Here is a 115,343-nt window from a genome sequence, read left to right on the forward strand (position 1 = left end):
CCCCGCGGAAAGCGTGTGCCTGAAGCGGAAATCAACGGACCTAAAATAAATTCTTTTTTTGTAAAAATAGCAACAAAGTATGCGAAAACAGCCTAATTTTAAAAAGATGTCTGCTCCATTCCACTCCAGACACTAAGTAGTAGATATTTGATTACCATAAGCAATACATTTTATTAGAAAATTAATATAAAAAGCTGACCTAAAAAGACGCCATTGAACGACCTTTTAGAGTCAGCTTATTACTTTATAATGCTTTATGATCTATACTATTAAGGTATTTTTCAATTTCGTTTACGACACCTTCAATTGAACCTTGCTCAAATGGAGAGTCTAAATTAGCTACCTTTACTAATTCCGTAAACGGCATGCTTCCACCTTGCTTACATAGGTGATGGTAATCCTTCCAAGCATCGTCCATATTTTCTCTAGAACGTTTCCAAAATTGGAATGCACAAATTTGCGCAAGTGTGTAATCAATATAATAGAATGGACTATTGAAAATATGACCTTGACGTTGCCAGAACCCACCATCATTTAAAAATTCATTGTCCTCATGATTTCGATGAGGAAGATATTTAAGTTCTAATTGTCTCCAAGTATCTTTTCTGTCTTTTGGTGTCGCATTTGGATTTTCATAAACAAAGTGTTGGAATTCATCCACAGCTACTCCATAAGGCAGGAATAACAATGCGCCACTTAAATGAGAGTATTTATATTTGTCTGTATCTTCTTTAAAAAACTTCTCCATCCAAGGCCACGTAAAGAACTCCATACTCATGGAATGAATTTCACATGCTTCATATGTTGGCCAATTGTATTCTGGCACTTCAAAATGACTACTAGAATACACTTGGAAAGCATGACCTGCTTCATGCGTTAGAACATCAATGTCTCCACTTGTTCCATTAAAATTAGAGAATATGAATGGTGCTTTATAATTGTTAATGTATGTACAATAACCACCACTAGCTTTTCCTGACTTAGCAACTAAATCCATTAAGTTATTATCAATCATGAAATTGAAAAACTCATTTGTCTCTGGTGATAGTTCGCTATACATCGTTTTTCCGTTTTCTACGATCCACTCGGGACTACCCTTTGGTTCTGGATTCCCCGTTTTGAAGTTATACCCTTCGTCGTAATAATATAGTGTCTCGACACCGATTCGTTCACGTTGTTCTTCCTTTAGCTTTGTTGCAAGTGGTACGATAAATTCCTTTACCTGGTCTCTAAATTTCTTAACATCATTAGCTCCATAATCCGTACGTAACATACGATCATAGCCCAGACTAACGTAATTGTCATACCCTAACTTTTTCGCAATCGTAGTACGAACCTTTACTAACTTATCGTAAATCTCATCGAACTTTTCTGTATGCTCAGCAAAGTAACCATAATACAAGTCACTTGCTGCTTTACGTGTTTCTCTGTCCTTCGAAATCGTGAACGGATATAATTGTGCTAACGTTCTCTCTTCCCCTTCGAAGAAGATTTTTGCTGCAGCTACTAGCTTTGTATATTCACTAGAAAGCTTATTTTCTGTTTGCAGGTCTTCAATCACTTCTGGAGAAAATGTTTTAAGCTCTAGTTCAGCTAAATTAAATAGGTGCTTTCCCCACTTTGCTTCTAATTCATCTCTAAACTTTGAAGCAACTAAGTGCTTGTAGAAATTCGTACTAACTTTTTGCATAATCGGACTTGCTTCATCGAAGAAATCATTTTCTGCTTGATAAAACTCGTCTGTTGTATTGATTGTGTGACGTACATAACATATGTTATACATCGTGCTAAAATCATTACGAATCATATTAATTTCATGCATAACACTATTTTGTTCCTCAGCTGACTCCGCTAAATCAAACTTCTCTAATAGAGTCGTTACTTCTTTTTCAATTTCCTCTAAATCCGGTCGTTTATATTGAAACTGTTCAAATTTCATGTTTTCAACTCCTAACTATATATTACCTTGTATGTATTCGTTAAAATATGTAAATATTCCTTCCTTAAAATCAACATTGAAATCACTTATAAAAAAAACATGAATGAATTCGTAAATATTACTTACAAAATATAAAATTTTGTCGATAAGATTAATATAAACAAAAACAATTCGAAGCAAATCATTTCTTTTTGTCTATAAAGACTAAAAACATAAAAAATAAGATGGGTGATTACAATGGATAAAGCAACTTTGGTCGGAATAATACTTGCATTAGCTGGATTATTGGGAGGGATGTTCTTTAAGCACGTACCTTTTAGTAACTTAGGAAACCCTGCTGCTATATTTATGATTATTATTGGAACAATCGGTGCGGTAGGAATTGCTTTCCCTGCTTCTGAGCTAAAAAAAATTCCAAAATTATTTAAAATTCTCTTCAATGGCAAGCAAGAATTTTCAATTAGTGAACTTATTCCTACATTTACAAACTGGGCTAATATTGCACGTAAAGAAGGTTTACTTGCATTAGAAACGCAATTAAATGAAGTAAATGAACCATTCTTAAAAAATGGATTAAGCCTAGCAATTGATGGACAATCTCCTGAATTTATTCGTGATGTTATGAATGAAGAAATTGATGCAATGGAAGAACGTCATCAAGCAGCTGCAAGTATTTTTACACAAGCTGGTACGTATGCTCCAACACTAGGGGTACTAGGAGCTGTTGTTGGTTTAATCGCAGCACTTGGAAACATGGCAGATATTGATGCACTAGGACAAGCAATCGCAGCAGCATTTGTCGCTACACTTTATGGTATTTTTACAGGTTATAGCTTATGGCATCCATTTGCTAATAAACTAAAACGTAAATCAAAAGAAGAAGCTCAAGTAAAACGCATTATGATCGAAGGTGTTCTCTCAGTACTTGATGGTCAATCACCAACAATGCTTGAACAAAAACTATTAAGCTACTTACCTAACTCTGAGCGCGAAAAATATCTAGCAGCTCAAGGTCAAGGTGGTAAACAAGATGAGTAAAAAGAAAAAGCATCATCACGAAGATCATGTTGATGAATCTTGGCTAATTCCTTATGCTGACTTACTCACTCTTTTATTAGCACTATTTATCGTTTTATTCGCTAGTAGTTCAGTAGATGCTCATAAATTTCAGCAAATGGCACAAGCATTTAATAGTGCCTTTAATGGAGGAACAGGAATGATGGAGTTTCCTGCTCCTTTACCTGAAGATCAACCACAATCTGCAAACAAAGAAGATGCGAAAAATGAAGACAATGAAAAGCCTGATATTGATGCTAAAAGACAAGCAGAGTTAATGGAGAAGGCAGAATTAGCAGAGCTTCAAAAGAAGATTAATGCTTACATTAATGAGAAAGGCTTAGATAACCGTTTAGAAACACGCTTAACAGACGATGGATTATTAATTACTATATTAAATGATGTATTCTTTGATTCTGGAAGAGCAGAGGTTCGAATCGGTGATGAAAACCTTGCAAAAGAAATTTCAGAACTTCTGGTAACCAAGCCTCCTCGCAATGTTGTCATAAGTGGTCATACTGACAATGTACCAATTAGTACAGCTCAGTTCGAATCAAACTGGCATCTAAGTGTAATGAGGGGCGTTAACTTCATGAAAGTAATATTAGAAAACGAAAATCTTGACCCACGAAGATTCAGTGTAAAAGGTTTCGGTGAATTCCAGCCTGTTGCTACTAATGATACAGCTCAAGGTCGTGCAACAAACAGACGTGTTGAATTATTAATTTTACCAAATGAATATAAAGAAACAAATTAAAAGGGATACATTTTGTATCCCTTTTAATTTGTAGAAAAAATCGAGTAATTTCGAGCTTTCTACACTCTTTATTGAAAGAAAAAGCCTGTGAAATTCAATTCAGCAGACTTTATCGTTTATTTATTTAAATTATGATCTTTTGCACCATGACCAAGCTTTTTCAACATGATTACTAGTTGTTCTTTTTCTTCTAATGAAAGGCTTGATTGAATTTCATTTACGAATTGTTCATGCTCAGGGAAAATTTCTTTCATAAATTTCATTCCATCATCCGTTAACGTTGCGTACGTTACCCTTCGATCCTTTGAACACTGCTTTCGAGCTAATAAGCCCTTCTTTTCTAGCTTATCTACTACATACGTAATACTTCCACTTGCTATAAGAATTTTACCACCAATTTGCTGCAAGGGTGTTTCTCCCTTATGGTATAACAATTCTAACACAGCAAACTCTGTTGGATTTAGTCCAAATCGCTGTATAGACTTATTCGCTAAATCACCAACACTTCTGTAAGCACGCGACAAAACAACAAATAACTTAAGTGATGTTTCAACATCTTTTCTATTATCCATATAATACCAATTCCTTATAAAATTTACTTATCTTGAATTCAAGATAATTGTACTAAATTGCTTTAGTCATGTCAAATCAATTCATATTCTATGAAACCTTATATGTTAGTATACAAAAAGAGAAATGAGCAAAAGCTCATTTCTTTCTTTAGCACTTATACGATACGCTTACGAATGTAAGAACTTAGCATATCAATGATTGTAACAACGATTATAATCACAAGTAGTATCATACCGACTTCTTGCCAATTACGGTTAATATAAGCAAATGTAATCAGTGTACCAATACCACCCGCACCTACAATACCTAAAATTGATGATGCACGAACGTCAATTTCAAAGCGGTAGATTGCGTATGATAAGAACTCAGGAATGACTTGGGGCATGATACCATAAAATAAAATTTGAATTTTATTTGCACCATTTGCTTCCATTGCTTCGATAACTTTCATATCAATGGATTCAATTACTTCAGAGTACAGTTTTCCAAGCATACCTGTTGAACCAATCGCAATCGCTAATACCCCTGCAAATGGGTTAGGGCCAACTGCTGCAACGAAGATGATTGCTAAAACGATATCTGGGAATGCACGGATAGCACCAAGAATCCATTGTCCAATAGTACTGAATGTTTTATTTTTCGACATATTTGTTGCCGCTAAGAACGCAAGTGGTATTGCAATAATTGCTGCCGCAAGTGATCCCGTATAAGCAATAAAGATTGTCTCAAGCATTTTCAATAGTATTTCTCCAGTTTTAGAGAAATCGGGGTTTAACAATAACGGTATTGTACGATGATAATTTTCGCTCGCTCTAGTTAAAATTTTACCCCAATCAATATTAATTCCAGAAAATGTCCAAACATATATAGCAATAATGGCAATTGCAATAATAATTGATTTAATGATTTTGAATACATTTTTCTTTGGTTTTGGAGGTAATTGATATTGCATTATACAAGTCCCTCCCTAATTTTATTACTAATATAATCAATAGATGCAACAACAACAAAGATTATTATTGTGATTGTCGTTACACTTGGATAGTTAAAGAAGTTAATTTGTTGACTTAATAATAAACCAATACCTCCCGCTCCAACTAAACCAAGTACAACCGAAGCACGTACATTAATTTCAAACACATAAAGAGAGAACGAAACGAATTGCGGTAAAATTTGCGGAACAACCGAATACCAAATCGTTTGCAAACGATTTGCACCACTTGCTTCCATCGCTTCAATAGGTGTCATATCAATTGATTCGATCGTATCACTCATTAATTTTGCTAAAATACCTAAAGAAAAAATAATTAACGCCATAATACCAGGGAATGCTCCAATTCCAAATAACCCTACGAAGATTACAGCTAAGATAATATCAGGAATTGTTCGTAAAATGTTTAAAATAATACGCACTACTTGAAACACAAACTTACTTGACGCAATGTTTTGAGCTGCAAGCAAGCTTAATGGAATACTTATAATCGTTGCAATTGTCGTTGCAATGATCGCCATTTGAATCGTTTCAAACAACTTCGGCCATATCTCGTTTACATAGCCCCAGTTTGGTGGAAAAAAGCGAAATACTAAATCATATATGTTAGGGAGTTTAAAAATTAAGTTCGTAATAAATGATTGTGTTGTGATAGAGCTAACTAAGTAAAACCCAATTACTCCAATTAATATCATCGTGAACGTGCGTTTCGTCTTTTGTGAGTATAGACTCGTAGGAGTATAGTTTTTTACTTCTTTCATTATTCTTGTCCTCCCCGCAAATCATCTTCACGGATTGCACGTCCATAGATCTCTTCAAATGTTTTTTCAGTTACTTCTGAAACTGGACCGTCAAATACCACTTCCCCAGCCCTCATACCGATAATACGATCAGCGTATTCCATAGCCATATCAATAAAGTGTAAGTTAACAATTGTAGTAATCTTATCTTCTTTGTTAATTCTTCTTAAGTAGTTCATAACTTGATGTGATGTTGGAGGGTCTAAGCTCGCAACAGGCTCATCTGCTAATATTATTTTAGGCTGCTGAGTTAATACACGTGCGATACTAACACGCTGTTGTTGCCCACCACTTAGCTCATCTGCACGATTATAAAGCTTTTCTTCAATATTTACACGCTTTAAGCTTTCATACGCTAATGCCATATCTTCCTTAGAATATAAATTTAGGATACTTCTAAGAGTACCAGTATGTCCTAAACGACCTGCAACTACGTTTTTCATTACAGTGGAACGCTTTACAAGATTATAGTTTTGGAAAATCATTCCTATCTTTGTACGCAATGAGCGTAACCCTTTTGAATTAACCTTTAAAATATCTTCATCCTCTACTAGAAGTTCTCCGTTTGTCGGAGTAACTAGGCGGTTAATGCTTCGAATAAAAGTGGATTTACCAGCTCCTGATAAACCAACTATTACGACAAATTCACCTTCGTTTATTTTTACATTGATGTCTTTCAATCCTTGTGTTCCGTTCGGATAAACAAGGGAAAGGTTTTTAAATTCAATCATGAATAGACCTCCAGAAGTTCTGAATAATACGAACGATTTCAGAAAAACTTGGCTAACACTAAGTCGATGGACATAGTAGTAGCCAAAGCTTCCCGTGTTCTTTTAAATCACACATTATTATTAGATAAAAAAGGGAGAAGCAAGCTTCTCCCTCGCTTAAACTATTAAGTTATTATTGTCAATCAATTCTTAAATTAGTCTAATGAAATGCTGTCACCGAATTTTTCGTAAGTGCTACGAACAACTTCATATTCTTCGTCACTTGCTTCGATGATTGCATCCCAGTTATAAACTTCATTCATGATTTTGATCATTTCTTTATCATCATTGAAGCCTAAGAATGCGTCTTTAATTTTCTTTTGTAACTCATCGCTAAGATCTTTTGTTACAGAAATTGTATCGTTTGGAATTTCATCCGTGTACTCAACAACCTTTAACTTTTCCATAATGTCTGGATACTCTTCTTCAAGAGTTGTACGAACATCATCAAATGTTGTTGCTACATCAGCATCACCATTATAAACAGCTAAAGCAGCTGTGTCGTGTCCACCAGTTGGAACAGCGTTAGCGAAGAAGTCAGTTTGAGGGTTTTTCACGTCAAACTGGTCCATGATTTGAGCAGCTGGGAATAAATAACCAGAAGTTGACGCTAGGTCAGCAAATGCCCAAGTCTTACCCTTCATATCTTCTAATGATTCAATACCAGAATCAGTACGTACTACATATTGTGCTTTGTAGGTACCGCTTCCATAACGTTCTGATTTAAGGATTACTTCAATTCCGTGCTTTTCATTTCCTAAAACATAAGCAAAACCTGGGATAAATCCAATTTGTACTTCATTTGTGCCCATTGCTTCAACTAGTGCAGTGTAGCTAGTCATTACGCGACCTTCAACTTCAACACCAAGTTCTTCAGAAAGTTTTTTTGCTAATGGTTCAACAGTGTCAGCGATTTCATCTGAATCCTGTGATGGTACGAATCCCATGATTAGTTTTTCTGGGTCACCACCGGCATTACCACATGCTGCTAAACTAATTGCAAGAATAGCAACCAACAAAATACTTAAAAGCTTTTTCATTGTAATTTTTCCTCCCTAGTATAAATCATAAAAGACTACTTTCTTATTATTAACTAGATTAAAAGATTTTTCTATACTTTTCGATAATTATTTACAAAATATTTACGATTCCATTATTTCCTTTTCCTTCCACCCGATTTTTAGTGTATAGGAACAATGTACAACATAGTATATAATGTATGTATCATCACCTTTGCTAGAGGAGAAATTTTAAGTGAAATCTAAAAAAAATTCTATCTTCCTTTATATTACTATAGTCATGCTACCTACTATTATTTTTAGCTCTTTTTTCACATATAAGGAAATTCATGAAAAACATGAAGAGTTAATAGTAGATGCTGAACGAACTGCTAGCTTATATAAGAATCAACTAGATCGACTGATTGGCGAAACCGAGGCTGGCATAGAAATGTTAGCTAAAGTCATAAATACTAAGACTAATAACTTAGATGAAATAAGAACTATTCTAGAGGAGAGTAACAAAGAAGATCCTCGTTTTGCTGGTTTTTATTACGCGAATGAGAAAGGTGAGTTATTAGCTGGTTCAACTCAAATCTCCGAAAAAATAAATGTACTTGAATATGACTTTATTCAAACTGCACTTATTACGAAAAAGTCTAAAATCTCGCCATTAGTAAATAACTACTTAGGGGAAGGAAAACTTCTTTCGATTGTAACACCCGTTAATAAATCATCTTCAACAGATTCAGGGTTATTACTAGTAAATTTACGAACCGATTATATCCAAAATATTATGCGTGTCCTTACTCCTCATAAGCAAATTTCCGTATTGGATCGTAACAATCAAATAATCTTTGAAACAACACATTCAACTATCAGTGGAAATTCTTATAGTGAAACAATTATGGAGTTAGCTCCTTGGACTATCAAAGTAAAAATCGATGAGCTTTCTAAATACGAAATACTAAAAACAATTCTTTACTACTTCTTTATTCTCTTTATATTAACTAATGCAGTCTATTTATTAATCAAATATCAATTACTAAGAAAAGATGCAGCCTTTGAAAGAATGCAAAATGAAAGTCAAAAGTTAGAGTTAGTTGGTCAATTAGCTGCAAGTACTGCCCATGAAATTCGTAATCCATTGACAGGTATAAAAGGTCTTATGAAGTTACTTAGTGAAAAATATACCGATGAACATGATCGGTTCTATTTTAGTGTGATCGATGAAGAAATTAACCGTATTAATGAAATAATTAGTGAGTTTTTAGTATTAGGAAAACCTACTGCTGAATTTCTTGATGTTCATGATGTAAACTCTATTATGAATGAATTACACCCCCTTATACAATCAGAGGCAAACTTATATAATATTCAATTTATCGTTAATATTGATAATACTCCAAAACATATTCATTGTGTTAAAGATCATATTAAACAAGTAATCTTGAATCTTGTTAAAAACGCACTTGAAGCAATGAATAATGGTGGACTGTTGACCATTACAACTCAGATTAAAAATGGGAATTGTATTATCTCTATTAAAGATACAGGATCAGGAATACCAGAAGATGTATTAGGGAAAATCTTTGATCCATTCTTTACGTTAAAAGATACGGGAACTGGATTAGGCTTAGTAGTTTGCAGGCGTATTGTAAACATGTATAACGGAGACATTACGATTAAAAGCACTGAGAAAATTGGAACTGAGGTTCTTGTAACATTCCCTTTATATGAATCGACTAATTCATAGAGCTGGGACTTAACTAAATAAATCATCCTCAAAGGCGAATATTATCTATATTTTTCTATCTATTAAACTTTTTTCGTATCCTTTGTTATTTATTAATCAGTTAAGCTGGAAGAACAAGTTCGATCCCTTGCGCTGAAGACACTCGCCGGATACCGCGGGGAGGAAGCTGAGCCTCCTTAGCTACGCCTGCGGGGTCTCAGCCTTTCCTCTACTTCCCGCAGGAGTCGAGTGTCTTCCACTCCATTCCACTTGTTTTTAAAAATAGTCTGCAAAAATCAAACAAATCTTAAGCAAAATAAAGACCCGAACTATTAGGTGAAGAATTCATTTAAATATCGCCTAATAGTTCGGGTTTATCATTGGATGAAATACTTATGTCCCAGCCTCTATACTTGTAATCTATAATTTTATATAGAAGAAAATAGAAATTTAGTATAAAAGTGATTATCATTAAGTAGAAATTGTATACTTGTAGAGAGGTGAGTTCATGGCAACAGCTGTTACTCCTAAAACAAATGATGTGTCGCAAGAAAATCGAACAGTGTATCATGTTTTATTTATCATTTCTCTTTGCCATATGTTAAACGATACGGTGCAATCTGTTGTTCCAGCAATGTTCCCTATTTTAGAGGAAGCCAATCATTTTACATATACGCAGCTAGGCTTTATTGCATTTACCCTAAACTTAACTTCATCACTCATGCAGCCCGTTGTGGGATTGGTCATTGATAAAAGGCCATTTCCGTACGCATTACCAATTGGACTTTTAGCATCTATGATTGGTGTTCTTGGTTTGGCATTTGCCCCAAGCTTTGTGTGGATGATTATATCTGTCTTTTTCATTGGAATTGGCTCAGCTGTTTTCCATCCAGAAGGATCACGTGTCTCCTTTTTGGCTGCAGGGACAAGAAGAGGGCTAGCTCAATCTATTTATCAAGTTGGTGGGAATTCAGGTCAAGCATTTGCTCCATTAATCACTGCACTAGTTCTCGTACCTTTAGGGCAATTTGGAGCAATTTGGTTTACTGTCGCCGCAGGCTTAGCTGTTTTTTTGTTACTCTACATCGCTAAGTGGTATTCAGCTAAGATTCAATCACTACCATTACATACGAAACGTTCAAAAGCAAACAAACAATCTTCTACTAATAAAAAAATGATTATCTCGGCTCTAACTCTTTTAGTTCTTCTCGTCTTTGCGAGATCCTGGTACTTATCTGCTATTTCAAATTTTTATACGTTTTTCGCAATTGAACAGTTTGGAGCAACGATTAAGCAATCACAAGGATATATCTTTTTATTTTTAGTAACAGGTGCGATTGGTACCTTTTTTGGTGGTCCGTTATCAGATAAGATTGGACGGAAAAATGTTATATTTTTATCGATGATATTAGCAACACCTTTAGCCATTTATTTACCTTTTGCAGGTAAAATAAGTGCCTATTTTATCCTTGCATTCATGGGCTTCATCCTACTTTCTAGTTTTTCTGTGACAGTTGTATATGCCCAGGAATTATTACCGGGAAAAATTGGTACAGTTTCAGGTCTAATTGTTGGTTTAGCATTTGGCATGGGTGCAATTGGCTCCGTAGCTCTCGGTTACTTCGCCGACCATTTCGGAATCGTTACAACTATAACCGCAGTTGGATTTCTTCCTCTTCTTGGGTTGTTATCCTTTTATTTACCCTCAGATGAGAAACTAAAAGAAACGATGTAAATTAAAAAGAGTCACACGTAAAAATTAAGGTTTTGGGTCATCTTTCTGTCAAAGCAATGTAAATCCATAAAAAAGCAAGGTAAGTTCTCAAGTGTTGAAGAGATCCTACCTTGCTTTATTCATTCCCCGCTATTTTATGTATAACTTGTTTATTTTGATTTGTTGTAGGTAGAGTAATCATCACACTCGTTCCTTTTTGTTCTTCACTATTAATTGTTAATGTTCCGTTATGATTTTGGATAATTTTCTTACTGACCATAATCCCAAGCCCTGTGCCGCCTGTTTTAGTCGTATAGAATGGCTTTCCTAGCATCGTTAACGTCTCTATTGGAATCAATCCCTACTCCGTTATCTGCCACTTCAATTGATTCTAAATTATTCTACCTATTAAATAGTATACTTTTTTCGTTTACTTTGTTATTTATTAATCAGTTAAGTTGGAAAAACATGTTCGTTCCATTGCGCTGCAGACACTCGCTTTCCGCTAGTTTTTAAAAATTGCATGCAAAATCTACAAATCCTATTAAAATAAACAAATAAAGACCCAAACTGTTAGGTGAAAGATTCATTAAAATTTCTCCTAATAGTTCGGGTTATCGTTGGCTGAAATACTTATGTCCCAGCCTCTTTGTTATATCGCTATTTTATTGTTCATTAAACTCATAATTTCCTCTGCAGTGATAGGTTTTGAGTACACAAAGCCTTGTATCTTGTGACAACCTAGATTTGACAATATATCTCTTTGTTCAATTGTCTCAACCCCTTCAGCAATAACACTGAAGTTTAAATTTTCAGCAAGATCGATGATTGTTTTTACTAAGGCAATACCATTCGTTCTTGATTCAATTCCTTGGATGAACGAACGGTCTATTTTTAAACAGTTGATCGGAAGCTTTTGTAAATAACTAAGTGATGAATACCCTGTTCCGAAATCATCAATAGAGATTTCAATCCCCTTATTTTGTAATTCTTCTAAAAGAGAAATAGTGAATTGAACATCCTCCATTGAGGTGCTTTCTGTTATCTCTATGGTTAAGCAAGTAGGATCCATATTTGTTTCTTCTATAATATCTTGAATCATCACACTTAAGTTAACTTGCTTAAATTGTTTAGCTGATAAGTTGACTGATATCGGTACTTCATAGCCCTCCACTTTCCATCTACTAAATTGCTCACATGCTTTACGAAGTACCCATTCACCAATTTCTTGAATCATACCCGTTTCCTCTGCAATTGGAATAAACTCTAAAGGCGATACAAATCCCTTAGTAGGGTGGTACCATCGCAGTAATGCTTCCACTCCGACAACGTCATTTGTTAATACATCGATTTGTGGCTGATAATAAAGAGTAAATTCTTGATTTTCGACTGCATGGCGAAGACTTTTTTGCATTTCAATTCGCTCAATTGTCTCATCCATCATTTCTTTCGAATAGATAAAGTAATTATTTTTACCTTCATTTTTTGCTCGATACATCGCTAAATCTGCTTGCTTTAACAAGAATTTGGAATCTGTCGCATGTTCAGGATAAAATGCAATCCCTATACTCGCAGACGTATATAACTGGTGATCACCAATTGAGATCGGTTCTTTAATAATTTGAATAATATTTTGACAAATATTTATTGTCTCGTCCCTCGTTATTGCATGAGTGATGAGAACAACAAATTCATCTCCACCAAGTCTAAATAAATCGTGATCTGGCAGGAATAATTCTCGTAATTTGTTAGAGACATTAATAAGCAATTGATCTCCAGTTGAATGGCCAAGTGTATCATTGATATGCTTAAAGTCATCTAAATCGATTAAAAGAATTGTAATTTGTTTATTTTCATTTTCCTCTTGAATAAAACGTTCTACAACTTGAGCGTATTTATCACGATTGTATAGTCCTGTTAATTGATCATACTCTGTTAAATCTTTCATTTTTTTATTTGCTAATTCATGGGCTGTTATGTCAACTCCATACCCACTAATTTCGATAACTTCCTTTGTAGCAGGATCAAAGATTGGGGTAACGGTATGTTCATAAATATGAGTATCTGTTTTCACACGAAATTCTACAACATTACCTGTAAAGGCTCGTTCGAAAGGTAAAATGGTTGTTTCGTAGATGTCTTTATGTAAAAACTCTTTAATTGGCATACCTTTTACATTTTCAGTCGTAAGTCCAATTTCTTCTGCCCTTTTCCCTTCATGATATACAACAACCATCTCACCATCAGCATTTTTTTTAATTCGGTAAAGGAGAGCTGGCAGGATGGATAGTGACTCACGAAACTCATTCACTATCTTAAGCTTTTCTTTTTCAATTAATAATTGAGTATTAGATTGGTTTAGTGCCTGTCGAATAACAAGATAGACAGTGAAAAAAGATAAAAGAAAAGTTAATAGAAGAAGAACATATATAGTAATGTCAGATGATTTAATTCTATCAGTGCCAATTGAAAAAAGAACAAGAAAAAATAAAGCCCCTATTAATAATAGTAGAATGGCAGACTTCCTTAAGATATGATAAAAAGTGGGTTCAGCCTTTTTTATTTTCACGAATAGGTCCACCTTACATTTAACATTTGTATGGTATCATTCTACTATTAGGTTTTTGTAAAGTAAACGGTTTCTGACTGATTTTATCGATAAATGGCGAATTTTCAATTTATATGTGCAAAAACATCTTTCCTTCTGCCATGATTATCGCACTTCCACCTACTTTTACTTCTGTTAGATTATCAACTTCTTTTTTAATAGTAACTTCAATCTGACTAGGTCTACCCATCTCAATTCCTTGTTCACTAATAAAATGATATTGACCACCTTTTTCCTCTATTAAGTTATGAGTAACTAAATAAAAGCCCAACGGCCCACTGGCACTTCCGGTAGCAGGATCTTCGGTTATACCCATTGCCGGTGCAAACATTCTGCTATGTACATTAACCAATGGATTATCAGTCTCAAGAGAAAAAACAAAGATATGCTGGGTTTCTTCACTATTTGCAAACTCGTTATTCCAAACATCCAACCTAAATTCAATGTTCTTCATAGCTTGTAAAGATTTTACTGGAACGTATACAAATGGGATACCTGCAGAAATGATTTCGATCGGCAGATTTGTATGAATGTCATCTTCATTTATCGATAGTAGAGCAGCCATCGTCTTATTGTTAATGTCCTTATTTACCTTTTGAGGTATTGGTTGAAGCATATCAACCTTTATCACTTTTTCATTTTCTGCATATATATGAACGGTAATCTGCCCAACATTTTCTTCAAGCTTGATTTCATTATATCCTGCCGTTGTCTTAACAAGCCCTAATGTTGCTAATAAATAGGCTGTTCCAATCGTAGGGTGACCAGCAAATGGAAGTTCAGTCTTAGGGGTAAATATTCTAAGTTTATAAGAACTTGTACTAAGCTCAGGAGGTAACAAAAATACAGTTTCAGATAAGTTAAGTTCTTTGGCGATTGTTTGCATTTGTGCAGTAGAAAGTCCTTGTCCATCCATAAAGACTGCAAGTTGATTACCGCCAAATGGCTCGTTCGTAAATACATCTAATAAATAATAATTTAAAGTTTTCATTCTGTTACTCCTCTCATACCTATTATTAATTTGATTATGTATACTTTAACACGGTACAACATTATAATGATAAATATACTCTAAAGTGAAGGTGAGATTTTATGCAGGAAGTTCTGCTCGGTAGTGTATTATCTGCTTTATCTACTGGACTTGGTGCTCTACCTATTCTTTTTTTATCACAGGTAACCCATAAATGGAGAGATGTTTTACTTGCTTTTACTGCTGGTATAATGATGGCAGCTTCAACAATGAGTCTGATCCCCGAGGCTATCGCAAGTGGTGGACTAATTCAGCTCACAATCGGATTATTTTTTGGTGTTCTTGTATTAACATTACTTGAGAAAAACATACCTCACATCGACCTTGGTCATAACAATAAGGGGATTGAAGTAGATCAGAAGGCGGCATTAATTGTTGCAGCCATAACTCTTCATAATATTCCGGAAGGACTTTCAGTTGGAGTAAGCTACGCCTCTTCAGTTTCTGAAACAGGTAATCTTATTGCCTTTGCAATCGGACTACAAAATGCACCGGAAGGCTTTCTCGTTGCATTATTCTTAATACAACAAAAGATTAGTAAATTGCGCGCTTTTATTATCGCGACACTAACTGGAGCTATTGAAATTGTCAGTGCTGTAATCGGCTTCTCGTTAACAAGCTTTGTAACCTTTTTAGTACCCTATGGATTAGCTTTTGCAGCTGGGGCAATGCTGTTCATTATTTATAAAGAATTAATTCCTGAAAGCCATGGTGATGGTAACGAACGATTTGCTACTTATTCCTTTATCGTCGGATTGTTATTTATGGTCATTCTTTTACAATTATTTTAAAGTTAAGGCTCTCTCCATAACTTTATTGCTATTAATCATAATCTGGCACCATTCAGCGCTATGCGAAAAGATACCCCGAAACCTTACTAACTACTTATTTTTCTACTTGTTCGAAACCAACAATCTATGATAAAAAAGTCTAAATTAAACTTAAACCAAAAAGCCCATGATAAAATGTTCATTTAGGATGAACATTTTATCATGGGCTTTTTTTATAAATCCTTTATGTCATCAGATGTTTTGAACGATGGTTTTAAGAAAAAAGTGTAGATGCTATTAAAAGTCTGGTAAACCTTTTTCGTTTTTTGAACAGTAAGTAATTTCTTTTGATATTGAGTAATGAGTATATCTAACTCTTGGCTACATGCAACCGTCTCCGCACTTGTGAAACCGTTTGCCATAGCAGTATTAATCATTAATTCTCTCTTCCTATCAATCTCTTTTAATAATAATGATAAATCTTCTGCATCAATCACCAATTATAGACCTCCTTTACTCTCAATTATAATGAAGATTTCAACCTACTAAAGCATTATTACAAATAATACTAAATATGTAAATAGTATCGCAATATTAGACAAATTTTTCAGTTGTTTTTTTATGAATGATAGCATTTTCTGCAGAATTACAACGTTTCCTTCTATTTGAGAGTCCTAGTTTCTGTCGCTTTATGTCGAATTTAGAAAGGCCGTTTTTCTTCTACAAACCGTCATGGTAAAATATTTGTAACAGTTGTTCTTGAAGGAGGAATTTTGTTGGAATTTAACGATAGAAAAGCATTAGTTGGCATTGGTCGATTTCGAAACAAAGCAGTTGAATACATAAAGGATCGAAAGAAAGCAACTGAATTATTAAAACAAGTACAAAAGAAGACAACTTTAGAACATAGTAGAATCGGAACATTCAAAAATCAACTTTTCCTATTAATTGACCTTTATCATGATTGGCATTCTGGCAATTATCGTCAACTTCCTTTTAAAACACTCACGATGGTCATTGCTGCTATCCTTTACTTCGTCGTTCCAACAGATATGATTCCGGATATATTTTTAGGTGCTGGATTTATTGATGACGCGGCTGTTTTAGCGCTTATTCTTAAGCAAATTAGTAATGAGTTAGAGAAATATAAAGTATGGAAAGATAAACAAACTATTACAACAGATCAAGAGATACTGTAACTAATTTTTGGCAAGCAATATGTCATAAGACATTTGCTAGCTTTTTTACTGTATGAAACTGAGTAAAACTATTTGCAACTGCTCATGCTAATAGAAAATTAGGTAATTGCGAAATGGAGAGATTTACGATGAACGTAGTAAGAAATGCTGTTACTATATGTATGTTTGTATTTTTACTGACTCCCTCTTATAGCTTTGCCGAAACACCAACTAAACAAGTTGCCATTATCATTGATGATTTAGGAAATAACATGACGGGGACGAAAGAAATATTAGCCTTACCAATTCCGATTACAGTCGCTATCATGCCGTTCCTTCCTACTTCAAAATCTGATGCTGAGGCAGCTCATCGCCTTGGTCACGATGTTATTATTCATTTACCAATGGAGCCACTTCACGGTAAAAGAAGCTGGTTAGGACCTGGATCCATCACAACAGATTTATCCTCTAAGGAAATTAGATATCGGGTAGAACAAGCGATAAAGGATGTTCCCCATGCTATCGGTGTTAATAACCATATGGGTTCAAAAGTGACCGCTGATAAACGAGTAATGAAGATAGTTTTAGAAGTGTGCCGAGAGCATGGTCTTATATTTATCGATAGCAAAACTAGCCCAAAAAATGTTGTATCAAAATTAGCTGTAGAACTCGGTGTACCATATTTAGAAAATCAGTTGTTTTTTGATGACGTATATACAACTCAGCATATTATTGGGCAAACAAAGAAATTGATTCATAAGCTTGAACATTCCAATCATATTGTTGCTATCGGTCATGTTGGACCTCCAGGTGAGAAAACTGCAGCAATTTTACGGGATTTTATACCTGTTATTAAGGAAAATGCAGAATTTGTGAAAGCCTCTTCTCTCGTTCCAGAACGACAATTTATTCAATAGTCTTACGAAGAAAGGAAGTTGAGGATAGCACGAAAAATGCGAAATATTCCTCTAAATATGATATTTATGATTATATTTCCGATTGCTTCTCCAAGAAAATATTCAAAGAAAGAGTGGACACAGCCTTTCTTTTCGTTATCTTTCGTTTTGTGATCCATATAAGTGACTCCTAATTTATCATTTGGCTATAGTAGTCTTTGTTAAAATCATTCCTTTAAACATCAAAGGGGCATTCCGTTATGGAAGCCCCCTTTTGTTTATTATTAGTTTGTGTTTACTGCATCATTTTCGTAAATTGGTACCCAGCCAGCTGGCGTTACGAAAATACGTACTGCTACTACTTTCCGATCGTCTTGAAGCGTGAAATAGTGACGAACATTCTCTGGTACAGAAATTAAATCACCAGGATTTAATCGAACATCAAAAAATACGCCATCTTTACCTTGAATGATGAAAATCCCGTGACCACTTACAATGAAGCGTACTTCATCATCAGTATGATGATGCTCTTGCTGGAAGTTTTGTAATAACTGATCTAGATTTGGTGTTGCATCAGATAGAGAAATAACGTCAGCTGTTTGGTATCCTCGACGCTCTGAAATATCTTTAATTTCAGCACCAAATGCCTCTAAAATAGTATTCTTCTCTTCATCAGATAATAAATACTTCTCATGTAACTCAGTAGGTAATTTTGAAATATCCCACTGCTCATAAACAACCTCATTACTAGCTAGAAATTCATTTACCTTCCCTTGATCTTCAATTACTTCATCAGTTCCATGAATACGGATAGTTGCCATTATAATTCCTCCTCAATATAGTAGAGATTTATTAGTTTCATTAAACACTTCATCCAATTAACGTGATGGGGGACAGGCCCCCAATGCGTTAGCGTGTTAAAGTGTTTGAGTATATAAGCGCTTTTTAAGTTCGTAGGAGAATAAGAATTCACATGCTTCTAAATATTTTTTAGCTTCAAGCGAATTTCTTCCCCATACGGTTATTCCATGGTTATGGATTAACACTGCACCAGCATCGCCTTTAATGTGCTCTGCAAATGCCCGTGCTAATGTTGGAATATGTGCGTGATTATATATAATCGGTATTGTGAAGATTGCATCTTCTTCCCATAATCCAAAAGCTTTAATGAGTTCTTGATTTTGAAAAACAATTTCACCTTGATTAAAATACAAGTCTGAGATTACATTATTATCTACTGTATGAACGTGCAGTGAACAACCTGCATTTGTTCGGTTATATACTTCAACATGTAGTAGTGTTTCAGCTGACGGTTTAAGATGTGTCTTTTCTGCAGGAATACCAATTCCATCAACAAGTAAAAAATCCTCGTCTGTCCGTTTTCGTTTATCCTTGCCGCTTGCTGTTACGAAGAACGTTAGTGGATCGTTACTCACTTTAATGGAGAGGTTACCGCTAGTTGCCGGAAACCAGTCACGCCATGCAAGTTCATCCTTAATATCGGCTAGCTCATTCCACTTTTCTGTATAGACTGTCATTGCTTAACCTCCCTTGATTGCAATTCATTTATTACATCATGGAAGGTTTCAAAGGAATGGTATGGCAACCCCATCTCCTCCATTTTTACTGATAAAAAGTCACGAGCAAAAACAGTGTCCCCAAGCTTTGCAGCTTGTAGATCTGTAATGGAGTCTCCTATGACTATGAGCTCCTCTTCTCCACTTGCTAACTTGTTTATAATGGTTGGCTTGCAGCAACCACAACCATTATCACAATCACCTTCACAACTATTCGGCCAAAGTATTTGAATCTTCTCGCCTGAGAAGTTTGAACCATTGCAATAGATAAACTCTTCATCCACAAGTCCTTTTAGAAGAGGATATACAAAAAAGTCAATTCCACCACTTACAATATAAAGTGGAATCCCCTCTTGCTTTGTATAGTTCACAAACTGTGAAAATCCATTACGTATTACAGCAGTATCCTTCAAAAATGATATAATCTCTTCCTTCAAACTTGAAGGAAGTAACGAAAACATTTTTCCTACTCCTTCTTGAATCGAGATTTCCTGCCCCAGTACTTGATCTTTAATTTCATTCCACTCTGGTGGAGCAAACTGTTTCATTAACGAAATGATGTTATCGGTTTCCGTAATGGTTCCATCAAAATCACAAAAAATGATCGGTTTTTTCATGTTGTAACTTTTACACTCCCCATAAATCTAACGCTTTTTTCAGATACTCATCTTCTGTTGCTGCATCTTGCAAGCTTTGCCCCGCTAGAACTGCATCAACTGCAGCTCTAAATGCCTTACCACCACCAATAGCTCCATCTGGGTGCCCATGAACACCACCACCTGCATTAATGACAGAATCAATTCCAAAGTCACCAATGAGTAATGGTACTAACCCAGGATGTATACCTGCAGAAGGTACAGGGAAACTTTTCTTAAACACATCTTCTTTCACCAGCTCATCAGCAATTCCAAGTGTTTCACCTTTATCAAGAGCAACACTTCCGTATGGAGATGGATATAAAGAGAAATCAGCTCCTGCATATCGTAGTAGCTTTCCTAACAGTAATGGATTTTGAATTCCATAATATTCTGATGGTGTTAGTGCACCACTAACTGCTGGATGAGCCATAATCGGCAAGTCTATTTCTTTATCTTCAACTAAAGCTTGTAATACATCAATTCCATAGGCAAAAACATTAAATAATAAGCAATCTGCTCCTAATTCCTTTGCTCTTCTGGCACGATCTCGTAATTCAAAAGTTCTTCCTGTTAAATTGACAGCATATAGAGATTTATGACCAGTTGATTCATATACTTCTTGAATGACTTCTCTGCCTGTTACAATCCTCTTTTCAAAAGGTGTCAAAGGATTCTCAAACAAGATTTCATCATCCTTAACTAAATCCACACCACCTAATAACTGGTCACGTAATTGATCTCGAAGATATGTTAAATCCCTACCAATCACACCTTTAAAGATGCTCATTACAAGTGGTCTATTGTAAACACCAAGTTTCTGTCTGATTCCATCAATTCCGAAGCTAGGACCCGGAAATGCGTTCTTCACACCCTCTGAGAACTCCAAATCAACTAATTTTATTTCCCCATCAAGTGAAAGCTTTCCAAAGACCGTTGTTAAAATAGCAGGAATGTCTAACGAGAAATTTTCAATTGGATAGGCAATTTTTATATACCCTCTTGTTAGGTTTTTGCCGAAGTACTCATTTGTTCGAGCATTACCTTCGAGCTCAACAATTGAAACAACTTCAGCTTTATGTTTTTTAAGTTGTTCTTGATCTAATTGTGGTAGATCTGTCCATGAACCTATTGTTAGACCAAGAGCAATTCCTTCAGCCTTTTTCGGCAGATTCCCTTTAGCGTCATGTATCAAATACGTTGCTGTAATATGCGACATTTTTTTTATGCACCTCTAACTTTCACATTTAAAAATAAATAGAAAAAACCCCTTCATAAGAAGAGGTTTTAAATTTATCACCGTCTCCTTATCTCTCAGCTATGCTGCAAGAATTAGCACCGTGCTTAAGTAAAACTTAAATCGGTTGCCGGGCTTCATCGGGCTAGTCCCTCCGCCTACTCTTGATAAGAATCGAAATTTTATTTTTGTAAGATTTACACTGTTAAACTAGTAAGTTGATTTCTGTGTAAGGTACTCACTTTGCAAACTTGCACAGGTTATGCAAGCATTCAAATAATATCAACACCACTATTCTTTAACACAGAATTAATTTGGATTATCGCATGGTTTTTTTCTTCTGTCAATTCATTTTTCAGAATATATTTAAAGCTTTTATTCTGTTCGCTGCTTCGAGTAATCGGTCTTCATCTGTTAATAAACCTACTCTTACATAACCTTCTCCAAATTGTCCAAATCCAACGCCTGGTGCTACTGCAACATGAGCATTTTCCAACAAGAAATCTGAAAAACTAACGGATGTAAATCCTTCTGGTACTGGTAGCCAAGCAAAAAATGATCCCTCAGGAGCTTTTACACCCCACCCGATTTCTTGAAGTGCATTTATGAATACATTCCGTCTTGATTCGTAGCGTCTAACTAACTGATCGACACACTCCTGCGAAGACAATAACGCGGTAGCTGCTGCCTCTTGAATACCACCAAATAAACTCACATACAGGTGATCCTGCAGGAGATTAATAGCTTCAATCGCGCTTTCATTTCCTACTGCAAATCCTACTCTCCAACCTGCCATATTGTAAGTTTTAGAAAGTGTGTAAATTTCAATCCCAATATCCATTGCCCCTTCTACTTGTAAGAAGCTTAAAGGTTTGTTCCCATCAAATCCTATTGCTCCGTACGCAAAATCATGAACAACACAAATGTCATGTTTCTTAGCTAGGTCAATCGTTTCTTTGAAGAACTCGGTAGTTGCAACGGCACCCGTTGGATTATTTGGATAATTTAAAAACATTAATTTTGCTTGATTTAAGATTTCATCATCTATCTCATGGTAGTTTGGTAGAAAATCATTTTCAGCTGTTAATGGCATATATTCCATTTTCACCCGAGCTAACTCAACACCAGACCAATAATCGGGGTACCCTGGATCAGGTACAAGAGCGATATCTCCTGGATTTAACAATGCTTGTGGTACTTCAACGAGCCCTGCCTTTCCACCGAAAAGAATGGCTACTTGTGTATTAGGATTAACCTCAACACCGTATTCCCGCTTATAAAAAGTACTAATAGCCTCTTTAAAAAATTGCTGACCTCTAAACGGTGAGTACTTATGGTGAAGTGGATTGCCTGCAGCTTCTTGTAATGAATTTATAATATGTTCAGGAGTCGGCTGGTCAGGATTCCCTTGACCTAAATTGATTACGTCATGGCCTTCTGATATCACTTTATTTACTTTTGCAACAAGAGTTGCAAAGAATTGAACCGGTAAATTTTTTAATAGATCTGATTGTTCAAAGGTTTTCATTTCAAAACTCCTTATTTGTAAAAGTAGCAAATAATTTTTAAAATTCGTATTGAAATTCTAGTCAAAAATATTATATTGTTAGTGGCAACTTGTAAAGTAAATTTTTTAAGGGGTTGAAAAAGTTGAGCATAAAGGTTAGTTGTATACAGTTTGATATAAAGTTTGGTAGCCCAAAAGAAAACTATCATATTGTGAAACAAAAAATTTCGGAAGCAATGTTAGACAATCCAGATATCATCGTTTTACCTGAACTTTGGACAACAGGCTACGATTTAACGAGATTAACAGAGATTGCGGATTCAAATGGCGATGAAACAATGAAATTTTTATCTGAGATTGCAAAGGAGCATAACGTTTATATTGTTGGTGGATCAATTGCCAAAAAGACTCAGAGTGGTGTGTACAATACAATGTTTGCGTACAGTAACAAAGGTGAACTGCTTGGTGAATATAGTAAATTGCACCTATTCAAGCTTATGGATGAACATTTATATCTAGAATCTGGTGAAACAGAAGGAACCTTTACCATTGCAAATATCCATTGTGCCGGAGTTATTTGCTATGATATTCGTTTTCCAGAATGGATTCGAAAACATACGACAAAAGGCTCTGAAGTATTATTCGTAGTTGCTGAATGGCCACTTCCGCGTCTTTCTCATTGGCGTTCTCTACTTATTAGTCGAGCTATCGAAAATCAATGCTATGTCGTTGCTTGTAACCGTTCCGGTCAAGATCCAGAAAACGTTTTTGCTGGTCACTCTATGATCATTGACCCATGGGGAGAAGTGCTAGTAGAAGCTGGTGAAGGAGAATCTATTATCCAAGCAGAATTAGATATCGAAAAAGTTAGAACTGTACGTAAGCATATTCCAATTTTTGATGATCGTCGTCCAGATCTGTATTAAATTTTAGTAATCAAAGTATACGCTGAATGATCTTGTCTTTTTCGGAAAACAACATCAATGTTTAACATCGACATATAACCAATAATATAAAATCCTTGACACAACCTAAATAACCTTGTTAATATTTTCATCAAGTGAAAAAATTCTGAAGAATCTTTCACTATCAACCACATAATTTATAATAAGCAAATTATTATAATCTCTTATCAAGAGTAGCTGAGGGTATTGGCCCTATGAAGCTGCAGCAACCGACCATAATTCCATTGCGAAATGGGGCGCTTTTCTTTTCGCGCCTGGTTATTCCATTAACCAGCAAGGCACGGTGCTACTTCCAACAGAAGGGAAACTTTCTGGCAGATAAGAGGTGCGAAGCGAAAACTTCAAGCCTCTTTCTTCTGAAAGAGGCTTTTCTTATTTAGAGAAAAGCCTCCTATTTTAGTCTATTGTAAATTTTAGGGAGGAAACCACCATGACAGTTATAAAAGAAAGCATCTATGAGCCTTTAACAGAACAAACGGCTATTGAGTTAGCCAATCGACTTAATTTATTTCAAGAAGGAGCCTCGTTGACTTGTAATGAAATCGGCGATGGTAATTTAAATTTAGTCTTTCATATCCAGGATACAAACAATAAAGGAATTATCATTAAACAAGCCCTACCATATGCAAAAGTTGTTGGCGAAAGCTGGCCATTAACATTATTACGAAACAAAATTGAAAACGAAGCGTTACGGGTTCACGGACAATTTGTCCCCTCTTTAGTGCCAGAAGTGTACTATACAGATGAAGAGCTTGCTGTAACAGTCATGGAAGATTTGTCTTATTTACAAATTGCAAGAAGAGGACTGATCGAAGGTAAGGATTACCCATTGCTTTCACAGCATATTGGAACCTACCTTGCTAACACCTTATTTTTTACGTCAGATTACGGAATGAATCAGCAAAACAAGAAACGTCTAGCAAAAGAATTCAACAATCCTGAACTATGTAAAATTACGGAAGACTTAGTGTTTACAGACCCGTTCTTCAATCACGAAACAAATAACTTTGAAGAGGGTTTAAAGAGTTTCGTTGAAGAGCTTTGGGCAGACGAACATTTAAAGCTAGAAGTAGCAAAACTTAAACAGAAATTTCTAACAGCTGGTGAAGCACTTGTACATGGTGATTTACACACAGGAAGTATCTTTGCTTCTTCTACGGAAACCAAAGTAATTGATCCAGAATTTGCCTTTTATGGTCCGTTTGGATTTGATATCGGTCAGTTTATAGCAAATTTACTTCTCAATGCTCTTTCGTTAGAACAAGATGAGCGAGAAAAATTATTCAATCATGTAGAAATAACCTGGAATGTATTTAGCACAACCTTCACTTCCCTTTGGAAAACAGAGTCAGTAGAAATTTTTTCAAAAACAAATGGATATTTAGATTATGTGTTAGATCAAATAATTGAAGATACGATTGGTTTTGCAGGCTGTGAATTAGTTAGAAGAACTATCGGGCTTGCACATGTAGCAGATCTAGATGAGATTTCATCTGATGATATAAGAATACACGCAAAAAGAAATGCGCTTAAGCTTGGTAAGGCATTAATCACCAATCGAAAGCAAATTAGATCAATTGAACAATTCGTAACTTACATTAGAGGAGTTTTACAGCATGACTAAAACATTTACGATCCCACAATCCGTTTTATGGAAAGATACTTATATTTCATTATTAGATCAACAAAAGCTACCACTGGAGACAACCTATATAGAGTTAAGAACACTAGAAGATGTATGGGATGCGATTGTTACACTAAAGGTTAGAGGTGCTCCTGCAATTGGAATTACGGCAGCATATGGCCTAGCTCTTGCTGCAAGTCAGTATGAACATGAGGACGTGTCATCTTTTCTAGTACACCTTCAAAAGGATAAGGAATATCTAGCTAATTCTAGACCAACTGCCGTTAACTTAGCTTGGGCACTAAATAGAATGGTTAATAGTGTTCAAAACGTGTCTTCAGTAAACGCGGCTAAAACAACATTAATTCATGAGTCAATTCAAATACACGCTGAGGATGAGGAAGTTTGTCGACAAATTGGTGAAAACGGTCTTTCCTTATTCAAAGACGGTGACAGCATCCTTACAATTTGTAATGCTGGATCTATTGCAACAGCTAGATACGGAACAGCTCTAGCACCTTTTTATCTTGCAAAGGAACAAGGAAAAGAGTTAAAGGTGTATGCTTCAGAAACACGTCCAGTTTTTCAAGGAGCTAGGCTAACTACATGGGAGCTAATGCAAGCTGGCATAGATGTTACGTTAATTACGGATAGTATGGCAGCACATACAATAAAGACAAAGGGTATTTCGGCAATTATTGTTGGTGCCGACCGGATTACCGCTAACGGGGATACAGCCAATAAAATTGGCACATATAATTTAGCAATATTAGCCAAAGCATTTAATATACCTTTTTACGTTGCCGCTCCACTCTCAACCTTTGATCCAACCTTAGATAGCGGTCATGAAATTCCAATTGAAGAGCGAGATTCAAAAGAAATCACACATGTTGCTGGCATTCAAATAGCACCAACGGGCGTTAGCACATTTAATCCTGCTTTCGATGTAACGCCAAATGAGTTAATCACAGCAATTATTACGGAAAAAGGTATTATTGCAGGCAATTTTACTAAGGAAATTCAAAAGATATTCAACTAATACATTCAAAAAGAAACTTGATAACAATCAAGTTTCTTTTTCATTTCCATAGATTAGATGCTGAACATTATAATTATCAAAGAAAATGGCCATACTAACATAAGTGTATTCCCCATTATTCGACAGTTTTCGATAAAATTTTATAAATATTCACAATTCAAATCCGAACTATGATATGATAGTAAAAATAAAATATTGTCTTGTATTAGTATCTGCTACCTAAAGGATACCCTATTTTTTTAACTACTTAATTAGATTTTGAATCGTAAAAAAGGTAAAGGTGATTCCATGACTCTTCAAGCCAATGTAACGAAGGTCTTGAACGGAACTATACAATCCGTAAAAAGCATCCTTCCAATGTCAGTAAAAATAGATTCCCCAACATTGTTTAAAGAAAGTGTTTTACATTCTTCAATGTCAGTGTTAATTGGGATGACCGGAGATGTAAAAGGAAGACTAGTCATTGATGGAACACCTCATACATTTAGCTCTATCGGAGAAGGGATGTATGGTATGCAATTAGAAGGTGAAATGCTAGAATCCTTTACCGGTGAATTAGGAAATATGATAGCAGGACATTTAGCAACAAATGCATCACAATATGAACTTATTATGGATATTACTCCACCGACAGTTCTCGTAGGTGACACTAAATTAACTGGTTTTAAACAGGCTATTCGTGTACCTATCTCCCTTGAAACTTCAGGTCATTTGGATGTTATTTTAATGATTGAAGGCCAAAAAACAGTGTAGACTATTCTACACTGTTTTTCGTTTCAATATTTTATTTACCTCATCTTTATTGATTATTCGCAGTTTCTTTGATAATGAAGTATAAAATAATAATTTCTTCCTCCCCACATTCTCACCTCCAATTTTGCGCAAGGTAAAATTTCTTTCCTATACTAAAATATATGCAACTGCACATACATAATGTGAAGAAAATTATCCATACAAGCACCTATATTGATTGTTGTCGTTTAAGATTGTTATTCGAATTGTTTTCTCCCAGCTAAAATAATACAAGTAGGCTCTTTCTTCTCGAAAACATTGTGTAGCTATTCATTTAAATCTTCATGTAGTATGTGATATTCATTGCTTTGATGAAATTTGCCCCGAATCCTTACTAATTACTGCTTCTAAATCCTTTTCGAAAAACAACAATCTATACGAAAACAACCTACAAGAAAGATATAAAGATAATGGTAACTAAACAAAAATAAAGGCTGTTTTCGCATACTTTGTTGCTATTTTTACAAAAAAAGAATTTATTTTAGGTCCGTTGATTTCCGCTTCAGGCACACGCTTTCCGCGGGGAGGGACGTGATGGTTATTTTCACTATCGTGAAAAAACCTACCTCCTCGGCTCGCCTGTGGGGTCTCACGATTCCCTCTATCTCCCGCAGGAGTCGAGTGCCTTCCGCTCCAATCAACTCAATGTTTAACAGAGCTATCAAAATAGCAACAATCTTTACGAAAAGAGCCAAAATAAAAGAACTAAGCTTTAACTTAGTTCTCGAGATGTTTTTTTCTTTTTCTTCCCTTTATACACCATAAATGTTAACAAACTTATTAGTAGCACAGGAATGCCCAGTAGGTAAACAATTTTTAATATTTGATCCATATGTGTTCCGAAATAAAAACCCAAGAAGAAAAAAAGTCCCGTCCAAACGGCCGCTGTTGAATAGGCATATAATGCAAATATTCTAAAGCTCATTTTGTTACTCCCGATAATGAACGGAACAAAATGTCTTACTCCTGGAAATAAATATCCGATTATGAGTGAAAATGGTCCATACTTCTCGATTAAACTGTTCGCTTTTTCAATATGTTCTTTTAATTTCGGTCTAGTTTGTAATTTCTTTTGGATAGGACTGAAGAAAAATCTTCCTGAAAAGTATAGAGTTGTCAAACTCATCACAATTCCAAAAAAAGTTACTATGAGAGCTGGAATTGTAGATAAGTAGCTTTTGGATGTAACAAACCCACTCGTCATAACAATGACTTCATTCGGTACTGGGATCGAGAAAAAGCCAATCCATAGTATAAAAAATAATGCAAAGTACCCATATTGAGAAACAAACGCAAATGCTGTCTCTATATCCATTTTAGTTTCCTTCTTTCAATATAAGCTTACAAATGGATTGTAGCCTTTAAAATATTATACATCTATCCCTATGCCATGTATAGGTAACATGATATGAAATGTTGTACCTTCACCAACTGTACTTTCCACTTCAATTTTACCATTATGTTCAGATATTATCTTATAGGAAACCATTAATCCAAGTCCAGTACCTCTCTCTTTCGTTGTGTAAAAAGGCTCCCCTAGACGCTTAATTTTCTCTTTAGGAATCCCACATCCACGATCTTGAAAAGACACCTTGATTGTATCCTTATTATCACGATGAATCGATACAGATATAAAACCACCTTCTGGCATGACTTCAATACCATTTTTTAATATATTGATAAACACTTGTTTTAATTGATTTGGCTCACAATACAGTTCTGGTAACTCCTCCTCTACATTCAGATAAAGCTGGATATTATTAAGAGCTGCTTGTGGCGTTAGCAAATCAACTGTGTCTTTCACAATCTTTTCAATATTTCTCTTCTGATATTGAATCGCTTGAGGCTTCGCCAAAATCAGAAACTCAGTTATAATTGATTCAATTCGTTTCAACTCTGATGTAATCACATCAAAATACAATGTAAAATCTTCTTTCACATTCGCTTCAAGCAGCTGAATAAAACCTTTTAAGGCTGTCATCGGATTACGAATTTCATGAGCAATTCCTGCTGCAAGCTCCCCTACTACATTTAGTGTATCTGACTTTTTAAGTCGTTCTTCCATCTCAATTCTTCTAGTTACATCATTTAATATCGCTAAATGATGATCATCATATATATTTTTATTCAGTGTGTACTCAATAATACGATCATTTATTACAAACTGACCTGTTGGACTTTCCTCTTGTAACAAATTCGCCCATTTCTCATCTTTGTTTTGGGTATTCTGATAAATAAAATCCTGAAATTTTAGATTTTGTTGGCCTTCGAAGAGTACAAATTTCTTTTTTGCTCTTTTATTCATATCAACAATTGTTCCATGATTATCTATAATAATAAAACCATTTAACGTATTGTCGTATAGCTGTCTAAATTTATGCTCACTTTCCCTCAGCGTCTTTTCAATTTGTTTACGTTCTGTTACATCTCTAAAGATAGCCATGTTTAGATGAGGTATAATTTGTTCTTTTATAGCATACTCGATGATTCGCTCTTCTCCGTCTATTAATGTTATAGGTATCTCGATATAATTGTCTGAGTGCATGGATTTATTTTTTGAGCTTAGACAAAGATGAAAAGTCTCTTTCGGAATTATCTGTGCAATGTTCTTCCCAAGTAGTTCTTCTCTATTCATCTTTACAATTTGGCATGCAATAGGATTCACATCAATAATTTGTAGGTTCTCATCCCACAGAAGAATACCATCTAACGTTCCCTCAAAAATTTTCCTAAACTTCTGTTCTTCTTCTCTTAAATGCTTTTCCATTAATGTTCTTTCACTTACGTTTCTAAAAATCGTCATATTGTAATCGTCTAGAACTTTATACTTGGAAGTGAATTCTAAGCGCTTTACCTGGCCGTTGTACATATTGAAGTCTAATTCATCACGTTGCTTACCTGTTACCTTTAGATCTTCTAATACCTTAATAACCTCAGGATTATGTTCATCGATAAAATCTAATAGTCTAGACTTACATAATAGCTCATTTGGCATTTCAAAAGTTTTACTTGCCGACTCATTTGCTCTAATAATGTTTCCTTCTTGGTCCCAAATGACGATCGCATCTAATGCGGAATCAAATATCTCTCTAAACCTTAACTCACTTTTTTGAAGCATTTGTTCCATTGTTCTTTTCTCAGTAACATCTCTCATGATGGACATATAATAGTTATCTTGAATATGTGAGGTGGTCGTAAATTCGAATAGTTTCTTCGTCCCGTTTCTTAATTTAACCGGTAGTTCTCCTTTTGCCCGTTGCTTTTCATCAAGAATCTTCCATTGTTTTTCAAGCTTAAATAAATATTTCGGCTCTACAAAATCATAAATGGATGTTTTATTATTCAATTCTACTCGTTGCAAATCAAAGCTTTTCATAAAGGAAAGATTGCAATCTATAAAAATACCGTTTCGGTCGAAAATCACAATTCCATCTACTGCCCGGTTATATACATCCGAGAACATTTGCTTACTAATCTTACGTTGATGCTCCAATAGTTTTCTAGAAGAAATGTCTCTCATGACTGAAAGATCTAATCCTCTTTCGGTATCTTTTCTGGCAGAAAACTCTACAATTTTTACTTTTCCGTTTCTTAAACGAATTGTGATTTCACCTTTTAACTTTCCTTCACTATATAGAATAGATTCGTCTAAAATTGACTTTTCATTTGATTGCAAAATTAAAAATTCGCTCAAACTTCTTCCAAGTAACTGTTCTTTAGGAAGTTCAAATAAATCACACGCTGCCTGATTTACCTCAGTAAAGCATGTCTTGTCGTCAAACAAAATAATAGCATCTAATGATTGCTCGAACATAATTCTATATTGTTCTAGTTTATCCTTCAGTCTTTTATTCTCTTGTTGCATTCGTTCAAGTTCATCAACAACGATTACACTACTTTGTTTTGTATACAAGATAGCCCCTCCTTTAATAACACACTCCACCTTCTCTCTAATTTCTACAAATTCCACTGTAGTCCTTTATCTTTTTCTCGACAAAAACTTCCATAATCCTACTTATCTCTTTTTTCACTTAAAGTATGATAAAATAGCCCTTAGTGATTACTATCACAAGCTTGGTTACAAACTACTAGTGATGGTAATAGTGATAATATGATTTTTCTTTTCATGAAGGAGCGTCTTAATTAAATGAATGTCGTTTTAACAACTTTAAATGCTAAATATATTCATACGAATCTGGCTATTCGTTGCTTGCGTGCGTATGTAGAGCCAGAACATAAAATAAAAATGGTAGAATACACGATTAAAGACCCAGCGATGAATATTGTGACAGATTTATTCCGAAATAATCCGGACGTCATCGGATTTAGCTGTTACATTTGGAACATTGAAGAAACAATTAAAGTAATCTCAATGATAAAAAAGATTAAACCTGAGCTAAAAATTATTTTAGGTGGACCAGAGGTTTCATATGATATCTCTTACTGGTTAGATCGCCTTCAAGATGTAGATTACATTGTAATCGGCGAAGGAGAAGAAACGTTTAAGCAATTACTTGATTATATGAAATCAGGTGATGACCTTCATTCTATTGCAGGTTTAGCGTTCCGAACAGTCGATGGAAAACAAGTAATCAATCCACAACGCAATAAGCTGAATCTACAAGAGTCTCCGTCACCATTTCGATTTGAAGAAGATTTATCACATCTTCCAAAACGAGTAACCTATATCGAAACAAGTAGAGGTTGTCCATTTAGCTGTCAATTCTGTTTATCTTCAATTGAAGTTGGAGTTCGATATTTTAACAAAGAAAAAGTAAAAGATGATATTCGTTATTTAATGAACAATGGTGCAAAGACGATAAAATTCGTGGATCGTACGTTTAATATTAGTCGTAGCTATGCAATGGAAATGTTTCAGTTTTTAATTGATGAGCATTTACCAGGAACTGTTTTTCAATTTGAAATTACTGCTGACATCATGCGTCCCGAAGTTATACAGTTTTTAAATGACAATGCTCCGAAAGGATTGTTCCGTTTTGAAATTGGGGTGCAGTCTACCAATGATTCGACAAACGAGTTAGTTATGAGAAAGCAAAACTTCCAGAAGTTAACTCGTACAGTAACGATGGTAAAAGAAGGCGGGAAAATAGATCAGCATTTAGATTTAATAGCTGGACTTCCCGAAGAAGATTACAACTCGTTTAAGAATACGTTTAATGATGTATTTGCAATGAGGCCCGAAGAATTGCAGTTAGGTTTCTTAAAGATGTTACGTGGAACAGGATTACGAATTCGTGCGAATGAACACAATTATGTTTATATGGATCATTCTCCATACGAGATTCTTAAAAATAACGTTCTTACTTTTGAGGAAATTTCAAAAATTAAACAGGTTGAAGATGTTTTAGAAAAGTATTGGAACGATCATCGAATGGATTTAACAGTAGAATATTTAGTAACAGAAGTATTCCCAACTCCATTTGACTTTTTCCAAGATTTCGGTTCATTTTGGGACGAAAAAGGTTGGGGAAGAATTGGACATCAATTAGAGGATCTTTTCTTACGTTTATGGACATTCTTGAACGAAACAAAGCAAACACAGCTAGATGTAATAGTAAGCCTAATGAAAATTGACTACCTACGAAATCAAAAATATAAACCTAGAAAACCTTGGTGGAATGAAGTGTTAGTAAAAGATGAGCGCTCAATATATTATCGTCTATTGCTCGAACAACCTTCATTATTAGGTCCTGATTTTAGTGCCCTTCAGTTACAAGAGAAAGAATTGTACAAGCATACCGTATTGGAATCCATTTCGATTGATTTACACTCTTATATGCAGCTAGGTGAAATACGAAAAATGCCGTCCATTTTATTAGCCTATTTTGATCATCAAGAAACGGGCACAAAATTATATTCTGTACCCGCTCAAAAACTTGAGGAAATAAAGATGGTGGGACATAATTATATAAATCATCCCTAAATGGCTAATAATATTTAACTTATTCTACCTATTAAGTAGTATACTTTTTTTTTGTAATATTTATTAATCAGTTCAGCTGGCGAAACAAGTTCGTTCCATTGCGCTGCAGACACTCGCTTTCCGCGGGGAGGAAGCTGATGGTTATTTTCACTATCGTGAAAAAACTACCTCCTCGCTACGCCTGCGGGGTCTCAGCCTTTCCTCTACTTCCCGCAGGAGTCGAGTGTCTTCCGCTCCATTCCACTAGTTTTTATAAATAGTATGCAAAATCAAACAAGTCTAAAACAACAAATAAAAGACCCGAGCTAATAGGTGAAAGATTCATTGAAATTTTCGCCTTATAGTTCGGGTTTATCATTGGCTGAAATACTTATCTCCCCGCCTGTTTATTTCTTTTTTTTCTTTGACTTCTCTTTTGCCTCTGCTAATATTTCAAGTGGCTTGTTTGCATTGAAATCTCCGTTTTCCGAGCCAAACTCCTCTTGTAATAATACCTTCATTGCATGATCATTTTTACCGATTTGACGTTTCTTTTTTTCACCTTTAGACATGACTATTCCTGCCTTCCGTTCTGGTAACCTTTTTTGGAATTCCGATTGGCACCTTTAATCGCCTGCTCTTCTACTGCTTCTTGAGCAAACTCTGTGTCAGGAAGACTTTCCTTCGGTGTTTTATTATTTTTATAAGCAGCATCGAATTTTGCTCTTCGTTTAGCCATTTGTATCCCTCCAAAGTTCAAATGAGGAAACTCCTCTATTTTAGTTTGACCATACAGGAAGAGTACATGAACGGAAGTTATATCCTATTTCACTTTGTGCTGATAAGCAATTAAAACAATGTCTTCACCTGTTTCATTTCGAAGCTGGTCTTCTAATTCCTTTACTTCTTTTAATTTATCTTCAGATAAACTTGCAACTGGAAAATCGTTATTCTCTACCATATTAATCACTCCTTTATAATTAGCTTCCCTGTTATTTATCAAAGTCATTCATATCATTAGGACAGTTGGAAATAATAATGGTAGTGCTAATAAAAGAGGTGATAGTGATGAAGGATAAGAAAAATAAAGATACTGAAATTGAAGTTCCTTTTATAGATGAAACGATGCCACATCAACCAGATTCTCCAGTATTTAAAAACAGTGGAATTAAGATGGAAAAACCTTTTATTAATAATCAAGGAGTCGTTATCGGTGATAGCTTTTATGATTCTCCTAACTCTCCTTTAAACAACTGGTCCGATGATGTAGATCCTGAAATCATGGCAGGAGATGAGTGGGTTCATCCAACGAATGATATCGGCTGGAATACTTCAGAAAACAGAGAACTTGTAGAGAAAAATATCCCACCACAAGGGGTACCATTTATGCACCCAGATAAGGACGTTAGTTATAGAAAAGATTGAGTAAAAATGCCAGCTGATTTTAGCTGGTATTTTTATTTTTGAAAGGGCAGTTTTCGCATAGATTGTTGTTTTTCCAATAAGATCAGAGTCATGTAACATATCGTAGCTTTTCGCTAAAGCAATGAATATTTCAAATGTATTGACCCATAACAGATACCCCTAATAGGACTAGTAACAAAAAGTTTATGAAAAAGCCTATATGAAATAAGAAAGAAGCCCACATTTTAAGGCTTCTGACTTGAATTGAATTATTCTATTTCATCCGGTTTTATTTCCTTTAATACGATAAAGGCTGCTATTACACATAGACCTGTTATGGAGTAAAACATTACTTGGTGTGATGCCTTCATAAGGAGTACAAAAACAGGCGGTCCTGCTGCAACCCCTATAAATCTCATCGAGCTATATACCGAGGAAATCGTACCTCTTTCTTCCTTTTCAATTCCTTCTGTTATTAAGGCATCTAAACATGGTAGTGCAACTCCGATTCCTATTCCACAAAAGACAAAGGTCCCGATAAGGAAATATATATTTTCTGAAAAGCTAATGGCAAATACAGAAGCACCAAGCAAGATTGTACCCCCAAAAGTGATCCATTTCATTAACACTTTGCTTTCCTTGATCTTCTTTCCTGTAATATAGGAGGATAAACATAAAGCAGCTAATGGGATGGCTAAAATAAATCCTTTCTTTATACCATCGATGTTATGTTTAGACTCAAGCATATCTGATAAATAAAATAATACTCCGAAGAGTACGAACATCAGTATACAACCAATAACAAAAATAGAATATAGCCATTTCCCATCCTTTTTAAAGATTCCCTTAATACATTTCAAGAACTCTTTAAAGGGTAAAGGATCTTCACGCTTGTCCGGCGTTTGAACTAGAAAAAACATTAAAATAACAGAAATGGCCGTGAATACTGGAATCGAGAAAAACGGTAAATACCAAATAAAACCAGCTAATACTGAACCAAGTATTGGACTAAGCACTTTACCAAATGTATTTGCAGTCTCAATAACACCTAGTTCTTTACTGACTTCTTCTTCACTTTTAAACATATCACCTACAAGCGGCATGACAACTGGTGCAGCACCTGCTGCTCCTACCCCTTGTAATATGCGTCCAATCAAAATCATCATATACGGATCCTTCATTTTCCAAGCGGCATACCCAGATATAAGACCACCAATTCCTGCGATAATGAGACTTGGAATAATTACTTTCTTTCTTCCTATCCGGTCTGATAAATAACCAGCAATAGGGATTAAAATTATAGCAACGATTGAGTATAAGGTAATGACCATACTCACTTGAAACGAACTTATTTTTAATTTCTTCTCGATAGTTGGGAGAACTGGTATCAACATTGAGTTCCCTAACGTCATCACCAATGGTATGGAAGCTAGTGAAACGATTGCCCATTTCTTATTATGTTCCATATAACTACCTACCTTATCTAATAATATTCGACCTTCTTAATATAAGTAAAACTTGCACTAAATATTATGGGTAAATATTACATTCAAAACTTTACCACTTTAAAGGAGTGGGGGCCTGGCCCCCACTCCTTTAAAGTGGTAAAGTACGGCCAGCATAATAAAAAGGAACCCACTTCATAAGCTAGAAGTTGATTCCTTCATTATTGTGTATTAGTTTGTTTTAATTTATCCAATAATAACTCGTTCTTTTGGATAGTGGAAATTGGATTTCTTCTCTCTTCCGCCTAGTACAAATAAAGATATTAGGATACCGATTCTTCCAACGAACATTAGGAAGATAATTACACATTTTCCTATCGTACTTAATTCAGGTGTTATTCCCATTGAGAGACCAGAAGTTCCAAATGCAGAGGTGACTTCAAAGATAATACTTGTCAGAGAAAACGGTTCTGTAATAGTTAAGATTATGACTGATGTTGTACATATCAAAACTGCCATAATGGTTACAGCTACTGATTTATGAATGTCTTCTTCATGAATTTCACGGTTAAATACTTTAATTGATCTATTTCCTCTTGCAAAGTGAAATAAAAACAAGACATTTAATGCAAGAGTTGTTGTACGAATTCCCCCACCAACTGAGCTTGGTGATGCACCAATAAACATCAGAACAGACATAATTAGTAATGTCGGTTCACTTAAATCAGGAACATTTAATGTGGCGAGTCCTCCACTTCTCGTACTTACCGATTGGAATAATGAGTAAAACAACGACTCGTGCCAGCTTTTGTCTGCGAGGAAATGCTTTGCTTCTAATAAATAAATTAACAGTGTTCCGATAATAACTAATAAGAAAAAAGTGGTGGTAGTTAGCTTTGTAAATAATGAGAAACGAAAGCGATAACCCTCTGTTTGATTCGATAAGAAGTTTTTTACTTCAATTAAAACTGGAAAACCTATTGCTCCTAATATAATGAGAAGCATATTAATAAATTGTACGAAATAATCATTTGCATAAGGAATTAATGAATTCCCTGTAATATCAAATCCGCCGTTAGTTGTTGCAGATACCGATGCAAAGAAACCATGAAGAAATGCTTCTTTCCAATCAGGATAATAATTTAGAAAATATAACCCTAATATAAGAGCACCGATTATTTCAATAATAATAATGAGATATAAAATTTGCTTTAATAAATTTACTAATCCCGAAAGATTTGTTTGGTTCTGATCTAACATAATGAGACGTCGTTCTCGTAAACCAATTTTTTTACCCATTAACAACCAAATAAACGTCCCCAATGTCATAATACCTATTCCACCGAATTGAAGCACAAACGCTAATATAAATACTCCTGTTGTGCTGAAAGTTTCAGACGTATTTACTACCGTTAAACCTGTTACACTAACAGCGCTAACAGCTGTAAAAAGAGCATCTATAAAAGACCATTCAACTTCTTTTTTATGCGCAATTGGTAAACTTATTAAAATAACTGAAACACTGACAGCTAAAAAATAGAAACTTACGATTAACTGTGCAGGACTAAGAACATGTAGCTTCATTTTTATTTTATGTAACACTACTATTCATACCTTTCTAATCTAACTATATCTTTATCATTCTTACGCAACTCATAAAAAAGAACAACCTTTTTTTATAAGTGTCAAAAATTGGAATAGACTCCAATTTCAAGTTTTCCTTCCACCGCTTGAAATACTTGGTCAGTATCATTAAGCATATATTCTCCGATACTAAAAAAGCAACACCAGTTGCAAAGTTTCTATAAAAAAGGAGTTGTTCATATGTCACGTAATAGTAATAAGCTATTAGTGCCTGGTATTGAACAGGCATTAGATTCTATTAAATATGAAATTGCACAAGAATTCGGTGTCAATTTAGGTTCAGATACAGTATCAAGAGCGAATGGATCTGTAGGTGGAGAGATTACAAAGCGCCTTGTTCAAACTGCTCAATCTCAACTAAATGGTCAATTCAACCCAGAACAATAAAAATTGAATACACATGGCTAAACCGGGTCCTAAACGAACCCGGTTTTTAACGCTTTAAAGGAGTGGGGGCCTGTCCCCCACTCCTTTAAAGCGTTAAAAAGAATGAGTAGGTCAGATGATATTTTTCAATGAAATACCTAGACCTACTCAATTTAGTATTTATTTGTTATGGTGATTATTTTCATGCTTATTGTTTCGGTTTTTATTATTGTTTTCTTGTTTCTTCTTATCCTGTTGTTTTTCTTTCCCTTTTTGCACGGCTTCAGGAGGACCGTTCTTGTCCTCCTGGTTGCTCTTGCCTTTATTAGATTGTTTGTCATTCATTTTTGGTTTATCTTTATCTATTCCAGCTGGGTTGTTTGGATCTCCCTTTTTATCAAAAAGTTTATCCTGTTTGTCATTTCCATTATTTTTACCTTGGTTATCGTTTTTATGGTCACTACCTTTTCCTTGACCATTACCATTGTTAAGGCCTTTTTCAGCTGCCTTCATTTCTTTTTTCTCTTGCTTTTCCAGGTCTTTCTCCCTAGCAGTTAATGTTTCTTTTACATATTTCCCTGTAGAGATTCCCTGTTCCAATGCATGTTCTCTATCTTCCTTTGTACTATTTAACGCTGTTATAACAACTTCTTCTTCCTTGGAAGATTCGACGATTGATTGAACATTTTCATTCAATTCTTCAGCTAACGGTGCATCCTCTTCTTCTACTATAACGGTCGTTAGAAGGACTTCCGCACCCTCTTTATAATAACCCGAATCTTTACTTTCTTGAATAATAGCTTGCGTAACAGAATCAATTGGTTCGTTCATCCACTCTTCTAGATTATTAACAACCTCTTCACCTTCTGAGTTGAATGCCTCTAAACTAACAACACGAAGCTTTTTATCAACGCCAGCTTCAATGCTAGGATTAATGTCAATTGTCATATATGCATACACTTCATTGCCATCATATAAATTAAAGATCGAGAAAAACAATAATGCTGCAGCTACCGCACTTGCAATACCCGTTCTCCATTTATTGAGACGGAAATAGGATTTCTTTGTTGGAACATATTCATTCACTGGAAAAAAATCAACTTCCTCTCCAATCTCGTAGTGCTCCTTACCCTTTCTACTTCGAAGGAATTCACCTTCAGGGGTTAATAGCGTTATATATTGGTTGCCGATTTCAAGTATTACTCCACGCTTCAATGATTCATCACCCCTTTTACATACTCCTTTAAATACACATATTCGCTAGCCATAATAATACAAACTGCAATAATATACTTTCGATTACGCTCAATCGTTTTACGACTGACATCCACATGCTTTTCTAAATCTTTAATTGGAAGACGTTTCTTTTCAAATAATACTTTCTTAAAGTTAGGGTTCTGAATGACTGTATAGGCTACCTTCATTGCATTTTCTCTAGCGTCTGCATGTTTCGGTGATTGTTCGACTAAATCCTGAAAAGTTAAATCAAATTGTTTTAATATCGTTTGATAGTGTAAGATTTCATCTTTACGATGATCTTGCTCTAACTTCTTTTGAAAATCTTCAACCGAAACTTTAACTTCATATTTATTTTGAATTGATTCTTCATCATCCACATTTGTATCTAATTTAACACTATGTTGCTTGCTTTCTTTACGTATAAAATCGATTACTCGTCTTTTTATAATTAATTCAGCAAATGAGAGAAGAGAACTGCCTTTCTCGGTTGAATATTTTTCAATTGATTCATGGAAAGCCATTAAACCAATACTAAATTCATCATCTTGCTCATTAATATATCGTTTACAAACTTGCGAAACGGTTTTTGCTATAAAAGGTTTATATTGATTAATAAGTTCATTTTGTAGGACAGTATCCCCTTTTTGAATTGCTAATACTTTATCTTCAAGGGTTTCTTTCTTTCCCAATTTAAAGAGTATACTCAGCAAAAGCCTTCACCTCTTCTCCTCACTATATCATTCGAATTATTTTTAGGTTTATGTCGGTATTATAAAATATTTTTTTTACCCGAAATAGAAGAATATGAAACCTAAAAATAATCGAAAAAAATTCACAGCACACTCCAATTTGTTGAAGTGACTATAAATTTTTTATCTATTATAGCATAGAAGAAGTTTTTACAATGTTTTTTTGAGGAGAATCTTGTTTCCAACTTCTGCTTAAATGGTCACTTTTTTTTATGAACCTTATTTTCACCATATTATACGACCTATAGAATTTGTTTGAGGGGGTTTAAACAAGTTATTTGGAAAAGATTTTCTTCGTGAAAGTCGGTAAGTCGGGAATTCTAACAGTAATAGACGAAATTGAGAGGTGAAATTTTTATGCATACGATGTGGAAAGGTTCTATAAGCTTTGGTCTGGTTAATATTCCCATCAAGCTATATTCTGCAACTGAAGACAAAGATATTAAATTACGTACACTTCATAAGGAATGTCATACTCCGATAAAATATGAAAAGGTTTGTCCAAATTGTGATAAAGAAGTCGAACCGGATAACCTTGTCAAAGGCTACGAATACGTTAAAGGAAAATTTGTTATTTTGACTGATGATGAACTGAATCAACTAAAGGAAGAGCATGAAGAAAAAAGTGTTGAAATTATTGACTTCGTAAAATTAGATGAGATTGATCCAATTTATTTTAGTCGTTCCTATTTTATGGGACCAGGGGAAAATGGTAATAAAGCTTATGCCCTGCTACGTGAAGCTCTTGAGAAGTCTGGAAAAATCGGAATTGCTGAAATTACTATTCGTTCCAAACAGCAAATGGCTGTTGTTCGCGTTTATAAGAACACTCTTGTGATGGAAACGATTCATTATCCAGATGAAGTACGGAACATTGGAGAAGTACCAAGCGTACCAGAAAATGTTGAGATTAACCCTAAAGAGCTTGAAACTGCTATTATGTTAATCGATCAGCTAACCACCGAATTTCAACCAGAAAAGTACAAAGATGATTACCGAGAAGCTGTTCAAGAGCTTATTCAATCCAAAATTAATAGCAATGAGGGAACTACTTCAAAGGAAGCACCACGAACAAATGTCGTGGATCTCATGAGTGCTTTGCAAGCTAGCATTGAACGAACAAAGGGTGCACCAACCGGAGCGAAAACTGCAAAATCAAAAGTGAATACCACTCAAAAACCACCGGTTGTGCAGGAAAAAACAGGAACAAATAAGGATCCTGTTCATCAAAAGAAAACACGGACTACAAGAAAGAAAGCCTAATTCTATATTGTTTCGACAATATAGGATGCTGCTTCAAAAAGGCTTGGAAATTGAAGGTCAGCTTGTACAGAAGGGTCCTTTCCGATAAGGATTGTTTTTGTACCTGCTGCCTTTCCAGCCAGAATATCTACATCACGATCCCCAATCATGTAACTCTCCTCTAGGTTAATGTGATGTTTTTCAGCTAGATCAATGAGCATTTTTGCACCTGGCTTTCGACACTCACAACCTTCATGAGGCTTGTGCGCACAATAAGAAACCTCTATTACACTTGCTCCATACTCCGCTAATTGTTTTTCCATTTCTTTATGTACGCTATGAAGCGCATTTTCTGACATAAAACCTAGTCCAACTCCACCTTGATTGGTAACAACAAAGACAGGTAAGTTACGATCATTTAACTTTTTAACCGCTTCACCTACCTTAGGCAATAAATAAAAATCTTTCGGTGTGTTAACGAACTTTACTCTCTTCGAAAGCACTTCATTAATAACACCATCTCGATCAAGAAAAACTCCAATATTCATATTTACCCTCCATTATGTGCAGTCTATATGTATTATTATGCAAAATTTGATTTGGAATACTAACATGACTAATGACCCTTTCTTGGAAGGAGCAATTTCTAATGAAAATCCCTAAACCAATGCTCCCTACGCTAACATTCGAATTTCCATCAGGTGAAGACTGGATTTATGAAATTAAGTACGATGGATTTCGTGCTTTATTTTATATTGATCATCATGAATTTTCACTTATAAGTCGAAATGGAAATTCATTAATTGAACAATTTCCTGAAGTAAAGGATGCCGTCACCTTATTACGTGAGCTTTGGAAAGACCATCTTCCTCTATTATTAGACGGAGAATTATGTTTACTCGACTCTCCCTATAAAGCAAACTTTGAAGAAATTCAGCTTCGGGGGAGACTGAAAACAACAGATAAAATAAATCATTCAATGAAGCAAAAACGAGCACATTATTGTGTTTTTGATCTTTTACAGATACAGAATAATTATTTGACTTCGACTCCTTATGTAAACCGAAAGAAAAAACTGTTGGAGTTATTTAAAGAAGCCAACCTCCCTTTAGACGTACAACCATTATCTGACGTTTTTGTTCAATATATAAAAAGCTTTGAAAATCAAAGCGAAGCGTGGAAAATCGCAGAACGGTATATGGCAGAAGGAGTGATTGTTAAACACAAATCAAGTAAATGGGAAGAAGGAAAACGATCAACTCAGTGGTATAAGGTAAAAAACTGGAAATATGGTTTTTTCTTTGTTACGGCCTATGAAAAGAAGAATGGCTACTTTCATGTTTCGGTCATTCGTAATGGAGAAACGTTTCCAGTTGGTCTTGTCTCACATGGATTTTCATCAGAGGAAAGAGATGCACTTATTCAAGTTATTAAAGCAAATAAGGTAAAAGAAAACACTGATTTTATTTATGTAGACCCAGGCATCTGTGTAGAATTATCTTTTTTAGAATTATATAAAGAAGCATTACGTCAGCCTAATTTCGTACGTTTTCGTTTTGATATACAATGGGAAGAATGCACGTGGCAGAAACTTCAAGAAGGATTACACCCCCTTCCTGAAGAGGTGGTCATTACCCATCCGGATAAGCCGTTATGGCCAAAGAAGAAAATTGATAAACAAACATATTTATTTTATTTACGAGATATTGCCCCATATATGATGCCTTTTCTAGAAAATCGGTTATTAACTGTCATTCGTTATCCACATGGGATGCTAGGCGAACCATTTTATCAAAAAAACAGACCTGACTATGCACCGGATTTCATTGAAACAGTTGAATCAGAAGGCATTCATTATATTGTATGTAACAACATCGAAACGCTAGCATGGCTCGGAAACCAATTAGCGTTTGAATTTCACATCCCGTTTCAAACGATTAAGTCAAAAGGACCATCTGAAATTGTCTTTGATTTAGACCCACCATCAAGAAACGACTTTCATTTAGCGATTAAGGCCGCACTCATGATGAAAGAGGTTTTTGACGGGTTGAAACTAACTACATTTATAAAAACGTCTGGAAACAAAGGATTACAAATTTATATCCCACTTCCCGAAAATACATTTTCATATGAGGATACAAGGAAATTTACTGAGTTTATGGCACATTATTTAATTACGAAGGATCCTGGTTCATTTACGATAGAAAGATTGAAGAAAAATCGTGGAAATAGATTATACGTTGATTATATCCAGCATGCGGAAGGAAAAACCATTATTTGCCCCTATTCAGCGAGAGGAAATGAAGATGCTTTAATTGCAACACCTTTGTATTGGGAGGAAGTAACTGAAAGCTTGTCACCTGTGAAATTCCCTGTCAATTCCATTATGGATCGAATAAAAAAAGTGGGAGATCCTTTTCAATCTTATTTTGAAGCGAAGTACTCGCAGCCCTTCCAAGACATTCTCAATTTTTTATCGCAAACTACTTAAAAATGAGGAATTCATAAAGAGTTCCTCATTTAGTACATTCAATTAGCCAGCAATCACGGTATTCTCCTTCGTGCCATTCATTTTTAGGTAATAATTTTACTTTTGTAAAACCGCACTTTTCATAACAACGAATGGCTCGTGTATTCCAGGCTTGTGGATCCATAACGATGCGATCAACGTTTAATACGTTGAATAGAAAATCTTTCATTATTGTAACTAGTTTCGTGCCAAGTCCACTTCCCCAATGTTGTACTTCTCCAATGAATTGATCGAGCCCATAAATTAGTTCGTTATCATTATATCCATATTTTTTTACACCTTCTGGATCTAACCTGTAATATTGAATATAACCAACTGGAGAATCATTGACTAGAACCAGGTTTCGCTTTACCGTATCATTTTCTTTATAAAATTTTTCGTAAACTTTATTGATTGTAAAAGGATTATCTCGTCCTTCATAATATTCCAATACTTTTGGGTCTGATAACCATTTGGCAATGAATGTTGCATCTTTCTGTTCTAGTGGTTTAATAGTTATTTCATTTAACTGAATCATCTTTTCCTCCTTATATGTAACTCCCCACTAATTACCAAGTTATATTTACTATTAAATTAGCTTTCAAAGACGATTCTACCTCTAACAAGTCATTAAATAAGAGGTTGGGACAAAACTAAAAAACACCACATAAATACAAACAATTTCAGTGTAGGCTTTTAATACCGCTTATGATTTCCGTGCAAGACTTCGCTTTCCGCGGGTAGCCCGTGAGCCTCCTTGGCGAGCCTGCGGGGTCTCACATAAGCTACTCTTCCCGCAGGAGTCTTCGCCTTGCACTCCAATCAACCGCTGGTAAGAGCTAGAATCTAGATGTACATGTGAACAAGTTAAAAACCCGAACTAATTTGCTCCTACAATGCAATTAGTTCGGGCTTTCCTTAGACTAAAACACTTTTGTCCCAGCATCTTAGATTTCTAATTAAAGTAAGAAATCGGTGATTTATTGGAAACTATTTCTTTATTTACAATATTTACAGGAATTTCACCATTTAAAGCTTGAAGCATGTTTTCTGCTACTACTTCTGCCATTTTCGTTCTTGTACCAATACTTGCACTTCCTATATGAGGAAGTGTAACAACGTTAGGTAAAGTTAATAATGGGTGATTGAAATCAACAGGTTCTTGTTCGAAAACATCCAGGCCTGCTGCCCAAATTTCTCCATCCTTTAACGCATAATAAAGATCATTTTCGTTGACGATGCCACCACGAGCAGTGTTGATTAAAATGGAAGTATCCTTCATTATTTTGAAATGCTCATCTCTAATCATGTTTTTCGTTTCTGGAGTGTAAGGCGTCATGATACAAACATAATCTGACCTTTTTAATAGGTCTTCTAATGAACAATATTCTAATCCTAGTTCCTGTTCCGAATCTAATTTTCTACTTCGATTATGGTACAGTACATTCATATTGAAGCCTTGTGCTCTTTTAGCTAGTGCTTTGCCAATACCGCCTAGGCCAATAATTCCCATAGTAGAGTTATAAATATCTTGACCTGTTAGAAGCATCGGAGACCACGAGCTCCATTTGCCACTTCTTAAAAAATCGGAAGCCTCTGTTATTCTTCTAGCAGTAGCCATTAATAATGCGAATGTTAAATCTGCTGTTGTTTCTGTTAATACACCTGGGGTGTTCGTAACAATTATTCCCCTTTTCGTAGCTGCATCAACATCAATATTATTAAACCCTACCGCCATATTACTAATCACTTTCAGATTTTTCGCTTTTTGAAGCAATTCCTCGTCTATTGTATCTGTTAACAAACAATATAATCCGTCTATATCTACTATCTTTTCTTCTAAAATCTCACGTGGAACTGGTGTATCTTCTTCGTTCCAAATTGAAACATCACAAACCTCTTTTAATTGATTCATTACATGGGTCGGTATCTGTCTTGTAATAAATATTTTTGGTTTCAAACTGTCATCCTCCTCCCTTCCCCTATGAAAAGACTTTCACTAAACGCATAATTTGTTCTGTTCGTTCTTCCATCCACTTTGCAGACTTCTCCATTGCCCCTTCAAGCGTACACGGACCTGGTACGATAGAGAAACCACTTACGATGCCAAGCTCATCCATTTGATTACCATCTAACTCCAGTCCTCCACATAGCGCAATCACAGGTATTTGATGCTTTTTAGCCATTTTACTTACCCCTGCAATTACTTTACCCGAAAGAGTTTGGCTATCTAATTTACCTTCGCCTGTAATGATAAAATTTGCATCCTTCACTTTTTCACCGAATTGAACCGCATCCATTACGACATCTATTCCTGACTGGATTGAAGCTTGTAAAAACGCAACCAATGCTGCACCCATACCACCAGCGGCTCCACCACCTACGATTTGACAGATGTCGATTTGTCTTTGTTTTTGAACAATTTTACTAAAATTTAGTAATGCTTGATCTAGAATAGTAACATCCTCTGGGGATGCTCCTTTTTGAGGTCCAAATATTGAAGAAGCTCCATTTGGTCCACATAGTGGATTTGTTACATCACTTGCAATTATAAATGAAGACTCCTTAATTCGAGGATCTATGCCTGAATCATCAAAGTGATCCAGTCTTGATAGAGCTCCTCCACCTTCAGGCAGATCTTTTCCATCAGATGAAAAAAATCTTACACCTAACGCTTTTAACATTCCTGTACCACCATCATTTGTCGCACTACCGCCAAGTCCGATGATAAATTTTCGATAGTTTCGATCAAGGGCATATTTAATTAGTTCCCCTGTACCATAGCTAGTTGCAAGGAATGGTTTTTTTTCATTTTCTGAAACAAGAGTTAGCCCTGATGCTTGAGCCATTTCAATAATCACAGTTTCTTTATCACCCAAAATACCAACCGATGCTGTAACGGGTTTACCAAGTGGACCTTTTACTACAACTTCAAATTTAGAACCACCAGATGCATAAACAAGGTTCTCCATTGTTCCTTCACCACCATCTGCTAATGGCAATCCTACCACAGAAGCTTGCGGAAAAACGCGCAGAACACCTTTTTCTACAGCTGTACAAATATCACGGGCTGAAATGGAGCCTTTAAAAGAATCAGGAGCTACCACTATATTCATAGAATTCGCCTCCTATCTGCCTACTTTAAGAAATTTGGAAGCCACAATGAGATTTGTGGTAAATATGAAATTAATAAGATATCAACTAATAACACGCAATAGAAAGGGATTAGCGGTTTTAGAATTTGATCAATTCGCAGTTTTCCAATTTGACATGCGACAAATAGATTTACTCCAATTGGAGGAGTCAGCATTCCTACTGCAAGGTTTACAATCATAATGATTCCAAAATGAATGGGATCAATGCCAAATGAAATCGCAACAGGTGTTAAAATTGGTGCCATAATAACAATCGCAGCACCTGTTTCCAGGAACATACCTACAAATAATAATAATACGTTTACGAGTAATAAAAATATGATTGGGTTGTCTGATACTGAGATAAACCATTGAGACACAGTTGCTGGAACCTTCTCAGACGTTAAAACCCAGCCTAAAAGCCCTGCATTAGCAATAATAAACATGATAATTGAAGTTGAGAGAACAGAGTTACGCAAAACTTCCATCATACTTTTAACTGTTAAACTGCGATATACAAATGCTCCTAAAATAAAGGCATATGCTACAGCTACAGCTGCAGCCTCTGTTGGTGTGAAAACACCGCCATAAATACCACCCAAAATAATGACAGGCATAAGTAAAGGCAGTATTGCACTTTTAAAAGCTTTTAATCTACCTCTGGCAGTCATTAATTCATCTTCTTCTTCAAGATCTTCTTCACTTTGATTTATCGTTCCTTTTCCATAGCCTTTTATTTTGCTAATAAAGAATATCGTTATCATAAGAGATCCACCAATTAATAACCCTGGCATAACCCCAGCCATAAACAAATCACCAATGGATATTGAAACACCGGCAGTTAAAGCAAAAATAATCATTGGAATGGAAGGAGGGATAATTACTCCTAGTTCTCCTGAAACAGCTTGAACAGAAGTTGAAAATGGTTTAGGGAATCCTCTTTTGACCATTGCTGGAATTAAGATACTACCAATCGCAGCAACTGTTGCTGCACTAGAGCCTGAGATTGACGCGAAGAACATTGCTGTTAAAACGGTAACCATTGCTAACCCACCTGTAAGTTTACCTACAAGCGAATTTGCAAAATCTATTAATCTTTTTGAAATTCCACTAGCTTCCATTAGACTTCCTGCTAATATAAAGAATGGAATCGCCATTAATGGAAATGAATTCATAGATGAAAAAATCTTTTGCACAGCAACTTGAATCGAGATATCTTCACTTGTCATTGCAAATATGGAGGACAAACCCATTGAAAAGGCAACTGGTACCCCTAATGCAAATAGAATAATTAAACTAATGAATAATAGTAGTGCCATCGTTGTCCACCTCCGGGTTATCTTTAGATGTAAAGATTTCTATGAATACGGCAATACAATTAATTAATGCTAAAATGCTAGCTATTGGTACAGCAGCATATGTCCAAGAAACGGGTAGTTCAAGTGCCCCAGTTGTTTGTCCTTGTATTGTCTCAAGAATTTTAAACCCATATTGTACTAGTAACACTAGAAATACCATATTAAGTATAGTAATGATAGCTTGCATTACTTTTTGAATTATCTTCGGAACGATATGTAGCACAATCTCAACCGAAATTAGTAATCCTTTTCTTAATGCAATTGCTGTTCCAAGTAGTACAATCCAGATCATTAAATATTTTATTACCTCTTCAGACCAAACTAGAGGACTATTTAAAACGTAACGTGCAAAAACTTGATATACAGTTAGTACTGCTATTCCTCCAAAAACAATCGCTAAAAAATTAAATACCCAATGATTTAATAAATCTACTAGTTTAATAAACCCTCTCATATAGCCTCCTCCTAATGCAGTTAATAAGGTTAAACTTTCTACGAGCTCCATATTCTTTATCAAAAGAATATAAGACTCGTAGAAAGGAGAGGGGAGGGATTTCCCCTCACTCACATTCTACTTGATAAAATTGGAATTACTTTGCAGAACGTACTTTTTCAAAGATATCTTTAATTTCAGGGAAATTTGTATCTACAAATCCATCAAGCTTTGCTTGGAAATCAGCTAGGTTTGGCTCAACTAATTTCATACCAGCATCTTGAAGCTTTTGTAGGTATTCGCTATCTCCAGAAATAATCGTTTCAGCAGCATATTTTTTAGCTTCACCATTAGCAGCTTTTTCTAGAATTTCTTGTTGTTCAGGGCTTAATTTATTAAATGTTGTGTCACTAATTACTAAAGAAATCGGTTCACGAACATGTTCAGTTTTTACTAGGTAATCCACTACTTCATTAAACTTAGAGTTATAGATTAATGAAAGTGGGTTTTCTTGGCCATCAATTACACCTTGTTGTAGTGATGTAAATACTTCACCAAATGCCATTGGTGTAGGTGCAGCACCTAATTGTTCGAATGATTTTACAAACACCGGACTCTCTGGCACACGAATTTTTAATCCAGCTAAATCTTCAGGTGTTTTTACTTCTTTATTTACTGTTAACCAGCGAGCTCCACGCTCCCAGTATGACAATACTTTGTATCCTGATTCTTCTAAAATTTTATCTGAAATCTCTTGTCCAACTTCTCCGTTGTATACTTTATCGAAATGCTCTTGGCTATCAAAAAGGAAAGGAACTGTGAAAATTTTTGCAGTATCAGATGACCCAGAAAGTACCCCTGCTCCACCAACCCAAATATCGGCAGTTCCTACTTTTAAACCTTCTAATAGATCTTTATCTGCACCTAATGTACCATCTTCAAATAGCTCAATTTTTAATGAACCATCAGATAATTCTGCTACTTCTTCAGCAAACTTCTCAGCTGCTTGAGCATGGATTTCGGAATTTGGCCATACATGTCCTAATTTTAATTCAACTACTTCAGCTACTTCTTTTCCGTCCGACTCGCTAGATGTCTGATCTGAACTACACCCTGCTAAAACCCCAACTGACAAAGCAAATGCTGATAAACCTGTAAACCATCTTCTCATTTTCATATTCTTACCTTCCTTCTTTTTCTGATTTATTGATAGATTTTTATATACTAATGACTACAAATTGTTTGTAATCAATTAATACTGAAAATATACCGCCTTAACATTTGTAAAAAATTCGATATTGGAGTGTCCAATTGAATAGGCTCCAAAGCCTGATTGTTTTACCCCTCCAAATGGAAGGTGTGCTGCACTAGCAGTACCGTGGTTAATATGAACCATACCGCTTTCAACCTTGTCAGCAAACTCGTATGCAGAAGCAAGATTTTTAGTGAAAATTGATGCAGCTAATCCATAATCAACAGAATTTGCTACTTCAAACGCTTCCTTTTCGTCGTTTACTGCAATAATAGAGAGTACTGGACCAAAGATTTCTTCTTTCGCAATTCTCATATTAGGTGTAACGTCTCCAAAGAGTGTAGGTGCTAGATAATGGCCTTCATCATATTTACCACCGTGGAGTTGCTCACCACCGTATAGTAAAGTAGCTCCTTCTTCTTTACCAATATGAACATATTTTTGAACAGCCTCGAGTTGATTTCGATCTACTAATGGTCCCATTGTTGCACCTTGTTCCCATGCAGGACCAACTTGGAGTTGTTTCATTTCTTGTATAATGGCATTTGTAAGCTCATCTTTTTCACTCTTTAGTACGATTACTCTACTAATTGCAGTACAACGCTGACCGCTTACTGCAAAAGCGGCACTTACAATTTGTTTTGCAACATTTTCCACATTTTCATAGTCGAGTACTACTGCTGGATTTTTCCCACCTAATTCCAATTGTGTTTTCACTAGTCTTCTTCCAGCAGATTCATTGATTTGAACTCCTAAATTTGTTGATCCTGTAAAACTAATTCCTTTTACGAGTGGATGATTTACAAGTGGATTACCCACTTTCGAGCCACCACCGACAACTAGGTTTACAACACCATTAGGAAAGCCTGCTTCAGCAAATAATTCCATTAATCTTGCGGATGTCCAAGGAGTTGCAGAAGCTGGTTTAAAAACAACTGTACAACCAAAGGCTAATGCTGGTGCAATTTTTCTTACAGGAGTAACAACTGGAAAGTTCCATGGTGCGATTGCTGCTATAACACCTATTGGCTGTCTAACAGTTGAATTCCATACATTTGGTCTTTCACCTGGTAATGTGTTCCCATCAATGCGGAATGCTTCCCCTGCCGCAAATCTTGTTTCCTTAGCAGCACGGTAAACTTCACCGATTGACTCGTTGAACACTTTCCCTTGCTCTGCTGATAACATATAAGCTAATTCTTCAGCGTTTTTTTCAAGTAAATCTGCAAATTCATATAAGATAGTTCCTCTGTCAGGACCTGGAACCTTTGACCATGTTTTAAAGGCTTCATCTGCTGCCTTAACAGCTTGATCAACATCATGTTCATTTGAATCTTGAAATGAAGCTAATAGTTGATCTTTTTTAGCTGAGTTATAGATTGAAAAAGTCTTACCACTGTTGCTATCTACCCATTGCCCACCGATAAAGTTACCATAGACTTTTGGTTGAAGTATTTCTAACCACGTTTCCATGCCTTTTTTCTCGCTACTAACGGTCATGATTTCCCCTCCAAGTAAAGATCTTATTAATTTGTAACCACTTCTTTTGCAACTGGATACATTGCAGCTCTACAGATATTTTTCAAATCCTCTAACGTTGGTTTAACTGGATTAACAGCTACATTACCTGAAAGCATCGCTTCCTCTGCAATCATGTCAAGATGCTCTTCTCTCACACCATAATCAGATAATGTTTGAGCAATTCCAACATCCTTTTTCAATTGACGAATTGCTGTTACAGCTTTTTCTGCTGCTTCTCTAGTTGTTAAACCAATGGTATTCTCGCCGAAAATTGTTGCGATTTCTGCAAACTTTTTAACGTTGCCAATGATGTTAAATTGCATTACTTCTGGTAATAAAATGGCATTCACTACACCATGTGGAATCTTAAAATGAGCACCTAATGGCAATGCTAACGCATGAGATAGTCCTAATCTTGTTGTATTAAATGCCATTGCCGCTATTAAACTAGCAAGTAACATTTGATAACGAGCTTCTTTATTTTCACCTTGAACAACTGCTAAGCGTAGGTTTTTCGAAATCATTTTCATAGCTTGTACAGATAGACCTTCTGAAATTGGCTGAGTCGCTTTATTTACATATGATTCTAAAGCATGAGTTAGCGCATCCATCCCAGTTGCAGCTGTAATATGTGGCGGTAATGATGTTGTGAGTTCTGGGTCACAGAGTGCTAATGTCGGCATGTTATAAATACTACCAACACTTACTTTCACTTTTACTTCTTTATCTGAAAGTACTGACCATATTGTTAATTCACTTCCAGTACCAGCTGTTGTTGGTACTGCAATCACTGGCGCAGCTTGATTCGGTACCATATTAATACCTACATAATCACGAATATGACCTGAGTTAGTAAGCATTAATCCAATTGCCTTTGCAGTATCTAGAGAGCTTCCTCCACCTACACCAACAACAAGGTCACAACCTTCTTCATCTGCAAGCTGAAGTCCCTTTTCTACTGATTGAATGGCAGGGTCTGGTTCAATTTCAGAGAATGTAACATAAGGAATTCCGTTATCTTCTAGGGGCTTTGTTAATTTGTCAACTACACCAGCTTGTACAACGCCAGGGTCTCCAACAATTAATACCTTTGTACCATTTAAATTTTTTACATGCTTTGCTAAATCATTAATGACACCGTTTCCAAATTCAATTGCAGTTGGGATTTCATAGCGAAATTGATTAACCATTATTCGTTACCTCCTCAGTATTCAGTGTAATTTGTGCTTGTGTTATGTCTAATCCGTATCTTTCGCCAATTTTTTGTAGCTCTTGTACAACTTTTAATGGAAGCTCAATACCGTTGGTTTTCTTTTCGATCACTTTACGATGCTCAAGCTCTCCGGGAATAAAAATCTCTTCCACATTAGGAGCCTTGGGTTCTGCTTTGATTTCGCAAATATATTGATCCATCCTTTGTTTAAATAACTCAATAGGAATGAATTTTTTTATATCAATAGCGATAAAGAAATGTCCTACATTCTGTGGTTCTTCCCAGTTTTCATACATGTTATTAACGTACTTTCCAAATCCGGCACCTGTAAGGACACCTGCTAGAATATCGATAAACATGGAGATTGCATATCCTTTTGGACCTCCCATTGGAAGTACAGAGCCTTCAAGAGCTGCTTCAGCATCAGTTGTTGGATTACCACCTTTATCTATAGCCCATCCAAGAGGAATAGACTCACCCTTTTGAGCAGCAACAATAATTTTCCCACGAGCTACTAAACTTGTAGCCATATCCATTATGAAGGGTTCTTCTTTACCAGCCGGCACACCAACTGCTAACGGATTTGTACCAATGAACGGTCTAATTCCACCAGTTGGGGGCATTGTTTGTGAAGCATTTGATACAACAAGTAATATCATTTCTTGTTCAATTGCTTTCAAAGCATAATAAGCACCAGTTCCGAAATGATTAGAACCTTTTACTCCTACAAGTGCAGCTCCATTCTCTTTCGCCTTCTTTATGGCAACCTCAAGTGCTTTTGTACCAACTACTGAACCAAATTGATTTTTTCCATTTACAAGAGCAGTAGCAACACTTTCGTTTTCAATTTCAACTTCTGCGAATGGATCAATCATGTCTTGCTCAATACGTTTTAAATAAATAGCTGTTCGAACGACACCATGTGATTCAACTCCGCGTAAATCTGCTTGAATAAGAGAGTCAGCAACTACATCAGCAACTTCTTTTTTCACTCCTGCTGCACTAAATACATTTGCACAGAAATCTTGTAGCTTTTTCCAATCATATCTTGTCGGTAAACTCAACAAATTCACATCCTTTCTCCTTCAGAGTTTTGTCAATCCATGTCCGGTCGATTGTTCCATTTGCAATTTCCTCAAATATTTTTTGTTCATTAAGTTCTTGTTGTTTAACAAGTTCTAGCACTTCCTCCGCTTTTTCAACAGGAACTACTGCAAGTCCGTCTTCATCACCAATAAGAAGATCTCCTGGGTAAACTACCATTCCTCCCACCGAAATCGGAACATTAATTTCACCTGGACCGTCTTTATATGGCCCTCTATGAGTAACCCCTTTTGCATAGACCGGGAAATCACCTTTCATAAATGCACCAGTGTCACGAATCGCTCCATCGATAACAAATCCAACGATACCGCGTTTCTTAGAGATTTCTAACATAATCTCTCCGACAATCGCATTGGTTGTATCTCCTCCTGCATCAACAACAATGACATCCCCTGGTTCAGCGATATCAATTGCCTTATGAACCATAAGATTATCACCCGGTCTTGTTTTTACTGTAATAGCAGTTCCAAGCAGTTTTCCTTCCTTGTGAAATGGTCGTAGCTCAGAACCAATTGAATGTAAGCGGTTTAAATTGTCGCTAATATGAGGTGTAACTACATTGCGGTACTGTTCAATTATTGCTTTATCTACTCTTTTGGTTATAGGTAAAATTCTGAATCCTATGTTACTCACTAAAAATCTCCTCCTTTTTGACTCCACATGACTCTCTTACAATTAAATTAGGCTGCAAAATGTTCGTTGTCGGATGTTTATCTCCATCTTTTTCAATTAACTCTATTAATCTCTTAGCAGCAATTTCACCCATTTCATAGGATGGCTGATTTACTGTTGTTAAAGGAGGATTTAAGTGCATAGACCAAACAGTTTCGTCATATCCAACTAACGAAATATCATCTGGTACATTTAGTCCTACCTCTTTGATTCCTTCTAGTATTTCAAGTGTCATCATATTATTCGTTGAAAATATGGCATCCGGACGATTTTGGTCATCAGATAAAATACGTTTGACAGTTTCTTTTACCAATCCATTCTTCTCTTCAATAATATGAATCAATGAATCTTCTACCTTCATACCTTTGTTTGAAAGTGCTTTCTTATATCCTTCTATTCGATCTAATCTTGGACTAACATAATCTGGCGTGTAGACAAATAAGGCAATTGACTTTTTCCCATGTCGCAGTAGATGCTCAACACCTGCGACTGCTCCTGCAACATTATCCATTGTTACAAGATCAACATCTAACCCGAAGATTTTTCGGTTAATGGTTACAAAAGGGAACTGTTTTTCTACTAGGCTTTTATAAAGAAAGTCGTTTTTCACAGTCGGGTTCATAATTATTCCGTCAACCTGTTTCATTTGAAACCCTTTTACAAGTTCTTCTTCTAATAATGGGTCCTCATTTGAGTTACATATCATTAAGCTATAACCATTCAACCGGCAAGTATCTTCCACACCTTCAAGTACTCTTGCCCAGAATGGGTTCTTTAAATTTGATAAGATGATTCCAATTACATTTGTTTTCATCGATTTCAAGCCTTGTGCCAGCATATTGGGACGATAATCTAATTCTTTTATTACCTTTAGTACCTTATCAATTGTTTCTTGGGTATTTTGGCCATAGTTACCGTTAAGAATTCTAGAAACAGTCGATTTTGAGACTCCCGCATGTTTTGCAACATCAGCAATTGTAACTTTCATATTTCACCTTCTCTATTTATGTAAGCGTTTTTATTTTAGAAACCGATTTTAGAAACCGGTTTCGGAAATCGGTTTAATATAAATTTATCAGATTATTCTTACAAACTCAATATTTTTTTAAGATAGAAAAATCGATATATTTCGGATCTTTCTAATAATCATTTTTTTATGAAACTCAATTATTTAAATTGTATTATCGAATTGGCCTTTGAAAAAATCAAAAAAGCAGCAATACCATTTTATTGGTAACACTGCTTTTTTTTTTAATACTAATTTATATGTAAATAAAAGATACGTATACTGTCATCCTATAGGTGAATTTTTCACCCCATCCAAAGAAAACATTTCATTATATCGCTATAATATAACTCATATCCCTATGATAAAAGATGGATTTTTTTCCTTTGATTGAAATTACAAGTAATTTATTTAATTAATACCAAAATAAATCTTTTCATTTTATGCTCTATTTGAATTATTGCTCCCCCTATTTCTGTCCCTACCCACTAATTACCAAGCTCTTTTTACTATTAAATTAGTACTCTAGGACGATATATTAACTATATGCTCCTTCTATTTAACCGACAATAAGCGTAGAACGTAATTTGACAGAAAAGGGGCGTGTTTAAGTGGATCAGGCACTATTACACGTAATGATTAACCATTGGCGTGGCATGTACAAAGTGTTAAAACATGATTGGCAAACCGTTGCAAGGGAAATTGGCGTGACTTCTTCAGAGCTTCATGTTCTTTGGATAGTAAGTTTTGAGAAAATTGCCCCCATGACAAAAATAGCAGAGCTGGGGCTATGGGATGTTTCTACAGTTGCTCAAATGGTCACTAGATTAAAAAAGAAGATGTTAATTAACACAACTAAAGATAAAAATGATCGAAGAATAACATGGTGTGAGTTAACTCCTATAGGAATTGAAACAGTGAAAAAGTCAAAAGAATTTCATTATCAGTTTGTTGATTTTGTTAGTGATCATAAAGGAGACAGTGAAGATAAAAGGGAGCTTATTGACAATCTCCGTTCTTTCCAGAATGAATTTAATAGACACTTTCATGGTGAAAAGTTCGTGGAATGGATTGATAAAACGGAAAAACAATTACCTTAATTCATCATTGCACCATTTAACTGTTTAGAAATAAGCAATTTAAACCAAGCATATAGAGTGCTTGGTTTATTTATTCGTCTATAAATGGAAAGAAGAATACTGTGTACAGGTCATGTTTCTCAAAACCTAGCTTTTGCGCAATGTGAATCGAATCCTCCCGGAACCATTCTGTCGTCCAATGAGGGATATGCTCCTTCTCTATACATCTTTTAATAAATTGATGGGCCATTTCACTCGCAATTCCTTTTCCTCTGTGCTTTTCATCATATGTATGAATCCCTATTTCCTCATGATTGTCATATACGTAAACGGAAATGCAGGAACCAACTAGTTCATCTTCATGAAATACTGCTATGCCATTTCCCTTTTTATGAAACTCCTCTAAGGATGGCCAGAATTTTAACACTTCAGTTTTTAGCATAGAGGACTGATCAAGATGAATCGCTTCATCATTAACACTCATAAACTTGTAATCTTTGAGCTTTTCATTATATTCTGGTTTGTATTTAATAAAGTCATGTAAATGAAATGTAAACGGAACTCTTTTTCCTCTCTGTACTTCTGTTTCCATAAATATCTTATCTATGTAAGGCTCCCACTTATCAAAAGGATAAACTTCTAAATTCAAACAGTCTTCCCCAATTTCTAGTGCTTCTGGCTTTATCGTATGATGGATAAAATCCTCTACCGTTTCCACAAATATCTGTGTCGGAGTTCCAACAAAATAAAACATCTCATTTATAGCCCAAATTAATGCAGCCTGCGGTCGAGCAGTATTATCCACATAAACTTTCCCTTTATTATTACCGTGTAGAACTCCTTGAATCACAACCTTCTCACGAATAATAGGAAAAACTTCATTAATTAAACCATATTTACTCTCATCTACTAAATGCATCGTCCATCTCACCTATCATCTACTCTTCTACAAATCTATCAACATCATAATTCATATGGAAAAATTAAACAACTAATAACTTTCGGTAGTTACCTTCCTGTTCTTTAACACAGTAAAGCGATGGGGGACAGTCCCACGTTGCTTTACTGTGTTAAAGTTCCTTTTTTAAGTGGGGGATAAGTTGGACGATTAGGATTGTGCTTGTAACTATTACAGATCCAGTAAATTGTAGTAGGGTAAAGTTTCGGTTCAACAGTAGCATATCAAAAATGGCAATTTCGACAAGCATTAAATTGTTGATAATACTACTTTCGAACGCTTCAAGGTATTTTTGACTCCACGTCCACAATGTAAAAGCGATTGATCCATTGACTATTCCTAGCCACAGCACGATAAATACTAAGTTCCAACTAAAATGAGGCAACGCCTCTATGAATATGCCCATACATAACATGCCGATCGCACCAATTACCATTGGTTTCATAACAAGCTCTGTTGGTTTTATGCTGTGTTTTTTAAGTATGAACCTAATTAATATAATATGAATTCCATAACCGATAGAAGAAAAGACAACTAGAGAGATTCCTATTGTATCTTGAAGATTAAACTCCCATGGAAAATAGTACAACCCAGCTCCAACTATAACTCCAATCATACCGACGATCGTTAATTTCTTTATCTTTTCATTAATTAAAATGGAAGCTAACACCGCAACAATCGTTGTATTTCCAATATTTAATAGAAGTGATGTTTGTGTAGGTGTGATAAAAAATTGCCCCCAGTACTGAAATCCTTGCGCTACAAGATAGCCTGAGATTCCTAGTAAAAATATATATTTCCACGTTATTTTTTCTCGATGCTTTGTTTCACCTTTATGACTTATACTTAATAAAAACAAAACAAATGCTGCTATTGTATAACGTAATCCCGCTAAGGTTAACGGTCCAACACCTTCTTTAAACGCATACACATTTAGAAAATAAGATGATGACCATAGCATCGTTACGACAACTGCCGTTAAGACCGCTATCATTTTGATTTTCATATTTACTCCCCCTTGCTACCAATTCTAGCTCGTAAAAGGTGCACAAAAAGTGTAAACTTATAATCAATAATTTCACCTTTTAAGGAGTATTGGAAATGGAGTTGCTTGATCACTTTCTCAATCTATATAACGAACTGAATACGTCTGAAACGAAAGAAAAGAAAAACACAACTCGTGCTCAGATAGCTCTACTATTATTTTGCTCTGAACGTAATGTTGTTCATATTATCCGTAACCTTCAAAAGAATAATTGGATTTCTTGGGAAAGTGGTCGTGGTAGAGGGAACTCTTCTTCTATCTCTTTTTTAAAAAGTAAAGTAGACGTCATTTTAGAAGAAGGAACAAAGTGGCTACAAGAAGGAAATTATTCAAAACTGTTTTCCTACGCGAACAATTATTTAACACCGTTACAAAAACAGGAAATCTTTATGAACTCACCGCATCTCTTTGGGTACCAACAGCATATTAAACAAACCGAAAAAAAAGACGTTCTCACTTTTCCATATTTTCGAAGACTGTACTCTCTCAACCCTATAGAAATTGAACGGCAATCCGAGCGCCATCTTGTTTCTCAACTATTTGATACGCTAGTCGAATATAAAGAAGGGCACACGATTCCGAAGATTGCTCACTATTGGACTTACGACGAAAACTTTACAAACTGGACGCTATTCCTTCGAAAAGGAGTAAAGTTTCATAATGGGGAAGAGCTAACTGCAAACGATGTAAAGTTTACATTTATTAGAATGAAAGGTACAGAAGCAAACTGGATGGTTAGTAATTTAAAGGAAGTAAGGATAGTTGATTCCTATACTGTTCAATTCACTTTCTCTAAGTCAAATTCAAACTGGATAGATGTTCTTTCGTCTCCAAAATGTTCAATTATCCCGGTGGATTATGGTGGAAAAACGATGAAAGAATTTGCATACTCTCCAATTGGAACAGGTCCTTTCCATTTGAAAGAAAGAAACGAGGAATCGATGACTTTACATGCACATCATTCTTATTTTTGGGGCCGAGCTCATTTAGATGAAATTATTATGTTTTTTTTGCCTAACATAACAGAATATTTAATAATGGCTTCTGATGAAAAACGTATTGCATACATCCCATTCCTTTTGAATCAAGAGCGAAAAAGTACGTTCAATCATGTTTCGAGAAGGCATTTATCTATCAAATACCTTATCTGGAATATGAAAAAGACAACTCCTACAATTACACAGATGAGAGTTAAAGAAGCGATTAATAAGCGAAAGTTGATTGAAACTTTACACGGGAATCGAGAATCGCCAACAGATAAGGTATCTGAGATTATATACTCCCCTAAAGAGGAGGTACCTCTAATTCCAGGGGAGCATATTACATTAAAGATTTTGACGTATGATCTTGTGCCTAACATTGAAGATGTAAAATGGCTACAAGCTGAGCTACTCCCTAAAAATATTCAAATAGAATTAAAGGTTGTACCGTATGCTGAGTTCATATCAGAAAATTTTACAGATGTAGACCTCTTTTATTCGGAATATGTAATGGAAGAAAACCATGTGGCATCTCTATTTAATTTGTTTAACTCTCCAACATCAATGGTTCACAAGAGTAAAGGTTCGGATGTGTGTCTAAATATCGAGGAGGTGAAGCAATTGGAAAAAGAGCTATTAGACTCGGGGATCCTCCTCCCTTTATATACAACAACACAACAAGCTTTTTTCCATGAAAGTTTAAAAGGAATCTCCTTGTCTAATGTCGGAATGGCTTCGTTTAAGGACTTATTTTTCTTTAGAAAGTAAAGAACCCTCCTTAGGAAAGGAGGGTTCAGCTTGAAGAGGTTTTAAACAATCTCTGCCTGTAAGTTTAGTTTTGTAAGCGCCATTTTTATTTGGAAATAATCGATTTCATCTGGTAAAAGGTCTTTAATTGGTCTGAGTTTGTCAGAACCCGTTTCCATTGCCTTTTCAATTATGAGCGCCTCTTCTTCAGGTGTAAAGACATCGTCCCAAGTTGTGAATAATCCTTCTTCCGCTGCTTGGACGATATGGTTTTGAATGGTGATTAAGGATAACTCTCTAGCTTTTGCGATTTCATTAAGGCTCTTTCTTTCGGTATACATTTCATATGTTTCTAAATAACTTGGTTTGGTTTCCTTTTTCGTTTTTATAATAGGCTCACTCTTTTTACTTACACCGAATTCCTCTACATATTCATGAATAATTGTTAATATTTTTTCACCGTATCGCTCTCGTTTTTGTTCCCCAATTCCTTTAACATGAAGGAGTTCTTCCATCGTTAACGGCTGCATTTCACATAGTTCTCGTAAAGTTCGATCGGAGAAGACAACAAACGGTGGAATTTTTTCATCAGTCGATATTTCCTTACGGGCAGCTCGTAGTCGGTTAAATAGTTCGTCATCCACAACTACTTTATCACGCTTAATCATGGCCGCTCTTTTGTAAACAAGCTTTTCTCCTAGTAATACCGGTCTGGATTCATTGGTTAACGAAAGAGTTGGGTATTGACCTTCTGATAATACTAAGTACCCTTCTGCTATTAAGTACTGAATCGTTGTTGATAGTTCTTTTTCTGTATATTTGCTAAGAAGTCCGTAGGTTGATAAATCATGGAAACCGAGCTCCATGATTCGTTTATTTTTTGATCCTTTCAGCACTTGTGCCACTAGGGTAACTCCAAAACGTTCCTTCATTCTCTTAATACAAGAGAAAATAATCTGAGCTTCTTTCGTTATATCTATTTTTTCACGGTTATCTTTACAGTTTGAGCAGTTTTCACATCGCATTTGAGCATGTTCATCACCAAAGTAATGTAGTAAATGATGTTGCAAGCATTGCTCGGTATGACAGAAGTCAATCATTGCTTGAAGCTTCCGATAGTCTTGCTGCTTTCTTTCTGAATTCATTTGATTTTGCTCTATTAAAAATTTCTGTAACTGAACATCTTGCGGGGAAAAGAGCAATGTACATTCACTTGGTTCTCCGTCTCGACCAGCACGCCCTGCCTCCTGATAATACGCTTCAATATTTTTAGGTAACTGATAGTGAATGACAAATCTTACATTCGACTTATTAATTCCCATACCAAACGCGTTTGTTGCAACCATCACTTGAACTTGATCAAATAAATAAGCTTCCTGCGCTTCTTTACGTTCGTTATCATTTAAACCTGCATGGTATTTGGCAACAGAAAAACCTAGTTTTTTTATATATTCATATAGTTTCTCTACGTCTTTTCTAGTTGATGCGTATATAATGCCTGAGGTTTCTTTATATTTCTGTAGTAAATCTTTTATAACAGATAGTTTATCTACACCTTTTTCAACAGAAAGCATAAGATTCTCTCGCTTGAATCCTGTAGCGAACACATCATCCTCATTGATATAAAGAAGTGAACTAATGTCATGTATTACATCTTTCGTCGCAGTAGCAGTTAGAGCAATAATAACAGGTCTCATCGGAAGATCTTGAATTACGTGAGAAAGTGTACGATAGCTTGGACGAAAATCATGACCCCACTGGGATATACAGTGCGCTTCATCGATAGCAATGATAGAAATATGGAGATTTTCAATTAGAGAACAAAATTGAGGAGATTCAAACCGTTCAGGGGCAATATAAATTAATTTGTATTCACCATTTCTAGCAGATTCGATTCTAGCATATACCTCTTGCTGAGATAAAGAACTATTAATGAAAGTAGCCGATATCCCGATTGAAAGAAGACTATCTACCTGGTCCTTCATAAGCGAGATCAAAGGTGAAATAACAATCGTAATGCCGTCCATCATAAGGGCAGGCACTTGATAACAAATAGACTTCCCACCTCCAGTCGGCATTAGAACAAGTGAATTTCTACCTTCTAACACATTCTGAATTGCTGACGCCTGTCCATTTCGAAACGAATCATATCCATAATACTTCTTCAACAAACCTTCAGCCTCTTGCATCATCACAGAATCACTTCCCTCCTATAATACTAGTAATATAACTACTCTATTATAACAAAAAACTAGACAGAATTTGAGTGGAAAATCCCTTTGCTGGATTGATGCGGTATACTTTAACGCATTAAAGCAATGGGGGACTGGCCCCCGTTACGTTAAAGTGGTAAAGTCTATTTTATAATGCAAGCTTCTTTCGTTCTGAATCGATAATAGATGGGTCTATTCTTTCAAACAGTACTTCCACGTCTCCAATAGTCGTGGAAGTTGTTTCTATATAGTTCCAACTTGTGTTCTCTTTCAGTTGAAGGAACCCTTTTATTGTTTCTGCAGTAAATGGTAAAAAAGGAGATAGTAAATTTGATAAGTTGGCGATGATTTGTAGACAGGAATAAAGAGTTTGCTCACACTGATTTCTATCCGTATTTATCGTAATCCATGGTTGTCGTTGATCAAAGTATCTGTTGGATTCACGTATGAATTCAAACACCTCTTGAAGCGCGTTTTTGCAATCTCCGCGTTCAATTTTTTCACCAACTGTGTCATACAACTTTTCAATTCTACTTCTCTGAATATCATCAATATGACCAACTGGTATAGATCCGTCGAATACATTATTGATAAACTTTAGCGTTCGATTGACGAAGTTTCCAAATGCACCTAGTAGTTCACTATTGTTAGAATAAACAAATTCTCGCCATGAGAAATCAGCATCTTTTTTTTCGGGTGCATTGATTGTTAAAAAATAACGAATTGAATCCGGATGGAAATTCTCTAACAGCTCTGGAATCCATACTGCAAAATTTTTACTTGTTGAGATTTTCTTCCTCTCAATTGTCAAATATTCATTTGAAATAATATGAGTTGGTAATCTATGTTCTCCTATTCCTTGAAGTATTGCCGGCCAAATAATTGTATGGAAAGGAATGTTGTCCTTACCGTGAACATAGTAAGCCTTACCTTCCACATTCCAAAATGAATCTAGTTTCTCATCAAATTTTTCACTCCACTGTTTGGAAGCAGATAAGTAACCTGCAACTGCTTCAATCCATACATAAATCTTTTTATCTTCGTATCCTCCTACTGGAACTTGAACGCCAATTGGTAAATCCCTCGTTACTGCTCGATCATGTAAACCTTCTCTAATGTATCTATTAGATAAATGAATGGCATTTTCTCTCCATGCATTACTTGTTTCAGCAATATCTACTAAATGTTGAAGTTGGTGTTGGAACGATGATAAACGAAAATATAAGTGCTGTGTCTCCCGTACTGACGGACTAGAACCACAAAGCTTACACGATCGATTTATCAAATCTAACGGATCAAGTATCGTTGAACAATGATCACACTGATCTCCCCTTGCATCTTTGTGACAGACAGGACAAACTCCTTCAACATACCGATCAGGCAAAAACTGTTCACAACAATCACAATATGACTGTTCCACATTTCTTGAATAAATATAACCTTTCTTAAAAAGCTCCAAAAACACAGTCTGAACAACATGATGGTGCTCAATTTGGTCCGTTCTTGAGTAGTAATCAAAAGAGAAACCTAGTTTACGAAAACAAACCTCGAACTCTTCATGATATCGATTGGTTATCTCCTCAACTGCCTTTCCCTCTTGCCTCGCCCGCAGCGCAATGGGTGTTCCATTACAATCACTACCAGATACATATAACACATTCTCGCCTTTCAAACGCAAATATCGAGCTATAATATCCCCTGGTAACAAACTTGAAATATGACCAACGTGAAGTGAACCATTCGCATATGGCCACGCTCCTCCAATAAAAATACCCATACTAAATCTCCTCCTATTCGCTTTATCGCATTAACGTATCGGGGGCCAGTCTCCCACTTCACTAAAGTGCTAAAATGTCATTTTTCTGTATTCTCCTTCCCGTTGAAAATAAAAAACCCGCCCTTTAACACATTAATGTTAAAGGACGGGTTTCACCGCGTTACCACCTTTATTTACTAATAGCTTGCACTATTAGCCTCAGCAGGTACGGAACTATTGTGTTCGATACCGTGGCAATGTTAACGGATGCCAACTCCCGTCACAGCCTACCTCCCTTTGGGACTCGGTGTGCAGCTCAAAGACCATTTTCTAACATGCGTTTCTTTGCTTCTTTTCAGCTACCGAAGCTCTCTGTAAAAGATCCATCATATTATACTTTTCTCATCATCGCTTTTTCAACATTTTGTCAGAAACCTCACGCAAAATCAATACCTTTTTATTTTTTCTGATTAACAGTCAGTCCTATTTCATAAGCATGGAACTAGTATAAATACTCATATTTCGATAATATTTCCCGAGAAATGTCGATTATTGAGATGGAGATTATAACATCCTCTAACTACCAATCTTCTAATTTATCAACATAATAATTCCTCGCACATTGTAAAGTATTCACATTCTATCTTTTGGAAATAATAGTACAAAAGGAGATGAGAGTATGATTCATAAACCTTATAAAATAGTAAATGTTGAAGAGGATGGTAACACCGTAACAATAACGTACATGAGTAATGATGATCCTATACCTTATTCGTTATTTCAGTGTACTTTTAAAAACGATGAAGATCAGGTTGTCATTAATGAATTGTTGCATTATTGTATGAAAACAGAGAACTTCCTCGATATAAAGGGGCTATATTCCTCAAGTTTCGAACAGTCACTAGTTCAATCGTTACAAGAGGAAATAGTGAATCAAGCTGATATTAGTTAAATCGTTTGATATATTCGTATTAAACTCTAGTATTCTCTCTTAACAAACTGTAATATTGTGGTAATAAGGGAGGCGTATATCATGAATGACCAACAACTCAAAATGTACTTATCAAACTTGGTTCAGAATAATAAAGATATAGAAAAGGAACAAAGTCACACGGTTTTAAAAGCTATGTTAGAATATATCGGAACTCCAGATAGTGAATTGCGAGATAAGCTTATTTATCGTACATTCTTCTTTTCTATTACTAAAGGAATTTTTACCGTTGAACAGTTGAAAGCAACGCTTGACACTGTCCTTAGCAAGGATTACTTATTTTATGAAGTAGGCTCCGCAGAAAACGACACTGTTTTCACAAGATCTTTCTCTAGTCTTGTAATTGCTGTTATTCTTCATCATAATTTAACACATTCTTTTTTAGATGCATCTACCATAATAAAAATTAAAGATGCTCTCATTAAATATACAGAGAGTGAGTGTGATGTGAGAGGCTACGTCCATGATAAGGGATGGGCACATAGTGTTGCTCATGTAGCCGATGCCATTGATGAACTAGCAAAGCATTCACAACTTTCATATGACGATTTTGTAAAGTTATTCAAAGTAGTATTAACAAAGGCGATCTATCAAGCTACTGTTTATCAAAGTGACGAATCCGAACGCTTAGTAACCGCTGCAGTCACGATTCTACCAAGCCTTGATAACGACACAATTCTTAGCCTAATCCATGAAATTCAAATCAAGGTTGTGGATGAATACAGAACACTACCTTCAGATTTAGGATTCAACCAAACTATTAATTGGAAGCAGTTTTTAACAGCACTGTACTTCCGACTAAATAAGTTAGAATTGTCTCCAAATATTCTAGCTACAGTGGAAAAATACATATATGAATTAACTAAACCTTATTATCACAATTGAACCACAAGTTTCACTTTAACACATTAACGCATCGGGGGACAGGCCCCCAATGCGTTAATGTGTTAAAGTGTACTATCCTTTTACTGAAACAACTTTTTGTTCAAGTACTGGATTATTGGTCTCTGCTAGTTCAGGCGCATCAATTGCGTCTGGTAGTTCGTGGTCAAGGCGTCTTATTCTTGGGTGTGCGTAGTAAGCTACTCCAGTGATTAGCCAAAGGATTCCTAGTGTGAAGAAAAGAAGTCCAATTCCCCTTCCCTCTCCTACACCTAAAATTAAACCAAGGTTAGTAGAAAGAAGCCCGTTTTCACTCATTAATGGACTGAAAATTTTCTCTGTTACGGGTCCAGCTGTCAAATAAGCGATTGGAGACAACGATAACCCTACCATTCTTCTTAGTGCAAATACTCTTCCTTGTACATTTGCATGCACTTTTCGTTGCCAGATTTCTTGCACTGCCGCATTTCCGAATGGGATAAGTGCTAGTGTGATGAACATCCCGATTGTAATCACAACAATTGAAGACGATAAGCCCATAATACTTAGCCCGATAGCACTCAGCATACCGAACAATAAAAATTGTTTCATTTTATCCTTCATGCCACCCCAAATACTTAAAAGCACTCCTCCTAATAACATTCCTCCACCACTAATCGAAATGACTATTCCTAAAGCCTTTTCATCACTTAACATTAAGATCAACGGCTGAATTAACACATTCAAGTACCCTAATAAAAAATTGACAAAAGCAAAGTAAAATAATAACCCTACTAAGGCCGGGCGCTCTTTTATATAAGTCCACCCTTTTAACGCTTCCTTTACAAATTTTGATTTTATTGCGGTAGTTTCTTTTGCTAACTCAGGGAACTTAATAACTATTAATGTTCCAACAGCAATAATAAACGTAAATAAATCGAGCATTATTATGCCTTCTAATCCTATAATTCCAAGTAATAACCCGGCAGATATGGGTGCAATGAGCATTGATAATGAATCCGCCATTTGAACCATGCCATTTGCTCTTCCTAACTGCTTTTTTGGAACTAATAACGCAACGGTCGATTGATAGGCTGGAAGCTGAAACGAGCTGCTGAAGGAAGCAATTGCAGAAGTTAAAAAGATATGCCAAACCTCCAAGACATCGAACATTAATAAAAGCAATATAACAAGTGTGCTTATTCCAGCGATCACATCCGCAATGATCATAATGTACTTTCGTTTCCACTTATCGACTACATACCCTGCAAACGGTGCAGCCAATACCCCTGGTACAACAGCAGCCATAATGATAAAAGAAAACAGCGTTACAGAACCCGTTTCTTGGAATACCCAAACACCTAATGCAAATCCAGTTAGCCCTGATCCAACAACCGATGCTAACTGTCCGAACCATAAAATAGAAAATGTTTTAAAGCTTTGCTTAGCCATGTCACTCCTCCTACTCTATAACTTCATATAAAGATACGAGCAAACCGAGTTCCTTTTTTTCTGGGTCTTTGCAAGAGTTCGAAAGACGATTATTCCATTTCTCGCTTAATTCTTTCAGTTCACGATATAATTCAACTCTCTCTTCTTCAGACATGTACTTACTCATCTGAAAAAATAATGGTCGTGAGTTATTCTGATCATTATGAGCATGTTCAAACGCCTTTAAAAAGCTAATTTTAAACTCTTTCAACGTATTGTTAATAATTTGACTTTGCTCGTGTAGTAAATGAATTCCTTCACCTTCTATGCGTGAAAGACGAATTCGTATGTCTTTTGCAATTGGCAAATAATATTTCTCTACAATCCCTGCATTCTCTCTCGTTTCCGTTAAGACTAATAATCCAACTTTAACTAACTCTCGAACATGGTAATGCACCTTTGAGGCAGACATTTCAAGTTGGTCTGCTATTTGCTTTGCGGTTCTCGATTTATCATCATGGAACAAGCTTAGTATTTTCATTCTTAAATCGTTAGAAAGTACTTTGGCTTGTTCAAAGGTTGTTACTTCATAATAGTTAAGCTGTTCCATCCTACTCACCTCTTTGTTCAAACTTTCTTTATCATTCAGGAAAATTTGAATGGTCTATTTTCCTTGATTATATTACCTTATGGAAAATTTTACAACTATTTTCTGTAAAAATTTACAATTTAACAATAAGAAAAAACCGTTCTTGAAATTAGAACGGTTTAAACTATGTAGATCTACGTATCACATTGTTTCTATTAATCAATTTCGTACATATATATTAGAACAACAATGATTAAACATTCATAGCTGAGATGAAAAGATGCCTTTTGAAACCCGTGTCTATAGACTTTTTATATAGACATCAAACAATGCGAAAACAGCTAAACCTATCATTACTTTATTCCCAGATACTCTACTTGAAGTGGAGTTTCAACAATTTGATTTCCTATTTTTCTCACATCATAGGCTCTTGCATTTGGTCTAGAGCTTACAATTTTGAATATGTTTTCGTTTACAAAATGAACTCCTACACCGTCATCTACGCCAATTCCGTCTATAATTCTATTGTTCAACATTAATTGATGGTACCTTGGTCGTCTATCGATTTCACCATCATAATGAGGAGCATTACTTCCTTTAAGTATTCCCAGACATGTTAGTTCTCTTAAACTCCCGGGATAAGAGTCTGTTAGACCTTCTTCAAACCAGCAAATAGAACCTGCACTCAGTCCTGTGAGTATAACGCCTGCTTTATAAGCCTTTTTCATCATTTCATCAAGACCCCATTCGCGCCAAAGAGCTAGAAGATTTTTCGTATTTCCTCCTCCTACATAGATAATATCCATGCTTAACACATAGTTTTCTAGATTTTCATCCGGCAATTTATAGACCGATAAATGAAACGGATCGCACTCTTCCTTTCCAAAAAACTGATAAAACCGATTTATGTACCCGTCTGCATCACCGGTAGCCGTCGGAACAAAACAAATTCTCGGTCTCTCTTTATTTACAAGACTCAAAATATACCGATCTAATAATGGGTTATCAGGTTCCATCGAAAACCCTCCACCACCCATTGCAAAAATCTGCCTCTTTATACAACTCTCCATCACAATCTCTCCCAACACTGTTTTCCTATATTTTACAACATTTCTAAATTAATGGAATAGAATCACTTTTACACTTTAAAGGAGTGGGGGACAGGCCCCCACTCCTTTAAAGCGTTAAACTGTTATTAGCACCATGCTGCTCCAACGATGATTAGAAGGATGAATAGTACTACTATTAGTACAAATCCATTACCTCCACCTGAAACCGGTGATGTGTAGCCATAACTTGGGTAACCACAATGTCCGTAGTTCATAAAACGTCATCTCCTCTTTTATTTTTACTTTCTTCTTTCTCTTGCCATTTTTTATTCACGAATGAATATTAGTATCCAACATATGCAGATCCTACAATAATTAATAGGATGAACAACACAACGATTAACGCAAATCCATTAGAATAACCTCCGCTCATGGTTACACCTCCTTAATCGCCTTTCAAAACTAGACTATTCATCAAGTACTCATAATGGAAGGGCAAATACCTACTTCATCTCATTTTAGAGCACATTGGCAATTAGAAAGATTCATGCATATTCTCTATTACTAAGGTTCTTTTCGTAAACGTTGTTTCTATTAATCTAATTTAGGGGCTTCTTTATATAATCATGAAGGTTTTTAGCCTTAACAAAAAGATTCTCCAAAACATTCATAAACTCCGTGTTTATAGACTTGTCCGTTAAACAATAAACTCTGCGAAAACAGCCATTAACAAAAGCAAAGGAGCTATCAAATGTCATATTCATATACTGATTTATTAGCTTTATTAGGTATCGGTGGTGCACATCCAGGAGGATTAGCGTTAACACGAGCTATTTTTGAGGAGCTTCAAATTAGTGAGGATACCTGTATATTAGAAGTTGGCTGTGGAACTGGGCAAACAACCGGCTTTATTATTTCCAATTATCCTTGTAGTTTACATGCTATAGATGCCCATCCAACCATGATTCAAAAAGCAACAAAAAGGCTAAATCAACACAAGTATCCTGTTACTATTTTGGAAGCGAATGTTGAAAAAATCCCTTATAAAGCTCAAATGTTTGATATTGTACTTTCGGAATCAGTAACTGTTTTCACTAATATAAATAAGACTATTCCCGAATATTATCGCGTATTAAGAAATGGTGGGTCATTAATCCTCATTGAAATGACAGAAATTCATCCATTTGATGAAAACGAGAAAAAAGAGTTAATCCAATTTTATGGAATAAAACAATTATTAAATGAACAACAATGGGAGGAACAATTTAGAAGCGCTGGTTTCCAAGAGATACAAACTATTCATGTTTCCGAAGAACATTTCGTTAATCTTGAAGAAGATTTTTCAGAGTTTGATATGAGTGAAGACATTGAACCTAAACTATTTAACAAGTTAGAAAATCATGAAGCATTAACTCTCAAATATAAAGAGAAATTGGGTTTTCGTGTATTTATTTGTAAAAAGAACTAATATGGACAAATGTACAATCTCCTCCATTCTTATCCTCATATTCTATTACGTACTAGAAAAGAGGAGGAATGAAACTTGTCTCAAAATATGTATGGATTATGCTGTCAGTATCAAGGAAAAGTCGTTAGAATTCGTGAACACAACGGGCGCGAACATATTGGGCGTATTACAAGAGTATCTCCAAATCGTGTATATATTGAATCAAATGGACCAAGAGGCGGCTTTGGATATGGATTTTATGGTGGGGGCTACTACAGGGGCTATGGATATTCTCTAGCACTTGGTGCAATTGCAGGTATTGCTCTAGCAGGACTTTTCTTTTGGTAAGATCATAACTAAATCACTTTATCGAATTAACGCGATGGGGGCCTGTCCCCCATCGCGTTAATTCGATAAAGTTTTTCTATTATTTTCCACATTTTTCTCATACAATCTATAAAAAGGGGGATATTTCCAAATGAGAACATTTAAAAGTTTTGAGGAGTTTTGGCCATTTTATCTTAAGCAGCACAGTAAGAAATCTACAAGGAATTGGCATTTTGTTGGTACATCATGTGTATTTATTTTTCTTGTAATAGCTATGGTCACTGGTGTAGTATGGTATGTTTTTTTAGCTCCAATTGTTGCGTATTCGTTTGCGTGGATTAGTCATTTCTTTATTGAAGGAAATAAACCTGCGACGTTTGGACATCCATTTTGGTCATTGCGGGCTGATTTTAAAATGTACTACTTAATGCTCACACGTAGGATAAATCAAGAACTGATGCATTTGCCTTTGGAAGATAAAATTGAAATGTAGAAAACATTTCCAATAAAGATATTTACATTTTTCTCTAAATTATAAACAATAAAAGTCTATTAGACTGATAAACCGTGGCTTACTTACCACCCTCATACTATACGTTATGGGCCGGCCTTGTATCTCGCTAAGAAATATGAGACCGGTCTTTTTTGATTCTTCATACTAGGAGGTTTTCATATGCCATTCATCCTAAAACAATTGCACCCGATCATTCATACGTTATTAATTGGAACATTTTTATCTCGTATTGCTAAGTCTATGAGTCTACCGTTCCTGGCAATCTATCTTTCCAACCAGACTGAACTAAGTTCTACTGCAATTGGAATCATTGTAGGTGTTGCCTGCTAGCGAGACTGTAACTGGAGTCATTGATGTTATTTTGATTTGGCAGAAAGATCATCCTGTTAAGCTCTATCTATACTTAGGGATTGGTGTTTATCGGTTTAGCACTTGTCCAGCATCCGAACCTGTTTTTCTTACTAAGTGTACTAAATGTTATTTGTAAAGGCTTTTTCGATCCAGTGTTTTCTGGCAGGTACGATTTTGATTGACCAACTTGCCCCCAAATTATTTACGTGGTTGTTATTACGGAGCACAGAATTTCAATGAACTCGTAAAGTTTTTATGGCCTACATTAGGAATGACTTCGTTCACCATTCAATATCTATTTATATATCATTGCAGTGCTTCTGTTCATAAGCAACTACATCTATTGGCTGGGGGGGCGACATTGGAATAAAAAGCTTCAATATCAGTCAGCTAACACTCACTAAAATTTAGTGTAAACGTCCTATAAATTTGTCCACTATTTTCCCACTATCGTTCATACATATAGAATAAGCCTATAAAAGCTAGGGGGAACTGCAATGGATAAACAGCGTACATTCTTTTATGGTTTTATTGTTGGCGTTATTTTTATGATGTTTCCTGTACCTGGATTCACATTTTTAGGAGAAATTTTATTAATTCTTAAAGGTGTTATTCAAATTATTGGCCTTATCTTATTTGTTGTATGTAGTGTACCACTTATCATCCATACCTACCGTGCATTAGTTAGGTAAAAAAAGTCCCTATTGGGGCTTTTTTTCGCATACATATTTTCAAGCAAAATGCTCACTCTAAAAAAGCAAGTACATTCTACATAATAGGAGTGACATTTATGCAAAAAAATGCAAGAGGTTATGTTCAAGATTCAGCATCTGCATTAGATAATGCAAGAGAAAGTTTACAAAATGCCCTTCAAACAGTTGAGAAGGATTCTAATCGCACAGATATTGAAGAAACATTAAATGCGGTAGAAGCTGCTCTTCAACAATGTAATCAAGCTGTTAGTGCATTAGAATCTCAATAGTCATGAAAGTAGCCTTAAGTGTTTTAACACTTAAGGTTTTTTCACCCTCCTTTTGTCCTCTGAATATTGTATAGAGATGTTTTAAAGGAGGCGACTTTATGTATTATTATCGAGAGTCATCAGCAATGCCTAGTATCCAATCTTATACAATTATGGAGCCTTTTGTCGTTCAGGCTGCGCAATCTCTTATTGGAAAAAATGCCGTAATTGAAACTGTTGGGGATAGTCTTAGGGGACGAGTGATGGACGCAAAGCCTGATCACATCGTCGTTCAATCAGGAGACAGTACATTTTTTATTCGACTTCAAATGATTATTTCTATCATGCCAGACTAAAAGAAAAGCTCAAGTTCCTAGGAAGCCACAGGCACTTGAGCTTTTCTTTTCTTCGTGTTATTAGACCTAAGGCAGGCTTGTCGCTCGAGCTAGACACTAGTCTATATAATTATTTTTAAGTAGTGGCTATTTAACCACTTCAGCTACCGAGTCACTTAAATAATCAGCATAATCTTCAAGCAGAGCGAGCGAACTAATATCTGTTTCAAAAAGTGGAATATAATGTCTTCTTTGACGATTGAATTCATCCTCAATTTGCACAACATATTCTTTTTCCACTTCTTTTCGCTTTCTCCAAAACTCACCGTCCACATCTTCTGAAAGAACTTTATTAATAATAATGGTATTAACTTCAATATCATGCTTATTTAATTCCTTAATCGCCCTTGCCGTTTCTAATATTGGTAACCTTTCTGGATTTAACACGAACACATACCCTGTTTTCCGTTGATCTAATAAGTATTCTCGAACGCTAGAAAAACGCTCTTTTCTTCTTTGTAAAACTTGAAAAATAGGATCATCCACCGGTTCACCATCATTTAAAAGTTGTGTATAATTATCATTTCTCTTTTTTCGCCTCTCTAGCATTCCGTTAATCCAAACACTCATTAATTCAGGAAGGGTTAATAAACGAATTGTATGACCGGTTGGGGCAGTGTCAAAAATGATTGTGTCATAAGCCTCTCCTTCATCTAAAATAATGGATACCATTCGATCAAATAGCGCTGCTTCCTCAGCACCAGGTGAAGAACTAGCCGCATCAATTTGCCTGTTTACTTCATCCTTCATCGTTGGCTTTACAACACCCCGGATGTTATCTTTAACACTTTGAATATACTGTTTCGATTCTGCTTCAGGATCTATTTCGATTGCATCTAAATAATCGACTATTTTAGTAGGTTTATTTTTCAATTTCTTATGAAAAATATCTCCTATATTGTGAGCAGGATCAGTGGAAATTAATAACGTTTTCTTCTTGTTCCTAGCGTGTAACAACGCAATTGCAGCAGCACTTGTAGATTTCCCTACTCCACCCTTACCGCCTACAAATAATATCCTTTTGTCGAGTAGCATCTCTTCCTCCCCCTAACAACAACGAATTCCTGTGAGTGGTGATTTTTCCATCCCCATCCTTAAATGCCAATCATGAAACTTCTCTAAGATGTATGGATATAACTCGAGCGTGTAATAAAAGGCAGGATTCGATAGTCCTAGTGTTTCTGACATACATAATAGTAAAAATAAATCATCTTCATCTCTGAGCTCTCTCAAAATTTCTGTACGATGATGGACAGATAGTATTTCATCGTATAACTGTACGAGTTTCTTGAGTGTTTCTACACCTTTCACCTCTTCACCTGCTTCTCTAAGGGAATATGAAAGTGAAAAAGGAACCTAATGAAAGGTTCCACTTTCGATTATAATGTTGTATTAATATTCGTCGGGTCATCCTTTTTCGTAAGTTCTTTAAAGGCAGTGAGGACGATCCAGATTGCAAAGACCAAAATGACACTACCGAAAATAAATAATAGTAAATTCGTCTCTGTTGCCCCATACCCTGACCATTCGAAAATGACTTGTTGAGCCATTGCCCATACTGTCATCACGAGTATGAATACCATCGGAATAAAGGTTATTAAATAGTTTCGGCCAAGGCGCTTTAACCAAATCGAAACGAGTAATAAACTTATACCAGCTAGCAATTGATTCGACGTTCCGAATAATGGCCAGAGTAAGTATCCACCTGATCCAAAGCCGTTTGGTCCTTTTGGTAATAAAACTAATGCTGCACTTGAGAATACAGCTACTGAAGTTGCTACATGAGTTTTTGATAATGCGTTTACTTTATATTCCTCGCCTAATTCTGCAATAATATATCTCATTAGACGAACAGATGAATCAAGTGTTGTTGCAGCAAAACTTACAACAATAACAGATATAATGGTTCCTGCAATACCCGCTGGAATTCCAATACCTGTCGCTAATTGCGCTCCACCTTTAATAAAGTTTCCTAACCCACCACTGTTAGCAGCACTAAAGCTGCTGTAAGCTTCTTTAAACTCACCAGCATTTGCAAATAATGTTACACAAGCAATAATTGAAATTAATGCTAGGAAGCCTTCTCCAACTGCCCCTAAGTACCCAACGAAACGCGCATCTGTTTCTTTATTTAATTGCTTTGATGAAGTACCTGATGAAACTAGACCATGGAAACCTGAAATCGCTCCACAAGCAATCGTAATAAATAATAACGGAAGCCATGATTTGTCAGCAACATCAAGATTCGTCATTGGCGCCGTGATTTCTGGACGTAAAACAAATAAACCAAGATACATAATTCCAAGTCCTACTACAAGTTGGTGAGAGTTAATATAATCTCTCGGCTGTAACAGCTTCCAAACCGGCAATACAGATGCAATATAACAGTAAACCATTAGAATGATAATCCATACGAAGAATGCCATAGATACTCCATTTAATCCAAACAACGTCGTATTCTCCGCACCACCAAAGTAACTTACTAAATCAATCTGTAGTGCAGGTACTAAACTTGTTACAATTGCTGATCCGTACATAATAGCAAGAGCAGCTAGTGATGGAAGAAGCATTCCTCCCTTTTTCTTATAAACGGCATAACCAATCCAAATCGCTAGTGGAATTTCAATGAATACAGGGATAACACTTGCCGGGAACTTAATAAATAGATTCGCAATAACCCAAGCAAACACCGCATTTACCATTAATACTAAAATTAAAATGATGAATAAGAATAATAGCTTTGCTCTTTTTCCAATTAACTTATCTGCTAAGGTCCCTACTGATTGACCTTTGTTTCTTACAGATAAGACTAGTGTACCAAAGTCATGCACTCCAGCTGCAAAAACTGTTCCTAAAACCACCCACAATAACGCTGGTAGCCATCCCCAATATACAGCTATTGCAGGACCTACAATAGGTGCAGCCCCAGCTACTGATGTAAAATGGTGCCCCCATAATACGGTTTTCTTTGTTGGAACAAAATCGGTTCCATCGGAAAATTCATGTGCCGGTGTAACAAAGTTGGGATCTAACCGAAAGATTTTTTCTGCCACAAACTTTGAATAATAACGATAACCTAATACAAATACAATAGTGCCGATAATCGCTAACCAAATACTGTTCATGGATTTCCCCCTTTAAATTTTATGACCTGGTAATAAATTCTACTTCTATAATGATAGTATTAATTTATGTAAGCGATGTCAATATTATTATCTGAATTTTTAGTAAAATATTCTTGATTCAAATTAACACTTATTAGATAAAGTTGTAGAATCTATTTCGGAAGGAATTTGGTGCTTATTCATTGCCATTTTCTCTTCATTAGCAACTAAAATCTCGGGGAATTCAACAGGTGGATATTTATTAAATAGAACAACAGAATTGAATTTTATCAGAATAGGAATTAAAAGAGATATAGAAAAACGGCCCGTGCATTTTTTAGCACAGACCGTTTTTTATTTTGTTACAACTACTTCTTTACTTGGCATATTATGCATATCTCTTGCTGTTACGTGAGCGACTACAATATATGTAGCTTCATTCTCAAATGTACTTTTCACCGAATATACTCCGTCTCCTTCGTGGGAAGCTTTGATCATCTCACCTTTATCTTGCCCAGAAGCTCTAACCTCAAAAACTACTTCGCTTGCATCTTCTACTTTTTCGTCACCTTGAGTCACTAGTGCAGTCAACATAACTTCTTCACCTGCTTTTACGTTGTCAGGTATTTGAATTTCAACATCAATCATAACAGGTACATTTGTATGTCCAGCACCATGCTCCTCACTATCCTTCGAACATCCTGTAAAAATTACTACAAAGAATAAAAGTAGTAAACTTAATTTTTTCATTGTAACCCTCTTTTCACTATTTATGATTTCAATTGTTGACAAGTACCGTATACTTTATAACTCTACTAAATCATTATAATGGAAAGACTTGATTATGTTGTGAACAATTATTGAATAAAAAAGGAGAAATGCTCTCACATTCCTCCATACATACCTATATCGATTTCACCAATCCACCATCAACAAGAAATGTACTTCCTGTCATATATCCATTTCCTTCCGAAACTAAGAAAGTTACAACCTTTGCAAATTCTTCTGGCTCACCGTAACGTCCCAGCGGAATGTTTGCCTTCACCTTCTTCTCCACTTCTTCACGAGTTAAGCCACTGTTTTGCGCTGTAATGTTATCTAATTGCACAATACGTTCGGTTGAAATTCTTCCCGGTGATACTGTATTAATTAAAATATTATATGGTGCCAATTCCTGTGCGAGTGTTTTAGCCAGCCCAACAATCCCTGTACGGAAAGTGTTTGATAATAGCAATCCTGGTATAGGTTCTTTTACAGAGGATGAGGCTATATTAATGATTCTGCCACCACGCTCCTTTAAATGAGGTAAAGACTCTCGAATGAGACGTATGTAGCTTAATAGATTTAGTTCAAAAGCACCTTGCCATTGTTCATCTGTAATAGATTCAATCGTACCAGTAGGAGGCCCTCCAGCATTATTAACAAGAACATCAATTTGACCAAACTCTTCAATTGCTTTGTTTACCAACCCTTTAATATCTTCATAGTTTGAAAGATCTGCCACTTGAATAACAACTTTTCCTGGCCCGATTTTATTTAACTGATCTGCCACATTACGTAATTTCTCTTCATTTCTACTCGAAATCACAACATTCATACCTTCTCTTACAAATTGCTCGGCAATTGCCTTTCCAAGACCTTGAGAAGATGCTGCTACTAACGCTGTCTTACCTTGGAGATTTAGTTCCATAAACGTCACCTCTTTAGTTTTTTTATACCTATTTTTATTGTATGGCAACCCCGCTCTTTTTCTTCCATCTATTCTTCATTGCTTTTTCAATAAATAGAGGGTCTGCAGCATATTGCCTAATTACGTCACGTATTTCTTCAGCTAAATAAATCGGGTTTTGATTCGTGGCAAGTGATTCATACCCTGAACCACGTTGCAAGTAATCTGACGTGGCAACTGAATACCAACGTTCATCCTCAAGTGGGTCTTCTCCAATCATTATCTCTTTTACATTCTTCCCATCATGAATAATGGTTGCTCCAGATACATGTAATCTCCCCACGTATTTCCCTCTAAACCCTGGGCCTCTTCCATCGGCTAAGCAAACCTGTACATCTAAAGACGCTTCAATTGCCTCTCGTAGTGCTTTCCCTTGTACTTCAATAGAAGTAGGATTTAGCGGGGATGGACAAACCTCTATCAACTTTTTATTCGATACAAAATCAAATATACCGGCATTTACAATTCCGCTATTTATTAAGCCTATATCACAATTTAATTTATCTCTTAATCCGTCTGCAATAAGATTCGTAATCGGATTTTCTTCTAAAACATCATGCCAGAGTGGCTGGTCGATTGCATATAAAGGCTTGCTTAATACTTCTATTGCCTTTTCCTTATTTACTTTCAATATCGAAACAACTTCAGTATCTGCTTGCGAATTTTTTGTAGCGATCGACTTTGAATCTAGTAGCTTTACCTTTCCATCCTTATATTCAAGCTCTAATACTCCAACGTACTCACCATAACAACCTGCACTATTTAGAATTGTACCGTTTACAATCTTCGCTTGCTCAAAAAGCTTATGATCATGTGCTGATAAAATGACATGCACTCCTTCAAGTTCCATTGCAAGCTCTTCATCCACTTCTGTACCTACATGATTTAAGATGATACAAATATCATATTTTCCTTTATTACTTTTAATTTCATGAGAAATCGTTTCTTTAAATGCCTTCATAAATAAACCTAATCCGTCATTAAACTCACCCATATTTGGAGAAGCACCCGTAATTAGAATTCGTAATCCATCCTTCTCGATAATCGTGCTTGATACAACTCCCTCAATAATTGACTTGTCCTTTTTCAATAGATTGCTACTAATAAACGGTACCTTGCTCGTCTTGGCCATGTATTCCAAAGTGTCTACACCATTAAACATTTCATTATTCCCAATCGTCAGTGCATCATAGCCTAAACTTTCTAGTAATTCAATGGCCGCTAACCCTCGCGTACCTTGAAGCTCAATGCTTTTAAAATCAGCAAAGTCACCTCCGTCTAGCAAAATCGTAGTCTCGTCTTTTAATTGTTTGATGAGTGTCGCTGCTCTCTGGAATTGCTCATAGTTACTATGTAAATCATTTGTATGGATAATTTTAAGTTTCATATAACCCTCCAAATTGGTAATAACTATAAATTCTAAATAAAGTAAAAAACTCCTTCTTCTTTTAATGATGAAAAAAAGACATCCAGAACTCTGAATGCCTTCAAATCTAATTAACACTATTAATTAATTCATTCATCATTTCCTTATCCATCGGTCCAATAATCTTTTGTCTTATTATACCTTCGGAATCAATGATATAACTTGTTGGAATTGTAAATGCTTGATACGTATCCCCTACTTCACCAGTAATATCAAGTGGGATTGGAAACGTTAATTTATAGTCACTTATAAATTCACCGATATGATCTGTATTTTTTTCTGCAGTCGTTAAATTGACAGCTAAAACCTCCAAATTTTTGCCCTCATTACCTTCATAAAACTCCTGCATATGAGGCATTTCTGCTTTACATGGTGGACACCAGGTCGCCCAAAAGTTAAGAATCACTTTCTTTCCTTCCATCTCCGAGAGTTTAATTTTGGTTCCATCCAACGTTTGCAACTCAAAATCTGGAGCCTTCATTCCCTCCTGAACACCAACTTCAACATTACTCTCTGCTAGGACCTCTTTACTAACTTCCTGTTTTATTTTCTCAGTTTCATTTAACGTTGAGACATAGTCAAAAATCCCCCAACCTATTAACACGATCAAGCCGAAAATGACTATGATATTAACACGATTCTTCATTTTTTCGCTCCTTATTCCAATAAATTAAACTAACCAATATTAATGCAATGTAAAACCATTGTTGGAATGTGAATAAGTATAAATGATCATTTTTAGTAATGTAAAATGAGGCAATAATATTTAAAAATCCAAATAGAATAGTGGTAGTATATATTTCACTAGTTGTGCCAAAAAATTTTCTTAATTGATTATAAAGTATCACTAGTAACGAATATGCCCCAATTATTGTGTGATATAAACGTAATTCTTCTACTAAGATAGCCGAAAGGATATGGTACACACCCAGTACTACGAAACTGAAAAAGAAAGCCGTTTGTATTAGATAAGATAGTCGCAACATTCTTCCCTTTTTAAAAAAATAGAAGATAGAAGCAATGATTGCTATAATTAATCCATTATTTCCTCCTGTGAAGTAAAGCAAGGAAAGAGGACTTTTCAGAACGATAGTTGGTTCAAGTAGAAACAAACTTCCCTTCCAAACGAAGAATGCCAAAATTAGGCTATTCGTTAATAACTCTAATAAAGGTTTAGATTCATTATCGTCTCTCCTCCATAATTTTATGTAAATTACACCCAATAATACAGCTATCCCCAGTAATATCCATTTTAAAAGAACAGCCATTGAACCTATTTGAATAATATCCATTCTTACTCCCTCATTACTATTACACTTTTTTCTTTTACCACTCTATAAGAAAAAGAGGCCATTGCCTCTTTAGGGTTTTTTCCTACATTCCAACTAACATTGTCTAAACTTGAAGAACAACAAACTGTCCGCCTCCGAATAAACTTTTCGTGTAGTCAATTTTCGCACGATCAAAGTAAATACGATTACGTTCATGAACTAAAAATTGAATACCCTCTTCTTCCATAATATCATCATTTGGTAAAGCTGACTCCTCCAGAGTCAGTCGTAACTGTGGCCTACCTCAGCCAATGCCCATAGACATACGAATCATCGGCTTATTACCCATTGATAATATCTTGCACTTCTTCTTTAACCGCATTGATTGCAGCTTGTGTGATTTTCACCATATTTTTTCACCTCCGCTTATTCGTCCACTCAATCTCTGCTTTCATAAGTCATCTATCTCTTATAAAATATCCATCCAAATTTTGATTGCGGTTCCACCAATTAATACAGCCAATATTACTTGTAATACTTTTGTATTTATTTTCTTACCTGCCATTGCTCCAAGTGGAGAAGCGATTAAACTGGCAACAATCATAATAAACGCAGGAGCATAATCAATCTGTCCTGTAGTAATTTTACCAACTGTCGCACCGATCGAAGAAATAAACGTAATGGCTAGTGAAGAAGCGATCGTCATTCTAGTTGGTATCTTTAATACTACGAGCATTATTGGAACTAATAAAAATGCACCAGCAGCCCCAACAATTCCAGCGCCTAATCCAACAATTAATGCTAATGCAGCAGCAAGCAATTTGTTAAACTTGACTTGATCAAATGGAATATCATCAACGTTATTTTTCGGAACAAACATCATGACAGCTGCAATTAATGCAAGAATACCATAAATAACATTAATGCCACTTTCAGACATCATCTTTGATCCAAATCCACCTATGAAGCTACCAATTAAAATCGCAGATCCCATATATATAATTAAAGTCTTATTTAAGTAGCCACCTTTACGGTATGCCCAAACTCCACCGATTGTCGCGAAAAACACCTGAATCGCACTAATTCCTGAAACTTCATGGGCTGTAAACGCTGCTAAACCAAATAATGGTGGAATATAAAGCAGCATTGGGTACTTAATAATAGAACCGCCTATTCCTAGCATTCCCGAAATATATGAACCGATAAAACCAATTAGAAAAATGGTTATAATAAATGCAAAATCCATTTGAGTCCTCCTTATGTGAAGCTAAAGGGAACCAATATGGCTCCCTTATGATCAACCTTTTTTAATCCAGAACTTTAATACATCACTTTCTTCTTCATGCTTCATTAGTTCATGTCCGCCAGACTTTGCCCAAGCAGCCAGGTCATTTTTTGCGCCTTTATCAGTTGCATGAATTTCTAAAATTTGACCTGATTCAAGTTCGTTCATTGCTTTTTTCGTTTTTACGATGGGCATTGGACAAGCAAGGCCTTTTGCATCTAATACTTTTGTTGATTCCATAGTAATAATTCCTCCTACATTTTATTGTTTAACGAACCGCACAACGGTTTGGTCCGATTTCCATTTCACGTTGCTTATCTTGATCTGGGCTAATTTTACCCATGTTCGTTTCACGAATTTCTTGGTAAGCATTTGGTTGTGGTGGTAGGTTTTCAGTTACAAGCTTTCTAAATACTTCTTCATCTTCAATATTTAATCCATGGTTCTTAGCGAATAGTGTACCTAGCTTTTCAGACACACTTCCATCTTCGTTTAATTCTTCAATGATCATAAAGTGAGCTGGAAGAACAACTAATTCTTCAGAAAGTTCTCTGTAACGTTTGTATAAGCTTTCTCTTAAGTCACCAACCCAGTCTTCTGCAAGACCAGCTAAGTCAGGTCTTCCAATTGAATCGATGAATAAAATGTCACCTGATAATAGGTACTTTTCATCTACTACGAATGATGTTGACCCAATTGTGTGACCTGGTGAATATAAAGCGTGAATGTTGATTGCTGTGTTACCGATTGTAACTTCATTACCACCTTCTAATGCTTGATATTCAAATGTTACTTCAGTTGCATCCTTTGGTGGTAGCCAGTAATTTGCATTACTTTTTTCAGCAATTACTCTTCCGCCAGAAATGTGGTCCCCATGAAGATGTGTATCAAATACGTGAGTGATTTTTGCGTTAATGCTATTTGCAAAATCTAGGTAAACATCCGTCATACGTGTAGAGTCAATAATTGCGGCTTCTCCGTTTGAAACAACCATATAAGATAAGCAACCTTTACCGATACGTACGAATTGATATAACTCTCCGCCGTCTTTTAAGTCACCGATTTTAACTGGTTCTAAATGTTCACTCCATGCTTTCATTCCACCCTCAAGGTATGATACAGATAGCCCAGCTTCTGATAAAAATTCTGCTACCATTACTGATGCCCCTTCCTTAGCACAAGCGACTAATACTTCTTTATCGGTTGGAATCTTATCCATAATTTCTTCCACACCATCAAGTAATTCAAAATAAGGAATATTTAAGTAGTCAAAGTTTTCACCTTCAATTTTCCAATCAGCGAAATCACTCTCGTTTCTAACGTCTAAAATAAATAATGGTTCTTTATCAAATACCTTTCTTGTTACTTCTTTTGAAGTCATTGCTTTTACTGTCATCCCCATTTACCCCCTTAGGTATATTTTAGTTTAAAAAAATATTGTCTTTTTTAGCCCCTGTTAAACAATGATGTTGATTTCCGTGGAAGGTACTCCCTTTCCGCGGGCGGGGTAGTGAGCCTCCTCGGCGTTTCGCCTCTGGGGTCTCCCTTCCCACGCTCTTCCGGCAGGAGTCTCGTACCTTCCACTACAATCAACATATTCAAAAAATTAAAATTGTACTTTAACACAGTCTAATTTTAAAGGACACTGTCTTATATGGTTGATTCCAGATATTAATACGTCCTTTTTTAATGTCTATCACCAATTAAATACTCGTTGTGTTACCAGTCCACAAACTCATACCCGGAACTACGTTAATGACATTTGTAAAACCTTTCTCAGTTAATGTTTGTGCAGCCATGTCACTTCTGTTACCAGTACGGCATACCACATAGATCTCAGCGTCTTTATTTAATTCATTCATACGATTTTCTAATTCACCTAATGGAATAGAAATAGCATTTGGTATGTGATTAAAAGCATATTCTGCTGATTCTCGAACATCTAGAACAACAATCTGATCATTGCTATCCATACGTTTTTCTAAATTTTCATTACTAGCTATATGAGGATGCTTTCTTTCTTCTTTTTCTTCACCAGTCGCTTTTCGGATATAGTGCTTAAGAACATCTCCTTCTTCAAGAGTTCCTAAATATTGATGACCTGTACTTTCGGCCCAAGCTTTAATGTCTGCTTTAGAACCTTTATCTGTCGCTTGAACCTCTAATATTAGACCGGCTTCTAAATTGTTAATCGCTTTTTTTGTTTTTACAATCGGCATCGGGCATGCTAACCCTTTTGCATCAAGAATTTCGTTTGCTTTCATCTTATAACCTCCAATTATTAAATACTCTGTAGGGTATTATTTTCTCTAAAAAAATTACTCAACCTTGCCTTCCCAAGCAAGCATTCCACCCGTCATATTGATTACATTGTAACCTTGACTTTCTAAAAATTGAGTAGCACGGCCACTTCTTCCACCTGAACGACAGATCATAATATATACTTTAGATTTATCTAATTCATGCATGCGGAATTCTAGTAAACCAAGTGGAATATTGATTACACCTGGAATTTTCTCAGTTGCTACTTCATCTACTTCACGAACATCAATTAAGTTTACTTCTTTGCCTTCATCTAATAATGTTTCTAGTTCTTTTACGCTAATTTCTTTCATTGTATATTCCTCCTAACAGTACAGGCGCTCATTCCGCCTCTAACATTTGTTACTTGCGTAAATCCATTCTTTTTAAGAATCGTACTTGCTTTGCTACTTCTCATACCACTTTGACAAATAACAATTACTTCTCTATCTTTTGATAGATCATTTAATTTTTGTGGTAATTGATGAAGAGGAATATTGTTAAAACCTTTAATATTGTTTGACTTGAACTCTGCTGGAGTTCTTACATCAATATATTGTTTATTTTTATCATGGAGCTGATTTTTTAATTCAGCTGTTGTAATATTGTTTATTCCTTTTGGTGGAAGGATTCGTCTTATGATAAAGAACATTACAAGAGCTAAAAGCACGTAATTTACATATTCCATTAAAGTTCCCTCCCAAAATACACTTATCTATTAGATAAATAAATTCACATTACCTTCTTGTGCATCTGCTAAGTACGCAGCAACACCAGCATACTCGATACCTTCTAATAATTCATCTTGGTGAAGACCTAATAAGTCCATTGTCATCGTACATGCTACTAATTTAACATCTTGTTCCTGTGCCATTTCAATAAGCTGTGGTAATGGCATAGCATTATGTTTCTTCATAATATCCTTAATTAATTTAGGACCAATACCACCAAAATTCATATTTGACAGACCCATTTTATCTGCGCCTCTTGGCATCATTTTCGAAAACATTTTTTCCATAAATCCTTTTTGAACTGGCACATGCTCATTCTTACGAAGTGCGTTTAATCCCCAGAACGTATGGAAAATTGTTACCTCATGATCATAGGCTGCAGCACCATTCGCAATAATGTAAGCTGCCATCGCTTTATCATATTCACCACTAAATAAAATAATTGTTGTACGTTTTTTTTCTGACATTTGTTTTCCCCCTAGTTTTTATATTACTCATACCTGTATAGGTATATCGTTCTTCAAAAAAATATTATCCCTTTTTTATCCAAAACTTTAAAACTTCATTTTCTTCCTCATGTTTCACTAATTCATGACCACCAGATTTAGCCCAAGCAGCTAGATCATTTTTTGCCCCTTTATCTGTTGCGTGGATTTCTAGAACCTGACCTGATTGTAATTCATTCATCGCTTTCTTTGTGTTAACAATCGGCATTGGACATGCTAATCCTTTTGCATCTAATACTTTATCTCCATTCATTTATTTCAACCTCCAAAGTTTTATTTTAAAATTACCCATAGGGGTATATTACAGAGCAAAAAAATGATTGTCAATCATTTTTTATCTACTGCGAACTAATAAATTTACAGCTTCTTTTATTAGATCGTCAGTTTTTCCGCCATTTTTCTCTGCCTCTAACACACATTCTACTAAGTTTGAACTAACAATAACACCTACTGTTCGATCAACTGCTGACCTGACGGCAGATAATTGTGTAATGACTTCTTTACAATCCTTACCGTCTTCCATCATTTTAAGAATACCTCTTAGCTGACCTTCCATTCGTTTCACTCTATTTTTAATTTGTTCATTATATTCCATATAGATGCTCCTTCCTTACTTTTCCATGCAATCAGTTAATGTATAACTAATTACGTTAAAACCTTTTTGTTAAAGAAGCGAATACTCATATTCTTGTCCAATTGATTGGCTGCGACAATATGAATCTTCTTCTTAGATATTTCATTAAAGTATCTATTTAAATATGCCATTGGTATATTTCTTGATCCTTCTATCGGATTTTTATAGGATTGATTATAATCTCTAACATCTACAATTTCTATAGATCGTTCAGTTGGGCTTATTGTACCACATTCTACCCCACGAACTGGATAATATCTTTTATAGAAAACAAAAGCAATAATGCTTACTGCTAGTATTGTTATTAATAACATAATTGTTACCTCTTTATAGGTTCTTGTATACATGTTGTACTGACCTACAAGACTTATATTATACCCTAATGGGTATTGCGTCAACACTTTAAAACAATTTTTTTGGATTAAATAAAACAGACCAACATTTCATTGGTCCGTTGCGCTTGCTATATACAATTATCAATACATTTAATAAGCCTGTCTTCAATATCCTTCGTAAATGCTTTTAACCTTTCATCATTCAATAAACTTATTAAGGCTGTCGGTCTTGGCATCCCGATCTTCGTTTTCCCTTCATGATCATAAACCACTATCTTACAAGGAAGAAAATAGCCAGCCATTTCGTTTTCCATTAATACTCTTTGTGCTTCTTTAGGATTACAAACCTCCAACACTTTAAACTCTTTCTCAAATTCTAACCCTTTTTCTTGTAGTTTTTGTTTAATATCAAACATCCATAAAACACTGAATTTTTCATCCTTTAAGCTAGTTTCTATACTTTCAATTGCTTCTACAATATTTTTATTTGTTGTTACATTGTAATCAAACATTACCTTAACCATCCCTTACATTATATTTGTCTAGTTTATTATCACTTAAAACTAACCATTAGATTCTATTCTCCCCAAGGAATTAGCAAAACCTCGGTAGGCTTATTTAATTGCACATATCAAAAACCCATTTCCCTAATGTGGAAAATGGTTTTTTGTAAAAACGTCCAATTGAATTTTATGTACTTCTATTTCTTAAAGCTTCCCTATCGACATTCTGTGGAGGTTGCTCCAACCATCTATGCTTTATCATTAATTTTGCACCATCTTCTGCATACTGAATGATTTCTGCAATCAATCTGGTATAATGGCCACCTAAATCCTTTCTTAAACTTGCACCTATTGCACCACCATAGCCAGCAACTCCTATAACATTTAGACTATCAGTATGAAACATCATTAATTTATCTGAAAAAGGAGCATCAATTGATTGTGATATTGTAGAATCCCATGAACTTGGGAGAGGTACACCATCTTTTACTAATATATCTCTAAATACAGTTTCATGTTTGGCTGCTATTTCAGTTCCCCTTTCCATGTATTTCCTTACTTCAGGTAATTGCGCTGTTTGGGAAAACCCCGCAATAAATGTTCGGCCAATTGAATTGGTTTCTGTGTTTTTTGAAATATGGGCCATCTCAACTACAGTTAACGGACGATGTCTTCCTATTAGTCCTGATAGAAAAGAATCATCTTGTAGGTACTCAGCCTTTTCCATAGGTGGGATTGTTGGTGAACGAATAAAAGCACCTTTCTTTAATAATAAATCGCATGCATCGTTATAAAGTTGCATGAACATTTGTGATGTTTTCGAAAATAATTCCCTTACATCGTTTCTCGCTAAGACTTCCAAAAACGCAGCTGCAGCTGCAGTACCAGTTGCTGCCATGTATTTTATATACCGAAGTCCAAATAAATCTGAATATAATCTACCGGCTTCTAAATTAACATCATCCTTCGTAAAACCAATTGGCAGTGCATGATTTTCTTTGTCAAATATTTTAGTTACCTCTTTAATAACAAACTTACAATTATTCAGTGCATGTTGAATAATTGGTGTAATATCTGCATCTTCATTTACTTTTGAGAAATGCGACAATGTACAATAGGACATTGAGTTTTGCATAAACGCCCCCCATAAGGCTGCTACCTCAGAAGAAACTAGCTTAGGATTATGTTCCATTTTTACATGCTCCTTTTTACTTTTTTTCTTTGTTCTAGTATTAACTTGATATGTTAAATAATGCTCTTAATGCAAAATAAAAAGTCTGAATTCAAGTTAATGAATCCAGACTAAATCCCTCTATTAATTTATTTGACTGAACAATTCGGGTTTGGCCACAATTGCCCTTTATAACTATGAAAAACGCTTGGTACATGAACACTAATTATGATTTGTCATTGAATCTTCTTGTTGTTTACATATTCCATGAAGTCTCTCGCTTTTTGGAATGGTTCTTGAAGCTCTATTGATACATCTTCAATTTTGATTCTCTCACTTGGATTTAATCCACTTTGGACAACTATTTTTTCAAATGTCATAAGTGCTTCGATATAAGTATCGTACTCTTCAGATGTTAAAACTTCTTTACTAGAAGGATTTCCATTTAATGTGTCAAAATACGGTTGAATCTCCATCATAGTAGCTTTCAATTCCTCTTCTTTTTCTAACGGTATCGCATCATAATTGATATTGCCGTACCGGTCCCCGTATGTTAATTTTGCCTCTGTAATGACATTTAATAGTTCCTTGAATTCCGAAAACTCATCACTTCCTAAATCACCTTTAGCTTGAGTCAATTTTGCGTTTAATAATAAGAAACTTTCCATCGTTACATTTGCAAAATGTTTTTTCATGTTTTCGAATGATCCATAGAAATCATCTGCTATATAGGTTTGATAAGTAAATGCACTAGTCGGAATGACTAACGTAGCAACTAATGCTACTGTTAGTAGCTTATTTTTTATATTACTTTTATTTCTATTATCAAAATTGTTCATGACCTTTTTCTTTAAATCAGTTGGAGGATGTATATTGCTTCCCGTTTCTTGTAGAGATTCTCTTAATTGATTCGTCAAATTCATCATAGATTCCCCACTTTCTCTAAGCAGATTTTAGTAGTTGATTCTTTCATGCGCAACTTTTTCAAAGCAGCATTTATTCTTGATTTAACTGTCCCTAAAGGTATATCTAAAATACTTGCTATTTCTTCTTGCGTATAGTCGTTTAAATAACGTAGAATAATCACTTGTTTCAGCTTAAAGGTAAGTTGATTAACTAAATCGATTACATGCTGATTTGATATTTTTTCAATAATCTCATTAGAAAAATCAAGCCCTATCACTTGTTTCTGTTGTTCTGCTTTCTTTACAATACGAATCCTCATCCATCGTTTCCTGCGATAAGCTTGAACTTGCCTTATGACAATTCCCGTTAGCCATGGTTTAAACTTCTTGCTACCATCGAAACTACTCAATGATTTATATAACTCTATGTAAATATCTTGAACTATGTCATCTACATCATCTTTTTCGTCTATTAGAAAATGAACGTTTTTATAGACATAATGAATTGTGTATTCATACAGTTCCTCATATGATTGTTTATTTCCAGAAAGAATACTTTTTATCAGACCTTGAATTGCTGGAATTTCGTTCATACGCTTCCCTCCTTTTTTTGTTTGTTCACTATATATTGGAAAGAAATTAGCATTTCGTTCGTTTTTTTGATAATTATATTTTAATGTTTCATATAAACTTTGATCGTTACACAGCAGAGATAATAGAAAAGGCACATATCCAAATTGGAATGTGCCTTTGTGATGACCTGTGAGGGACTTGAACCCCCGACCCCAACCCTGTCAAGGTTGTGCTCTCCCACTGAGCTAACAAGTCTATTTATAATTGTAAGAATACTATATCTAAATTATCTAACCTTGTCAATAATAATCAAATTTAAATACGAACATATATTCCTAAAATAACACTTGCAATAGAACTAATGTTCGTATTATAATCTCCTTGAGGTGAAAAAAATGAACCCTTTTTATCCTACTATTATGAAAATGCATCAAAACAATCAACCTGCGGAAATCATTTATCAATCAACATCTGGAGAATTGTCTCATCGTGTAATTTATATAAATAAAGTAACTCCTCAATTTGTTCAAGGTTTTTGCACCTTACGTAAAACAACCAGAACGTTTTCATTACAAAATATTTTATCTGTATACCCGTCAAAGAACACTAACTCAACTTTCAGTAAAACATCCTCTATCTTTTGATACGAACTTCCAATAATTCAGTATATCTACATCCCTCTATTTTTATTATGATAGTGTAAAGTTCATTCTTATAGGTGATGATTACTATGCTGCTATTACAATGGGGTTACACAAAGAAGTACAACATCAAAGCAATTTTTGATTATTGTCCAAATTCCACTGTCATCTTTAGACAGATACAGGATTATTACTTTGTCTATATTGTCAATTGGTCTGAACCAGATCCAATTATCGATAGAGACAACTTAGTTCTCATGGAACAACTCTTGAATAAAGAACTAGGTACACTTGAAGCGTATGAAAAACGAAAATCAAATCAATCCAACGTCCTTACATAACCCTTGTCACTTTTTCTCATATTAGTAATAAAACAATTGAGAGGGGTTTTCGTATGAAACAGGAGTATAAGATTCCAAAGAGCTTTTTTGAAGAAAGTCAATATGCCCAAAAGGTTAGCATGGAATTAAATAATGATGCCGGTGGTTTAATTTTCGACCGATATTTTCACGATATTGGCATGCAACTTCATATCGATGTAGTTTTTGAAAAGCAAGACCGTGATGGTGATACATGGTTTTTAGGTGGGAATGACCACGTCCAAATGATTGTAAACGATGAACAGGAGTTTTATTTATTAACAATCACGGCACTTGATGAACAAGGACACACATTGCTCCAATCATTTAATATTGACTCAATTCAATCATGAAGGTAGTTGTTCTTTCCGATACTCATATGCCTAAAAAGGCTAAACAATTACCTCGTATCTTAATTGAGCACTTAATGAAATCAGACTATATTTTTCATCTTGGAGATTGGCAAACTGTTGATCTCTATAACGAACTAAAGAGCTACGCCACGATTATTGGGGTTGCTGGAAATGTTGACAATAACGAAATAGTCGAACTGCTCGGTTACCATAAAATTATAGAAATAAAAGGGTATACTTTCGGTTTAGTTCACGGTCATCAAGGAAAAGGACGTACGACTGAAGAAAGGGCGCTAAATACATTTCCAAACAAAAATGTAGACGTCATTTTATTTGGTCATTCTCATATTCCTGTACTAAAAAAAGTAAACAATTCTATTCTCTTTAACCCAGGGTCCCCAACTGATAAACGTAGACAATCCCATTTTTCTTTTGGAATAATTGAAATTAATGAAACAATTATACTTCAGCATATTTTCTTTGATTGAAACTCAGTTAATCAATGTCTCCCAAAGGAATGAAAGATGATTCTATGTTACAATATTAGTAATTTGAATGAAAAAATGATGGAGGCAATTTCTAATGGAACAGCAGAAGGGAACGATTGAAGAAATAACATTTACTAGCTCCTCTCTAGGTGAGGACCTTTCAATTCTTATTTATAAACCTGCAAATTTTTCAACACTATACAAATATCATCTTATCATTACTCAAGATGGTCAAGATTATTTTAATTTAGGTCGGATTGCTCGAGTGACCGAGGATCTGCTACAAAACAAAGAAATTCCAAATACGATTATAGTTGGTATCCCTTATCCTTCAGTGGAAGAAAGACGTCGTAGATATCATCCTAACGGCGAAAAACATAAAGCATACATACGTTTTTTATCACATGAATTAATACCATATTTAGATCAAACACTTCCTACATTCCAAATGGGTCGAGGACGAGTATTAATGGGAGACTCTTTAGGAGGAACTATCTCATTACTTACTGCCCTGCAATATCCACACACATTTGGAAAAGTAGTTATGCAGTCTCCATTTATCAATTCTTATGTAAAAGATCAAGTTGAGGGGTTTTCTTCGCCACATTTATTGCAAATTTATCAGGTAATTGGCACGAAGGAAACAGCTGTTGAGACTACAAATGGTCAAGTGAAGGATTTCGTCAAGCCAAATAGAGAACTAGCTGAAATCATTAAGTCTAGAGGGTTTCAAGCTTTTTATGAAGAATTTGAAGGTGATCACACTTGGACTTATTGGCAACCTGATTTAATTCAGGCCCTTCAATTTATACTAAACGATTAGTTTATTTGTAAGGTTGTTCTTTGGTATAATATTACATATCATGTATTCTAGATAAATTCCGTACTATCCATTTTAAAGGGGGTTAACTCAATGAAATATGGAATTGCATTATTTCCGTCAAAAAAACTTCAGGATTTCGCAAACTCTTACAGGAAGCGTTATGATCCAAGCTATGCTTTAATTCCTCCTCATGTGACATTGAAGAGTGGATTTGAGACGTCTGAAGATACTATTAAATCAATTGTTCATGAGCTACATAGAATTGCTTCAGATGTTCAACCATTTTCACTAAATGTTTATAAAGTCAGCTCTTTTCACCCGGTGAATAATGTTATTTACCTTGGTGTTCAACCAACACCAGAATTAGAGGAACTTCATAACCGCATGCATGCAGGTCCCTTCCCGATTGACCGTGAGTATGCATACGTTCCACATATTACAATTGGCCAGAACTTATCAGACGATGAACATTCGGATGTGTTAAGTTCTTTGAAAATGTTAGATGTGAAGCATCAGGAAACAGTTGACCGTTTCCAGCTTTTATATCAATTAGAAAATGGATCATGGACCGTTTACGAAACATTCCATTTAGGAAAGGAATGTTAACCTTTGGAAGTTAAAATTGTTACAAACAACACCGAGTTTGAAGATGCTCTTAAAGTACGAAGAGAAGTTTTTATTGAAGAGCAACAAGTACCTGAGGAAGAAGAAATTGACCAATATGAAGATATTTGTACTCACGTAGTTGTTTATGATGATAACAAACCGGTTGCAACAGGACGCTTACGTGATTATGAAGGGATTGGGAAATTAGAAAGAATTTGCGTTCTTTCTTCCCATCGAAGCCATGGACTTGGAAAAGTCGTTATGGATCAATTAGAATCTATTGCCGAGAAACAAGGTTTTAGCAAATTAAAGCTAAACGCACAAACGCATGCAGAAGGATTTTATGCGAAACTTGGTTACGAAACTGTATCCGATATTTTTATGGATGCAGGTATTCCGCACGTGACTATGGTTAAAATCATTAACGCTGTGAATTAAGACTGTGACATATGTTACAGTCTTTTTTCTATGCAAGAAACTTCACTCATATTTCATATTATTCGGGTACATCCTAAGTAAAGGATACGATTAAAAAGGAGATGAATAATATGGACTTTACTGGACTTGCTATAAAATTAGTAATTGGTTATGTAGCTCTAATGGCAATTACAAAAATTCTTGGTAAAACACAAATAAACCAATTAACTCCATTTGACTTCATCTCAGCACTTGCTCTTGGGGAATTAGTGGGTGGTGCAATACATGATAAGGAAATATCTCCCTGGCAAATTATTTACGTTGTAATTATATGGGGGGCTCTTGTCTATATTACGGAGATGATTACTCAAAAATTCAAACAGACTAGATCTCTATTAGAAGGAAAACCCTCTCTTATCATTCACAAGGGGAAAATTAATTATGAAGCATTAAAGAAGAACAAATTAGATCTTGATCAACTTCAACTACTATTACGGAAGAAAGATATCTTTTCTATTCAAGAAGTAGAATATGCCATTTTAGAAACTGATGGAACAGTGAGTATTTTAAAGTCTTCCACTGCCGCGTCTCCAACCAGAAGTGACTTACAATTAAAGAAGGAACAAGTTTTCCTTCCAATGGCCTTGGTGTTAGACGGAGAGATTGTTAAAGATAATTTAAAAGAAGCTGGCTTTGATGAAAATTGGCTTAGAGGGCAATTACAAGTACAAGGCATCAATCGAATTCAAGATTGTTTGTTTGCAGAATGGAAAGAAGGAGAAGCTCTTCATGTTATGAAGTACTAAGCTTCTCCTTCTTTCTTTGATTATATAGATTCATTAAAGTTTATGCCTTTTCCTGTAATGACAGATATTAATTCGTAGTTTACCTTCGGTTTAGTACGACTCTTATTATGTGAATTAGAAGGAATATTGAACTCCTTCATTTGATCAAATTCAGTATTTTCACGATTAGAATCATTGATTTTTCTAATTATGGTAGTTTTAAAAACCGGCGGTAACATAAATGGTGAATTTGCACGATTGGACGTCCTATTTGAATATTGCTGTGATTGGTAATTATTAATTGGCAATATGTATCCCATTTTGTCCTCCTCCTTTTTAATTCTTTGCTAATTTTCTTGTCACCACATTATTCGTAGCTTCATACTAGTTTATGTCTATCTCACCAATAGTTTCATTGGCTTTGCAAGTAGTCCTAAGATTTGCTCACTCATTTATTATAGGACGAGCACTTTAAAAAACTTGACGAAATCCGCCGTATACAACGTCTATTCTTGTCAAACACCCTATTAATCGTTCGACACATTTCACTCTTTAACACAGTAAAGCAATGGGGGCCTGTCCCCCATTGCTTTACTGTGTTAAAGAGAATAAAAAAGCCCTTCCATTTAGGAAGGGTTTAAGAAAGCATTAAAGTAAACCAAGAGGAAAGAACCAGACACCATGAGAAGATAGCTTAAATTCCTACCCAAAGTTAAGCTATTCTTTAGAACAAGGACCCTTGTTCTTTACTATCATATGAAATTTCACTCTCTTTGTTTGGACAAGAGTCCTAGGACAAATGTGGATTTAACATTTTAAAAAAGACACTTTAACCCATTAACGCATTGGGGGACAGGCCCCCAATGCGTTAATGGGTTAAAGTGTTGCTGGTTATCCTTTTGGTTTGAAAATTAATGCTCCAATGAATGCGAAGATGATAGCTGCTGAAATACCTGAGCTTGTTACTTCAAACATCCCTGTCAATACACCGACTATTCCATGCTTTGATGCTTCTTCTAGTGCTCCGTGTACAAGTGAGTTTCCGAAGCTTGTAATCGGAATGGTTGCACCAGCACCAGCAAAAGCGATAAGTGGTTCATACAGACCAAAACCATCTAATATTGCTCCAGCTACAACTAGTGAACTTAACGTGTGGGCTGGTGTTAATTTGAATACATCCATCATAATCTGTCCGATGACACAGATTGCTCCACCTACGACAAATGCCCAGAAAAATGTAGCAAGCATTAGCTTTCACCTCCGGCTTCAATCGAAACAGCATGAGCAATACAAGGTATCGACTCTTTTTGCTGGAACGATAATGGAGAAAGTAAAGCACCTGTTGCCACTACTAGAATTCTTTTTAATTCCCCTTTTCGCATCCTATTTAATAAGTGGCCATATAGAACACTAGCAGAACATCCAGCTCCACTCGCTCCTGCCATGACAGGTTGGTCTTCCTTATAAATCAACAAGCCACAGTCTTGGAATTGCTCCTGTTTAATTCCGATCTTGTGCTCAGTCATGAGATCTAATGCTACTTCCCTTCCAATTTTCCCTAAATCCCCTGTTAAAATTAAATCATAATAAGACGGGTCTATTCCTCGTTCATTGAAATGGGCTTCAATGGTATCGACAGCTGCGGGAGCCATTGCTCCCCCCATATTGAAAGGGTCTGATAATCCCATATCAATTACCTTTCCTATTGTTGCAGATGTCACACGGGGTCCTTCCCCTTTTTGTCCTAATACACAAGCTCCTGCTCCTGTAACGGTCCACTGTGCTGTTGGAGGCTTTTGTCCTCCGTATTCGGTAGGGTAGCGAAATTGCTTTTCAACTGCTGAATTATGACTCGAAGCAGCTGTAACTATGTAATCCGCTCCACCGTGATTTATGACAAAACTACCTAATGCAAGTCCCTCCATCGATGTTGAACAAGCACCGAACAAACCAAAATAAGGGGTTCCAAGAGACCTTGCTGCAAAACTAGACGGAGTAATTTGATTAAGTAAATCCCCTGCAAATAAAAATTGTATATCTTCCTTCTTCAGGGATGCCTTTTGAATAGAAGTTGTAACAGCACCCTCTAATAAGACTCGGTGTGCCTTTTCATATGAGTCCTCACCTAACCATGTATCTTCATGTATAAGGTCAAAGTCATCTGCTAACTTTCCGTTCCCTTCAAAAGGTCCGCCTATTGCTGCTGACGAGAGGATAACGGGTTTATTTTCAAACAACCATGTTCGTTTCATTTTCCCCATTCTACAATCCTCCCAATTTCAGTACTATTGTTTTGATTAGTGCAACGACAAAGGCTGAAAATGTTCCAAACAGTACTACTGAACCTGCTAACTTAAACAAGTTCCCACCTACTCCCAGCACAAATCCTTCTGTTCGGTGTTCAATAGCTGCAGATATAACTGCATTCCCGAATCCAGTTACAGGAACTGCACTTCCCGCTCCTGCGAACTGAGCCAAATGATCATATACCCCAAACCCTGTAAGAAGCATGGAAATAAAAATCATCGTTGCCACAGTTGGATTACCGACAGTCATCTCTGTAAAATCAAAAAACGTAATATAAAACAACGAAATTGCTTGTCCGACACAACAGATTAATCCACCGACTAAAAAAGCCTTTAAGCAATTTTTTAGTACCGGTCTTTTGAATTCTCTTTCTTTTTGAAAGTCTTGGTACTCCTGTTGCTCTTTAGTTAATTGTTTTTTACCTGACATAAGCCATTCCTCTCTTTACAATAAAGTTACTTCTTTTGACAAGCTCTTTATCTCTTGCATTCTTTGTTTTATTTCTTTTTCAGAAAGCGTCTCTTGCTCCTTAATTAGTTTCTCAAGCTCCATTAATATTTTTCTATCATGTGAAACCGTAATTAATTCATTATTAAATTCCTTTTCTAAATCCTTCTTGACTCGACCTTCAATTTCTTTCACATTAAATTCTTGTAATTTTTTCACGTTGAAACCAACAATTAATTCCATATCATTATGAATCGCAATGACTTGATTTATCTCATCGTACTTGATTATTTTTTGCTTAGCCTTCTTAGCAATTGCATTATTCGTTAAACTCATTTCTTTATTTTTTCTCATAGAAACATTAGTGGGCGTGCTTTCGCTTTCTTTATTATCTGGCTGAGTGGCATCTGTACAAGCTGTTAGGTTTACAATAAATGCAACTAAAATTAAAAATCGAATCATTGTAATCATCCTTCTTCTATATTCTTTTTTCATTCCCCATTCTTCTTTTAGGTTGTGAAGATTTTTCCGTTTTATGACAATACAACAATACCAATATAAGGAATTTCTTTATATTTCAAGGAAAGCAGAACAAAGTATATTTTTCCCCTATGAATTTGGAATATTAACTCGGAAAATAACAAAGATTACGAAAGAAAAAGGAGGTTTTTACAAGTGAAGAAAAACAATACATCTCAACCCGAAGATACAGGAAAGCTAACGAACTTTCATTATGGTTCAGAGAAGGATAAGAGAACTGAGATGGCCCGTACAAATACTGGAGAAAAGAAACTTTAATAATTGGGATAAATTTAAAGGAGGAGCATCATGAGTCAGCCAAGCTGCAGCCAACCAACTGGTAATCAAGGTGGAAAAGAAAAGGGAGATTTAGCTTGGTGGCAATTATCTTTAATTGGCATTGGATGTACAATAGGGACAGGTTATTTTCTTGGTTCTAGTATAGGAATTAAAATTACGGGACCATCCATTGTCATATCATTCATTCTTGCATCATTGGGAACTTATGTTGTCTTCCACTTCCTCGCTCAAATGACGGCTGAAGATCCTCAGGAAGGATCCTTTTGTTATTACGCTGGCAAAGCATTTGGTCGCTGGGCAGGCTTTGGATGTGGATGGAATTATTGGAGTTCAAAGATTTTGATTATGGGAAGTCAATTAACTGCTTTATCGATTCTATCGAGATTTTGGTTTCCAAAAGTCCCGTTATGGATATTTGCAGCTATCTATGCCATATTATCAATATTTGTTGTCATACTAGGCACAAAAGGTTTTGATAAAGTTGAGAATATACTGGCAGTTACAAAAACAGCTGCGATATTAATGTTCATTATTTTAGCTGGGGCAGCTTTGTTAGGCTGGATACCAGGTGGTCCTGATAATCAACCAGGTATTCCTACAACAGTTGATAAAATTTTCCCAGAAGGGTATCGGGCATTTTGGTCCTCTCTCATTTACGCCTTTTATGCCTATGGTGGTATTGAAACAATTGGATTAATGTCAATGCAGTTGAAAAATCAAGAGGATGCACCAAAATCTGGGCAAGTGATGCTCATTGTATTGACGATCATTTATGTTATTTCAATGGTACTAGCAATAAGCATGGTTTCTTATGATGCAATAAGCGAGAAAGAAAGTCCCTTTGTCACTGCTCTTAAAGAATACAAATTGTCCTTTTTCCCACATGTATTCAATGCCGCCATCATCACAGCTGGATTTTCAACGATGACGGCTTCATTATTCGCTGTAACAAACTTACTAGTCACATTAGCAAAGAGTAAAGATGCACCAGCTCTTTTTGAGAAGAAACTAAAATGGAAAGAACTTCCTCTTGCATCATTAGGTTTGGCAACTCTTGGTCTTGCAGGTTCGATCATTGCTGCCTTACTTCTTCCCGGCAAACTATACGAATACATCACAACTGCTGCTGGAATTTTACAAATGTATAATTGGGGATTTATTATCCTTTCTTCTATGAAAATACTTGAGATGCATATAAAGGACAAGTCTGTCTCTATTTTCGGTCTACTTTTGTTAGTGGCAGCCGTAACAGGTGTTATATTTGAAAAGAGTATTCGGATGGGTTTCTTTTTAAGTATCTTACTTGTTGCCATTATAGGCATTGTCACCTTCATTATGACAAGAGTTTGGAAAAAAGAATTAAAGCATACGTAATCCCTTTAAGCGGTTAGGATCCTAATCGCTTTTTATGATGGCTGCCCTTTCCCATTACCTCTTCTTTATGTGGGATGTATTCTTTATTACCTGGCTCTGTTAAAGTAGAGTGTTGAATTTTAATTATATGTTGATTGTAGTGGAAGGTGCGAGACTCCTGCGGGAGCAGCTCAGGCAGGTGAGATCCCACAGGAGCTTAGCGACGAGGAGGCTCACCGCCCGCCCGTGGAAAGCGAGTGCCTTCCACGGAGATCAACATTATTGTTTAACAGAGCCTATTACATAAGAAATTGATTCACTTGACTTTAATCAAAATTTTCAGTCAACAACCCATGCCCTTCTACATAAAATGGAAACTAGTTTCAATAAACTCATGTAAAAAAGATTGGAATGTTTTTTCCAAAAACGGGAGGGCAACAAAGAATGGCAAAAGTGAATACACAATATCGAGAATATGTATCCTTTTTGAACCTTTTAGAAACAGAAATTGCAATGAAGAAATTAAAGGAGCACTTTGAAAAGGAATTAGAAAATAATTTAAATGTAATTAAAGTTTCTGCACCTTTAATAGTTAAAGACGGAAATGGAATCAATGATAATTTAAATGGGGTTGAACGAATTGTTTCATTCAATGCAGCCCAAATTAAACATAACAATATTGAGATTGTCCAATCCTTAGCAAAGTGGAAAAGAACTGCCTTGTTAAAGTATGGCTTTAAAAGTGACGAAGGACTTTATACAAATATGAATGCAATTAGAAGAGATGAAGAGTTAGATGAGCTTCATTCTATTTATGTAGATCAATGGGATTGGGAAAAAGTAATTGAGCAGGAGGAAAGAAATTTAGAAAAATTAAAAAGTGAAGTTAAGAAAATTTATAGCGCAATAAAAAGTACAGAAGAGTTCATTGAAGCTGAATATCCGAATATAAAGGCATCTCTTCCGAACAATATTGGCTTTATTACCACTTTCCAACTTGAAGAAATGTATCCAGACTTAACACCAAAAGAAAGAGAAAATGAAATTGCTAAAATTTACGGAGCTGTATTTATTATGCAGATTGGTTGTATCCTACCTTCTGGTAAAAAGCATGATGGACGCTCTCCTGATTATGATGATTGGATGCTAAACGGAGATATTGTTCTTTGGTCCGAAGTACTTGAGAGAGCATTTGAGGTATCATCGATGGGTATCCGTGTAGACAAAGATTCACTTGTTAAACAATTACTATTAGAAAACTGTGAGGATCGACTGAAACTCGAGTATCATCAATCCATCTTCTCTGAGAAATTACCACTCTCTATCGGTGGTGGCATTGGACAATCAAGACTATGTATGTTCCTACTAAAGAAACTACACATTGGTGAAGTTCAAGCATCTGTATGGAATGAAGAAGTGATAAGTGATTGTAAGAGAAAAAACATTCAACTTTTATGATAAAAATATCCCCCGGTATAAGTAGAAACCGGGGGGTTCACTATAACCTTCCCATTATCGAAGCATTTAAGTTTTCTGATTCAATAACAATTGCTATCATATTCGTTTCACTACCTGCTTCATGGCTCTCACCTTTATGCCATAACGCCGCTTCTCCAGCTCTAATAGGTAGCTTTTCTCCGTTTGCACCACTTACCCACCCTTCTCCTTCAACGACAACAAAAAGTTGCGGTGTAACCGCATCATGTCTACCTACAAAATCATTTTGATCAAAATACATACATCCAATATGGAAGTTACCCTCACCTTGACTAATTCTAGACATTACAAAATTTGATCCAAATGCACCAATTTCCTTGCCAACCTCTTTTGAAAATTTATATAGTTCCACCGTCTTCACCTCAATATATATAGTAAACACAGTATAACTTGATATTTTTGAAACTAACAGTCTACTAATTGTATACATATAATGGTAAAATATTAATAAGGGGGAACTATCCTAGAAGTAGATCCCACTCTTTGTTATAAGTTTAATCATCAACGTATTAGTTATGTAATAACGCAAATACACCACAGTGTATACACTGTGGTAGAAAAAACTTATGAATTTCTTTTTTTACGTCCACAGCCGCAGCCTCTTTTTTTCTTTTTCACGACTTTGTCTGTGTTTTGTTGTTTACTCTTTTCGGAGGTGTTTTTCTTCATTTTTATCTCCCTCCTATCATCTAAATTCACGTAATATATACTATGAAAGTAAACCTTCATTCGTTCTCGTCCATAAAAAAAGAGGCGATAACACATTACTCATTATCTATAATTCTTAAAACGATTGTCTCAATAATAGAAGCAGCTCCTGCAATCGCTAAAATGATCATGACCGTCTCCATTACAGTCGGCCAAATACTCCATCCTCCATACAAGATTGCCGATGACCATATGCCCGTACACCAATAACAGCTAATAAGCTCCCCAAACCATTTCCTCAAACCATTCCCTTTAATAACTAAATAAGTATTCGTCATACCGTCCTCATCTGTTTCAACAACTTCTTCATGAAATGGACGTCTAATGATTGAGGTAATTTCATCAAAGACAATTAATCTTGTTAAACGAAAGCTTGCTAAACAAAACATGATAAAAAGTAGTAGAGACACCTTTCACTCACACTCCTTACTCTTCTTGGAGTAATAAGAAATTTTACTTTACTAACGTATTCGTCTCGTACAGGTACGGTTACAACTATAAAGGCGATTTTCTAAAAATGAGCTTCTTTTCGATTAACTTTCCTCCTAGCATCTCATATGTCTAGGAGCTGCAACCGAAAAAAATCACAAAAAAAGAGGTTGGGACAAAACTAAAACACGATACTCTAAAGACGAACAATTTCAAATTAGATAGCCTTTAATACAGCTGTTAATTTCCGTGCAAGACTTCGCTTTCCGCGGGGTGTTGGTGAGCCTCCTCAGTCGTTCCTCCCTGCGGGGTCTCACCTAACTCGCTTCTCCCGCAGGAGTCTTCGTCTTGCACTCCAATTAACAGCTAGAACATACCTTAAAACAAAACGTAGTCTCTAAAAAAATAAATAAAAAAATCCGAACTCATTCAAATCCTATTAAACGAATTTGAGATGATTGTTCGGATTTATCTTCGCCGAAAATACTTTTGACCCAGCCTCAAACTCCAGTTTCCGATACATGACTCTGTTCATTCTCTTTGTTTAAGGTTATCGTTTTATCTCCGGTATTAAATAAGTATTTCTCTAAGAAAAATACGGTGACAAACGTAACAAGCATGATGAAATAAAAAATCACATGTGCACCTTCAACATATAACCAAGATATACTTGTGAGTACATTGTGCAGGGCATGAATTAAAATGAGCATCCATAAACTTCTAGTCCATAATAATAGTATTCCAAGCACAAGACCAAAGTTTGTATAATATACAACCGTGCCAATAAAAACATCAAGTGTTTGATCATTTGATAATGTGTGGCCCATTCCAAACATAAAGGAACTTATGAATAACCCAAATAACCAGAAAAACCAGGTTTGATTTTTTTCCCATCTACTTGGATACAACATTTTCATAAATGCTACAACTAAAAGGATATAGGCTAACCTAGAGACTTCCTCAAAACCTGCTAACATATCTGTGAAAAATGAATATCCATCTGAATCAAGCCAGCCTAAAAAGGATATTCCTTCTTCCCCTTCCACAGATCCATTATAATCGTCATTAAACCCACTAGAGTATGAATAATTCTGTGTATACTCTGTGACTCCCTCTTCATAATCTTGATGAAAGTCCTGAAGATATTGATTACTAAATAAGTCGATCATAAACGTAACAGTGCTGAATATAACAAAAACTTTTACAAATAGGAAAATAGATTGTTTGGTTGTTCGTTTTGGTATTGATTCATCTAGCAGTATTGGGTGCAAGCGTGCTGCCACAAAAATAGAAGCAATCATAATAAAATTGTATAAATCAGCAAAAAAATAGCTATGCCGCGATCCAAACAATACAAGCTCTGCTCCAACAGTGACGAGGAGTAAAAGCAATATATATTTCTTTGATAATGTTTCAAGCTTAACGTTTTGTATCACCTTATCTCCCCATTCACTCATATAAATATTGATAATGATACTCTAAATCTTGCACCACTTTCGGTGTGAAGTTCTCCTCCATTTGTATAATCCTTTGCTCCCATTCTGTTTGTAAGGCAATGAAAGACTTCCCATAAACCTGTTCAACATCTTTTGATATATTTGTAGATTCATATAAATCCACAAACGTATCAATTCCATACTCTTCAATTAAATAATGAGAGAATGAAGCAATTTTCCAATAATGTGCCTCAGCTTTTGGATATTCACGAGAAGGACCATGATTGTTTAAAACGGAACTTTTAAACAATATTGGAGAGAGTAGACCTTCAAACTGTAACGTCTGTTGTTTATTTTTGTGTAAAACCCACATTTCATTTGGATCAAAAATCTCTCCTTTATGAGGGGAGTAATATAAATATTGTCCTAGACCTATCGTTGTGAATGGTGCTACATCTTCATTTTGAGGAAATAAAGAGTAAAGCATCATCTCTTCAAAATTCCATTCTTCTAACCAAATCGTATCAGGATCAAAAATGACTGAACTATAATAAGAAGGTACTATTTTACTGTCTTCATTAGACGAAATTAGACTAATAGCTACATTGCTCTTCGGTATAAGTTTCCCCTTAGTCACCTCAAGTACCGATTTTGTTGCTATCTCAACTTCATTACGTACCTCTTCCACAAGGTTGGCTGGATAGTCTCCGAAATTTTTGATCGTAATGGTTATATCATTAACGATTAACGTACTTTCTGTCTCTTCCTTTGTGACAACTTCCCCGAAACCATGAATAAGAAAAATTCCAGTCCCATTTATCATCAATACAAAAATCAGTATACTAAAAATCCATTTCCACCTATCTCTCAATCATTCCCTCTCCTAACTAAAAAACATCATACTAGATGGTATTCATTATAATATATTTTTACTATCTGCTGACGAAAAAAAAGAGGAATAATTAACGAACTCCTACGCAAACTATAGCTATAACTTATTAGGAGGAGAACAAATGAAAAAATTACTTTATATATTATTAGCAGCTTTTTTAATGACTTCAGTAGTAGCATGTGATGATGCACCTGGTGAAGATGAAGTCGGTGATGGTGAAATTCAAGACGAGGAATAAAAAGTAGGGAATGCCTTATAAATGAGGCATTCCCTTTTTAGTGTAAAACGTCATGTCGTTTATCTATGTATAATGATCCATCTTGTTGAATTTTCGCATAAAACACTTCTGAAATCGATTCGATACCTTGTTCAGAAAGCCTTTGTATGACCCATTCTTCATTAAGATTTAACTTTTGTAGATTTTGTTTAGAAAACTGCCCATCTTCGATTACTGATGTTGGTATTGGTATTTGTTTTTGCTTTTCAACGGTTCCTTTTAAATCCCCTTGAGTCATTGGCTGCTTTTCATCCTTCTTTAATACCGAAAGCTTTCCGTCTGTCTCAAATATTGCATAGTTCACTTCTGCTAGTGAAAAGATACTTTTCTCTCGAAGCATCGCATTTAGAGTATTAACATCTAATCGTGTTTTCTTCATTTGTTTCTCCAAAATTTGCCCTTCTTTAATGACAATAACAGGTTGACCTTCTATTAAATCTCTTGCCTTTTTCGATTTAAGATCGATAAACTCCATTACCAATGTAAAAATTGTCCACCCTACTAACGCAATTACACCGTTACTCTTACTAAGATTCTGATTAATAACAAGCGAACCCCCAATTGTCCCGATGGTAATAGCAGATACAAAATTAAAAAAAGTATTCTGGCTAATTTCTTGTCTACCCATTATTCTTGTTAGAGTTAATAAAACAAGGAATGAAAGTGTCATTCGAAGTAATAGTTCAGTAACATTCATTTGCATACCTCCCTATACGTATTATCCCAATTACTGGTATAAATATAATTCGTTAGTCGAATAATTTATCCGTCATTTGGAAAAATACACAAGAATTACATTAGGAGGTGCGTCATTTGTTTTTTCATGTAAAAGAAACACAGTACAGAGCAAAGCCAAGCAAACCTGATCCTGTCTATGCGAAGAAATTACAAGAAGTATTAGGTGGCCAATTTGGAGAAATCTCAGTAATGATGCAGTATTTATTTCAAGGTTGGAACTGTCGAGCTGAACAAAAGTATCGTGATATGCTTCTTGATATCGGTACAGAAGAAATTTCACATGTAGAAATGTTAGCAACTATGATTGCACAGTTACTAGATAAAGCACCTGTTGAAGAACAAGAGCAAGCTACAAAAGATCCTATTATTGCAAGTGTGATGGGTGGCATGAATCCTCAGCACGCAATCGTAAACGGATTAGGTGCAAGTCCGAACGATAGCGTAGGTTACCCTTGGAATGCTCGATATACAATTGCAAGTGGAAATTTATTAGCAGATTTTAGAGCGAATTTAAATGCAGAATCCCAAGGAAGACTTCAAGTTGTCCGTTTATATGAAATGACAGACGATCCTGGAGTTCGTGATATGCTTTCATTCTTAATTGCCAGAGATACCATGCACCAAAATCAGTGGATTGCTGCCATTGCAGAGTTAGAGGAAAAAGAAGGAGTAATCGTTCCTAGTACCTTTAATCGTGAATATGAATTAACAGATGTTGCGAATAAATTCATGAGTTGCTCTGAAGGTACAGAAAGCAAATCAGGAAGATGGGCTTCTGGACCAACTCCTGATGGAAAATCTCAGTTTGATTATGTGGCAAACCCAGTTGCAACAGGACAAGCCCCAATGTTGCAACCAGCTCCAGGATATATTCACGGAACACCACCTTTTAAGTAAAATAATACGACTCTTCTCATTTGAAAAGAGTCGTTTTTAGGTTAATCTTCATAGTTACTCCACTTTACTGTTCGCTCCAACACAATAGAAATAAGCATCCCCATTATCAATCCATTCGTAATAAACGGCTGAGCAAATACTGGTAAATTAGCGAATATTTCTGGTGAGACGTTCATTAAACTTACTCCTATTAAAATTGGAAAAGCAACACGGAAAATTGTATTTGAATTAAACGTTTTCCCATTTAAACTACTATACGCTGTTCCAAACAGTTGCAAATACGCAACAAAGAGAACGGCATTTCCTACTGTTATCGGCATGGTTGAAAGAAAAGATCCAAACAAAGGAATGAGGCCAATGATTGTTAGAAGTCCTCCACCAATCATAAACGGCTTTCGTTCAAAAATTCTTGTACTTTGTAAAAAACCAATTGATGAAGTAAAAGGAGTATAAGAGACGAGACCAAAACCTGTACCTACAATTGTAACTATTGTAGTAATGAAGATAGATTGACGAAAGTTTTTGTTCGACGTTTCCTTATGTATAACTTGCTTTGCAGCATTAATAGAGGCAAATGTATTACTAAGGTTTAACATTACCGCAAAAAAGGCGACCGCAATAATTCCCCATTCTAGATTCGGAGCTCCTAAAGGAAATAACGAAAAATCAGCAGCACCGCTTGGTGAGGCAGTGATTGCTTCGTCGGCAAAAAGAAATTCATAAAAAATCCAACCAACGGCTAATCCAATTAAAATAGAGAAATTACTGATAAGCTTACTACCCTTTATTTTTAATATACTAACAAGAATGATAACCGCCACTGAAAAGAGACTGATAGCAATATCAATCGTTCCTTCTTCCGTAAATTTCAACATCCCTTTAAAGAAGATAAAAATAAGTTGAAACGTTAGTAAAAATAAATACACAGACATCACCATTGGTGTAAAGATCGCCTGTAATAATGGAATACCATTAAATACTACCAGTATCAAGGTAACAAGACATGCCAGGATAACTCCTGAAGCAATTCCACCACCAATTTCAGTTAAGTCCATCCCTAATGAAGAGGCCGATAATCCTAAGTTTAACATTACTCCCCAAAGCAATCCCGAGTGTCCTTCCATTAAAGGAAATCGATGACCGACCCAACCTTGAAGAATACAAGCCAGTCCTGTGAAGACAAGCGAGCTTCTCATCATCATTGAAACAGTTTCCGGACTTAGCTCAAATACAGTTGCAATCGATATTGGAACAACGACTGTATTTGCAAAAATAAACAATAGCCACTGTATAGAAGAAAATATCGTAATATAAGATTTATTCATTATGCCACCAGCTTTCTTACTAGTAAATCTATGATGCATTTACTAATTGTATAGCATCATTTTTATAAAGGACAATATAAAGGCTATTAGAAAAACTTTGGTAAAAAGGCTGGGACAAAAGTATTTCAGCCAATGATAAACCCGAACTATTAGGCGATATTTTAATGATTCCACCTAATAGTTCGGATCTTTATTTTGCTTTAGATGTGTTTGATTTTGCATACTATTTTATAAAAACTAGTGGAATGGAGCGGAAGACACTCGACTCCTGCGGGAAGTAGAGGAAAGGCTGAGACCCCGCAGGCGCAGCCGAGGAGGTAGGTTTTTTCACGATAGTGAAAATAACCATCAGCTTCCTCCCCGCGGAAAGCGAGTGTCTGCAGCGCAATGGAAGAAACTTGTTCTTCCTGCTTAACTAATTAATAAATAACAAAGGATACGAAAAAAATATACTATTTAATAGGTAGAATAATTTAGATATTATTCACCTTTAAGGGATGATTTATTTAGTTATGTCCCTACCTCTTTAAAAATGACTTTTCCATAGATTGTTGTTTTTCGAAAGTGTCTAGAAACACGTAATTAGACAGGTTTCGTGGGTATCTTTTTGTCAAAGCAATGAATATCACATACGACACGAAGTATTTTACAAAAGAGTCTTTAGAAACCTGCTAAACTTTTGGCATATTGAAATGGTGTTGTCTTTAATCTTTTCAATAAATCCATATCATTTAGTGCACGTAAGCTTTTTGTGCCATATCCATTATTTACTTCTAGTATCCACGGTTTCTGATGTTGATCAATGATCACATCCAGAGCAATATCTCCATAATGCCCTAATTTCCCTTGAAGTGCTTGGCACAGATGGATGCAAACATTAATTGTTTCATATAGAATTCTCTTCGCTTCTTCTTCACTTTCATGGAAAACAATTTTTATTGCCTTTAATCCGTCTGCCAAATGAGCAATTTGTTGTAGGTTCGTAATGACGCTGCCTTCTTGGCCTACTCTTCCTAACGTTCCTTGACAAACCCATCGATGATATTTATCTTTTTGAAAATATAACCTGAAATCCACATGTTTATTTTTATGAATCGTTGGAATTCCTTGCTGAATCAAATAGCGTTCATTTCCAATGATAGTTGTTAAATATAGATCTACTTCAGATATGCTTTTGAAATATTTCTTTTCTTTTTCATGATTCGTTATGGAGAAATAGTCTTCTTCATACTTGATCATAAATATACCGATTCCTTTTAAACCGATGACTGGTTTAACATATACCGTTTCGAAATTTTGCACCATCCTACTCAAAGCTCCAATTGATTCATATTCAATTGTATAAGGTAAATAATTTCTTAAATTATTATTTGATGAAAATGCCCTCCATAAATCTAGTTTTGAGAATCTGTTTGTATTAAAAACCTTATTCTCTAACTTTTTTTGGAGTTCTCTTTCTTTTTCCATTGGTAACGTTAACTTTTTAAAGATGGAGTCTGGAAATGGAAAAGTCCCCTTTTTCCATCGTGTTAATGCATCTGTAGCATTTGGGTTATAATAATATCCTTCAATTGTTTCTTTTGAAAAATCAATAGCATCTCCTGAACACACAAATAATAGGCCACCAATCTCTTTATAGTCTTCAAACCTATCTTTATTTTGCTCAAGTAACTTATGCGTTAAGTTCCTTGTTTTCTTTACAGCAATAAACGCGATGATTGGTCCGATGTGTAATGTATTGCCCTTGTAATTCATTTCATAAGGTAGATGAGCTGGGATATCGAACGGTAGGGATTTTTTTTCTAATGCAATTACATTCTCCGTTAACTGTTCATTTTTTTTCAGTGTGAAGGTCCCTAGCCAATTTCCAAACTTCACGTTAATAGTACCTTCATTGATAATATTTTTCTTCATAAAACTAGAAGATAACTCTATAATAGGCAGCTCTGATTTCCTTCCTTCTATCCTGTTATTCTTATATATAATTTTCATCAAGATTGCTGCACCCCAATGTTCATAGTCAATATCCTTATATACTATGAGTTGATGTAATAGATTGAGATACTAACACATAAAAATAGACATTACTCTAGTGAGTAATGTCCACAAATCAATTCGTTAAATACAGTATATCCTCAATGATCACATCTTTTTCAATAGGCTTTTTAGAATATGCCATATCATAAAGGGCACGAACGTTATTATCTTTATCTAGTAAATACATAGATGTAGAATGGGAATAAAAATCTCCCTCAAGCTTTTCATATTGCATTTGTAGATTAATCGCAATCTCTTTCGTTACATCGTTTGATCCCCTAAGCCACTTCCACCCTTCCTTATCTGCGCTAAAAGAACTTGCATAATCCCTTATTACTTGAGGTTGGTCATGCTTAGGGTCAATTGAAATCGCAATAAGTTCTACCTCTTTCCCAAATATACCTTCTTGTTTTAGACGTTCCTGAAGAAGCTTAAAATCCATCATCGTTAACGGACAAATGTCCGGGCAATTTGTGTAAAAAAAGCTTATGAGCTTAACTTTTCCATTTTCAAGTTGATACGTAGAACCATGTACTTCCTCTAGAGTGAAATTTTCAACTTCATCTAAATAGGGAAGCTTGGGGTTATTCATCCATAGAAAAACCATTAATCCGATTCCACCTACTAACAAAAGCAATAGTAAGGAAAGAATTACTTTTCTCATCTTAACTTCCTCTTGTTTCGTAAAGGAGGTAAATGTTGTTGCCTACTTTTATGCACTCGCATTATCCCCCACATACCTTGTTCAATGTCCCAACGTATATTTCCGGAGCGATACATATAATCACCAGGGAAGTTAAAGAAACTGCCTGCCCCATAATGAAGATCTAAATCTCTTCCATAGCCTAAAACAATGTGATCTTCAATTGATTTTACTTGCGAAAAAATATCTCTGTCATCTGTATTCCAATAATGACCGTGTAAATGGAACGTGTGTGCTCGTCTTCGCTCAGATGGATTGACAAGTCTTATTGTGACAGGATCTCCTGGATAAGCTTCAAACACTGGTGTTGATGGATCGCCATGAACTTTTGAGTTGAATAAATCCTCTAAAACCGGATGGGCTCGTAGTCGGTTAATTAATCGCTCCGTCCGATAGTTAAATCCTCTGGAACCATTGTCATACGTATCAACTAAATCATCAGCTTCATCAGGATCGACTCCACCTAATACACCGTCAACTGGATCAATGATTACATGTCCCTCTTTATCTTCTAATCTTACCCCATCATGCATAATTAGGACAAATTCTCTCGTTTCCGGAAAGAATGGTTGTCGCAATACAACAGAAGAATCTGTTACTTTAGCAGGTTTACGTGTCTTAGGATTAAGCGTTTCCGTACCTTTGGGCTCTACAATTAACGTTCCAAATGTGCCTAAAGAACGATGATTTCGAATGTCTGCCATATCCCATAAACCACATGAGCCGGCAGGAACATCTGCATACCATAAATACGTAATCGTTTCACCAGGTCCAACTGTTTGATCTGGATTGAAACCAACTGTCTCGCCCGCTGAAGACTTCACATCATAAAAGACCAGCTGCGGATGTAACGAAATCCGAACAGACGGTGGATAAAAGGCTTGTTCTTTAACAGGTGGATATGGCCAAATTCCATCTGGAAATGGGAACTGATCAAATTCTAAACAGCTTGTTAAATGAATCTTAACTACATCACCTTGATTGACCCTGAGAATAAGCGGTTCGGGATTCTTCCTGCCACAAACGATGTCCTCCATATCTTCTTGCAACGAGAAGACGATACCATATGGATCATGCTCTCCCCATTTGCTATATTGAATCGGTGTATGAAAGGCAACGATATCAAAACATTTAATTGGAGCGTTTTCAGGTGCATCTATTTCAACACATTTCGCCTTCTCTGGTGGTTTTCCTGTACACTTTGGCAATGGTTTCGTTTGTTTCTTGGGTCTCTGTCGATCAGGAAGAGGCATGAGAAAATCAACTTCTTCATCAAAGGCTCGAATAAGTCCCCAACAGCCATTCCATAAATCTTCCTCTGTTTCAAAGGTCCATAAATAATCTCCACTATGATGCACATCCGTCTCAAATGTAAACGATTCAGATAGCCCAATATGTTCTTGTGCCTGAAATTCTGTTTCAATATCTGGTCGTTCTTTCTTCCACCTTAAGCCATGTACATTGAAGCTATGAGATTCTTCGTGGGCTCCTTGAAGTAGACGTATTCGAATTGAGTCTCCTTCATAACAATTTAATATTGGTGTAACGGGATCACCATGCACAAAAGAACTAAATGAATATGCTGGATCACACATTTCTCCTAAACGGAATTGTAATGGTTCATTACGGTAGTTTACTCCGAATACACCTGGGTCATCTTGTGAACCCGGGAAATCTGGAGGTTGGATCGGGCATCCATCTTTATCATACAGTAATGTAAAATCCTGAACCATTAATACAAAGTCACGATAGTCTGGAATTAGAGGGTGAGTTACCGTAACTTGAGTACCTACATCTATTTCTCCACCAGTCTTCGAGTCTAAAACCTCTGAAAATCTTGCATGAACTACCCCAGAGCCAAATACACCGTGTTGCTGGTGATAGTTTGCAAATAAATGATCATGAAAAAACCATGCTTTTAGCTCAACATCCGCGAAATACTGATATCGAATTGTTTCACCTGGCAATACACTAGAGTCATAATTCCATCCAACATTTGCCCCATCGCTTACTAACACATCAAATTTCACAAAGTGAATATGAAACGATGTCTCGTATGTTCTTGTTACAAGCTGAAAAGCATCTCCACTCGCAACCTCGGGCAATCGATTTGTAAAGTTTATAGCAATACAATTCCCTGCATTCATATGAAGAACTAATGGTTCAGGCTCTTTTTTACCGGATAGTACATCATCCAGATCTTCATCAAGAACATAAATTCTTCCCTTTGGATCGTTCCACCCTTGACGATTATATACAATCGGTAATTCTATCAATGATACATTAAACTCTTTTACAACAGGATTTTCCTCTATAATACAAGGATCTGTAAAAACAGCCCCCGGTCTTGCAGTCGGTACTGCAGCGTTTCTCTCAAGCTCTGTTAATCCCCGCCCTCCAACAATCCCAAGCGGTGGACGTGGGGCTTTACAACCAACTTTTCCTGGAATAAAATTTGGAAAACCAGGTCTCTCATTCGTTGGCTTTGGTGGACAAGGACGATCTGGTAAAGGCACTAAAGGCTTTATAGGTACACCGTTTGGATAACACAGACTGCCATCCTGTAATGTATCAAAAATACGGTTGATTGCCCACATTCCTACACCAAAGTGAGGATATAAATGACAATGTATGATGACATCACCATACGCTCCAACCAATGACCCTAAACCATACAACGTATCAATTGTATGCCATGATTGAGGACTGACAGATATAGAATCAAACACATCAGAATCTGTGTTAAGTGGGTCTCTAAAAAAGGTATGTCCGTGATAATGAAAGACATGGGTTTCCTTCACACCTGCATGTACTAGCCTAAATTTTGCTGGATCTCCTTTATAGCCACGATAAATCGGTGTAGCTGGATCTCCAAACACCCACGAATCATGATGCACTTCTTCTCCTTCACAATCCGGGCAAACGACACCTTCTTCAATTAACTTTTGTCTATTTTGTACTGGCTCATACCGATAATTAATGGCATGTGCAGACTCTCTTTCTTGATTTGTCATCGGATCTAGAGGCTTGTTACCTGTCATATCCTTTGTCGACATTTCATCGTGAAAGATAAACGCATATTCACGAAAGGAAGGGGAAAATGGATGATGAACATCGGCATACTGGCCACTTCGTAACTCGCTGCCTGTTTCAGGATCAGTCCACCAGGAACCGCGTTTTTGAACAAATAAACACCCAAATAATCCATTAATATTTGTCCCATCATCACTACTGTCTGGGTTTCCTAAATCTGAGAAATAATAGATTCCTTCATGATTTACTTGAAACTTGTATAAAATCTTTTCACCAGGATCAGCAAGTGTATTCGGATTAAATCCTACATTTGCTCCATCAGAATTTAATACATCATAATCCGCTTCTTGAAAATGCATTCCAGTTGCGTAATGTATTTTGTTTTCAAATAAAACTTCTACTGTATCACCATTATTTGCCCTAATGCAGAGTGGCTGTACTAAATCCACAGGGGTAAATGGATTTTTTCGAACTAACTCTTTTACCTTCTCTTCATTTTCTTTTAATACATACATCATCCCGTGCTCATTGTAATCACCGAAGTTGTTGAGGACTATGCGAATTGGTATGGCTACAATATGAAAAAAACGTTTCATCTTGTCCCTCCCTTTTTTGACTTACTTTTCCTGTAATTGAGGGATTCTTGGCATACCCTTTTGTTCAATATAAAACACCTCGATTTGGTGAACATGAATAAACCACAACCGGTTTTCCAGCTCTCCAATGGTTGTTACTTTTACATCTACGACAACACTATCCCCGACAAGCTCAACAATTTTCCCGATAAATATAAACGGATAGGAAGGCGTCATAATAAATACATTCTTTCCAATGCCTTGTTCAAATTCATTTATTAATGCTTCATCATGGATGTCATTATTAGAGGGGATCGTAATTTCTGTAAAGGCATTTTCATCATCCCATTTCATATGTGTACCTCCTTTTGTTAAGTAAGTGGAATGCGTTGATTACAGTCAAAGTTTGGAGTAAAGTGAGCTATTTTCTCTAGGGCAATTGTTAGTGGTGTAGGAAATTCAAAGAATGGAGCATTGATCATTTTGATATTGACTGGATACAAAGTGACAGATCCTGGTGTAACACGAAAGATTTTCCCACAGAAAATTGGTCTGAAGGCTTGACCAAATAAGTTTAACTGATCTGTTTCTGTAATAATCAAGACACTTTCACCTATTAGTCCGTTCAGTGTATCAAATAGCTGATCTTCAACATTAGCGATGTTCACTAATATCGGAGCATTCAGCCTTAAGGGTTCATGATTATTGTCATCCTGCTTCTTTATTTCTTTCTTTTTCTTCTCAATGTTATCTATCTCTTCATGTTGTTCATTCTTTTTCTTATTTCGTTCGGTCACTACTTTTTCCCCCTTTACCCCATTTCTTTATCATTTCTTGATTCTTACTTTTAAATTGTCTAAGACTATGTGATACGATAGTAAATAACCGCAGTGTTTCAATGTATTCAATCTGACACAATGGAATTTCTAGTTGTTCTCTAAAACTTGCAATCTTCAATTTCTTATTTTGTGAATAGACAATTTTGCCGACCTTTTTCGTTTGATCCTCTAAATGCAGCTCCACCCATGTTTCTTTCCAGGATTCTAAGTTTGTTTGTAGCGATTCTTCAAAAAATAACTGTTTTAATACTTCACGATTCGCTACTGTTTCTCCAAATGAGTGCAGTAACTTTTTTCTCAAATTATTATCAAAAAGAATATGTTGGTGTGTGTTCGAATAATTAGGAATTCCAGTTGGTATATTTGCTGAGATAATAACTGAATATGGTATCCATGTGCGCTCCTTCAAGTTCGTGAGCATAACAAAGTCACGACCAATTGTGTTAACTTTTCCTTCCTTATAAATCGTTTTATTTCCTCTTGTTACATATATTTCTACTTGTTGATTTCGTTTTGACTTAAAGAATTTTCGCAGCTTTAAGATTCTTCCTTTAGTTTGATCTGCCTTAGAAATTGTGAACAGGTTAGATTTATCTATATAATCCATGAGTAGTCTTGTTTCTTCCGTCGTTGTACTTGTTGTGGGGGAAGTGAGCCCATTTCCTTTTTGTGTATTTAGTTCGTTAATTGGATCCACTTTTTCAACTTCTATCTTTCTTTTATCGAGAATAATTTGGGTATATTCGTTTAAGTGCATCTTAGTCTCTGCTTTGTTATTTGATTTTTCTACCAAGTAAACTCACCTCCACTTCCTTTTAAACACGTAACGAAAAATACACGACCAGCATCGTTACGGCAACTAGAATGCTTGTGCAAAAACTAAGTATGATCATATTTTGTTGAACAGTATTTAAATAGGCTGCAGGTAAACTACATAATGTTGGATTTTGTATAACAGCGCCTAGCATCGTCCCCATGAGAGACCC

At 35.6% G+C, this 115,343-nt stretch carries 122 protein-coding genes, 1 tRNA gene, 2 pseudogenes, 2 riboswitches and 1 other annotated feature (1 of these 128 running past the window's edge); of the genes and pseudogenes, 38 read left to right on the plus strand and 87 right to left on the minus strand.

From position 1 onward, the window contains the following. Window positions 1-244 precede the first annotated feature (244 nt). On the minus strand, window positions 245-1,939 hold the full coding sequence (locus JR050_RS10470) for a M3 family oligoendopeptidase (protein ID WP_204203450.1): 1,695 nt from the start codon (window positions 1,937-1,939) through the stop codon (window positions 245-247). A gap of 237 nt (window positions 1,940-2,176) precedes the next feature. On the opposite strand from JR050_RS10470, the gene motA reads away from it, so the two are divergent. Both motA and motB read left to right on the plus strand, forming a co-directional pair. Further along, window positions 2,177-2,977 (plus strand): flagellar motor stator protein MotA, encoded by an 801-nt coding sequence (gene motA / locus JR050_RS10475; protein ID WP_204203451.1) that lies wholly within the window; start codon window positions 2,177-2,179, stop codon window positions 2,975-2,977. After that, window positions 2,970-3,752, plus strand: coding sequence for a flagellar motor protein MotB (gene motB / locus JR050_RS10480; protein WP_204203452.1), 783 nt, complete (start codon window positions 2,970-2,972; stop codon window positions 3,750-3,752). Before motA ends, motB begins: the two co-directional genes overlap by 8 nt. Before the next feature lie 116 nt (window positions 3,753-3,868). On the opposite strand, the gene JR050_RS10485 is transcribed toward motB, so the two are convergent. The 5 genes from JR050_RS10485 to phnD form a co-directional block, all read right to left on the minus strand. Beyond that, a complete protein-coding gene (locus JR050_RS10485; protein ID WP_204203453.1) occupies window positions 3,869-4,324 on the minus strand; it encodes a MarR family winged helix-turn-helix transcriptional regulator in 456 nt (151 codons plus the stop codon). A 155-nt stretch (window positions 4,325-4,479) separates the two neighbouring features. Next, window positions 4,480-5,277, minus strand: a complete 798-nt coding sequence (gene phnE / locus JR050_RS10490) for a phosphonate ABC transporter, permease protein PhnE (protein ID WP_204203454.1) — start codon at window positions 5,275-5,277, stop codon at window positions 4,480-4,482. Further along, the gene (gene phnE / locus JR050_RS10495; RefSeq protein ID WP_204203455.1) at window positions 5,277-6,077 is read right to left on the minus strand and encodes a phosphonate ABC transporter, permease protein PhnE; all 801 of its coding nucleotides are present in this window, start codon (window positions 6,075-6,077) and stop codon (window positions 5,277-5,279) included. The genes phnE (JR050_RS10490) and phnE (JR050_RS10495) overlap by 1 nt, the downstream gene beginning before the upstream one ends. Further along, the gene (gene phnC, locus JR050_RS10500; protein ID WP_204203456.1) at window positions 6,077-6,847 is read right to left on the minus strand and encodes a phosphonate ABC transporter ATP-binding protein; all 771 of its coding nucleotides are present in this window, start codon (window positions 6,845-6,847) and stop codon (window positions 6,077-6,079) included. Before phnC ends, phnE (JR050_RS10495) begins: the two co-directional genes overlap by 1 nt. A 194-nt stretch (window positions 6,848-7,041) precedes the next feature. Continuing rightward, window positions 7,042-7,926, minus strand: coding sequence for a phosphate/phosphite/phosphonate ABC transporter substrate-binding protein (gene phnD / locus JR050_RS10505; protein WP_204203457.1), 885 nt, complete (start codon window positions 7,924-7,926; stop codon window positions 7,042-7,044). A 214-nt stretch (window positions 7,927-8,140) separates the two neighbouring features. On the opposite strand from phnD, the gene JR050_RS10510 reads away from it, so the two are divergent. Then, window positions 8,141-9,640 (plus strand): ATP-binding protein, encoded by a 1,500-nt coding sequence (locus JR050_RS10510; protein WP_204203458.1) that lies wholly within the window; start codon window positions 8,141-8,143, stop codon window positions 9,638-9,640. A gap of 487 nt (window positions 9,641-10,127) precedes the next feature. Further along, window positions 10,128-11,354, plus strand: a complete 1,227-nt coding sequence (locus JR050_RS10515; RefSeq protein WP_204203459.1) for an MFS transporter — start codon at window positions 10,128-10,130, stop codon at window positions 11,352-11,354. A 115-nt stretch (window positions 11,355-11,469) separates the two neighbouring features. Here JR050_RS10515 and JR050_RS10520 read toward each other — a convergent pair whose 3' ends face one another. The 3 genes from JR050_RS10520 to JR050_RS10530 all read right to left on the minus strand — a co-directional run bounded on the left by JR050_RS10520 (window position 11,470) and on the right by JR050_RS10530 (window position 14,932). Next, the gene (locus JR050_RS10520; protein WP_239454277.1) at window positions 11,470-11,691 is read right to left on the minus strand and encodes an ATP-binding protein; all 222 of its coding nucleotides are present in this window, start codon (window positions 11,689-11,691) and stop codon (window positions 11,470-11,472) included. A 294-nt stretch (window positions 11,692-11,985) separates the two neighbouring features. Next, the gene (locus JR050_RS10525) at window positions 11,986-13,902 is read right to left on the minus strand and encodes an EAL domain-containing protein (protein WP_204203460.1); all 1,917 of its coding nucleotides are present in this window, start codon (window positions 13,900-13,902) and stop codon (window positions 11,986-11,988) included. A gap of 109 nt (window positions 13,903-14,011) precedes the next feature. Continuing rightward, a complete protein-coding gene (locus JR050_RS10530) occupies window positions 14,012-14,932 on the minus strand; it encodes a PhzF family phenazine biosynthesis protein (protein WP_204203461.1) in 921 nt (306 codons plus the stop codon). A gap of 101 nt (window positions 14,933-15,033) precedes the next feature. On the opposite strand from JR050_RS10530, the gene JR050_RS10535 reads away from it, so the two are divergent. Further along, window positions 15,034-15,762, plus strand: a complete 729-nt coding sequence (locus tag JR050_RS10535) for a ZIP family metal transporter (protein ID WP_204203462.1) — start codon at window positions 15,034-15,036, stop codon at window positions 15,760-15,762. A gap of 212 nt (window positions 15,763-15,974) precedes the next feature. On the opposite strand, the gene JR050_RS20820 is transcribed toward JR050_RS10535, so the two are convergent. Then, the gene (locus JR050_RS20820) at window positions 15,975-16,238 is read right to left on the minus strand and encodes a Spo0E family sporulation regulatory protein-aspartic acid phosphatase (RefSeq protein ID WP_430392878.1); all 264 of its coding nucleotides are present in this window, start codon (window positions 16,236-16,238) and stop codon (window positions 15,975-15,977) included. A 279-nt stretch (window positions 16,239-16,517) separates the two neighbouring features. Between JR050_RS20820 and JR050_RS10545 the strand changes: the two genes are divergently transcribed. Both JR050_RS10545 and JR050_RS10550 read left to right on the plus strand, forming a co-directional pair. Beyond that, the gene (locus JR050_RS10545; RefSeq protein ID WP_204203463.1) at window positions 16,518-16,940 is read left to right on the plus strand and encodes a YkvA family protein; all 423 of its coding nucleotides are present in this window, start codon (window positions 16,518-16,520) and stop codon (window positions 16,938-16,940) included. A 128-nt stretch (window positions 16,941-17,068) separates the two neighbouring features. After that, window positions 17,069-17,836 (plus strand): divergent polysaccharide deacetylase family protein, encoded by a 768-nt coding sequence (locus JR050_RS10550; RefSeq protein ID WP_204203464.1) that lies wholly within the window; start codon window positions 17,069-17,071, stop codon window positions 17,834-17,836. A gap of 263 nt (window positions 17,837-18,099) precedes the next feature. On the opposite strand, the gene JR050_RS10555 is transcribed toward JR050_RS10550, so the two are convergent. The 5 genes from JR050_RS10555 to JR050_RS10575 form a co-directional block, all read right to left on the minus strand. Next, window positions 18,100-18,636 carry a 1,2-dihydroxy-3-keto-5-methylthiopentene dioxygenase gene (locus JR050_RS10555; protein ID WP_204203465.1) on the minus strand — a complete coding sequence of 179 codons (537 nt, stop codon included), beginning with the start codon at window positions 18,634-18,636 and terminating at the stop codon, window positions 18,100-18,102. A 96-nt stretch (window positions 18,637-18,732) separates the two neighbouring features. Next, window positions 18,733-19,353, minus strand: coding sequence for a methylthioribulose 1-phosphate dehydratase (locus JR050_RS10560; RefSeq protein WP_204203466.1), 621 nt, complete (start codon window positions 19,351-19,353; stop codon window positions 18,733-18,735). Beyond that, the gene (locus JR050_RS10565; RefSeq protein ID WP_204203467.1) at window positions 19,350-20,009 is read right to left on the minus strand and encodes a 2-hydroxy-3-keto-5-methylthiopentenyl-1-phosphate phosphatase; all 660 of its coding nucleotides are present in this window, start codon (window positions 20,007-20,009) and stop codon (window positions 19,350-19,352) included. The genes JR050_RS10560 and JR050_RS10565 overlap by 4 nt, the downstream gene beginning before the upstream one ends. A gap of 10 nt (window positions 20,010-20,019) precedes the next feature. After that, complete coding sequence (gene mtnW / locus JR050_RS10570) at window positions 20,020-21,246, minus strand: 2,3-diketo-5-methylthiopentyl-1-phosphate enolase (RefSeq protein ID WP_204203468.1); 1,227 nt, start codon at window positions 21,244-21,246, stop codon at window positions 20,020-20,022. Window positions 21,247-21,331: 85 nt separating this feature from the next. Then, window positions 21,332-21,438, minus strand: a riboswitch (SAM riboswitch). Between the two features lie 181 nt (window positions 21,439-21,619). Then, on the minus strand, window positions 21,620-22,792 hold the full coding sequence (locus JR050_RS10575; RefSeq protein WP_204203469.1) for a pyridoxal phosphate-dependent aminotransferase: 1,173 nt from the start codon (window positions 22,790-22,792) through the stop codon (window positions 21,620-21,622). Between the two features lie 128 nt (window positions 22,793-22,920). On the opposite strand from JR050_RS10575, the gene JR050_RS10580 reads away from it, so the two are divergent. From JR050_RS10580 to JR050_RS10595, 4 genes are all read left to right on the plus strand, one after another. Continuing rightward, entirely contained in the window at window positions 22,921-23,697 is a 777-nt protein-coding gene (locus JR050_RS10580; protein WP_204203662.1) for a carbon-nitrogen family hydrolase, read from the plus strand. A 200-nt stretch (window positions 23,698-23,897) separates the two neighbouring features. After that, window positions 23,898-24,061: riboswitch (SAM riboswitch) on the plus strand. 105 nt (window positions 24,062-24,166) lie between these two features. Continuing rightward, entirely contained in the window at window positions 24,167-25,360 is a 1,194-nt protein-coding gene (gene mtnK, locus JR050_RS10585) for an S-methyl-5-thioribose kinase (RefSeq protein WP_204203470.1), read from the plus strand. Continuing rightward, window positions 25,353-26,399 (plus strand): S-methyl-5-thioribose-1-phosphate isomerase, encoded by a 1,047-nt coding sequence (mtnA, locus tag JR050_RS10590; RefSeq protein WP_204203471.1) that lies wholly within the window; start codon window positions 25,353-25,355, stop codon window positions 26,397-26,399. Before mtnK ends, mtnA begins: the two co-directional genes overlap by 8 nt. A gap of 288 nt (window positions 26,400-26,687) precedes the next feature. Then, complete coding sequence (locus JR050_RS10595) at window positions 26,688-27,152, plus strand: chemotaxis protein CheX (RefSeq protein WP_204203472.1); 465 nt, start codon at window positions 26,688-26,690, stop codon at window positions 27,150-27,152. Between the two features lie 751 nt (window positions 27,153-27,903). Here the strand turns inward: JR050_RS10595 and JR050_RS10600 are convergent. Both JR050_RS10600 and JR050_RS10605 read right to left on the minus strand, forming a co-directional pair. Further along, window positions 27,904-28,506, minus strand: coding sequence for a DedA family protein (locus JR050_RS10600; protein WP_204203473.1), 603 nt, complete (start codon window positions 28,504-28,506; stop codon window positions 27,904-27,906). Window positions 28,507-28,560: 54 nt separating this feature from the next. Next, window positions 28,561-31,104, minus strand: coding sequence for a PAS domain-containing sensor histidine kinase (locus tag JR050_RS10605; protein ID WP_204203474.1), 2,544 nt, complete (start codon window positions 31,102-31,104; stop codon window positions 28,561-28,563). A 234-nt stretch (window positions 31,105-31,338) separates the two neighbouring features. Between JR050_RS10605 and JR050_RS10610 the strand changes: the two genes are divergently transcribed. Further along, window positions 31,339-33,135, plus strand: a complete 1,797-nt coding sequence (locus JR050_RS10610) for a B12-binding domain-containing radical SAM protein (protein ID WP_204203475.1) — start codon at window positions 31,339-31,341, stop codon at window positions 33,133-33,135. 386 nt (window positions 33,136-33,521) lie between these two features. On the opposite strand, the gene JR050_RS10615 is transcribed toward JR050_RS10610, so the two are convergent. From JR050_RS10615 to JR050_RS10625, 3 genes are all read right to left on the minus strand, one after another. Beyond that, window positions 33,522-33,686, minus strand: coding sequence for a hypothetical protein (locus JR050_RS10615; protein WP_204203476.1), 165 nt, complete (start codon window positions 33,684-33,686; stop codon window positions 33,522-33,524). A 2-nt stretch (window positions 33,687-33,688) separates the two neighbouring features. Then, the gene (locus JR050_RS10620) at window positions 33,689-33,853 is read right to left on the minus strand and encodes a hypothetical protein (protein WP_204203477.1); all 165 of its coding nucleotides are present in this window, start codon (window positions 33,851-33,853) and stop codon (window positions 33,689-33,691) included. Between the two features lie 84 nt (window positions 33,854-33,937). Further along, window positions 33,938-34,075: a hypothetical protein gene (locus JR050_RS10625; RefSeq protein ID WP_204203478.1), complete on the minus strand. Its 138-nt coding sequence runs from the start codon at window positions 34,073-34,075 to the stop codon at window positions 33,938-33,940. A gap of 107 nt (window positions 34,076-34,182) precedes the next feature. Here JR050_RS10625 and JR050_RS10630 point away from each other — a divergent pair, with 107 nt between their 5' ends. Next, complete coding sequence (locus JR050_RS10630; RefSeq protein WP_204203479.1) at window positions 34,183-34,539, plus strand: DUF3905 domain-containing protein; 357 nt, start codon at window positions 34,183-34,185, stop codon at window positions 34,537-34,539. A 248-nt stretch (window positions 34,540-34,787) separates the two neighbouring features. Here the strand turns inward: JR050_RS10630 and bcbE are convergent, their stop codons facing one another. Together bcbE and JR050_RS10640 are read right to left on the minus strand one after the other, a co-directional pair. Further along, complete coding sequence (gene bcbE / locus JR050_RS10635) at window positions 34,788-36,011, minus strand: bacillibactin exporter BcbE (RefSeq protein WP_346726743.1); 1,224 nt, start codon at window positions 36,009-36,011, stop codon at window positions 34,788-34,790. Between the two features lie 198 nt (window positions 36,012-36,209). Beyond that, a complete protein-coding gene (locus tag JR050_RS10640; RefSeq protein WP_204203663.1) occupies window positions 36,210-37,547 on the minus strand; it encodes a TrkH family potassium uptake protein in 1,338 nt (445 codons plus the stop codon). Between the two features lie 240 nt (window positions 37,548-37,787). Between JR050_RS10640 and JR050_RS10645 the strand changes: the two genes are divergently transcribed. Next, window positions 37,788-37,994 carry an alpha/beta-type small acid-soluble spore protein gene (locus JR050_RS10645; protein WP_204203481.1) on the plus strand — a complete coding sequence of 69 codons (207 nt, stop codon included), beginning with the start codon at window positions 37,788-37,790 and terminating at the stop codon, window positions 37,992-37,994. A 159-nt stretch (window positions 37,995-38,153) separates the two neighbouring features. Here the strand turns inward: JR050_RS10645 and JR050_RS10650 are convergent, their stop codons facing one another. Both JR050_RS10650 and sigI read right to left on the minus strand, forming a co-directional pair. Next, on the minus strand, window positions 38,154-39,188 hold the full coding sequence (locus JR050_RS10650) for an anti-sigma factor domain-containing protein (protein ID WP_204203482.1): 1,035 nt from the start codon (window positions 39,186-39,188) through the stop codon (window positions 38,154-38,156). Beyond that, entirely contained in the window at window positions 39,185-39,922 is a 738-nt protein-coding gene (sigI, locus tag JR050_RS10655) for an RNA polymerase sigma factor SigI (RefSeq protein WP_204203483.1), read from the minus strand. Before sigI ends, JR050_RS10650 begins: the two co-directional genes overlap by 4 nt. A 396-nt stretch (window positions 39,923-40,318) precedes the next feature. Here sigI and ku point away from each other — a divergent pair, with 396 nt between their 5' ends. After that, window positions 40,319-41,224, plus strand: coding sequence for a non-homologous end joining protein Ku (gene ku / locus JR050_RS10660; protein ID WP_204203484.1), 906 nt, complete (start codon window positions 40,319-40,321; stop codon window positions 41,222-41,224). Between the two features lie 2 nt (window positions 41,225-41,226). Here the strand turns inward: ku and JR050_RS10665 are convergent, their stop codons facing one another. Then, the gene (locus JR050_RS10665) at window positions 41,227-41,751 is read right to left on the minus strand and encodes a D-glycero-alpha-D-manno-heptose-1,7-bisphosphate 7-phosphatase (protein ID WP_204203485.1); all 525 of its coding nucleotides are present in this window, start codon (window positions 41,749-41,751) and stop codon (window positions 41,227-41,229) included. 101 nt (window positions 41,752-41,852) lie between these two features. Between JR050_RS10665 and JR050_RS10670 the strand changes: the two genes are divergently transcribed. Further along, on the plus strand, window positions 41,853-43,694 hold the full coding sequence (locus JR050_RS10670; RefSeq protein ID WP_204203486.1) for a DNA ligase D: 1,842 nt from the start codon (window positions 41,853-41,855) through the stop codon (window positions 43,692-43,694). A gap of 25 nt (window positions 43,695-43,719) precedes the next feature. On the opposite strand, the gene JR050_RS10675 is transcribed toward JR050_RS10670, so the two are convergent. The 11 genes from JR050_RS10675 to JR050_RS10725 form a co-directional block, all read right to left on the minus strand. Further along, the gene (locus JR050_RS10675; RefSeq protein WP_204203487.1) at window positions 43,720-44,250 is read right to left on the minus strand and encodes a GNAT family N-acetyltransferase; all 531 of its coding nucleotides are present in this window, start codon (window positions 44,248-44,250) and stop codon (window positions 43,720-43,722) included. 417 nt (window positions 44,251-44,667) lie between these two features. Next, a complete protein-coding gene (locus tag JR050_RS10680) occupies window positions 44,668-45,672 on the minus strand; it encodes a 2-hydroxyacid dehydrogenase (protein ID WP_204203488.1) in 1,005 nt (334 codons plus the stop codon). A 22-nt stretch (window positions 45,673-45,694) separates the two neighbouring features. Continuing rightward, window positions 45,695-46,828, minus strand: a complete 1,134-nt coding sequence (locus tag JR050_RS10685; RefSeq protein ID WP_204203489.1) for a glycerate kinase — start codon at window positions 46,826-46,828, stop codon at window positions 45,695-45,697. 20 nt (window positions 46,829-46,848) lie between these two features. Further along, window positions 46,849-48,165, minus strand: coding sequence for a TRAP transporter large permease (locus JR050_RS10690; protein WP_204203490.1), 1,317 nt, complete (start codon window positions 48,163-48,165; stop codon window positions 46,849-46,851). Next, window positions 48,143-48,658 (minus strand): TRAP transporter small permease, encoded by a 516-nt coding sequence (locus JR050_RS10695; RefSeq protein WP_204203491.1) that lies wholly within the window; start codon window positions 48,656-48,658, stop codon window positions 48,143-48,145. Before JR050_RS10695 ends, JR050_RS10690 begins: the two co-directional genes overlap by 23 nt. A gap of 136 nt (window positions 48,659-48,794) precedes the next feature. Then, on the minus strand, window positions 48,795-49,814 hold the full coding sequence (locus JR050_RS10700; protein WP_204203492.1) for a TRAP transporter substrate-binding protein: 1,020 nt from the start codon (window positions 49,812-49,814) through the stop codon (window positions 48,795-48,797). 75 nt (window positions 49,815-49,889) lie between these two features. Beyond that, the gene (locus JR050_RS10705) at window positions 49,890-51,389 is read right to left on the minus strand and encodes an aldehyde dehydrogenase family protein (RefSeq protein WP_239454284.1); all 1,500 of its coding nucleotides are present in this window, start codon (window positions 51,387-51,389) and stop codon (window positions 49,890-49,892) included. Window positions 51,390-51,415: 26 nt separating this feature from the next. After that, a complete protein-coding gene (locus JR050_RS10710; protein WP_204203493.1) occupies window positions 51,416-52,600 on the minus strand; it encodes an iron-containing alcohol dehydrogenase in 1,185 nt (394 codons plus the stop codon). Then, a complete protein-coding gene (locus JR050_RS10715) occupies window positions 52,593-53,696 on the minus strand; it encodes an Ldh family oxidoreductase (protein WP_346726741.1) in 1,104 nt (367 codons plus the stop codon). The genes JR050_RS10710 and JR050_RS10715 overlap by 8 nt, the downstream gene beginning before the upstream one ends. Beyond that, on the minus strand, window positions 53,665-54,360 hold the full coding sequence (locus tag JR050_RS10720; protein ID WP_204203494.1) for an RraA family protein: 696 nt from the start codon (window positions 54,358-54,360) through the stop codon (window positions 53,665-53,667). Before JR050_RS10720 ends, JR050_RS10715 begins: the two co-directional genes overlap by 32 nt. Beyond that, window positions 54,353-55,387 carry a LacI family DNA-binding transcriptional regulator gene (locus tag JR050_RS10725; protein ID WP_204203495.1) on the minus strand — a complete coding sequence of 345 codons (1,035 nt, stop codon included), beginning with the start codon at window positions 55,385-55,387 and terminating at the stop codon, window positions 54,353-54,355. The genes JR050_RS10720 and JR050_RS10725 overlap by 8 nt, the downstream gene beginning before the upstream one ends. Before the next feature lie 629 nt (window positions 55,388-56,016). Here JR050_RS10725 and JR050_RS10730 point away from each other — a divergent pair. Beyond that, the gene (locus JR050_RS10730; protein WP_204203496.1) at window positions 56,017-56,505 is read left to right on the plus strand and encodes a MarR family transcriptional regulator; all 489 of its coding nucleotides are present in this window, start codon (window positions 56,017-56,019) and stop codon (window positions 56,503-56,505) included. 70 nt (window positions 56,506-56,575) lie between these two features. On the opposite strand, the gene JR050_RS10735 is transcribed toward JR050_RS10730, so the two are convergent. Continuing rightward, window positions 56,576-57,403, minus strand: coding sequence for a GNAT family N-acetyltransferase (locus tag JR050_RS10735; protein ID WP_204203497.1), 828 nt, complete (start codon window positions 57,401-57,403; stop codon window positions 56,576-56,578). A 151-nt stretch (window positions 57,404-57,554) separates the two neighbouring features. After that, window positions 57,555-58,448: a DMT family transporter gene (locus tag JR050_RS10740; RefSeq protein ID WP_204203498.1), complete on the minus strand. Its 894-nt coding sequence runs from the start codon at window positions 58,446-58,448 to the stop codon at window positions 57,555-57,557. Between the two features lie 95 nt (window positions 58,449-58,543). Between JR050_RS10740 and JR050_RS10745 the strand changes: the two genes are divergently transcribed. Next, window positions 58,544-60,235, plus strand: a complete 1,692-nt coding sequence (locus JR050_RS10745) for an ABC transporter substrate-binding protein (RefSeq protein ID WP_204203499.1) — start codon at window positions 58,544-58,546, stop codon at window positions 60,233-60,235. A 41-nt stretch (window positions 60,236-60,276) separates the two neighbouring features. Here the strand turns inward: JR050_RS10745 and recQ are convergent, their stop codons facing one another. After that, complete coding sequence (gene recQ, locus JR050_RS10750) at window positions 60,277-62,406, minus strand: DNA helicase RecQ (protein ID WP_204203666.1); 2,130 nt, start codon at window positions 62,404-62,406, stop codon at window positions 60,277-60,279. 169 nt (window positions 62,407-62,575) lie between these two features. Then, the gene (gene metG, locus JR050_RS10755; protein WP_204203500.1) at window positions 62,576-64,204 is read right to left on the minus strand and encodes a methionine--tRNA ligase; all 1,629 of its coding nucleotides are present in this window, start codon (window positions 64,202-64,204) and stop codon (window positions 62,576-62,578) included. A 138-nt stretch (window positions 64,205-64,342) separates the two neighbouring features. Continuing rightward, window positions 64,343-64,601, minus strand: a binding site (T-box leader). Window positions 64,602-64,862: 261 nt separating this feature from the next. Here metG and JR050_RS10760 point away from each other — a divergent pair. Together JR050_RS10760 and JR050_RS10765 are read left to right on the plus strand one after the other, a co-directional pair. Then, a complete protein-coding gene (locus tag JR050_RS10760; protein ID WP_204203501.1) occupies window positions 64,863-65,135 on the plus strand; it encodes a hypothetical protein in 273 nt (90 codons plus the stop codon). Window positions 65,136-65,216: 81 nt separating this feature from the next. Beyond that, window positions 65,217-66,059 (plus strand): DUF2785 domain-containing protein, encoded by an 843-nt coding sequence (locus tag JR050_RS10765; RefSeq protein ID WP_204203502.1) that lies wholly within the window; start codon window positions 65,217-65,219, stop codon window positions 66,057-66,059. 72 nt (window positions 66,060-66,131) lie between these two features. Here JR050_RS10765 and JR050_RS10770 read toward each other — a convergent pair whose 3' ends face one another. The 5 genes and pseudogenes from JR050_RS10770 to JR050_RS10790 form a co-directional block, all read right to left on the minus strand. Beyond that, entirely contained in the window at window positions 66,132-67,487 is a 1,356-nt protein-coding gene (locus JR050_RS10770) for an MFS transporter (protein ID WP_204203503.1), read from the minus strand. Window positions 67,488-67,497: 10 nt separating this feature from the next. Then, window positions 67,498-68,076, minus strand: a complete 579-nt coding sequence (locus tag JR050_RS10775; protein WP_204203504.1) for an ArsR/SmtB family transcription factor — start codon at window positions 68,074-68,076, stop codon at window positions 67,498-67,500. Between the two features lie 332 nt (window positions 68,077-68,408). Beyond that, window positions 68,409-69,125, minus strand: a complete 717-nt coding sequence (locus tag JR050_RS10780; protein ID WP_204203505.1) for a Type 1 glutamine amidotransferase-like domain-containing protein — start codon at window positions 69,123-69,125, stop codon at window positions 68,409-68,411. A gap of 125 nt (window positions 69,126-69,250) precedes the next feature. Continuing rightward, window positions 69,251-69,328: pseudogene (locus JR050_RS20825) on the minus strand (YjcZ family sporulation protein); the annotation flags it as partial. A 119-nt stretch (window positions 69,329-69,447) separates the two neighbouring features. Beyond that, window positions 69,448-69,537, minus strand: a complete 90-nt coding sequence (locus tag JR050_RS10790) for a YjcZ family sporulation protein (protein WP_204203507.1) — start codon at window positions 69,535-69,537, stop codon at window positions 69,448-69,450. A gap of 318 nt (window positions 69,538-69,855) precedes the next feature. On the opposite strand from JR050_RS10790, the gene JR050_RS10795 reads away from it, so the two are divergent. The 7 genes from JR050_RS10795 (at window position 69,856) to JR050_RS10825 (ending at window position 73,060) form a co-directional block, all read left to right on the plus strand. Next, window positions 69,856-70,572, plus strand: coding sequence for a class I SAM-dependent methyltransferase (locus tag JR050_RS10795; protein ID WP_204203508.1), 717 nt, complete (start codon window positions 69,856-69,858; stop codon window positions 70,570-70,572). 87 nt (window positions 70,573-70,659) lie between these two features. Continuing rightward, window positions 70,660-70,899, plus strand: coding sequence for a hypothetical protein (locus JR050_RS10800; RefSeq protein ID WP_204203667.1), 240 nt, complete (start codon window positions 70,660-70,662; stop codon window positions 70,897-70,899). A gap of 130 nt (window positions 70,900-71,029) precedes the next feature. Next, entirely contained in the window at window positions 71,030-71,371 is a 342-nt protein-coding gene (locus JR050_RS10805; protein ID WP_204203509.1) for an Mpo1-like protein, read from the plus strand. 180 nt (window positions 71,372-71,551) lie between these two features. Next, complete coding sequence (locus JR050_RS10810) at window positions 71,552-71,722, plus strand: hypothetical protein (protein ID WP_204203510.1); 171 nt, start codon at window positions 71,552-71,554, stop codon at window positions 71,720-71,722. Between the two features lie 518 nt (window positions 71,723-72,240). Beyond that, on the plus strand, window positions 72,241-72,435 hold the full coding sequence (locus JR050_RS10815) for a hypothetical protein (protein ID WP_204203511.1): 195 nt from the start codon (window positions 72,241-72,243) through the stop codon (window positions 72,433-72,435). Window positions 72,436-72,533: 98 nt separating this feature from the next. Continuing rightward, window positions 72,534-72,725: a hypothetical protein gene (locus JR050_RS10820; protein ID WP_204203512.1), complete on the plus strand. Its 192-nt coding sequence runs from the start codon at window positions 72,534-72,536 to the stop codon at window positions 72,723-72,725. Between the two features lie 98 nt (window positions 72,726-72,823). Next, window positions 72,824-73,060, plus strand: a complete 237-nt coding sequence (locus JR050_RS10825) for a YuzF family protein (RefSeq protein WP_204203513.1) — start codon at window positions 72,824-72,826, stop codon at window positions 73,058-73,060. Between the two features lie 126 nt (window positions 73,061-73,186). On the opposite strand, the gene JR050_RS10830 is transcribed toward JR050_RS10825, so the two are convergent. The 24 genes and pseudogenes from JR050_RS10830 to JR050_RS10940 form a co-directional block, all read right to left on the minus strand. Next, window positions 73,187-74,134, minus strand: coding sequence for an ArsA family ATPase (locus JR050_RS10830; protein WP_204203514.1), 948 nt, complete (start codon window positions 74,132-74,134; stop codon window positions 73,187-73,189). Window positions 74,135-74,146: 12 nt separating this feature from the next. Next, window positions 74,147-74,410, minus strand: coding sequence for a cory-CC-star protein (locus JR050_RS10835; protein WP_204203515.1), 264 nt, complete (start codon window positions 74,408-74,410; stop codon window positions 74,147-74,149). A 68-nt stretch (window positions 74,411-74,478) separates the two neighbouring features. After that, window positions 74,479-76,224, minus strand: coding sequence for a carbon starvation CstA family protein (locus JR050_RS10840; RefSeq protein ID WP_204203516.1), 1,746 nt, complete (start codon window positions 76,222-76,224; stop codon window positions 74,479-74,481). 333 nt (window positions 76,225-76,557) lie between these two features. Beyond that, entirely contained in the window at window positions 76,558-76,953 is a 396-nt protein-coding gene (locus JR050_RS10845) for a FixH family protein (RefSeq protein WP_204203517.1), read from the minus strand. A 154-nt stretch (window positions 76,954-77,107) separates the two neighbouring features. Then, entirely contained in the window at window positions 77,108-77,893 is a 786-nt protein-coding gene (locus JR050_RS10850) for an SDR family oxidoreductase (RefSeq protein ID WP_204203518.1), read from the minus strand. Between the two features lie 34 nt (window positions 77,894-77,927). Further along, window positions 77,928-79,319, minus strand: coding sequence for a bifunctional metallophosphatase/5'-nucleotidase (locus tag JR050_RS10855; protein WP_204203519.1), 1,392 nt, complete (start codon window positions 79,317-79,319; stop codon window positions 77,928-77,930). A 106-nt stretch (window positions 79,320-79,425) separates the two neighbouring features. Further along, window positions 79,426-80,004 carry a peroxiredoxin family protein gene (locus tag JR050_RS10860; RefSeq protein ID WP_204203520.1) on the minus strand — a complete coding sequence of 193 codons (579 nt, stop codon included), beginning with the start codon at window positions 80,002-80,004 and terminating at the stop codon, window positions 79,426-79,428. Continuing rightward, a complete protein-coding gene (locus tag JR050_RS10865) occupies window positions 79,988-80,650 on the minus strand; it encodes a hypothetical protein (RefSeq protein ID WP_204203521.1) in 663 nt (220 codons plus the stop codon). Before JR050_RS10865 ends, JR050_RS10860 begins: the two co-directional genes overlap by 17 nt. Window positions 80,651-80,753: 103 nt before the next feature. Next, on the minus strand, window positions 80,754-80,876 hold the full coding sequence (locus JR050_RS20540; protein ID WP_283244068.1) for a hypothetical protein: 123 nt from the start codon (window positions 80,874-80,876) through the stop codon (window positions 80,754-80,756). Window positions 80,877-81,098: 222 nt separating this feature from the next. Continuing rightward, on the minus strand, window positions 81,099-81,875 hold the full coding sequence (locus JR050_RS10870) for a sulfite exporter TauE/SafE family protein (RefSeq protein ID WP_204203522.1): 777 nt from the start codon (window positions 81,873-81,875) through the stop codon (window positions 81,099-81,101). A 51-nt stretch (window positions 81,876-81,926) separates the two neighbouring features. Continuing rightward, on the minus strand, window positions 81,927-82,154 hold the full coding sequence (locus tag JR050_RS10875; protein WP_204203523.1) for a sulfurtransferase TusA family protein: 228 nt from the start codon (window positions 82,152-82,154) through the stop codon (window positions 81,927-81,929). A gap of 28 nt (window positions 82,155-82,182) precedes the next feature. Beyond that, window positions 82,183-83,332 (minus strand): annotated as a pseudogene (locus tag JR050_RS10880) (MBL fold metallo-hydrolase). A 285-nt stretch (window positions 83,333-83,617) separates the two neighbouring features. Continuing rightward, window positions 83,618-84,178 carry a sulfurtransferase TusA family protein gene (locus JR050_RS10885; protein WP_204203525.1) on the minus strand — a complete coding sequence of 187 codons (561 nt, stop codon included), beginning with the start codon at window positions 84,176-84,178 and terminating at the stop codon, window positions 83,618-83,620. Between the two features lie 54 nt (window positions 84,179-84,232). After that, entirely contained in the window at window positions 84,233-84,529 is a 297-nt protein-coding gene (locus tag JR050_RS10890; protein WP_204203526.1) for a rhodanese-like domain-containing protein, read from the minus strand. Continuing rightward, window positions 84,526-84,903, minus strand: a complete 378-nt coding sequence (locus JR050_RS10895; RefSeq protein WP_204203527.1) for a rhodanese-like domain-containing protein — start codon at window positions 84,901-84,903, stop codon at window positions 84,526-84,528. Before JR050_RS10895 ends, JR050_RS10890 begins: the two co-directional genes overlap by 4 nt. A 30-nt stretch (window positions 84,904-84,933) precedes the next feature. Beyond that, entirely contained in the window at window positions 84,934-85,413 is a 480-nt protein-coding gene (locus tag JR050_RS10900; RefSeq protein ID WP_204203528.1) for a DsrE/DsrF/DrsH-like family protein, read from the minus strand. A gap of 64 nt (window positions 85,414-85,477) precedes the next feature. Next, window positions 85,478-85,705, minus strand: a complete 228-nt coding sequence (locus tag JR050_RS10905; protein WP_204203529.1) for a sulfurtransferase TusA family protein — start codon at window positions 85,703-85,705, stop codon at window positions 85,478-85,480. A gap of 81 nt (window positions 85,706-85,786) precedes the next feature. After that, on the minus strand, window positions 85,787-86,047 hold the full coding sequence (locus JR050_RS10910) for a metal-sensitive transcriptional regulator (protein ID WP_204203530.1): 261 nt from the start codon (window positions 86,045-86,047) through the stop codon (window positions 85,787-85,789). Window positions 86,048-86,097: 50 nt separating this feature from the next. Next, the gene (locus tag JR050_RS10915) at window positions 86,098-86,400 is read right to left on the minus strand and encodes a rhodanese-like domain-containing protein (RefSeq protein WP_239454286.1); all 303 of its coding nucleotides are present in this window, start codon (window positions 86,398-86,400) and stop codon (window positions 86,098-86,100) included. A gap of 149 nt (window positions 86,401-86,549) precedes the next feature. After that, entirely contained in the window at window positions 86,550-86,933 is a 384-nt protein-coding gene (locus tag JR050_RS10920; protein ID WP_204203531.1) for a DUF302 domain-containing protein, read from the minus strand. A 178-nt stretch (window positions 86,934-87,111) separates the two neighbouring features. Then, on the minus strand, window positions 87,112-88,116 hold the full coding sequence (locus JR050_RS10925) for a DUF3231 family protein (RefSeq protein WP_204203532.1): 1,005 nt from the start codon (window positions 88,114-88,116) through the stop codon (window positions 87,112-87,114). 215 nt (window positions 88,117-88,331) lie between these two features. Next, window positions 88,332-89,021 carry a DUF3600 domain-containing protein gene (locus JR050_RS10930; protein WP_239454288.1) on the minus strand — a complete coding sequence of 230 codons (690 nt, stop codon included), beginning with the start codon at window positions 89,019-89,021 and terminating at the stop codon, window positions 88,332-88,334. After that, window positions 89,018-89,593, minus strand: coding sequence for a sigma-70 family RNA polymerase sigma factor (locus JR050_RS10935; RefSeq protein WP_204203533.1), 576 nt, complete (start codon window positions 89,591-89,593; stop codon window positions 89,018-89,020). The genes JR050_RS10930 and JR050_RS10935 overlap by 4 nt, the downstream gene beginning before the upstream one ends. 163 nt (window positions 89,594-89,756) lie before the next feature. Further along, window positions 89,757-89,828: transfer RNA gene (locus JR050_RS10940), tRNA-Val, on the minus strand. A 475-nt stretch (window positions 89,829-90,303) separates the two neighbouring features. Between JR050_RS10940 and JR050_RS10945 the strand changes: the two genes are divergently transcribed. From JR050_RS10945 to JR050_RS10975, 7 genes are all read left to right on the plus strand, one after another. Beyond that, window positions 90,304-90,555 carry a hypothetical protein gene (locus JR050_RS10945; protein WP_204203534.1) on the plus strand — a complete coding sequence of 84 codons (252 nt, stop codon included), beginning with the start codon at window positions 90,304-90,306 and terminating at the stop codon, window positions 90,553-90,555. A gap of 53 nt (window positions 90,556-90,608) precedes the next feature. Further along, window positions 90,609-90,926 (plus strand): hypothetical protein, encoded by a 318-nt coding sequence (locus tag JR050_RS10950; protein WP_204203535.1) that lies wholly within the window; start codon window positions 90,609-90,611, stop codon window positions 90,924-90,926. Then, window positions 90,923-91,414 carry a metallophosphoesterase family protein gene (locus tag JR050_RS10955; protein ID WP_204203536.1) on the plus strand — a complete coding sequence of 164 codons (492 nt, stop codon included), beginning with the start codon at window positions 90,923-90,925 and terminating at the stop codon, window positions 91,412-91,414. Before JR050_RS10950 ends, JR050_RS10955 begins: the two co-directional genes overlap by 4 nt. Before the next feature lie 94 nt (window positions 91,415-91,508). Then, window positions 91,509-92,237, plus strand: a complete 729-nt coding sequence (locus JR050_RS10960) for an alpha/beta hydrolase (protein WP_204203537.1) — start codon at window positions 91,509-91,511, stop codon at window positions 92,235-92,237. Window positions 92,238-92,327: 90 nt separating this feature from the next. Continuing rightward, a complete protein-coding gene (locus tag JR050_RS10965) occupies window positions 92,328-92,843 on the plus strand; it encodes a YjcG family protein (protein WP_204203538.1) in 516 nt (171 codons plus the stop codon). 3 nt (window positions 92,844-92,846) lie between these two features. Next, complete coding sequence (locus tag JR050_RS10970; RefSeq protein WP_204203539.1) at window positions 92,847-93,281, plus strand: GNAT family N-acetyltransferase; 435 nt, start codon at window positions 92,847-92,849, stop codon at window positions 93,279-93,281. 110 nt (window positions 93,282-93,391) lie between these two features. Further along, on the plus strand, window positions 93,392-94,066 hold the full coding sequence (locus JR050_RS10975; protein ID WP_430392877.1) for a DUF421 domain-containing protein: 675 nt from the start codon (window positions 93,392-93,394) through the stop codon (window positions 94,064-94,066). Window positions 94,067-94,086: 20 nt separating this feature from the next. Here JR050_RS10975 and JR050_RS10980 read toward each other — a convergent pair whose 3' ends face one another. The 5 genes from JR050_RS10980 to JR050_RS11000 all read right to left on the minus strand — a co-directional run bounded on the left by JR050_RS10980 (window position 94,087) and on the right by JR050_RS11000 (window position 97,261). Next, the gene (locus tag JR050_RS10980; protein ID WP_204203541.1) at window positions 94,087-94,365 is read right to left on the minus strand and encodes a hypothetical protein; all 279 of its coding nucleotides are present in this window, start codon (window positions 94,363-94,365) and stop codon (window positions 94,087-94,089) included. Between the two features lie 571 nt (window positions 94,366-94,936). After that, window positions 94,937-95,293: a stage V sporulation protein AE gene (spoVAE, locus tag JR050_RS10985; protein ID WP_204203542.1), complete on the minus strand. Its 357-nt coding sequence runs from the start codon at window positions 95,291-95,293 to the stop codon at window positions 94,937-94,939. Further along, the gene (gene spoVAD / locus JR050_RS10990; RefSeq protein ID WP_204203543.1) at window positions 95,293-96,306 is read right to left on the minus strand and encodes a stage V sporulation protein AD; all 1,014 of its coding nucleotides are present in this window, start codon (window positions 96,304-96,306) and stop codon (window positions 95,293-95,295) included. The genes spoVAE and spoVAD overlap by 1 nt, the downstream gene beginning before the upstream one ends. 1 nt (window position 96,307) lies before the next feature. Then, window positions 96,308-96,781 (minus strand): stage V sporulation protein AC, encoded by a 474-nt coding sequence (gene spoVAC / locus JR050_RS10995; protein WP_204203544.1) that lies wholly within the window; start codon window positions 96,779-96,781, stop codon window positions 96,308-96,310. A gap of 15 nt (window positions 96,782-96,796) precedes the next feature. Continuing rightward, the gene (locus JR050_RS11000; protein ID WP_204203545.1) at window positions 96,797-97,261 is read right to left on the minus strand and encodes a hypothetical protein; all 465 of its coding nucleotides are present in this window, start codon (window positions 97,259-97,261) and stop codon (window positions 96,797-96,799) included. 213 nt (window positions 97,262-97,474) lie between these two features. Between JR050_RS11000 and JR050_RS20545 the strand changes: the two genes are divergently transcribed. The 3 genes from JR050_RS20545 (at window position 97,475) to asnA (ending at window position 100,429) form a co-directional block, all read left to right on the plus strand. Next, a complete protein-coding gene (locus tag JR050_RS20545; protein WP_283244069.1) occupies window positions 97,475-97,597 on the plus strand; it encodes a hypothetical protein in 123 nt (40 codons plus the stop codon). Window positions 97,598-97,627: 30 nt separating this feature from the next. Next, window positions 97,628-98,992, plus strand: coding sequence for an amino acid permease (locus JR050_RS11005; protein ID WP_204203546.1), 1,365 nt, complete (start codon window positions 97,628-97,630; stop codon window positions 98,990-98,992). 423 nt (window positions 98,993-99,415) lie between these two features. Then, window positions 99,416-100,429 (plus strand): aspartate--ammonia ligase, encoded by a 1,014-nt coding sequence (gene asnA, locus JR050_RS11010; RefSeq protein ID WP_204203547.1) that lies wholly within the window; start codon window positions 99,416-99,418, stop codon window positions 100,427-100,429. 40 nt (window positions 100,430-100,469) lie between these two features. Here asnA and JR050_RS11015 read toward each other — a convergent pair whose 3' ends face one another. The 5 genes from JR050_RS11015 to JR050_RS11035 form a co-directional block, all read right to left on the minus strand. Further along, window positions 100,470-100,820, minus strand: coding sequence for a cupin domain-containing protein (locus tag JR050_RS11015; RefSeq protein WP_204203548.1), 351 nt, complete (start codon window positions 100,818-100,820; stop codon window positions 100,470-100,472). 412 nt (window positions 100,821-101,232) lie between these two features. Beyond that, a complete protein-coding gene (locus tag JR050_RS11020) occupies window positions 101,233-101,565 on the minus strand; it encodes a DUF1360 domain-containing protein (protein ID WP_204203669.1) in 333 nt (110 codons plus the stop codon). A gap of 540 nt (window positions 101,566-102,105) precedes the next feature. Next, on the minus strand, window positions 102,106-103,041 hold the full coding sequence (locus JR050_RS20690) for a CPBP family glutamic-type intramembrane protease (protein WP_204203549.1): 936 nt from the start codon (window positions 103,039-103,041) through the stop codon (window positions 102,106-102,108). 13 nt (window positions 103,042-103,054) lie between these two features. After that, a complete protein-coding gene (locus JR050_RS11030; protein ID WP_204203550.1) occupies window positions 103,055-103,912 on the minus strand; it encodes a hypothetical protein in 858 nt (285 codons plus the stop codon). 296 nt (window positions 103,913-104,208) lie between these two features. Next, on the minus strand, window positions 104,209-104,907 hold the full coding sequence (locus JR050_RS11035) for a YetF domain-containing protein (RefSeq protein WP_204203551.1): 699 nt from the start codon (window positions 104,905-104,907) through the stop codon (window positions 104,209-104,211). Window positions 104,908-105,023: 116 nt separating this feature from the next. On the opposite strand from JR050_RS11035, the gene JR050_RS11040 reads away from it, so the two are divergent. Next, window positions 105,024-105,845 carry a manganese catalase gene (locus tag JR050_RS11040; protein ID WP_204203552.1) on the plus strand — a complete coding sequence of 274 codons (822 nt, stop codon included), beginning with the start codon at window positions 105,024-105,026 and terminating at the stop codon, window positions 105,843-105,845. A gap of 41 nt (window positions 105,846-105,886) precedes the next feature. Here the strand turns inward: JR050_RS11040 and JR050_RS11045 are convergent, their stop codons facing one another. The 8 genes from JR050_RS11045 to JR050_RS11080 all read right to left on the minus strand — a co-directional run. Beyond that, window positions 105,887-107,170: a uracil/xanthine transporter gene (locus JR050_RS11045; protein WP_204203553.1), complete on the minus strand. Its 1,284-nt coding sequence runs from the start codon at window positions 107,168-107,170 to the stop codon at window positions 105,887-105,889. 660 nt (window positions 107,171-107,830) lie between these two features. Further along, entirely contained in the window at window positions 107,831-109,162 is a 1,332-nt protein-coding gene (locus tag JR050_RS11050; RefSeq protein ID WP_239454316.1) for a YheC/YheD family endospore coat-associated protein, read from the minus strand. Window positions 109,163-109,280: 118 nt separating this feature from the next. Beyond that, window positions 109,281-109,871, minus strand: coding sequence for an SCO family protein (locus JR050_RS11055; protein ID WP_204203555.1), 591 nt, complete (start codon window positions 109,869-109,871; stop codon window positions 109,281-109,283). After that, window positions 109,868-113,539: a multicopper oxidase domain-containing protein gene (locus JR050_RS11060; protein WP_204203556.1), complete on the minus strand. Its 3,672-nt coding sequence runs from the start codon at window positions 113,537-113,539 to the stop codon at window positions 109,868-109,870. Before JR050_RS11060 ends, JR050_RS11055 begins: the two co-directional genes overlap by 4 nt. Before the next feature lie 21 nt (window positions 113,540-113,560). After that, complete coding sequence (locus JR050_RS11065; protein WP_204203557.1) at window positions 113,561-113,872, minus strand: hypothetical protein; 312 nt, start codon at window positions 113,870-113,872, stop codon at window positions 113,561-113,563. A gap of 17 nt (window positions 113,873-113,889) precedes the next feature. After that, complete coding sequence (locus tag JR050_RS11070) at window positions 113,890-114,315, minus strand: hypothetical protein (protein WP_346726742.1); 426 nt, start codon at window positions 114,313-114,315, stop codon at window positions 113,890-113,892. After that, window positions 114,299-115,150 carry a hypothetical protein gene (locus JR050_RS11075; RefSeq protein WP_239454289.1) on the minus strand — a complete coding sequence of 284 codons (852 nt, stop codon included), beginning with the start codon at window positions 115,148-115,150 and terminating at the stop codon, window positions 114,299-114,301. Before JR050_RS11075 ends, JR050_RS11070 begins: the two co-directional genes overlap by 17 nt. Window positions 115,151-115,172: 22 nt before the next feature. Continuing rightward, window positions 115,173-115,343 carry the final stretch of a hypothetical protein gene (locus tag JR050_RS11080; protein ID WP_204203558.1) on the minus strand. 264 nt of this gene lie beyond the right edge of the window, so 171 of the gene's 435 nt are visible here — the last part of the coding sequence; its start codon lies off the right edge, out of view; its stop codon occupies window positions 115,173-115,175.

It is taken from the genome of Bacillus suaedaesalsae (genome assembly GCF_016890225.1).
In the GTDB taxonomy this organism is placed as follows: Bacteria; Bacillota; Bacilli; order Bacillales; family SA4; genus Bacillus_BS; species Bacillus_BS suaedaesalsae.

What these genes read in the sequence shown, in the direction of transcription:
- JR050_RS10705 (WP_239454284.1), bottom strand. Translation starts at nt 51,389, where the DNA reads ATGACCGTTAGTAGCGAGAAAAAAGGCATGGAAACGTGGTTAGAAATA.
- JR050_RS10470 (WP_204203450.1), bottom strand. Translation starts at nt 1,939, where the DNA reads ATGAAATTTGAACAGTTTCAATATAAACGACCGGATTTAGAGGAAATT.
- JR050_RS11035 (WP_204203551.1), bottom strand. Translation starts at nt 104,907, where the DNA reads ATGAATGTTACTGAACTATTACTTCGAATGACACTTTCATTCCTTGTT.
- JR050_RS10535 (WP_204203462.1), top strand. Translation starts at nt 15,034, where the DNA reads ATGCAGGAAGTTCTGCTCGGTAGTGTATTATCTGCTTTATCTACTGGA.
- ku (WP_204203484.1), top strand. Translation starts at nt 40,319, where the DNA reads ATGCATACGATGTGGAAAGGTTCTATAAGCTTTGGTCTGGTTAATATT.
- JR050_RS10555 (WP_204203465.1), bottom strand. Translation starts at nt 18,636, where the DNA reads ATGGCAACTATCCGTATTCATGGAACTGATGAAGTAATTGAAGATCAA.
- JR050_RS10915 (WP_239454286.1), bottom strand. Translation starts at nt 86,400, where the DNA reads ATGTTATTAATAACAATACTAGCAGTAAGCATTATTGCTTTTGTTTTC.
- JR050_RS10725 (WP_204203495.1), bottom strand. Translation starts at nt 55,387, where the DNA reads ATGAAAGTTACAATTGCTGATGTTGCAAAACATGCGGGAGTCTCAAAA.
- spoVAD (WP_204203543.1), bottom strand. Translation starts at nt 96,306, where the DNA reads ATGGGGAAAATGAAACGAACATGGTTGTTTGAAAATAAACCCGTTATC.
- JR050_RS10700 (WP_204203492.1), bottom strand. Translation starts at nt 49,814, where the DNA reads ATGAAAATGAGAAGATGGTTTACAGGTTTATCAGCATTTGCTTTGTCA.
- motB (WP_204203452.1), top strand. Translation starts at nt 2,970, where the DNA reads ATGAGTAAAAAGAAAAAGCATCATCACGAAGATCATGTTGATGAATCT.
- JR050_RS11055 (WP_204203555.1), bottom strand. Translation starts at nt 109,871, where the DNA reads ATGAGAAAAGTAATTCTTTCCTTACTATTGCTTTTGTTAGTAGGTGGA.
- phnE (WP_204203455.1), bottom strand. Translation starts at nt 6,077, where the DNA reads ATGAAAGAAGTAAAAAACTATACTCCTACGAGTCTATACTCACAAAAG.
- JR050_RS10710 (WP_204203493.1), bottom strand. Translation starts at nt 52,600, where the DNA reads ATGGTTAATCAATTTCGCTATGAAATCCCAACTGCAATTGAATTTGGA.
- JR050_RS10975 (WP_430392877.1), top strand. Translation starts at nt 93,392, where the DNA reads ATGGACTTTACTGGACTTGCTATAAAATTAGTAATTGGTTATGTAGCT.
- JR050_RS10980 (WP_204203541.1), bottom strand. Translation starts at nt 94,365, where the DNA reads ATGGGATACATATTGCCAATTAATAATTACCAATCACAGCAATATTCA.
- JR050_RS10945 (WP_204203534.1), top strand. Translation starts at nt 90,304, where the DNA reads ATGCTGCTATTACAATGGGGTTACACAAAGAAGTACAACATCAAAGCA.
- JR050_RS10740 (WP_204203498.1), bottom strand. Translation starts at nt 58,448, where the DNA reads ATGAAAATCAAAATGATAGCGGTCTTAACGGCAGTTGTCGTAACGATG.
- JR050_RS10865 (WP_204203521.1), bottom strand. Translation starts at nt 80,650, where the DNA reads ATGGATATTATTCAAATAGGTTCAATGGCTGTTCTTTTAAAATGGATA.
- mtnW (WP_204203468.1), bottom strand. Translation starts at nt 21,246, where the DNA reads ATGTCGCATATTACAGCAACGTATTTGATACATGACGCTAAAGGGAAT.
- JR050_RS10930 (WP_239454288.1), bottom strand. Translation starts at nt 89,021, where the DNA reads ATGATGAATTTGACGAATCAATTAAGAGAATCTCTACAAGAAACGGGA.
- JR050_RS10850 (WP_204203518.1), bottom strand. Translation starts at nt 77,893, where the DNA reads ATGGAACTAAATCTCCAAGGTAAGACAGCGTTAGTAGCAGCATCTTCT.
- JR050_RS10735 (WP_204203497.1), bottom strand. Translation starts at nt 57,403, where the DNA reads ATGCATTTAGTAGATGAGAGTAAATATGGTTTAATTAATGAAGTTTTT.
- JR050_RS10620 (WP_204203477.1), bottom strand. Translation starts at nt 33,853, where the DNA reads ATGGCTAAACGAAGAGCAAAATTCGATGCTGCTTATAAAAATAATAAA.
- JR050_RS11000 (WP_204203545.1), bottom strand. Translation starts at nt 97,261, where the DNA reads ATGATTCGATTTTTAATTTTAGTTGCATTTATTGTAAACCTAACAGCT.
- JR050_RS10950 (WP_204203535.1), top strand. Translation starts at nt 90,609, where the DNA reads ATGAAACAGGAGTATAAGATTCCAAAGAGCTTTTTTGAAGAAAGTCAA.
- JR050_RS10815 (WP_204203511.1), top strand. Translation starts at nt 72,241, where the DNA reads ATGGATAAACAGCGTACATTCTTTTATGGTTTTATTGTTGGCGTTATT.
- phnC (WP_204203456.1), bottom strand. Translation starts at nt 6,847, where the DNA reads ATGATTGAATTTAAAAACCTTTCCCTTGTTTATCCGAACGGAACACAA.
- JR050_RS10840 (WP_204203516.1), bottom strand. Translation starts at nt 76,224, where the DNA reads ATGAACAGTATTTGGTTAGCGATTATCGGCACTATTGTATTTGTATTA.
- spoVAC (WP_204203544.1), bottom strand. Translation starts at nt 96,781, where the DNA reads ATGTCAGGTAAAAAACAATTAACTAAAGAGCAACAGGAGTACCAAGAC.
- JR050_RS10955 (WP_204203536.1), top strand. Translation starts at nt 90,923, where the DNA reads ATGAAGGTAGTTGTTCTTTCCGATACTCATATGCCTAAAAAGGCTAAA.
- spoVAE (WP_204203542.1), bottom strand. Translation starts at nt 95,293, where the DNA reads ATGCTTGCTACATTTTTCTGGGCATTTGTCGTAGGTGGAGCAATCTGT.
- JR050_RS10485 (WP_204203453.1), bottom strand. Translation starts at nt 4,324, where the DNA reads ATGGATAATAGAAAAGATGTTGAAACATCACTTAAGTTATTTGTTGTT.
- motA (WP_204203451.1), top strand. Translation starts at nt 2,177, where the DNA reads ATGGATAAAGCAACTTTGGTCGGAATAATACTTGCATTAGCTGGATTA.
- JR050_RS10825 (WP_204203513.1), top strand. Translation starts at nt 72,824, where the DNA reads ATGTATTATTATCGAGAGTCATCAGCAATGCCTAGTATCCAATCTTAT.
- JR050_RS10900 (WP_204203528.1), bottom strand. Translation starts at nt 85,413, where the DNA reads ATGTCAGAAAAAAAACGTACAACAATTATTTTATTTAGTGGTGAATAT.
- JR050_RS10515 (WP_204203459.1), top strand. Translation starts at nt 10,128, where the DNA reads ATGGCAACAGCTGTTACTCCTAAAACAAATGATGTGTCGCAAGAAAAT.
- JR050_RS11020 (WP_204203669.1), bottom strand. Translation starts at nt 101,565, where the DNA reads ATGTTTTGTTTAGCAAGCTTTCGTTTAACAAGATTAATTGTCTTTGAT.
- JR050_RS10595 (WP_204203472.1), top strand. Translation starts at nt 26,688, where the DNA reads ATGACTCTTCAAGCCAATGTAACGAAGGTCTTGAACGGAACTATACAA.
- JR050_RS10665 (WP_204203485.1), bottom strand. Translation starts at nt 41,751, where the DNA reads ATGAATATTGGAGTTTTTCTTGATCGAGATGGTGTTATTAATGAAGTG.
- JR050_RS11065 (WP_204203557.1), bottom strand. Translation starts at nt 113,872, where the DNA reads ATGAAATGGGATGATGAAAATGCCTTTACAGAAATTACGATCCCCTCT.
- JR050_RS10670 (WP_204203486.1), top strand. Translation starts at nt 41,853, where the DNA reads ATGAAAATCCCTAAACCAATGCTCCCTACGCTAACATTCGAATTTCCA.
- metG (WP_204203500.1), bottom strand. Translation starts at nt 64,204, where the DNA reads ATGGGTATTTTTATTGGAGGAGCGTGGCCATATGCGAATGGTTCACTT.
- JR050_RS10895 (WP_204203527.1), bottom strand. Translation starts at nt 84,903, where the DNA reads ATGGAATATGTAAATTACGTGCTTTTAGCTCTTGTAATGTTCTTTATC.
- JR050_RS10805 (WP_204203509.1), top strand. Translation starts at nt 71,030, where the DNA reads ATGAGAACATTTAAAAGTTTTGAGGAGTTTTGGCCATTTTATCTTAAG.
- JR050_RS10600 (WP_204203473.1), bottom strand. Translation starts at nt 28,506, where the DNA reads ATGGATATAGAGACAGCATTTGCGTTTGTTTCTCAATATGGGTACTTT.
- JR050_RS10795 (WP_204203508.1), top strand. Translation starts at nt 69,856, where the DNA reads ATGTCATATTCATATACTGATTTATTAGCTTTATTAGGTATCGGTGGT.
- JR050_RS10925 (WP_204203532.1), bottom strand. Translation starts at nt 88,116, where the DNA reads ATGGAACATAATCCTAAGCTAGTTTCTTCTGAGGTAGCAGCCTTATGG.
- JR050_RS10920 (WP_204203531.1), bottom strand. Translation starts at nt 86,933, where the DNA reads ATGTTTGATTACAATGTAACAACAAATAAAAATATTGTAGAAGCAATT.
- JR050_RS10690 (WP_204203490.1), bottom strand. Translation starts at nt 48,165, where the DNA reads ATGGCACTACTATTATTCATTAGTTTAATTATTCTATTTGCATTAGGG.
- JR050_RS10770 (WP_204203503.1), bottom strand. Translation starts at nt 67,487, where the DNA reads ATGGCTAAGCAAAGCTTTAAAACATTTTCTATTTTATGGTTCGGACAG.
- JR050_RS20540 (WP_283244068.1), bottom strand. Translation starts at nt 80,876, where the DNA reads ATGGAAGAAGAGGGTATTCAATTTTTAGTTCATGAACGTAATCGTATT.
- JR050_RS10695 (WP_204203491.1), bottom strand. Translation starts at nt 48,658, where the DNA reads ATGAGAGGGTTTATTAAACTAGTAGATTTATTAAATCATTGGGTATTT.
- JR050_RS10960 (WP_204203537.1), top strand. Translation starts at nt 91,509, where the DNA reads ATGGAACAGCAGAAGGGAACGATTGAAGAAATAACATTTACTAGCTCC.
- JR050_RS11060 (WP_204203556.1), bottom strand. Translation starts at nt 113,539, where the DNA reads ATGAAACGTTTTTTTCATATTGTAGCCATACCAATTCGCATAGTCCTC.
- recQ (WP_204203666.1), bottom strand. Translation starts at nt 62,406, where the DNA reads ATGATGCAAGAGGCTGAAGGTTTGTTGAAGAAGTATTATGGATATGAT.
- JR050_RS10645 (WP_204203481.1), top strand. Translation starts at nt 37,788, where the DNA reads ATGTCACGTAATAGTAATAAGCTATTAGTGCCTGGTATTGAACAGGCA.
- JR050_RS10830 (WP_204203514.1), bottom strand. Translation starts at nt 74,134, where the DNA reads ATGCTACTCGACAAAAGGATATTATTTGTAGGCGGTAAGGGTGGAGTA.
- JR050_RS10845 (WP_204203517.1), bottom strand. Translation starts at nt 76,953, where the DNA reads ATGAAAAAATTAAGTTTACTACTTTTATTCTTTGTAGTAATTTTTACA.
- JR050_RS10905 (WP_204203529.1), bottom strand. Translation starts at nt 85,705, where the DNA reads ATGAATGGAGATAAAGTATTAGATGCAAAAGGATTAGCATGTCCAATG.
- JR050_RS10890 (WP_204203526.1), bottom strand. Translation starts at nt 84,529, where the DNA reads ATGAAAGAAATTAGCGTAAAAGAACTAGAAACATTATTAGATGAAGGC.
- JR050_RS10640 (WP_204203663.1), bottom strand. Translation starts at nt 37,547, where the DNA reads ATGAAGCTACATGTTCTTAGTCCTGCACAGTTAATCGTAAGTTTCTAT.
- JR050_RS10800 (WP_204203667.1), top strand. Translation starts at nt 70,660, where the DNA reads ATGTATGGATTATGCTGTCAGTATCAAGGAAAAGTCGTTAGAATTCGT.
- JR050_RS10935 (WP_204203533.1), bottom strand. Translation starts at nt 89,593, where the DNA reads ATGAACGAAATTCCAGCAATTCAAGGTCTGATAAAAAGTATTCTTTCT.
- JR050_RS11050 (WP_239454316.1), bottom strand. Translation starts at nt 109,162, where the DNA reads ATGAAAATTATATATAAGAATAACAGGATAGAAGGAAGGAAATCAGAG.
- JR050_RS10675 (WP_204203487.1), bottom strand. Translation starts at nt 44,250, where the DNA reads ATGATTCAGTTAAATGAAATAACTATTAAACCACTAGAACAGAAAGAT.
- JR050_RS10560 (WP_204203466.1), bottom strand. Translation starts at nt 19,353, where the DNA reads ATGACAGTCTATACAGAAAAGTGGAATGAGCTAGCCGATATTAAGGAT.
- JR050_RS10550 (WP_204203464.1), top strand. Translation starts at nt 17,069, where the DNA reads ATGAACGTAGTAAGAAATGCTGTTACTATATGTATGTTTGTATTTTTA.
- mtnA (WP_204203471.1), top strand. Translation starts at nt 25,353, where the DNA reads ATGACTAAAACATTTACGATCCCACAATCCGTTTTATGGAAAGATACT.
- JR050_RS10610 (WP_204203475.1), top strand. Translation starts at nt 31,339, where the DNA reads ATGAATGTCGTTTTAACAACTTTAAATGCTAAATATATTCATACGAAT.
- JR050_RS10885 (WP_204203525.1), bottom strand. Translation starts at nt 84,178, where the DNA reads ATGAAAGCAAACGAAATTCTTGATGCAAAAGGGTTAGCATGCCCGATG.
- JR050_RS10625 (WP_204203478.1), bottom strand. Translation starts at nt 34,075, where the DNA reads ATGGTAGAGAATAACGATTTTCCAGTTGCAAGTTTATCTGAAGATAAA.
- JR050_RS10615 (WP_204203476.1), bottom strand. Translation starts at nt 33,686, where the DNA reads ATGTCTAAAGGTGAAAAAAAGAAACGTCAAATCGGTAAAAATGATCAT.
- JR050_RS10530 (WP_204203461.1), bottom strand. Translation starts at nt 14,932, where the DNA reads ATGAAAACTTTAAATTATTATTTATTAGATGTATTTACGAACGAGCCA.
- JR050_RS10775 (WP_204203504.1), bottom strand. Translation starts at nt 68,076, where the DNA reads ATGGAACAGCTTAACTATTATGAAGTAACAACCTTTGAACAAGCCAAA.
- JR050_RS10875 (WP_204203523.1), bottom strand. Translation starts at nt 82,154, where the DNA reads ATGGAATCAACAAAAGTATTAGATGCAAAAGGCCTTGCTTGTCCAATG.
- JR050_RS10870 (WP_204203522.1), bottom strand. Translation starts at nt 81,875, where the DNA reads ATGGATTTTGCATTTATTATAACCATTTTTCTAATTGGTTTTATCGGT.
- JR050_RS11005 (WP_204203546.1), top strand. Translation starts at nt 97,628, where the DNA reads ATGAGTCAGCCAAGCTGCAGCCAACCAACTGGTAATCAAGGTGGAAAA.
- JR050_RS10860 (WP_204203520.1), bottom strand. Translation starts at nt 80,004, where the DNA reads ATGAAGAATCGTGTTAATATCATAGTCATTTTCGGCTTGATCGTGTTA.
- JR050_RS10765 (WP_204203502.1), top strand. Translation starts at nt 65,217, where the DNA reads ATGAATGACCAACAACTCAAAATGTACTTATCAAACTTGGTTCAGAAT.
- JR050_RS10790 (WP_204203507.1), bottom strand. Translation starts at nt 69,537, where the DNA reads ATGAGCGGAGGTTATTCTAATGGATTTGCGTTAATCGTTGTGTTGTTC.
- phnE (WP_204203454.1), bottom strand. Translation starts at nt 5,277, where the DNA reads ATGCAATATCAATTACCTCCAAAACCAAAGAAAAATGTATTCAAAATC.
- JR050_RS10965 (WP_204203538.1), top strand. Translation starts at nt 92,328, where the DNA reads ATGAAATATGGAATTGCATTATTTCCGTCAAAAAAACTTCAGGATTTC.
- asnA (WP_204203547.1), top strand. Translation starts at nt 99,416, where the DNA reads ATGGCAAAAGTGAATACACAATATCGAGAATATGTATCCTTTTTGAAC.
- JR050_RS10760 (WP_204203501.1), top strand. Translation starts at nt 64,863, where the DNA reads ATGATTCATAAACCTTATAAAATAGTAAATGTTGAAGAGGATGGTAAC.
- JR050_RS10565 (WP_204203467.1), bottom strand. Translation starts at nt 20,009, where the DNA reads ATGAAAAAACCGATCATTTTTTGTGATTTTGATGGAACCATTACGGAA.
- JR050_RS10820 (WP_204203512.1), top strand. Translation starts at nt 72,534, where the DNA reads ATGCAAAAAAATGCAAGAGGTTATGTTCAAGATTCAGCATCTGCATTA.
- JR050_RS10910 (WP_204203530.1), bottom strand. Translation starts at nt 86,047, where the DNA reads ATGGAATATAATGAACAAATTAAAAATAGAGTGAAACGAATGGAAGGT.
- JR050_RS10855 (WP_204203519.1), bottom strand. Translation starts at nt 79,319, where the DNA reads ATGAAACTTAAAATTATCCATACAAATGATTTACATAGTAACTATGAG.
- JR050_RS10780 (WP_204203505.1), bottom strand. Translation starts at nt 69,125, where the DNA reads ATGGAGAGTTGTATAAAGAGGCAGATTTTTGCAATGGGTGGTGGAGGG.
- JR050_RS11045 (WP_204203553.1), bottom strand. Translation starts at nt 107,170, where the DNA reads ATGAATAAATCTTATATTACGATATTTTCTTCTATACAGTGGCTATTG.
- phnD (WP_204203457.1), bottom strand. Translation starts at nt 7,926, where the DNA reads ATGAAAAAGCTTTTAAGTATTTTGTTGGTTGCTATTCTTGCAATTAGT.
- JR050_RS10630 (WP_204203479.1), top strand. Translation starts at nt 34,183, where the DNA reads ATGAAGGATAAGAAAAATAAAGATACTGAAATTGAAGTTCCTTTTATA.
- JR050_RS10745 (WP_204203499.1), top strand. Translation starts at nt 58,544, where the DNA reads ATGGAGTTGCTTGATCACTTTCTCAATCTATATAACGAACTGAATACG.
- JR050_RS10575 (WP_204203469.1), bottom strand. Translation starts at nt 22,792, where the DNA reads ATGAAAACCTTTGAACAATCAGATCTATTAAAAAATTTACCGGTTCAA.
- JR050_RS10685 (WP_204203489.1), bottom strand. Translation starts at nt 46,828, where the DNA reads ATGAATATAGTGGTAGCTCCTGATTCTTTTAAAGGCTCCATTTCAGCC.
- mtnK (WP_204203470.1), top strand. Translation starts at nt 24,167, where the DNA reads ATGACAGTTATAAAAGAAAGCATCTATGAGCCTTTAACAGAACAAACG.
- JR050_RS10810 (WP_204203510.1), top strand. Translation starts at nt 71,552, where the DNA reads ATGCCATTCATCCTAAAACAATTGCACCCGATCATTCATACGTTATTA.